This window comes from Micromonospora sp. NBC_00898 (assembly GCF_045207895.1).
Classification (GTDB): domain Bacteria; phylum Actinomycetota; class Actinomycetes; order Mycobacteriales; family Micromonosporaceae; genus Micromonospora.
The window spans coordinates 1,248,844-1,362,837 of sequence record NZ_CP108775.1 but is presented as its reverse complement, the minus strand read 5'-3'; the positions used below and the strand labels follow the sequence as shown (position 1 = coordinate 1,362,837).

105 protein-coding genes, 1 tRNA gene, 3 rRNA genes and 7 pseudogenes (1 of these 116 only partly in view) are annotated in these 113,994 nt (G+C 69.5%); 42 read left to right on the top strand and 74 right to left on the bottom strand.

Features of this window, described 5'->3' with window-relative positions:
• Positions 1–4: 4 nt before the first annotated feature.
• Complete coding sequence (nhaA, locus tag OG799_RS06500; RefSeq protein WP_406044054.1) at positions 5–1,897, bottom strand: Na+/H+ antiporter NhaA; 1,893 nt, start codon at positions 1,895–1,897, stop codon at positions 5–7.
• A gap of 80 nt (positions 1,898–1,977) precedes the next feature.
• Positions 1,978–2,184, bottom strand: coding sequence for an MFS transporter (locus OG799_RS06495; protein ID WP_406046221.1), 207 nt, complete (start codon positions 2,182–2,184; stop codon positions 1,978–1,980).
• Positions 2,185–2,252: 68 nt separating this feature from the next.
• Here OG799_RS06495 and OG799_RS06490 point away from each other — a divergent pair, with 68 nt between their 5' ends.
• Complete coding sequence (locus OG799_RS06490) at positions 2,253–2,738, top strand: radical SAM protein (protein ID WP_406044052.1); 486 nt, start codon at positions 2,253–2,255, stop codon at positions 2,736–2,738.
• A gap of 170 nt (positions 2,739–2,908) precedes the next feature.
• Here OG799_RS06490 and OG799_RS06485 read toward each other — a convergent pair whose 3' ends face one another.
• A complete protein-coding gene (locus OG799_RS06485) occupies positions 2,909–3,337 on the bottom strand; it encodes an OsmC family protein (protein WP_406044050.1) in 429 nt (142 codons plus the stop codon).
• A 402-nt stretch (positions 3,338–3,739) separates the two neighbouring features.
• Between OG799_RS06485 and OG799_RS06480 the strand changes: the two are divergent.
• The 9 genes and pseudogenes from OG799_RS06480 to OG799_RS06440 form a co-directional block, all read left to right on the top strand.
• Positions 3,740–3,967 (top strand): annotated as a pseudogene (locus OG799_RS06480) (Ada metal-binding domain-containing protein); the annotation flags it as partial.
• A gap of 191 nt (positions 3,968–4,158) precedes the next feature.
• Positions 4,159–5,076 (top strand): NADP-dependent oxidoreductase, encoded by a 918-nt coding sequence (locus tag OG799_RS06475; protein ID WP_406044048.1) that lies wholly within the window; start codon positions 4,159–4,161, stop codon positions 5,074–5,076.
• 158 nt (positions 5,077–5,234) lie between these two features.
• Positions 5,235–5,696 carry a GNAT family N-acetyltransferase gene (locus tag OG799_RS06470; protein ID WP_406044046.1) on the top strand — a complete coding sequence of 154 codons (462 nt, stop codon included), beginning with the start codon at positions 5,235–5,237 and terminating at the stop codon, positions 5,694–5,696.
• Positions 5,697–5,951: 255 nt separating this feature from the next.
• Positions 5,952–6,203, top strand: a complete 252-nt coding sequence (locus OG799_RS06465) for an N-acetyltransferase (protein ID WP_406046220.1) — start codon at positions 5,952–5,954, stop codon at positions 6,201–6,203.
• 17 nt (positions 6,204–6,220) lie between these two features.
• Complete coding sequence (locus OG799_RS06460) at positions 6,221–6,361, top strand: hypothetical protein (RefSeq protein WP_406044044.1); 141 nt, start codon at positions 6,221–6,223, stop codon at positions 6,359–6,361.
• Positions 6,362–6,437: 76 nt separating this feature from the next.
• Positions 6,438–7,382 carry an NADP-dependent oxidoreductase gene (locus tag OG799_RS06455; RefSeq protein WP_406044042.1) on the top strand — a complete coding sequence of 315 codons (945 nt, stop codon included), beginning with the start codon at positions 6,438–6,440 and terminating at the stop codon, positions 7,380–7,382.
• 168 nt (positions 7,383–7,550) lie between these two features.
• Positions 7,551–8,816: an MFS transporter gene (locus OG799_RS06450; protein ID WP_406044040.1), complete on the top strand. Its 1,266-nt coding sequence runs from the start codon at positions 7,551–7,553 to the stop codon at positions 8,814–8,816.
• A 326-nt stretch (positions 8,817–9,142) separates the two neighbouring features.
• Positions 9,143–10,427, top strand: a pseudogene (locus OG799_RS06445) (IS701 family transposase).
• Between the two features lie 55 nt (positions 10,428–10,482).
• A pseudogene (locus tag OG799_RS06440) lies at positions 10,483–10,713 on the top strand (murein transglycosylase); the annotation flags it as partial.
• Positions 10,714–10,884: 171 nt separating this feature from the next.
• Here the strand turns inward: OG799_RS06440 and OG799_RS06435 are convergent.
• Positions 10,885–11,046 carry a GNAT family N-acetyltransferase gene (locus OG799_RS06435; RefSeq protein WP_406044038.1) on the bottom strand — a complete coding sequence of 54 codons (162 nt, stop codon included), beginning with the start codon at positions 11,044–11,046 and terminating at the stop codon, positions 10,885–10,887.
• 222 nt (positions 11,047–11,268) lie between these two features.
• Between OG799_RS06435 and OG799_RS06430 the strand changes: the two genes are divergently transcribed.
• Complete coding sequence (locus tag OG799_RS06430; RefSeq protein ID WP_406044036.1) at positions 11,269–11,637, top strand: GNAT family N-acetyltransferase; 369 nt, start codon at positions 11,269–11,271, stop codon at positions 11,635–11,637.
• A 104-nt stretch (positions 11,638–11,741) separates the two neighbouring features.
• Here the strand turns inward: OG799_RS06430 and OG799_RS06425 are convergent, their stop codons facing one another.
• Entirely contained in the window at positions 11,742–12,071 is a 330-nt protein-coding gene (locus OG799_RS06425; protein WP_406043997.1) for a hypothetical protein, read from the bottom strand.
• A 119-nt stretch (positions 12,072–12,190) separates the two neighbouring features.
• Here OG799_RS06425 and OG799_RS06420 point away from each other — a divergent pair, with 119 nt between their 5' ends.
• The 4 genes and pseudogenes from OG799_RS06420 to OG799_RS06405 all read left to right on the top strand — a co-directional run bounded on the left by OG799_RS06420 (position 12,191) and on the right by OG799_RS06405 (position 14,871).
• A complete protein-coding gene (locus tag OG799_RS06420; RefSeq protein ID WP_406043999.1) occupies positions 12,191–13,246 on the top strand; it encodes an IS630 family transposase in 1,056 nt (351 codons plus the stop codon).
• Positions 13,247–13,532: 286 nt separating this feature from the next.
• Positions 13,533–13,844: a transposase gene (locus tag OG799_RS06415; protein ID WP_406044021.1), complete on the top strand. Its 312-nt coding sequence runs from the start codon at positions 13,533–13,535 to the stop codon at positions 13,842–13,844.
• Positions 13,841–14,428: pseudogene (locus tag OG799_RS06410) on the top strand (IS3 family transposase); the annotation flags it as partial. The gene OG799_RS06415 and the pseudogene OG799_RS06410, both read left to right, overlap by 4 nt.
• 65 nt (positions 14,429–14,493) lie before the next feature.
• Positions 14,494–14,871: an integrase core domain-containing protein gene (locus OG799_RS06405; protein WP_406044034.1), complete on the top strand. Its 378-nt coding sequence runs from the start codon at positions 14,494–14,496 to the stop codon at positions 14,869–14,871.
• Between the two features lie 120 nt (positions 14,872–14,991).
• Here the strand turns inward: OG799_RS06405 and OG799_RS06400 are convergent, their stop codons facing one another.
• The 3 genes from OG799_RS06400 to OG799_RS06390 all read right to left on the bottom strand — a co-directional run bounded on the left by OG799_RS06400 (position 14,992) and on the right by OG799_RS06390 (position 16,745).
• Positions 14,992–15,387, bottom strand: a complete 396-nt coding sequence (locus tag OG799_RS06400; RefSeq protein WP_109802463.1) for an MmcQ/YjbR family DNA-binding protein — start codon at positions 15,385–15,387, stop codon at positions 14,992–14,994.
• A 122-nt stretch (positions 15,388–15,509) separates the two neighbouring features.
• Positions 15,510–16,163, bottom strand: a complete 654-nt coding sequence (locus tag OG799_RS06395) for a nitroreductase family protein (RefSeq protein WP_406044031.1) — start codon at positions 16,161–16,163, stop codon at positions 15,510–15,512.
• A 48-nt stretch (positions 16,164–16,211) separates the two neighbouring features.
• Positions 16,212–16,745, bottom strand: a complete 534-nt coding sequence (locus OG799_RS06390; RefSeq protein ID WP_406044029.1) for a carboxymuconolactone decarboxylase family protein — start codon at positions 16,743–16,745, stop codon at positions 16,212–16,214.
• 104 nt (positions 16,746–16,849) lie between these two features.
• Here OG799_RS06390 and OG799_RS06385 point away from each other — a divergent pair, with 104 nt between their 5' ends.
• Together OG799_RS06385 and OG799_RS06380 are read left to right on the top strand one after the other, a co-directional pair.
• Entirely contained in the window at positions 16,850–17,494 is a 645-nt protein-coding gene (locus OG799_RS06385; protein WP_089015460.1) for a TetR/AcrR family transcriptional regulator, read from the top strand.
• A gap of 321 nt (positions 17,495–17,815) precedes the next feature.
• Positions 17,816–17,947, top strand: coding sequence for a hypothetical protein (locus OG799_RS06380; protein ID WP_406044027.1), 132 nt, complete (start codon positions 17,816–17,818; stop codon positions 17,945–17,947).
• Between the two features lie 60 nt (positions 17,948–18,007).
• Here OG799_RS06380 and OG799_RS06375 read toward each other — a convergent pair whose 3' ends face one another.
• On the bottom strand, positions 18,008–18,322 hold the full coding sequence (locus OG799_RS06375; RefSeq protein WP_406044025.1) for a hypothetical protein: 315 nt from the start codon (positions 18,320–18,322) through the stop codon (positions 18,008–18,010).
• Positions 18,323–18,425: 103 nt separating this feature from the next.
• Here OG799_RS06375 and OG799_RS06370 point away from each other — a divergent pair.
• A pseudogene (locus OG799_RS06370) lies at positions 18,426–19,460 on the top strand (IS630 family transposase); the annotation flags it as partial.
• Between the two features lie 40 nt (positions 19,461–19,500).
• Here the strand turns inward: OG799_RS06370 and OG799_RS06365 are convergent.
• The 6 genes from OG799_RS06365 to OG799_RS06340 form a co-directional block, all read right to left on the bottom strand.
• Entirely contained in the window at positions 19,501–20,154 is a 654-nt protein-coding gene (locus OG799_RS06365) for an IS3 family transposase (RefSeq protein WP_406044023.1), read from the bottom strand.
• Entirely contained in the window at positions 20,151–20,462 is a 312-nt protein-coding gene (locus tag OG799_RS06360) for a transposase (protein WP_406044021.1), read from the bottom strand. Before OG799_RS06360 ends, OG799_RS06365 begins: the two co-directional genes overlap by 4 nt.
• Before the next feature lie 112 nt (positions 20,463–20,574).
• Positions 20,575–20,940, bottom strand: coding sequence for a hypothetical protein (locus OG799_RS06355; RefSeq protein ID WP_406044019.1), 366 nt, complete (start codon positions 20,938–20,940; stop codon positions 20,575–20,577).
• Positions 20,937–21,608, bottom strand: coding sequence for an ABC transporter ATP-binding protein (locus OG799_RS06350; RefSeq protein ID WP_406044017.1), 672 nt, complete (start codon positions 21,606–21,608; stop codon positions 20,937–20,939). Before OG799_RS06350 ends, OG799_RS06355 begins: the two co-directional genes overlap by 4 nt.
• A 490-nt stretch (positions 21,609–22,098) precedes the next feature.
• Positions 22,099–23,217, bottom strand: coding sequence for a CU044_5270 family protein (locus OG799_RS06345; RefSeq protein ID WP_406044015.1), 1,119 nt, complete (start codon positions 23,215–23,217; stop codon positions 22,099–22,101).
• Positions 23,218–23,601: 384 nt separating this feature from the next.
• Positions 23,602–23,811, bottom strand: coding sequence for a hypothetical protein (locus OG799_RS06340; protein WP_406044013.1), 210 nt, complete (start codon positions 23,809–23,811; stop codon positions 23,602–23,604).
• 314 nt (positions 23,812–24,125) lie between these two features.
• On the opposite strand from OG799_RS06340, the gene OG799_RS06335 reads away from it, so the two are divergent.
• The 3 genes from OG799_RS06335 (at position 24,126) to OG799_RS06325 (ending at position 25,931) form a co-directional block, all read left to right on the top strand.
• Positions 24,126–24,536 carry a GNAT family N-acetyltransferase gene (locus OG799_RS06335; RefSeq protein ID WP_406044011.1) on the top strand — a complete coding sequence of 137 codons (411 nt, stop codon included), beginning with the start codon at positions 24,126–24,128 and terminating at the stop codon, positions 24,534–24,536.
• A gap of 112 nt (positions 24,537–24,648) precedes the next feature.
• Positions 24,649–25,053: a YybH family protein gene (locus OG799_RS06330; RefSeq protein ID WP_406044009.1), complete on the top strand. Its 405-nt coding sequence runs from the start codon at positions 24,649–24,651 to the stop codon at positions 25,051–25,053.
• Positions 25,054–25,274: 221 nt separating this feature from the next.
• Positions 25,275–25,931, top strand: a complete 657-nt coding sequence (locus OG799_RS06325; protein ID WP_406044007.1) for a TetR/AcrR family transcriptional regulator — start codon at positions 25,275–25,277, stop codon at positions 25,929–25,931.
• Between the two features lie 206 nt (positions 25,932–26,137).
• Here OG799_RS06325 and OG799_RS06320 read toward each other — a convergent pair whose 3' ends face one another.
• Positions 26,138–26,470 (bottom strand): transposase, encoded by a 333-nt coding sequence (locus tag OG799_RS06320; RefSeq protein WP_406044005.1) that lies wholly within the window; start codon positions 26,468–26,470, stop codon positions 26,138–26,140.
• Positions 26,471–26,922: 452 nt separating this feature from the next.
• Positions 26,923–28,194 (bottom strand): IS110 family transposase, encoded by a 1,272-nt coding sequence (locus tag OG799_RS06315; RefSeq protein ID WP_406044003.1) that lies wholly within the window; start codon positions 28,192–28,194, stop codon positions 26,923–26,925.
• A 236-nt stretch (positions 28,195–28,430) separates the two neighbouring features.
• Between OG799_RS06315 and OG799_RS06310 the strand changes: the two genes are divergently transcribed.
• Positions 28,431–28,739: a GNAT family N-acetyltransferase gene (locus tag OG799_RS06310; protein WP_406044001.1), complete on the top strand. Its 309-nt coding sequence runs from the start codon at positions 28,431–28,433 to the stop codon at positions 28,737–28,739.
• Positions 28,740–28,743: 4 nt separating this feature from the next.
• Here the strand turns inward: OG799_RS06310 and OG799_RS06305 are convergent, their stop codons facing one another.
• Positions 28,744–29,799 (bottom strand): IS630 family transposase, encoded by a 1,056-nt coding sequence (locus OG799_RS06305; protein WP_406043999.1) that lies wholly within the window; start codon positions 29,797–29,799, stop codon positions 28,744–28,746.
• Positions 29,800–29,918: 119 nt separating this feature from the next.
• Between OG799_RS06305 and OG799_RS06300 the strand changes: the two genes are divergently transcribed.
• Entirely contained in the window at positions 29,919–30,248 is a 330-nt protein-coding gene (locus OG799_RS06300) for a hypothetical protein (protein WP_406043997.1), read from the top strand.
• An 842-nt stretch (positions 30,249–31,090) separates the two neighbouring features.
• Entirely contained in the window at positions 31,091–31,726 is a 636-nt protein-coding gene (locus OG799_RS06295; RefSeq protein WP_406043995.1) for a methyltransferase domain-containing protein, read from the top strand.
• A 185-nt stretch (positions 31,727–31,911) separates the two neighbouring features.
• Here the strand turns inward: OG799_RS06295 and OG799_RS06290 are convergent, their stop codons facing one another.
• Together OG799_RS06290 and OG799_RS06285 are read right to left on the bottom strand one after the other, a co-directional pair.
• Entirely contained in the window at positions 31,912–32,577 is a 666-nt protein-coding gene (locus OG799_RS06290; protein ID WP_406043993.1) for a DUF402 domain-containing protein, read from the bottom strand.
• Positions 32,578–32,926: 349 nt separating this feature from the next.
• A complete protein-coding gene (locus OG799_RS06285; protein WP_406043991.1) occupies positions 32,927–33,589 on the bottom strand; it encodes a DUF402 domain-containing protein in 663 nt (220 codons plus the stop codon).
• Between the two features lie 258 nt (positions 33,590–33,847).
• On the opposite strand from OG799_RS06285, the gene OG799_RS06280 reads away from it, so the two are divergent.
• On the top strand, positions 33,848–34,912 hold the full coding sequence (locus OG799_RS06280) for an integrase core domain-containing protein (RefSeq protein ID WP_406043989.1): 1,065 nt from the start codon (positions 33,848–33,850) through the stop codon (positions 34,910–34,912).
• Between the two features lie 75 nt (positions 34,913–34,987).
• On the top strand, positions 34,988–35,494 hold the full coding sequence (locus tag OG799_RS06275; RefSeq protein ID WP_406043987.1) for an integrase core domain-containing protein: 507 nt from the start codon (positions 34,988–34,990) through the stop codon (positions 35,492–35,494).
• Positions 35,495–36,097: 603 nt separating this feature from the next.
• Here OG799_RS06275 and OG799_RS06270 read toward each other — a convergent pair.
• Entirely contained in the window at positions 36,098–37,303 is a 1,206-nt protein-coding gene (locus OG799_RS06270) for a TIGR02391 family protein (RefSeq protein WP_406043985.1), read from the bottom strand.
• A 1,083-nt stretch (positions 37,304–38,386) separates the two neighbouring features.
• Between OG799_RS06270 and OG799_RS06265 the strand changes: the two genes are divergently transcribed.
• The 4 genes from OG799_RS06265 to OG799_RS06250 all read left to right on the top strand — a co-directional run bounded on the left by OG799_RS06265 (position 38,387) and on the right by OG799_RS06250 (position 41,088).
• On the top strand, positions 38,387–39,091 hold the full coding sequence (locus OG799_RS06265) for a hypothetical protein (protein ID WP_406043983.1): 705 nt from the start codon (positions 38,387–38,389) through the stop codon (positions 39,089–39,091).
• Between the two features lie 640 nt (positions 39,092–39,731).
• A complete protein-coding gene (locus tag OG799_RS06260) occupies positions 39,732–40,115 on the top strand; it encodes a VOC family protein (protein ID WP_406043981.1) in 384 nt (127 codons plus the stop codon).
• A gap of 14 nt (positions 40,116–40,129) precedes the next feature.
• A complete protein-coding gene (locus OG799_RS06255; RefSeq protein ID WP_406043979.1) occupies positions 40,130–40,798 on the top strand; it encodes an HAD family hydrolase in 669 nt (222 codons plus the stop codon).
• A gap of 35 nt (positions 40,799–40,833) precedes the next feature.
• Complete coding sequence (locus OG799_RS06250) at positions 40,834–41,088, top strand: VOC family protein (RefSeq protein WP_387121109.1); 255 nt, start codon at positions 40,834–40,836, stop codon at positions 41,086–41,088.
• 153 nt (positions 41,089–41,241) lie between these two features.
• On the opposite strand, the gene OG799_RS06245 is transcribed toward OG799_RS06250, so the two are convergent.
• The 6 genes from OG799_RS06245 to OG799_RS06220 all read right to left on the bottom strand — a co-directional run bounded on the left by OG799_RS06245 (position 41,242) and on the right by OG799_RS06220 (position 48,648).
• Entirely contained in the window at positions 41,242–44,175 is a 2,934-nt protein-coding gene (locus OG799_RS06245) for a PIG-L family deacetylase (protein WP_406043976.1), read from the bottom strand.
• A 177-nt stretch (positions 44,176–44,352) separates the two neighbouring features.
• Positions 44,353–44,715 (bottom strand): carbohydrate ABC transporter permease, encoded by a 363-nt coding sequence (locus tag OG799_RS06240; protein ID WP_406043974.1) that lies wholly within the window; start codon positions 44,713–44,715, stop codon positions 44,353–44,355.
• Positions 44,716–44,836: 121 nt separating this feature from the next.
• On the bottom strand, positions 44,837–45,181 hold the full coding sequence (locus OG799_RS06235) for a hypothetical protein (RefSeq protein ID WP_406043972.1): 345 nt from the start codon (positions 45,179–45,181) through the stop codon (positions 44,837–44,839).
• Positions 45,178–46,098: a carbohydrate ABC transporter permease gene (locus tag OG799_RS06230; RefSeq protein ID WP_406043970.1), complete on the bottom strand. Its 921-nt coding sequence runs from the start codon at positions 46,096–46,098 to the stop codon at positions 45,178–45,180. The genes OG799_RS06235 and OG799_RS06230 overlap by 4 nt, the downstream gene beginning before the upstream one ends.
• Before the next feature lie 7 nt (positions 46,099–46,105).
• Entirely contained in the window at positions 46,106–47,350 is a 1,245-nt protein-coding gene (locus OG799_RS06225; RefSeq protein WP_406043968.1) for an extracellular solute-binding protein, read from the bottom strand.
• A gap of 113 nt (positions 47,351–47,463) precedes the next feature.
• Positions 47,464–48,648: a carbohydrate kinase family protein gene (locus OG799_RS06220; RefSeq protein ID WP_406043966.1), complete on the bottom strand. Its 1,185-nt coding sequence runs from the start codon at positions 48,646–48,648 to the stop codon at positions 47,464–47,466.
• Between the two features lie 115 nt (positions 48,649–48,763).
• On the opposite strand from OG799_RS06220, the gene OG799_RS06215 reads away from it, so the two are divergent.
• Together OG799_RS06215 and OG799_RS06210 are read left to right on the top strand one after the other, a co-directional pair.
• Entirely contained in the window at positions 48,764–49,552 is a 789-nt protein-coding gene (locus tag OG799_RS06215) for a DeoR/GlpR family DNA-binding transcription regulator (protein ID WP_406043964.1), read from the top strand.
• Positions 49,549–50,889: a 6-phospho-beta-glucosidase gene (locus OG799_RS06210; protein ID WP_406043962.1), complete on the top strand. Its 1,341-nt coding sequence runs from the start codon at positions 49,549–49,551 to the stop codon at positions 50,887–50,889. Before OG799_RS06215 ends, OG799_RS06210 begins: the two co-directional genes overlap by 4 nt.
• A 92-nt stretch (positions 50,890–50,981) precedes the next feature.
• On the opposite strand, the gene OG799_RS06205 is transcribed toward OG799_RS06210, so the two are convergent.
• From OG799_RS06205 to OG799_RS06140, 14 genes and pseudogenes are all read right to left on the bottom strand, one after another.
• A complete protein-coding gene (locus tag OG799_RS06205) occupies positions 50,982–52,463 on the bottom strand; it encodes a CoA-acylating methylmalonate-semialdehyde dehydrogenase (RefSeq protein ID WP_406046219.1) in 1,482 nt (493 codons plus the stop codon).
• A 187-nt stretch (positions 52,464–52,650) separates the two neighbouring features.
• Positions 52,651–52,875 (bottom strand): annotated as a pseudogene (locus tag OG799_RS06200) (hypothetical protein); the annotation flags it as partial.
• Positions 52,876–52,882: 7 nt separating this feature from the next.
• Positions 52,883–53,926 carry a Gfo/Idh/MocA family protein gene (locus OG799_RS06195; RefSeq protein ID WP_406043960.1) on the bottom strand — a complete coding sequence of 348 codons (1,044 nt, stop codon included), beginning with the start codon at positions 53,924–53,926 and terminating at the stop codon, positions 52,883–52,885.
• Positions 53,923–54,861 carry an ATP-binding cassette domain-containing protein gene (locus tag OG799_RS06190; RefSeq protein ID WP_406043958.1) on the bottom strand — a complete coding sequence of 313 codons (939 nt, stop codon included), beginning with the start codon at positions 54,859–54,861 and terminating at the stop codon, positions 53,923–53,925. Before OG799_RS06190 ends, OG799_RS06195 begins: the two co-directional genes overlap by 4 nt.
• Entirely contained in the window at positions 54,858–55,913 is a 1,056-nt protein-coding gene (locus OG799_RS06185; protein WP_406043956.1) for an ABC transporter permease, read from the bottom strand. Before OG799_RS06185 ends, OG799_RS06190 begins: the two co-directional genes overlap by 4 nt.
• Positions 55,914–55,919: 6 nt before the next feature.
• A complete protein-coding gene (locus OG799_RS06180) occupies positions 55,920–56,909 on the bottom strand; it encodes a substrate-binding domain-containing protein (protein ID WP_406043954.1) in 990 nt (329 codons plus the stop codon).
• Between the two features lie 139 nt (positions 56,910–57,048).
• Positions 57,049–57,945 (bottom strand): TIM barrel protein, encoded by an 897-nt coding sequence (locus OG799_RS06175; RefSeq protein ID WP_406043952.1) that lies wholly within the window; start codon positions 57,943–57,945, stop codon positions 57,049–57,051.
• Positions 57,942–58,487, bottom strand: coding sequence for a thiamine pyrophosphate-dependent enzyme (locus tag OG799_RS06170; RefSeq protein WP_406046218.1), 546 nt, complete (start codon positions 58,485–58,487; stop codon positions 57,942–57,944). Before OG799_RS06170 ends, OG799_RS06175 begins: the two co-directional genes overlap by 4 nt.
• A 15-nt stretch (positions 58,488–58,502) precedes the next feature.
• Positions 58,503–59,888 carry a thiamine pyrophosphate-binding protein gene (locus OG799_RS06165; protein ID WP_406043950.1) on the bottom strand — a complete coding sequence of 462 codons (1,386 nt, stop codon included), beginning with the start codon at positions 59,886–59,888 and terminating at the stop codon, positions 58,503–58,505.
• The gene (gene iolB, locus OG799_RS06160) at positions 59,885–60,802 is read right to left on the bottom strand and encodes a 5-deoxy-glucuronate isomerase (RefSeq protein ID WP_406043948.1); all 918 of its coding nucleotides are present in this window, start codon (positions 60,800–60,802) and stop codon (positions 59,885–59,887) included. The genes OG799_RS06165 and iolB overlap by 4 nt, the downstream gene beginning before the upstream one ends.
• The gene (locus OG799_RS06155) at positions 60,799–61,695 is read right to left on the bottom strand and encodes a class I fructose-bisphosphate aldolase (RefSeq protein WP_406043946.1); all 897 of its coding nucleotides are present in this window, start codon (positions 61,693–61,695) and stop codon (positions 60,799–60,801) included. The genes iolB and OG799_RS06155 overlap by 4 nt, the downstream gene beginning before the upstream one ends.
• A gap of 2 nt (positions 61,696–61,697) precedes the next feature.
• Entirely contained in the window at positions 61,698–62,672 is a 975-nt protein-coding gene (gene iolC, locus OG799_RS06150) for a 5-dehydro-2-deoxygluconokinase (RefSeq protein WP_406043944.1), read from the bottom strand.
• A 2-nt stretch (positions 62,673–62,674) separates the two neighbouring features.
• Positions 62,675–63,598 carry a TIM barrel protein gene (locus OG799_RS06145; protein ID WP_406043942.1) on the bottom strand — a complete coding sequence of 308 codons (924 nt, stop codon included), beginning with the start codon at positions 63,596–63,598 and terminating at the stop codon, positions 62,675–62,677.
• 4 nt (positions 63,599–63,602) lie between these two features.
• A complete protein-coding gene (locus tag OG799_RS06140; protein WP_089015012.1) occupies positions 63,603–64,607 on the bottom strand; it encodes a Gfo/Idh/MocA family oxidoreductase in 1,005 nt (334 codons plus the stop codon).
• On the opposite strand from OG799_RS06140, the gene OG799_RS06135 reads away from it, so the two are divergent.
• Positions 64,563–65,507 carry a GntR family transcriptional regulator gene (locus OG799_RS06135; RefSeq protein ID WP_406043940.1) on the top strand — a complete coding sequence of 315 codons (945 nt, stop codon included), beginning with the start codon at positions 64,563–64,565 and terminating at the stop codon, positions 65,505–65,507. The two genes, OG799_RS06140 and OG799_RS06135, sit on opposite strands and share 45 nt — an antisense overlap.
• A gap of 84 nt (positions 65,508–65,591) precedes the next feature.
• On the opposite strand, the pseudogene OG799_RS06130 reads toward OG799_RS06135, so the two are convergent.
• From OG799_RS06130 to ald, 10 genes and pseudogenes are all read right to left on the bottom strand, one after another.
• Positions 65,592–66,344: pseudogene (locus OG799_RS06130) on the bottom strand (tyrosine-type recombinase/integrase); the annotation flags it as partial.
• 108 nt (positions 66,345–66,452) lie between these two features.
• Positions 66,453–66,526 (bottom strand) — tRNA-Pro (locus tag OG799_RS06125).
• A gap of 183 nt (positions 66,527–66,709) precedes the next feature.
• Complete coding sequence (gene der / locus OG799_RS06120) at positions 66,710–68,113, bottom strand: ribosome biogenesis GTPase Der (protein ID WP_406043938.1); 1,404 nt, start codon at positions 68,111–68,113, stop codon at positions 66,710–66,712.
• Positions 68,110–68,790 (bottom strand): (d)CMP kinase, encoded by a 681-nt coding sequence (cmk, locus tag OG799_RS06115; protein WP_406043936.1) that lies wholly within the window; start codon positions 68,788–68,790, stop codon positions 68,110–68,112. The genes der and cmk overlap by 4 nt, the downstream gene beginning before the upstream one ends.
• Positions 68,791–68,981: 191 nt before the next feature.
• Positions 68,982–69,743 carry a pseudouridine synthase gene (locus tag OG799_RS06110; protein ID WP_406043934.1) on the bottom strand — a complete coding sequence of 254 codons (762 nt, stop codon included), beginning with the start codon at positions 69,741–69,743 and terminating at the stop codon, positions 68,982–68,984.
• On the bottom strand, positions 69,730–70,731 hold the full coding sequence (scpB, locus tag OG799_RS06105; RefSeq protein ID WP_406043932.1) for an SMC-Scp complex subunit ScpB: 1,002 nt from the start codon (positions 70,729–70,731) through the stop codon (positions 69,730–69,732). Before scpB ends, OG799_RS06110 begins: the two co-directional genes overlap by 14 nt.
• A 5-nt stretch (positions 70,732–70,736) precedes the next feature.
• Entirely contained in the window at positions 70,737–71,789 is a 1,053-nt protein-coding gene (locus tag OG799_RS06100) for a segregation and condensation protein A (protein ID WP_406043930.1), read from the bottom strand.
• Positions 71,790–71,842: 53 nt separating this feature from the next.
• Entirely contained in the window at positions 71,843–72,766 is a 924-nt protein-coding gene (locus OG799_RS06095; RefSeq protein WP_089015019.1) for a ParA family protein, read from the bottom strand.
• A gap of 194 nt (positions 72,767–72,960) precedes the next feature.
• On the bottom strand, positions 72,961–73,953 hold the full coding sequence (locus OG799_RS06090; RefSeq protein WP_406046217.1) for a site-specific tyrosine recombinase XerD: 993 nt from the start codon (positions 73,951–73,953) through the stop codon (positions 72,961–72,963).
• Entirely contained in the window at positions 73,950–75,065 is a 1,116-nt protein-coding gene (ald, locus tag OG799_RS06085) for an alanine dehydrogenase (RefSeq protein WP_406043927.1), read from the bottom strand. The genes OG799_RS06090 and ald overlap by 4 nt, the downstream gene beginning before the upstream one ends.
• 187 nt (positions 75,066–75,252) lie before the next feature.
• Here ald and OG799_RS06080 point away from each other — a divergent pair, with 187 nt between their 5' ends.
• A complete protein-coding gene (locus OG799_RS06080; protein WP_406043925.1) occupies positions 75,253–75,609 on the top strand; it encodes a TM2 domain-containing protein in 357 nt (118 codons plus the stop codon).
• 63 nt (positions 75,610–75,672) lie between these two features.
• Here OG799_RS06080 and OG799_RS06075 read toward each other — a convergent pair whose 3' ends face one another.
• From OG799_RS06075 to recN, 9 genes are all read right to left on the bottom strand, one after another.
• Complete coding sequence (locus OG799_RS06075) at positions 75,673–76,278, bottom strand: NUDIX domain-containing protein (protein ID WP_406043923.1); 606 nt, start codon at positions 76,276–76,278, stop codon at positions 75,673–75,675.
• A complete protein-coding gene (locus OG799_RS06070; RefSeq protein ID WP_406043921.1) occupies positions 76,275–78,035 on the bottom strand; it encodes a CTP synthase in 1,761 nt (586 codons plus the stop codon). The genes OG799_RS06075 and OG799_RS06070 overlap by 4 nt, the downstream gene beginning before the upstream one ends.
• 148 nt (positions 78,036–78,183) lie before the next feature.
• On the bottom strand, positions 78,184–80,673 hold the full coding sequence (locus OG799_RS06065; protein ID WP_406043919.1) for a hypothetical protein: 2,490 nt from the start codon (positions 80,671–80,673) through the stop codon (positions 78,184–78,186).
• Positions 80,673–81,815 carry a glycosyltransferase family 4 protein gene (locus OG799_RS06060; protein ID WP_406043917.1) on the bottom strand — a complete coding sequence of 381 codons (1,143 nt, stop codon included), beginning with the start codon at positions 81,813–81,815 and terminating at the stop codon, positions 80,673–80,675. The genes OG799_RS06065 and OG799_RS06060 overlap by 1 nt, the downstream gene beginning before the upstream one ends.
• Positions 81,812–83,503 carry a murein biosynthesis integral membrane protein MurJ gene (gene murJ, locus OG799_RS06055; protein ID WP_406043915.1) on the bottom strand — a complete coding sequence of 564 codons (1,692 nt, stop codon included), beginning with the start codon at positions 83,501–83,503 and terminating at the stop codon, positions 81,812–81,814. Before murJ ends, OG799_RS06060 begins: the two co-directional genes overlap by 4 nt.
• 1 nt (position 83,504) lies before the next feature.
• Positions 83,505–84,368, bottom strand: coding sequence for a hypothetical protein (locus OG799_RS06050; protein ID WP_406043913.1), 864 nt, complete (start codon positions 84,366–84,368; stop codon positions 83,505–83,507).
• Positions 84,369–84,429: 61 nt separating this feature from the next.
• Positions 84,430–85,371, bottom strand: a complete 942-nt coding sequence (locus tag OG799_RS06045; protein ID WP_406043911.1) for a copper transporter — start codon at positions 85,369–85,371, stop codon at positions 84,430–84,432.
• Between the two features lie 27 nt (positions 85,372–85,398).
• A complete protein-coding gene (steA, locus tag OG799_RS06040; RefSeq protein WP_406043909.1) occupies positions 85,399–86,577 on the bottom strand; it encodes a putative cytokinetic ring protein SteA in 1,179 nt (392 codons plus the stop codon).
• A 118-nt stretch (positions 86,578–86,695) separates the two neighbouring features.
• On the bottom strand, positions 86,696–88,453 hold the full coding sequence (gene recN, locus OG799_RS06035; protein WP_406043907.1) for a DNA repair protein RecN: 1,758 nt from the start codon (positions 88,451–88,453) through the stop codon (positions 86,696–86,698).
• Between the two features lie 87 nt (positions 88,454–88,540).
• Between recN and OG799_RS06030 the strand changes: the two genes are divergently transcribed.
• The gene (locus OG799_RS06030; RefSeq protein WP_406043905.1) at positions 88,541–89,524 is read left to right on the top strand and encodes a helix-turn-helix domain-containing protein; all 984 of its coding nucleotides are present in this window, start codon (positions 88,541–88,543) and stop codon (positions 89,522–89,524) included.
• Between the two features lie 45 nt (positions 89,525–89,569).
• Here OG799_RS06030 and OG799_RS06025 read toward each other — a convergent pair whose 3' ends face one another.
• The 5 genes from OG799_RS06025 to OG799_RS06005 form a co-directional block, all read right to left on the bottom strand.
• Positions 89,570–93,304 (bottom strand): S8 family peptidase, encoded by a 3,735-nt coding sequence (locus OG799_RS06025; protein ID WP_406043903.1) that lies wholly within the window; start codon positions 93,302–93,304, stop codon positions 89,570–89,572.
• 199 nt (positions 93,305–93,503) lie between these two features.
• On the bottom strand, positions 93,504–94,388 hold the full coding sequence (locus tag OG799_RS06020; protein WP_406043901.1) for an NAD kinase: 885 nt from the start codon (positions 94,386–94,388) through the stop codon (positions 93,504–93,506).
• Positions 94,385–95,236 carry a TlyA family RNA methyltransferase gene (locus OG799_RS06015; protein WP_406043899.1) on the bottom strand — a complete coding sequence of 284 codons (852 nt, stop codon included), beginning with the start codon at positions 95,234–95,236 and terminating at the stop codon, positions 94,385–94,387. The genes OG799_RS06020 and OG799_RS06015 overlap by 4 nt, the downstream gene beginning before the upstream one ends.
• Positions 95,237–95,257: 21 nt before the next feature.
• On the bottom strand, positions 95,258–95,509 hold the full coding sequence (locus tag OG799_RS06010) for a hypothetical protein (protein WP_406043897.1): 252 nt from the start codon (positions 95,507–95,509) through the stop codon (positions 95,258–95,260).
• A gap of 28 nt (positions 95,510–95,537) precedes the next feature.
• Positions 95,538–96,080, bottom strand: a complete 543-nt coding sequence (locus OG799_RS06005; protein WP_406043895.1) for a phasin family protein — start codon at positions 96,078–96,080, stop codon at positions 95,538–95,540.
• A gap of 113 nt (positions 96,081–96,193) precedes the next feature.
• Here OG799_RS06005 and OG799_RS06000 point away from each other — a divergent pair, with 113 nt between their 5' ends.
• The gene (locus tag OG799_RS06000) at positions 96,194–96,529 is read left to right on the top strand and encodes an SCP2 sterol-binding domain-containing protein (RefSeq protein ID WP_406043893.1); all 336 of its coding nucleotides are present in this window, start codon (positions 96,194–96,196) and stop codon (positions 96,527–96,529) included.
• A gap of 22 nt (positions 96,530–96,551) precedes the next feature.
• Here the strand turns inward: OG799_RS06000 and OG799_RS05995 are convergent, their stop codons facing one another.
• Together OG799_RS05995 and OG799_RS05990 are read right to left on the bottom strand one after the other, a co-directional pair.
• Entirely contained in the window at positions 96,552–97,571 is a 1,020-nt protein-coding gene (locus OG799_RS05995) for an HAD-IIA family hydrolase (protein ID WP_406043891.1), read from the bottom strand.
• On the bottom strand, positions 97,568–98,644 hold the full coding sequence (locus OG799_RS05990) for a hypothetical protein (RefSeq protein WP_406046216.1): 1,077 nt from the start codon (positions 98,642–98,644) through the stop codon (positions 97,568–97,570). The genes OG799_RS05995 and OG799_RS05990 overlap by 4 nt, the downstream gene beginning before the upstream one ends.
• Between OG799_RS05990 and OG799_RS05985 the strand changes: the two genes are divergently transcribed.
• Positions 98,600–100,357, top strand: a complete 1,758-nt coding sequence (locus tag OG799_RS05985; RefSeq protein ID WP_406046526.1) for a hypothetical protein — start codon at positions 98,600–98,602, stop codon at positions 100,355–100,357. The genes OG799_RS05990 and OG799_RS05985 overlap by 45 nt on opposite strands.
• A 92-nt stretch (positions 100,358–100,449) precedes the next feature.
• On the opposite strand, the gene rrf is transcribed toward OG799_RS05985, so the two are convergent.
• From rrf to tyrS, 4 genes are all read right to left on the bottom strand, one after another.
• A 5S ribosomal RNA gene (gene rrf / locus OG799_RS05980) occupies positions 100,450–100,566 on the bottom strand.
• Positions 100,567–100,651: 85 nt separating this feature from the next.
• Positions 100,652–103,759, bottom strand: a 23S ribosomal RNA gene (locus OG799_RS05975).
• A 374-nt stretch (positions 103,760–104,133) separates the two neighbouring features.
• Positions 104,134–105,650: ribosomal RNA gene (locus tag OG799_RS05970) — 16S ribosomal RNA — on the bottom strand.
• Together the 16S, 23S and 5S rRNA genes form the textbook arrangement of a ribosomal RNA operon.
• A gap of 646 nt (positions 105,651–106,296) precedes the next feature.
• Positions 106,297–107,580, bottom strand: a complete 1,284-nt coding sequence (gene tyrS / locus OG799_RS05965) for a tyrosine--tRNA ligase (RefSeq protein WP_406046215.1) — start codon at positions 107,578–107,580, stop codon at positions 106,297–106,299.
• A gap of 107 nt (positions 107,581–107,687) precedes the next feature.
• Here tyrS and OG799_RS05960 point away from each other — a divergent pair, with 107 nt between their 5' ends.
• The 4 genes from OG799_RS05960 to OG799_RS05945 all read left to right on the top strand — a co-directional run bounded on the left by OG799_RS05960 (position 107,688) and on the right by OG799_RS05945 (position 110,075).
• Positions 107,688–108,071, top strand: coding sequence for a PaaI family thioesterase (locus OG799_RS05960; protein ID WP_406046214.1), 384 nt, complete (start codon positions 107,688–107,690; stop codon positions 108,069–108,071).
• Between the two features lie 96 nt (positions 108,072–108,167).
• Positions 108,168–109,394: an NRAMP family divalent metal transporter gene (locus tag OG799_RS05955; RefSeq protein WP_406043889.1), complete on the top strand. Its 1,227-nt coding sequence runs from the start codon at positions 108,168–108,170 to the stop codon at positions 109,392–109,394.
• The gene (locus tag OG799_RS05950; RefSeq protein WP_406043887.1) at positions 109,391–109,771 is read left to right on the top strand and encodes a hypothetical protein; all 381 of its coding nucleotides are present in this window, start codon (positions 109,391–109,393) and stop codon (positions 109,769–109,771) included. The genes OG799_RS05955 and OG799_RS05950 overlap by 4 nt, the downstream gene beginning before the upstream one ends.
• Positions 109,758–110,075 (top strand): PRC-barrel domain containing protein, encoded by a 318-nt coding sequence (locus OG799_RS05945; RefSeq protein ID WP_406043885.1) that lies wholly within the window; start codon positions 109,758–109,760, stop codon positions 110,073–110,075. Before OG799_RS05950 ends, OG799_RS05945 begins: the two co-directional genes overlap by 14 nt.
• Positions 110,076–110,191: 116 nt before the next feature.
• Here the strand turns inward: OG799_RS05945 and OG799_RS05940 are convergent, their stop codons facing one another.
• From OG799_RS05940 to OG799_RS05930, 3 genes are all read right to left on the bottom strand, one after another.
• Positions 110,192–111,511: a hemolysin family protein gene (locus tag OG799_RS05940; protein ID WP_406043883.1), complete on the bottom strand. Its 1,320-nt coding sequence runs from the start codon at positions 111,509–111,511 to the stop codon at positions 110,192–110,194.
• A 120-nt stretch (positions 111,512–111,631) separates the two neighbouring features.
• Positions 111,632–112,258, bottom strand: coding sequence for a hypothetical protein (locus tag OG799_RS05935; protein WP_406043881.1), 627 nt, complete (start codon positions 112,256–112,258; stop codon positions 111,632–111,634).
• A 10-nt stretch (positions 112,259–112,268) separates the two neighbouring features.
• Complete coding sequence (locus tag OG799_RS05930) at positions 112,269–112,772, bottom strand: GNAT family N-acetyltransferase (RefSeq protein ID WP_406043879.1); 504 nt, start codon at positions 112,770–112,772, stop codon at positions 112,269–112,271.
• 145 nt (positions 112,773–112,917) lie between these two features.
• Here OG799_RS05930 and ppdK point away from each other — a divergent pair, with 145 nt between their 5' ends.
• On the top strand, positions 112,918–113,994 hold the beginning of the coding sequence (gene ppdK, locus OG799_RS05925) for a pyruvate, phosphate dikinase (protein WP_406043877.1). Its footprint extends 1,584 nt past the window's final position; only the first 1,077 of its 2,661 coding nucleotides appear in the window; its start codon is at positions 112,918–112,920; the stop codon falls past the right edge of the window.

The following is a 113,994-nucleotide window of genomic DNA, read 5'->3' as shown; positions in this document are numbered from 1 at the left end:
GCGCTTATTTAAGGGTCGCTGGTGCCTCGCGGCCGAGGCGGGCCCGGGCTCGGGCCATACGAATGGCGGCAGTCAAGGTCGTGATGTCGTAGGCGCCGTAGTGGCGGCGGCCGTTGATGAAGAACGTCGGGGTGCCGGACACTCCGCTGTTGTCGGCCGAGTCGATGTCGCTTTCGATGCGGCCGGTGTGGGCCTGGCTTATCAGATCGTCGTGGAAGCGTTTCTGATCCAGACCGAGGTCGCCGGCGTATTTGATTAGATCAGTGATGTTCAGCTTGTCCTGGTGGTCGAGCAGCAGGTCGTGCATCTGCCAGAACTTGCCCTGAGCGGCCGCTGCTTCGGCGGCCTCGGCTGCTAGCCGGGCTTGCGGGTGCACGTCTGACAGAGGCAGGTGACGCCACACGAAACGCAGGTCGGCGTCGCCCAGCAACTGCCGGACGACTGGCTCGGCCTTCCCGCAGTACGGGCACTGGAAGTCGCCGTACTGCACCAGCGTTACCGACGCACCGGCTGGGCCGCGGACGTGGTCCTGCTTCTCGTCGACCTCTGGGATGAGGTCGATCAGCTCCGTCACGTCGCCGAAGAGCGCCCGGGTGCGCTTGTCCTTGGGCAGCATGTTGGTGACGCGGAACGCGGTCCAGGTCAGCGCTGAGGATACGATCGCGGCGCTGAGCACCCCGACTTTGGCCTCGGCCAGTTGGTCGCCGGTGAAGGCCAGGCTGGCGATCAGCAGCGACACCGTGAAGCTGACACCGGCGATCGTGCCGCTGCCGAGCACGCCCGCCCAGCCCACGGCCGGACGGATGCGGCCGTGTGAGATCCAGGTGAGCCCGGCCGAGGTGCCGATCACGGCGAGCGGCTTGCCGACGACATACCCGAGCAGCACGCCCCAGGTGACAGGCGACGCGAACGCCTGGGCCAGGAACGGACCATCGATGCTGATGCCAGCGTTGGCGAGGCCGAACAGCGGCACGATTACGTAGCTGGACCAAGGGTGGTAGATGCGCTGAAGGCGGTCGTTGGGCGATAGCGTATTCGCGAGGCCGATCGAAGCCGTACGCGCGAGCTTGGGCGTCGGCTGCTCACGGAACGACCGGAACAGCCCGCTGACCTGCTCGAGCTCAGCTCGGCCGGGAGAGTAGGCGAACGCGGTCAACCCGATGGCCAGTCCGGCCACCACCGGGTCGACTCCGCTGACCAGCAGCGCGCCCCACATCACGATGGCGACCGGCACGTACGCCGAGCCACGTCGGACGCCGGCTGCGCGGATGGCCAGCATGACCGCGAACGCCGCAACGGCCACCACGATGGGCATCATCTTGATGTCCTCGCTGTAGACCAGGGCGATGACGATGAGTGCGATCAAATCGTCGACCACGAACACGGTGAGCAGGAAGATCCGGACCCGGTCGGGCACGCCCCGGCCGAGCAGTGCCAGCAGGCCCAACGCGAGGGCGGTGTCGGTCGACATAGCCACGCCCCAGCCATGCGCGCCCGGCCCGCCGTGGTTGATCACCAGGAAGATCAGCACCGGGATCAGCATGCCGATCACGCCGGCCACGCTGGGCAGCACGAAACGTCGCCGGTCGCGTAGGTCGCCGAGGTCGAACTCGCGCCGCGCCTCAAGGCCGACGACCAGGAAGAACAGCGTCATCAAGCCGCTGTTGATCCAGGTGTGCAGGTCGCGGGAGAGCTCGAGGTGCCCGAGGCGCAGGGACAGTTGGGTGCGCCAGACGGCTTCGTAGGAGCCGAGGTCGATGTTGGCCCAGAGCAGTGCGGCGACGATGGCGGCCACGAGCACGCCGGCGCTGCCGGACTCAGTTCGCAGAAAGGCTCGCAGCGGTGCCGCTAGATTCCGCTTCCAGATCGTTCGGCCGCTCATCTTGGTTTCGGTCACACGTCACCTTCCGACGCGCTGGCCGGGCCAGCATGGATAGCTAGATCACGTGCCGCAATGCGGGCACGCGACCCCTCGGTTCAGTACTGATCGCGCTGCCCCAGCTGTGGCCGGCTGCGGAGAGAGCGACGAGGCCCGCCGATGCCCTGCAGGATGCGGGCGACTATCAGTGAGCTCATGGTCGGGACGACCGCGCACATGATCGACGCGATGGTCAACCCGGCGATACCCACGAGGAAGATTCGCCTGCGGCCGTAGCGGTCGCCGAGCGCGCCGGCCAGCAGGATCAGCGCGGCCAGGCCGCGACCTGGATCAGCTCGCTGTCGCAGCTCAGCGCGTCAACGTCGAGCTCGGCATGTCCATCGCCTTCCTCGACGAGGCACTGCAACGCTCGCTCGAACCCGGCGCACCGTCCACCGTGGCCCGGCCGATCACACTGCGAGCCATGCGCGACGCCGGCCTCACCCCCACCGTGTTCGTCGCGCCGATCCTGCCCGAACTGACAGACAGCACCGAGCAGATCGACGAGTTGATCGGCACCCTGGCCGACGCAGGGGCAGGCAACATTCTCCCGACACCGCTGTACCTGATGCGCGGCGTCAAAGACCTGTTCTTCGCCTGGCTGCGCCGCCAGCATCCCGAACTGCTCTCCACGTACGCCGAACTCTACCCGCACGGCTCGCGCACGCCCCGTCATTACCGCGACCTCGTCCGGGCACAGGTGAACCAGGCATTACAGCGCCACGGGCTGCCGATCCCCGACGACACGACCTCCGACAAGTTCGCCCTGCTCGGCAGACGCTCCACCGTCACCGAGCCGACCGCACCGACTCTGTTCTGAGCTGCCGGCACGAGTCACCGGCCATCCGTCAGGACCAGGACCTGCGCCGCATGCAAGGCGCCGCATCGCGTTCAAGCTGTCGCGGTCGACGGAAACACTGTCGCCGCCTGGGGCGGAACGACAACCGCTTGCTGCTCGGCCGTGCTCGCCGAGCAGCAAGCGGCCTGATTTCAGCGCGGCCCGACGAACTCGGTCCTCACGCTCCATGCGAACTGAATCAGCAGGGTCACCGGGGACTTCTCGGCAATGTCATGCATCACCTTCAAGTCGTCTGGGTCAGGTTCTTCGCTCAGCGTGATCGTGCGCTGCAGGTAACGCTCTGCGCCTTCCTGCTCGGGTTCGTGGTAGTCGATCTCGACGGTGATGTCACCGGCGGTGTCGTACTTATAGTCGACATACTGCCGCAGCGTCTGAGCAGTGCACGACGCGAGCGCCATCAACAGGTACTCCGTCGGCGTCGGGCCTTCGCCGAGTGCGCCGTTGTGCGGTTCATCGGCGACGAACGTGAAGCCGCGGGTAGTCATGTCCGTGCGCCGGCGCTCAGTGGCCGGAAGGACAGCTCGGGCGGATGCGACGACACGATCCCGATCGGTTTCCATCAGCCGCGCCTTCCTGTAGATCCTGGTAGTGACGGTCCAGATACTCGGATCCAGCAGCAGCCGAGCCGCAGTCTGAGCGGGGGCTGTGACCGGGCGTATCACCCCATGACCGAGTACCTCCGCAGGCTAACCTTCGCGGACTGGATAGTCCAGTTTACCGCTCGTCGCCAGAACCCCTCGGCCCTCGCGAACCATCACCTCGGGGTGGTTTAAGCTGCACTGAGAGGCGGTTAGGACCAAGGCGCCCCCAGCTGAACTCGCTCAACGCCAAACCCGGAATTGGACTCATCAGTCCGTTAAGGCTAAGATATGCCGTCGTTCCCGCATCAGGGCGGCGATCGTCGTCGCCTCCGGCGACTCGGGCGGACTCAAATCCGGACAACATAAGAGGAACGACTCGATGGCAGCTTTCTCACCGCGGTGAAGACGACCGGCACCTACTGTCGGCCATCGTGTCGCGCCAAGACCCCTCGCACGGAAAACGTCGACTTTCGCCCGACAGCGGCCAGCGCCCAGCTCGCTGGATGCCGAGCCTGCAAGCGTTGCTCCCCCCGACGCAGCGCCCCTGGCCCGGCCGGCGCCTGGCCAGTCGACGCCTGGGTCGAGAGGCTGGCTTCGCCGTCGGTGTAGAAGTCGGCGATGGTGTGCCGCAGCTGGGCCAGGGACACGACCGACGAGTGGCCTCGAACAAAGTGCACCGGGGCCGCACTCCGCGTCACAGATCTTTCCGGTCAGCTGGGCAAGACACCGACGTCTGGCGTCACTAAATGGGGGAAGTGAAGTGGCGTTTCGGCGAACGACTGATACAGAGAGGCGTCCAAATGAAAGCGATTGTTGTGACGGACGAGGCCGCAGGAACGGCCGGGATGACGCTGGCGGAACGACCGGAGCCGGAGGCGACGGCAAACGACGTCCTCGTTGAGGTACATGCGTCGGGATTCACCCCGGGCGAGCTGACGTGGCCCGGGACCTGGACCGATCGACTCGGGCGGGACCGCACGCCGTCGATCCCCGGCCATGAGGTGGCTGGCGTGGTCAGCGCGCTCGGCTATGGCACGAGGGGTCTGTCGGTGGGACAGCGGGTGTTCGGCCTCGCGGACTGGAGTCGCGACGGCACCCTGGCCGAGTACGTGGCCATCGAGGCGCGAAACCTTGCGCCGCTGCCGGGCGATGTCGATTTCACGGTAGGGGCGAGCCTGCCGATCTCGGGCCTGACCGCGTGGCAGGGACTGTTCGTGCACGGCCGTTTCCAGGCGGGGCAGAGCGTCCTCGTACATGGTGCGGCCGGTGGAGTCGGCTCGATGGTGACCCAGCTCGCCAAAGAGGCCGGCGCCTACGTCATCGGCACTGGACGTGCCGCCGACCGCCAGACCGCGCTCGACTTCGGCGCGCAGGAGTTCGTCGACCTCGGCAAAGACGCCCTGGAAGACGTCGCCGGCGTCGATCTGGTTTTCGACGTGATCGGTGGCGACATCCAGAAGCGTTCTGCGGGTCTGGTCCGAGCCGGAGGAGTGCTGGTGACCATTGCCGGCCCGCCCGAAGCACAGCCGGCGGACGGCCTGACGGTTGATTTCGTTGTCGAGGCCGATCGCGCGCAACTGGGTGAGGTCGTCCAGCGGATCAGGGATGGTCGGCTGCGGACGAACATCGGCAAGGTCGCGACCCTCGACGACGCCGTCGCCGCCTTCAACCCGACCGAGCGGATCAAGGGAAAGACGATCATCCGCGTTCGCTCGTAAGGACTCGGCACACCCAAGCACGAGAACGACCCCCACAGGAGCGAGAAGTACGTCGATGGCTGGGCCTTCACCTCGCGTCGACGACATGCGGCTGGGCGAGTACTACTACCGCCACGACCCGGGAGTGATCTGATGACCATCAACGAAGGCACAGCCCCATGACCGACCCAACCGGGCCGACCCGCTACGCCTTCGAGTACCCCGACGAGGCCGGACACCCCGACGAGAAAGGCGCCCTCAGCCAGGACCAGGCCGTCCTCATCGACGAGGTAATCGACGATCCCCACGCCCCCGCGTTTGACTTCCAAGTCGTCAACGACGAGAAACTCGGCATCTACGACGGCATCGTCGGGGACCGAGAGGTGGCCGGGCTGACCTACGACGTCGCCGGAGACGACCGACTCGTGCTGCTGGCCACCTTGGTGTTCCCCGAGTTCCGCAAGCAGGGCATCGCCACCGAGCTGATCCGACGCGTCCTGGACGACGTGCGCGTGCAGGGCAAGACGGTCACCATCATGTGCCCGATCGTGCGCACCTTCATCGAGCACAACCCCGAGTACGCCGACCTCATCGACCCCGAGCACCCGGGAGTTACCCAGGGTCACACCCATTTGTCCTAACCGACCTATTAGCTCCCCCGACAGAACGTGTGACAATGACGATCAATCTCGAGGCCGAGGCGGCCACCCGGGAAGAGAACAACGCGGCGCTCATCGCTGCTCTGAGCGAGGCAAGTCTCAGCGGGTGGAATCCAGCTGGGAGCTCGATGTCATCAACGACGCGGAGCGCGGTCGCTGGATCGCCGCCCTCGGCGCCGAAGCGATCGCTGAGCTCCCGTACCGGTTCGTGGGCGGCCGTGTCGTGCTGCTAACGACCTGGGTCGACCCGCCTACCGACGCAATCGGGTGGTCACGGAGCTCGTCGCTCGCGTGCTGGACGAGATCCGCGAGAGCGGGAAGAAGATCACCGTCATCTGCCGGGTCGTGGGTGAGTTCATTGCCCTCAACCCGGAATACCTCGATCTCATCGACAAGGTTCATCCCGGTGCCGGCGCCTACCCTCAGCACGAACCCGCGGGGCCGCAGGACAACGAGCAGCTCACCGCGTTCGAGCACGACATGACGTAGCCGTCCGGCGTTCAGACATGGTTCGAGCCGTCCGGCGGGTCCGGGATCGTCGGCTGCGGACGGACATCGGCAACGTCGCGGCCCTCGACGATGTCGTCGCCGCCTTCAACCCGACCGAAAGGGCTAAGGGCAAGAAGATCATCCGGGTTCGTCCGTAAGGACGCGGAGACAACGGAGACCCCCGTTACGTCATAACGGGGGTAGACGAGGACTGTTACTGAGAGAGGTAGTCAGATGAAAGCGATCGTGGTGACGGACCGGGCCGCGGGAACGGCGGGGATGACGCTGGTGGAGCGGCCCGAGCCGGACGCGGCGAGGCTCGCCAGTCTTGAGGGCGCGAACTACGGCGATGTCGTCGTTGAAGTTCATGCGTCGGGATTCACCGGGAATGAGCTGGAGTGGCCCTCGACCTGGATCGATCGCCTCGGCCGTGACCGGACGCCGTCGATCCCCGGCCACGAGGTGGCCGGTGTGGTCACCGCCCTCAGCTATGGCACAACCGGCCTGTCGGTGGGACAGCGGGTGTTCGGCATCACGGACTGGACACGCGACGGCACCCTCGCGGAGTACACAGTCGTCGAGGCACGCAACCTCGCACCGCTGCCGGGCGACGTCGACTTCACGGTGGGCGCTGGCGTCGCGATGGCGGGCCTGACCGCGTGGCAGGGACTGTTCGATCACGGCCACCTCCTGGCGGGGCAGAGCGTCCTGGTGCACGGCGCGGCCGGCGCAGTCGGTTCGATGGCGACGCAGCTCGCCCGTCAGGCCGGCGCCTACGTCATCGGCACCGGACGTGCCAGCGGCCGGCAGACCGCAGTCGACTTCGGCGCGCACGAGTTCGTCGACCTCGACAACGACACCCTGGAAGACGTCGGCGGAGTCGATCTGGTCTTCGATGTCATCGGCGGCGACATCCAGAAGCGGTCCGCGGGTCTGGTTCGAGCCGGAGGAACGCTGGTGACCGTCACCGGGCCGCCGGAGGCGCGGCCCGCTGACGGCCTGGCGATCGACTTCGTTGTCGTGTCCGACCGCGCCCAGCTAGGTGAGATCGTCCGGCGGGTCCGGGACGGACGCGTGCGGACGAACATCCGCACCGTCGCGGCCCTCGACGACGCCGTCGCCGCCCTCAACCCGATCGAGCGGACCAAGGGGAAGACGATCATCCGCGTCCGTCCATAAGGACTCGGAGGCAGCAACCGGGCCCTCGTGGATCAGCGTCAGCTACGTGGTCAGGGTCGGACGACTCGTAGGGAACACCTCAGCGGACTAGTCAAGTGTCTGGTGCGCACCCACCCGAAGCCTCCAGAAACTCCGGGGCGGTTCAGAATAAGAGAAAGGCACGCATCGATGCAAAGCATCGCACCGGCGATCAACCAGGCTCGCCGGGGCAGAACGCTCCGGCTGGCATTCTTATCCGCGGTGGTCTCCCTGGTGGCCTCGTTTGCCGCGTCGGCCGCGCCAATCCCCCTGTTCAACATCTACCGGGCCGAGGACGGGTTCACCAACGCCGACATCTCGATGGCCGTTGTCACCACCTCCGTCGGCACTATCGCCGCACTGTTGGTGCTGGGGCGACTGTCCACTCACCTGGGCCGACGGCTCACCGCGATCGCCAGCCTCGGCCTGCTCCTGCTGGGCTGTCTGCTGCTGCTGAACGTGCATGACATCGGCACCCTGCTGGCCGGTCGGCTACTGATGGGCGTCGGTACCGGGTTGGCCAGCAGCAGCCTCACCTCCTACATCGTCGACGCCGCACCCACCAGGCCGGAGTGGTTGGCCTCCGTCGCCTCCAGCCAGGGACCCATGCTCGGCCTCACCCTCGGCGCCATCGCCTCCGGCGCCCTGGTCCAGTTCGGCCCCTGGCCACGCGACCTCATCTACCTGGTTTGCGCCGGTCTCCTCGTACTATCTGCCGCACTCATCGTCATCAGCCCGGAAACCGCAAAGCCGACGCCGGGCGCTTGGCGATCGCTGTTACCCCGGGTCCGCGTACCGGCCCGGGTCAGGCATTTGCTCCCTGTCGCGGCAGCGGTGTTCCTGGCCACCTGGCCGACCGGGGCTTTCTACCAGGCCCTCGTGCCCGCGCTGGTCGAAGATCAGCTCCACACCCACAGCCCGCTCATCCTCGGACTGTCGTTCGCCGCCTACATGGCCCCCAGCGTTCTCGGCGCTCCCCTCGGCGGCCGGTTCACATCCGCGGCGGCCCAACGCATCGGCATGATCATCTTCCTGACCGGATGGATCGGCATCATCACAGCGATCGCCATCGGCACGCTGGCGTTGTTCATCGCCGCAACCATCGTCGCCGGCGCCGGTCAAGGCATCGCCATCAGCGGCGCCACCCGCGGCCTGCTGCACGACAGCACCCTGGCCGACCGGGCACCGATCTTCAGCGCGATCTACCTCCTCTGCTACAGCGGCGCCGCCTTCCCCAGCCTCATCTCCGGGGAACTCTCGAACACCTTCCCGCTACCGCAGATCGCCCTCGGATACGGCGGGCTTGCCATCGTCGCCACCCTGTTCACTGTCCTCGCTGCACGCAACCCGTACACCGACACGACCAGGAACAGCCAACATGGTGAGTTAATCAAAGTGATCGATAGGAACACCTGATGACCAACTGGACAACCGGCGAGCTCGACTGGATCGGAAGCTCGCCAGTCTGGGAGCCATCGGGCTGACGCTTGCCGTACATCAACTTCCACAGGGCACCGTGGGCAACGCCTGAGCGTACGGCGATGGTCTTCAGACCCCCTGGCACCGCGAAATTCACCGACACCGACCACGGCTAGTACGGCAGCCGCCGCTTGAGATGCCGCTGGTGGAGCGGGGTGGACGCGAGGCGGCCACCGCGTGATCGTCTGCACGTTGTGGACATAACTTCAGATCTGGCGGTGGCCGCGTGCCACAGGGTAAACCCTGCCGGGTGGCAGCGGGTTTTGGTCGGGGTGCTCGCCTCGCTCGCGGGCCGGTTCGGGCGGGTCGAGCCGCGTCGGGCGGCGGCGGCGTTCGTGACCGGCCTGCTGGCCGAGATCGAGGTGAAGGCGTGTTGGCAGTTGGCGGAGCAGGCCGGACATGCCCGGCCTGATGCGATGCAGCGGCTGTTGTATCGGGCGGTGTGGGACGCCGACGCCGTCCGCGATGACCTGCGTCAGGTGATCGTCGATCGGTTCGGTGACCGGGACGCGGTTTGGTCGTTGACGAGACCGGCGATTTGAAGAAGGGCGTTCGGTCGGGGTGCAACGTCAGTACACCGGCACCGCAGGGCGGATCGAGAACGCGCAGGTCGGGGTGTTCCTCGGCTACGCCAGCGGGCACGGTCACACCCTGATCGACCGACGCGTGTATCTGCCGGTGTCGTGGACCGAGGACCGGGACCGCTGCCAGGGCGCCGGTGTCCCGGACGAGGTCCAGTTCGCCACGAAGTCCGAGTTGGCCGCCGACATGATCACCGCAGCCGTCGACGCCGGCGTGCCGGTGGCTTGGGCCGCCGCGGACGAGGCCTACGGCAACAGCAGTGTCTTCCGCGCCCACCTGCGCGAACACCGGTTGGGCTATGTACTGGCCGTGTCCCGCAGCCACCTGGTGCCCCTCGACGGCGGAAAGGTCAAGGTTCGTGCCGACCGGGTCGCCACCGAACTACCCGCCTCGGCGTGGCAGCGCCGCAGCGCCGGGGCCGGGTCGAAAGGTTCCCGCTTCTACGACTGGGCCTGGCTGGATCAGGTCACCACTGACGCCGACCCCGACGACGGCGGCCGGCACAGCCTCCTGATCAGGCGCAACACCTCCACCGCGGAGTTGGCCTTCTACCGGTGCTGGACCCCACGCCCGGCCACCCTCGCGCAGCTCGTGCGGGTGGCAGGGATCCGCTGGACCGTCGAAGAAGCCTTCCAAGCCGCCAAGAGTCAGGTCGGCCTGGACCAGCACCAGGTCCGCCGCTGGAACTCCTGGCACCGCTTCACCATCCTCGCCCTGGCCGCCCTCGCCGTCCTGGCGGTCTGCGCCGCCGACGCCGCCACCAGTGAAGCCGACAACGACCCGGGGCACACCGGGCTGATCAAGCTGACGGTCAACGAAGTCCGCCGCCTGATCAACACCTTCGTCATCCGGCCGATCAGCGACCTCGCCCACCGATTGCACTGGTCACAGTGGCGGCGCCGCCATCAAGCCCGAGCCCGACGATCCCACTACACCCGACGCCTCAACCTCGAACTCCAGCCATGATCCCGAACGGCGGCTGCCGTACTAGTACGACGGCGGCACCACCTGGGACCACGCGGTCGGCCCGATGCAGTTCATCCCGTCTACGTGGGCGCAGGCCGAACAGGACGGCAACAAGGACGGTGCCAAGGACATCAACCAGATCGACGACGCCGCGCTGGCGGCAGCGATGCATCTGTGTGATGTCGGCGGCGACCTCTCGCTCGCGCAGAACTGGATCACCGCCATCAGCGCCTACAACGACGCCGTCGACTACAACAACAAGGTCGCTGATGCCGCGAACCAGTAAGCGAGCCCGCACTGACGGGCACGACGCGGCCGGAGCGTCCGTGTGAGGGAGCGTCCCACCGGCGCGGGTGAGGCTGTCGCGGACACGGCGGCAGCATTGACCGCCAGCCGGGTCTACCTCTCGCGGGGCGGTTCAAACCTTGGTCTGGCTCTGGCTCAGGTCTTCCAAGGCTTAGCGCGCCAGGGCCGAAGCGATGCCCCGATGCCGTTGGTCTTCGTCCACGTAAGAGTGCGTGAGCGAGACCCGCCCGCCGGTAGTCTCGTAAGCCAGGTTACCGACGACCCGGCCATCGATCAGCGCCTCGTAGAGGCGGATGGTCTCGTCCTTGCGCACCTCAACGGTGCCGGTGATCGCTCCATGTTCTCTTCTCGCCTCGTTCGTCTTCGGTCGATGGCCTCGAGCAGTTCTCGCCAAGCGCGCGAACGGACCACCTAGTCCAAACGTACGGCACTCGGGCGGTGCATGGCGAGCAGCCAAATGCCATACTTGGACTTCAAGGTCCGACGTGGGCCTGTCTGATCGCGCGGCGTAACTACACGTTGGAAGGGTGAGCCGATGAGCAGTGAAGGACAAGCACTGGTAGCCGAGGAGCTGATCGACAGCCTCGATCATGGCCGCTTTGAGCTCTACCGCGACAGCGAGCTAGTCGGCTGGCTCTACTACACCCACCTGAAGCCCAACCGGTACGCCCTCCGGCACACCGAAGTCGAGTCGAGTCATCAACACCAGGGCGTGGCGGGCGCGATGGTGCGGCGAGTATTCGACGAGATCCGCGCCCGCGAGGGCACGATCACCGCAATCTGCCCCTTTGTGGTCGACTACCTCTCGCGAACGACCACCTATGTCGATCTGATCGACGCCCGACACCCCGGCTACTCCGATCGTGCTGCTGCCGAGTCGGCGCGGGCGACGGCCGGTGGCTGAGACTACCGGGCCGAGCGCCGGAGACCCCCCGGACAAGCCCTATCGCGGCCTCACGACGTTGTCGCGCGGTGCCCTAGTGCAGCTCCGCGTTAATCCTTGAGGGGTCAGGACCAGGCGGTGGGGTCGCCGAGGTAGAGGCCGCAGGCGCAGTCGATGGCCTCTTCGGGGGTGCCAACGGGTTGGCCGTTGGGTAGGAACGAGTCCTCGTAGCCGTCGCGGCTGGCCAGGTGGATGGCGAAGCCCCACCGGTCGGCGCTGCCGGTGTAGCGCAGCCGGCACAGGGGCCAGATGTCACCATCCTCGTCGGCGTCGATGTAGGCGTAATCGCCGCGGAAGCGCACCACGAGGCGGGTCAACTGGGGCCAGCGGGCCGCCCGGTGTGTCTCCACCCGGTCGGCGAGGGTGGCCTTGACGGCGTCGGTCGGTCGCACCATGCCGTTCATCGTGCCCGACCACGGTGTGTCGCACCGCGTGGCTCCCGTCGGCGTTGGTACAGATCCTCTTCGCGTGGCCGAGATCATCCCCCGGCCGGTCACGCGGAGAGGTCACTCCTATGCCGCCCCGCGCCCGGAGCGTGGTCATCGACGCTGAACACCGTCCCCGGCTGGAGGCCCTGGCGCGATCGCGGACCGCCCCGCTGCGCGACGTCCAACGGGCCCGCATCGTCCTGGCCGCCGCCGACGGCGCCTCCAACGCCGCGATCGCCCGGGACCTGTCGATCAGGGAGTCCACGGTCCGTACCTGGCGGGGGCGGTTCGCCGAACACGGAATGGCCGGGCTGGGCGACCGGCTACGCCCGGGACGACCCCCGATCTACGGCCCGGACACGCACCTGCGGATCGTGGCTGCCGTCACCAGCGAGCTGCCCGAGGCGGACACCGTATGGTCGCATCGGCTGCTGGCCGAGCACCTGCACGAAGACGGGATCAGCGCCTCCCAGATCGGGCGGATCCTGGCCGATCTGGACCTCAAGCCCCACCGGGTGCGCGGCTGGTTGACCCGCCGCCCGGATCCGGCCTTCTTTACCAAGGCCGCCGAGGTCTGCGACCTGTACCTACACCGACCCGACGGATCCGTGGTCATCTGCGTTGACGAGAAGACCGCGATCGCCGCCCGCAGCCGCAAGCACCCCGACCAGCCCTGCCGAGCGGGCCGAATCGCCCGCCGCGAGTTCGAGTACGTCCGCCACGGCACCGTCTCGATCATCGCAGCCCTGTATGTCCACAGCGGCCAGGTCCACACCGAACGCATTGGCCGCAACAACTCAGATACCTTCATCGACTTCCTGACCAGGCTCGACCAGCGCATCGACCCGACACTGACCATCCACCTCGTGCTGGACAACGGCTCCTCACACACCTCGAAGGCCACCCGCAAGTGGCTGCGGGACCACCCCCGGTTCCAGCCGCACTACACCCCCGCCCACGCCTCGTGGCTGGACCAGGCCGAGCTGTTCTTCTCGATCCTGACCCGCCGGCTGCTCCGCCGAGGCGAGTTCACCTCCCAACAAGACCTCGCCGACCGGATCGACAAGTTCGTCACCGTCTACAACCGGACCGCCAAGCCCTTCCGATGGACCTACGACGGCCGACCACTCAAAGCAGCCTGATCCCTCAAGGATTAACGCGGAGCTGCACTAGTTCCTCCGCAGCATTCTGGGAGATCAACCGCAGCGCGCGATAGCCGCGACTGAACGTGTATCACCCGCTACACGGATCAGACAGACGTTCCTCTTAACCGTCTCGGGCTGGCACTTCCGCCTTGGGTGATGTGCGCGATGTGTGCTCTCCATCGGTTGCCGTTCTGGGTCAACAGGCGCGAGTTCGAGCTGAGCCACCCCCGCTTTCATGGAGCTTCTTGATCATGGTCTGATGGTCGTGGGGAGGAAGTCGTCCGTGGCAGCACCGAAGAAGTACCCCGACGAGCTACGTCAGCGTGCTGTGCGCTTGTACCGCGAGTCGGACCCGAAGCCGGTCATCCGGCGTCTTGCCGGGCAGCTTGGTGTGCATCACGAGGCGTTGCGGAACTGGATCCGGCAGGCCGAGGCCGATACGGGTGAGCGTCACGACCGGCCCACCGGCGAGATGGCCGAGGAGAACCGCCGGCTGCGCAAGGAAGTCGCCGAGCTGCGGCGGGCGAACGAGATTCTGAAGGCGGCGAGCGCGTATTTCGCGGCGGAGCTCGACCCGACCCGGCGACGGTCATGACGTTCATTTATGAACACCGTGGCCAGTTCGCGGTCGCGCTCCTGCTACGGGTCCTGAACATCGGCGCCTCGAGCTACTACGCGTGGGTCAAGCAGGTCGAACAGCCCTGCGACCGGGACGTGGTCGACCTGGGGCTGATCTCCAACATCCACGAGATCTGGGAGGCGTCCGGGCACACCTACGGCGCGGACCGGGTGCACCGGCAGCTACGCCGCGACGGCATCCGCGTCGGCCGCAAGCGAGTCGAGCGGCTGATGGCCGACCAGGGCTGGCAGGGCGCGTTCCTGCGCCGCGGCTGGCGCGGCGGCTCCACGAAGCAGGACCCACGGCACTCGCCGGCACCGGATCTGGTCAACCGGCAGTTCACCGCCGACGGGCCGAACCGGCTCTGGGTCGCCGACGCCACCCGCATCCCCTGCGGCGAGGGCGTGTTCTGGCTCGCCGCCGTCCGCGACGCGTTCTCCCGCCGGATCGTCGGGTGGAAGACCTCCGACCGCTGCGACACCGACCTGATCCTCGCCGCCCTCGAATACGGCATCTGGTCCCGCGACGTCCGCGACGGCCAGCTGATCCACCACAGCGACAGGGGATCGAGTACACCGCCGCCGACTACGCCAAGGCCTGCCGCCGGCTGGGCGTCCTGCAGTCGATGGGCCGGGTCGGCTGCGCCCTGGACAACGCCGCCGCCGAAGCGTTCAACTCCACCATCAAGGTCGAATACATCCACCGGCAACGGTTCCGCACCCGATCCGAGGCCCGGCTCAAGATCGCCACCTGGATCGTCGACTTCTACAACGTCCGCAGACGTCACAGCGCCTGCGACGGCATGTCACCCGTCGACTACGAACGCTTCATCGCCGAAGCCCGCGGGCCACCTGATGTTGGGCGAAGTCCCAAGATCAGCATAGGTTTCTGGCTTGTCGAAGGTCAAGAACCGAAGATCGGAACACGGCGTGCGTTTGACCAGGGTATTTCATCGGCAGGTGGGGTTCGATCGCGCGGTCGTCGAGGACGTATGCCTCGATGAGGACGCCGACGGTGAGGTCCTCGTTGTTGCGGCCCGGCCACGTAAGGGCGCCATGCGCCGGTGCGGGCGCTGCTCGGATGAGGGGCAACAGCGCTCTGTGCGCGGTCGGCGTCAGCGTGATCAGTCGGCGGAGGGCGGGACGCGGAACGAAGCGGGATTGACGGGACGGCTCTGCTTCGGCAGGCCGGCGACGACGAGGAGGTACGACTCGGTCACGAGATTGTCGACAAGCGCGGGCTCGACGTCCGCACCCGCCCGCACCGTGATCCAGTGCTTCTTGTTCATGTGGTAGCCGGGCGAGATGCTCGCGTGAGCTGCGCGGAGCGCCTCCGCGTCGGATGGATCCGCTTTCAGGATCACGACGGGCTCGCCGGGCATGGACGTCTGCAGCATGAACACCTTGCCGCCGACTTTCCATACCTCCCAGTCGCCGGTGAACTGGTGTGTGTGCTCGGAGCCGGGAAGCTCGGCGGCGCGGGCCGCGGCTCGATCCTGCACTGCCTTATCAATCTGCATCTTGACCTCCTCGAAGTCGTTAGGGGGTCGATTGCCCGGCGTCCGTCGAGGAGGTGCGGACGCCGGGCAACCGAGTCGAAGTGAACGGGGCCGGCACCGCGGTCCGATGTCCGCCCCGTCCGTCACATGTGCGTGAAGATCTTCTCCGCGTCGAACCGCGAGACCGGCTGGCGGGAGACCCGAGCCTCGTCGGGGTAGCCGAGCACCAGAAGCAGCGTGGTCGTGTAGTCGGTGTCGGTCAGGTCGAAGGCCGCGTCCACGGTCGTGCGGTCGAAGCCCTCGAGCGGCGTCGCGTCCACCCCGAGGGATGCGGCGGCCATCATCGTGGCGCCGACGACGAGGTAGGTGTTCTTCTCAAGCCAGTGGAGCACGTCCCCGCCATAGTTCTCCGTCTGGATCTCCACGAAGTTGGAGGCGCCCGCCTCCCATCCCTTCTGGATCTCCGGGTCGGCGAAGCGCCCGTCGGCGCGCTCCTTCTCGAAGATCTCCTGCAGGTGCGTGTCGGGGATGTCCTTGCGCGTCGTGAAGATGATGGCGTGCGACGCGTTGCGCACCTTCTCCGCGTTGTCCGCGAAGCGGCCGACCAGTGCGTCCGCGAGCTTGTCCTTGCCATCCTGCGTCTCCAGCACGTGGAAACGGTTCGGCTGGATGTTGATCGTCGTCGGCGAGGTGCGCAGGTAACGCAGCAGCTGCTGGAACGTCTCCTCCGGGATCCTCTTGCTCGGGTCGAAGTAGCGGGTGAGGTGCTTCGTGATCAGCTTGTCGAGATTCAACATCGTGCTTTCTGTCGTCTGAACGGCGGGTGGAGAGGAAAGTCAGGCCGACTAGTGGTCGGCGCCGGGGACGTCGACGACGGCGTCGCTGACGTTGTTGAGGTAGTTCGTGAGCAGGGTGACGACCACGATCGTGACGATCGCCTGGATCTCCGGGTCGATATACCCGACCTCGCGGATCGCTGCGAGGTCCTCGTCGCTGACCTGGCCACGCGTCTCGATCACGTGCTGCGCGAACTTCGCGACGGCGGCGCGCTTCGGGTCGCTGGACGTGCCCATGCGGGCGAGCTCAATCTCCTCCGCCGACATACCGCCGAGGTTCGACGAGATGAAACCGTGGAGTGCCTGGCAGTAGTGGCAGCCGTTCGACTGAGAGACCGCGAGGGCGATCGTGTGGCGCGTCTTCGCGTCCAGGAGCTTCGCGATGCTGCCCTGCAGGCCCATCACGATCTCGAGCACGGTCGGGTTCGCGGCGAGCGTGGTGAACATGCTGGGCGCGAAGCCGAACTGCTTCGCGATGGCGTCGAGCGCGCCCTGCGTCTTCGCGTCCATGTCGGCGCGCGCGGGAGCGGTCAGGCGAGACATGGGGATGAACCTCCGGGTGACTGTACTGGACCATTTCGTCCACTCGCTTGAGTGAACACCATTGAAAATGGGTTGCCAAGCCCAGTTTGTGTTATGTTGATTACATGCAGGTGAACAACGGGGCGGATGCAGCCCAGAAGCTCACTCCCAAGGGCCAGGCCACGCGCGAGCGAATACTGGAGCACGCGGCGGCGTTGATCTACGGCAAAGGGGTCCACGCAACCAACAACGAGCTCGTCCGCCGCGCTGCAGGCGTGAGTGGATCGCAGCTGAGTCACTACTTCCCCACCAAGGAGAGCCTCGTCCTGGCGGTCATCGACTGGCATGCCGACAGCGTCCTCGGCTTCCATCGCAGCGAACGGTTTGCCAGCTTCGACACCGTCGAGGCGTTCCAGGACTGGACGGACTTCTACGTCCTCTCGGGGCGTCCGTTCGAGGACGGCTGCAGCCTCGGCTCGCTCGCGAGCGAGATCGTCAAGACCGATCTCGACGTGCACGACCGGCTCGCGGAGGTGTTCGCGCAGTGGCGCGAGATCTTCCGCGTCGGGCTCGATCGCATGCGGCAACTCGGCCGCATCGACGCGTCCGCCGACCCCGCGCGGCTCGCCGACATGTTCCTCGCGGCGTATCAAGGCGGCATGCTCCTCGCTCAGGTCGCCCGGGACATCGGCCCCCTGCAGGACGCGCTCTCTGCGGCGGTTGACCATCTGCGGACGTTCGTGACGTCTGACGACCAGCACATGGGCTGACGCGGCGCATCCGAGCCTCGGGTGTCGGAGCGCGGAAGAAGGTCTGGCGAGCTGGTAAGACGACCACGTCGGGCGACGCGAAAGGGCGTCCGCTCTGTTAGCAGAACCGGACGGCTCGCCGACATCCAGCCTCACCCATTCATGGGCTCGATGGCGTGATGGCTGATTGCCGGCCCTGACGTGAAGGAGGTGCCGTCCTACCTGGAATGATCTGGATTGCCTAGATCGAGAATCTTCCAGAAGGGCGGCACCTGCCAGGTGAAGCGTACGACATCGACCAGGTTGCGTATGAAGGCTGCGCGTGCCAAACGATTGCGGCGTATGCGACGCATCGAACAACACGCCAACGCCTGGGCCCGCGGACTGACGCTGACCACCGGGGCGTCCGGGCTGATCGGTGCGGTCGGCGCCCCGTTGCTGCGGCTGCTGGCCGAACAGTCCGGGCTGCGCTAAGTGGTCTGCGCCGTAAGTTCTTCGGGGGTTGGTGGTTCGGGGCTCGTGTGCTGTTCGTGATCAGGGGGCGATGGGTCCCACGTGGAGATCGCAGACCAGGTCGAAGACTTCTTCGGTGCTGGCACTGAGCCAGATCTGGTTCTCGTACTTGTCCTTGCTGGCCACGTAGATGGCCGTGCCCCACCGGTGGGCGGATCCGCCGTAGCGCAGCCGCATCAGCGGTAGCCGTTCACCATCGGTCAGCTCACCGTCGACGTAGGCGAATTGGCCGTGATAGCGCACGTGAACAGCGACCAGCTGAGGCCAGTTGTCCTTGGCGTGCGCGCGCAGCCGCTGAGCCAGCGAGGTCTTGGTGGACTCGGGAATGGTGGGCATGGGCCACATCTTGCCGTCCGGGCGTGTCCCACGCCCACCAGCGGCACAGATCACGGCATTCTCGGCGGGTCCCTGAACAAGATCACCGAACGAAGGCCTGCCCGTGCCCGCCCCCCGCGCACGCCAGATCACGCTGACCGCCACCGAACGGCGAAAGCTCAAACAGCTGGCCTACTCCCACACCGCCGCCTACCAGCAGGTGATCCGCGCCCAGATCGTGCGGGACGCGGCGCACGGCTACTCCAACGCGAAGATCTCCCACCGCCAAGGCGTGAACATCGACACCGTGCGCCGCTGGCGCGGCCGATACGCCGACGAGGGCATAGCAGGGCTGGCCGACCGGCGACGCTGCGGGCGGCCACCCCGGTTCACCCCCGTACAGGTGGCCGAGGTCAAAGCATTGGCCTGCCAACTCCCGGCCGAAACCGGGCTGCCGCTGTCGAGGTGGAACTGCCCGGACCTGGCCAGCGAGATCGTGGGCCGCGGCATCGCGCCGGCGATCTCGGCCTCCACCGTCCGCCGGATCCTGGCCCATGACGCCCTCAAGCCCTGGCAGTACCAGTCCTGGATCTTCATCCGCGACCCGAACTTCGCCGCCAAGGCCACCCGCGTGCTCGACCTGTACGCGCGGACCTACGACGGCATCCCCCTCGGCCCGCACGAGTACGTGATCTCCAGCGACGAGAAGACCAGCATCCAGGCCCGCTGCCGCTGCCACCCCACCCTGCCACCCGGCGCCGCCCGCACCATGCGGGTCAACCACGAATACGACCGCGGCGGCGCCCTGGCCTACCTGGCCGCCTACGACGTCCACCAAGCCCGCGTCTTCGGGCACTGCTCGGCCAAGACCGGGATCACACCGTTCATGACCCTGGTCGAACAGGTCATGAGCCAAGAGCCCTACGCCTCGGCGAAACGGGTGTTCTGGGTCGTGGACAACGGCTCCTCCCACCGAGGTCAAGCCGCGATCGACCGCCTCAAGAAACGGATTCCGAACGCCGTCATGGTCCACACCCCCGTGCACGCGTCCTGGCTGAACCAGATCGAGATCTACTTCTCGATCGTCCAGCGCAAGGTCGTCACACCCAACGACTTCACCAGCCTTGACCAGGTCGAAGACCGGCTCATCGCCTTCGAGCAGCGCTACAACGCGACCGCCCGGCCGTTCCGATGGAATTTCACCCCGTCCGACCTCGAGGACCTGATGGCCCGGATCGAGCGACACGAACAGAAAGAGCCAAACCTCCAACAGCCCACCAGCTGCGACCATGAGTTCCCCCGGGACCCCAGATGCCGTATTCGAGGGCGGCGAGGATCAGGTCGGTGTCGCAGCGGTCGGAGGTCTTCCACCCGACGATCCGGCGGGAGAACGCGTCGCGGACGGCGGCGAGCCAGAACACGCCCTCGCCGCAGGGGATGCGGGTGGCGTCGGCGACCCAGAGCCGGTTCGGCCCGTCGGCGGTGAACTGCCGGTTGACCAGATCCGGTGCCGGCGAGTGCCGTGGGTCCTGCTTCGTGGAGCCGCCGCGCCAGCCGCGGCGCAGGAACGCGCCCTGCCAGCCCTGGTCGGCCATCAGCCGCTCGACTCGCTTGCGGCCGACGCGGATGCCGTCGCGGCGTAGCTGCCGGTGCACCCGGTCCGCGCCGTAGGTGTGCCCGGACGCCTCCCAGATCTCGTGGATGTTGGAGATCAGCCCCAGGTCGACCACGTCCCGGTCGCAGGGCTGTTCGACCTGCTTGACCCACGCGTAGTAGCTCGAGGCGCCGATGTTCAGGACCCGTAGCAGGAGCGCGACCGCGAACTGGCCACGGTGTTCATAAATGAACGTCATGACCGTCGCCGGGTCGGGTCGAGCTCCGCCGCGAAATACGCGCTCGCCGCCTTCAGAATCTCGTTCGCCCGCCGCAGCTCGGCGACTTCCTTGCGCAGCCGGCGGTTCTCCTCGGCCATCTCGCCGGTGGGCCGGTCGTGACGCTCACCCGTATCGGCCTCGGCCTGCCGGATCCAGTTCCGCAACGCCTCGTGATGCACACCAAGCTGCCCGGCAAGACGCCGGATGACCGGCTTCGGGTCCGACTCGCGGTACAAGCGCACAGCACGCTGACGTAGCTCGTCGGGGTACTTCTTCGGTGCTGCCACGGACGACTTCCTCCCCACGACCATCAGACCATGATCAAGAAGCTCCATGAAAGCGGGGGTGGCTCACCACCAGCCTGCCGCACTGACCCTCGCCGCATAACCCCCGAAGGACTTACGGCGCGGACCACTTAGTCCGGAGCCAGCGCTGCCGGCCGACGCCCTGCGTCCACGCCAAGCGGTGGGTGCCGGCTTCGACCTCACCGGCGACCAGCGGGGCGCCCCAGAACAACCCGACAAGGGCGGGCGCCAGATTCAGATACGGCAGCGCGTCGAGAAGCGCAGGGTACCTCGCGCGCAGGCCCCCGATTAGGTCGCCGCAGCCCTCGTTCGGCTGGGCCAGGCATGCGGTCAACCCGCTGTCGCGCAGGTAGGAAACAAGCGAGCCGCGCATCGCCAGGTACGCCACCGACAGGATCGCGATCCCTGTGGCCGCGGCGAGCAGGTGATTGCGGTGCTGACGCCAGGACAGCCAGATCATGCCGCAGCCTCCGCCGGGCGGTCGCCGCCAAGGGCGCGGAGGATGAAGTCCTCCAAGCCCTGTCCTGTGGCGATGAGGTCCGTTATCGCGCTGGCGTGCACGACGGTGCCGCGTCTGACGACCACGAGGTGGTCGCACGCGCGGTCGAGCTCGGAGACGTCGTGCGACGAGTGCACGACCGTGATGCCACGCGCGGAGGTCTCGCCGCTCACGTCATCGAGAAACGCCCGCCGCGCCAGCGGATCCAACGCTGCGCCGGGCTCGTCGAGCAGCAGCAGCCGCGGCCGTTTCGCCAGGGCCAGCGTCAACGCCATCTGTGCCTGCTCTCCGCCAGACAGCGAACCGGCCCGTTTGCGCAGGTCAATGCCGAGGCTGTCCAGCCGTTGCGCGGCGTACCGCTGATCCCAACGCGGGTTCAGCGCCGCCCCCATCCGCAGCAGCTCGCTCACCCGGAACCGCCGGTACAACGGCTTGTCCCCGGCGACGAAACCGACGTCGCCGCGAGCCGTCGCCGCCCGTGGCGAGACACCAAACACCGTCACCCGCCCGGCGTCTGCCGGTACCACCCCTACCGCCAAGTGCAACAACGTCGTCTTGCCGGCGCCGTTGGGCCCTACCAGGGCGACGACACTGTTGGCCGGCACGCTCACGGTCGCGCCCGCCAGCACCCACCGCCTCCCGTACCGCTTCCCAACACCCCACGTGGCCAGCGCCGGTCCACTGTCATGCGGCCCACTTTCATGCAAATTCATGCTGACGACGCTAGGCACCCTGCACTTCGACCGCGTCCAGCCCGGATCTGAACCGCATCCACCCGGCGACGGACGTACCGCCGCGGGGCGTCCACCCCCGGTCTGACCCCGGCAAGGCCACCTCATCTCATCGGCTACGAGCGCGTGCTTGCCGAGCAGCGACGGGCGCACGGAGTGTGAGGTGGAGCGGCGCCCGGCGCGCCCGGTCGGCGGCCATGAGAGTGCGCGTCGATGGACACTTCGATTGCCGTCCCCCTGACCTGCTTCCCCGACTGCCTCGGCTCACTCGAACACGCCCGCCAACACCCCGCGCCTTCTACACCTGGTACAACACCGACCATCGGCACGCCGGGCGCGAGACGGCCGGCGGCGCTGGTGTGCCGCCGCCGGCCGCGTGTTCAGGAGGTCAGTTCTTGACGTCCACCGTCGGCGGGTTGTCGTTGGTGTTTTTCGATACCAGTACCAGCTGATACGTGGACAGCGCGCCCGGCGCGATCCACGACCACGGGCCACGCGGCTCCACCGCGCGCATCTCCTTGCCTAGGGCCTGCCCGGTGTCCGGGTCGATGATTAGACGCACCTCAAAACGGCCGTTCCCGGGGCTGTCTTGCGCGAATGCGACCGCCTGCCCGGGCCGACCGTGCATGTCGTGCACGACTCCCAGCCCGCGCACCCCCGGCAACGTGGCGAGCATGCGGTATGCGGCGGCGCGGACCTCGTTGCTGACCGGCAGGTCGATCACCACGCTGGCGGCGACGGTGAGCAGCCACTGGTCGCGGTCGGTGGGCATGTCGCTGCCTCCCCCGTCAAAGCGGCTGAGCAGCGCGTTGCGGAGGGCGGCCGGGTCGGTCGGCAGCGCGTCGAGTTGTGCCTGCGACACGTTTCGGTCGCCAAGGGCGAAGAGGTGCGCTGGGTCGACCGTGTTGCCGTGGACCTTGCCTGGGGCGATCTGCAGGTCGTACGGCTTCGGCTTGGTGATCTTGATGACGGCCGGGGATCCGTTGCGGCGCCAGGCGGCCTCGTCGTTGGGCGTGGCGGGCACTGCGCCGAGCGACTGCGAAATTACCCAACTGCTGTCAGCGCTGGAGCGGGCCAACCAGTACTGGCCACCGGTCTTGTCGAACATGGTGTACGTGCCGTCAGCGGTCTCGACCGGCACCGCGAAGCCGCTCTCCATTTGGATGGTCAGATAGCGCCCGCCGGTTTGCGGGGCTTTGTCGCTGCGTTCGGCTGCCACGAGCAACAACCGGCTAGAGTCCATCGGCGCCTGCGTGGCGGGCGACGCGACGTCGGGTGCGGTGTCGGGTGCATTGCGCGGAGCGGCGCCTGGTCCGGCCATGGCGACGGCGGTGACGGCCGCTGCGGCCACCACCGCCGCCCCGACCAAAGCCACACGTAGACGCCTGGGCCTGCGGAGCAGATCGAGCGCGGCGTGCCCTTCGGGGCACTGTTGCATTAAGCGATCGCGCGCTCTCGACGCCGCAAATCTTCCGTCACCAGGCTCAAGACGGGCGGCAAGGCCCATCGGTCGCTGAATACCGCGAGCAAAAAGACGGCTTTTGTGCCGATCCCATAGATCAGTTGAGCACCCAGGTTCGATCTTGCAGAAAGCCTTGCGCGCAGTGATCTTGAGGATCGCTTAATGCAACAGCACCGTGCAGCGGTCAGGGCGGCGATCATGTCACCGCATCGACTGGCTGGCCATCGACAACGTCCCCACCCGAAGGACCAGGGTCCATCGAACTCTCCTGACATCGGGCAACACACTGGCCGCCGCCATCTCGCAGTGGCTACGACATGTCGAACGGCCAACTCGGAACAATCTCTAGCCGCACCCGATGGACTCTATCGTCCATTATACTCCCGCGGCGGAGGCATCCGCCAGATTAAGTACGCACCGCCACGACCGTCAGGCGCGCTGCTGCTGCTGCTGCTGCTGCTGCAAACCACCGATGGCCAGCGAGGTTTGCCGACCGGCGCCACGCCAACCTACTCTGGACGCGATGGTCCAGTTGATATACCCCGGACTGCGGGCGACCACGTCCTCACCGCGGAGAATCTCATCACCGGGGCACTCGCTGACGATGACGTCATGGGCGGGTGCCACATCGGCATCCACCGGCCGAGTGGAAGCACGGGTGGCAGCGGGATCGCGGCCGCCCGGCCACATGGGGAGGGGCGCATGGCAGTGACCACACGCGGCTTCGGCGGCCGCAGACGCGACGACACCGACCTCCCGCCCGGCCAGTACCGCACGGACGACTTCCCGGCGATGTGAGCGCTAAGAATCCGGTCAATCGTGGCGAACCCGGATGATGCGAACGTCTCCGACGTCGGTTACGCAATAGTCCGAGGCGGGATACTCCTGCCACTTCATCCGACCTGACTGGTCACTCCCAGGCCGCTGACCAGACGCGAGATTAAGGAGACAACATGGCGGGTAACGCCGAGGACATGATCACGTTGACCAGTGCCGAGCAAGATTTGGGTGGCTCGAACCTGTCGGGAGCCACCGCGCCCGACGTGGAAGACCTCGTCATCACCGACAACAGGGAGCTCGGCATCTACGAGGCCGCAATTGGGGGCCGGACAGTCGCTGGGCTCGTCTACAGTAAGGTCGGGAGCCGCGTCGTACTGATGGCGACATCCGTGTTCCCCGAGTTCCGGGGGAAGGGAGTAGCCGCCAGGCTCATCGGCGGCGTCCTCGACGAGCTGCGCATGCAAGGAAAGACCGCCACCGTCACGTGTCCGTTCGGGGCAGCATTCGTCAATGCTCATCCGGAATATGCCGACGTTCTAGACCCGGCATTCCCTCGGTCGCACACAGCCGGGCATGGGCATTGAACACGCGTCGTCGCGTCTGAACGCGCGCCGACCGCTGAGAAGGTTCAGGCCCACTGGACGAGGCCGTCCAGTTGTGGCCGGACCGTTCAACCAACACGAACAGGGAGCCGAAATGTCTGAGTCCTATCCACTCGCCACTGAACCCGAAGGCGTCGTCGCGTCGCTGGTTGAGCGATTTAACTCCGGCAAGGTCAGCGCAATGATGGCCCAGTTCGAGCCGGGGGTCGTGTTCGTCGCGAGAGACGGGCGACCCGTCACTGATCCCACTGAGATCGCTGCCGAACTCGAGCGCGATATCAGTCTCGGTCTGCCGCTGGAGGCCAAGGCGCGCCATGTGTTCGTTGCCGGCGATATCGCCCAGATCGTGGTAGACTGGTCAATTGATGGCACAGGTCCCGACGGCGAGCACGTACACCTCGAAGGCTCGGCAAGCGATGTCGTGCGCCGCGGCGCGGATGGACGCTGGCGGTACCTGATCGACAATGCTCTTGGGACGATGGTGCGACAGCCCGCCTGAACTCGGACTTGCCCTGGGTCCGTCGAGTCCTGCGACAGCGAGGACCAAATAGCCCAGGAACAGACTCGCCCTATCGATGATCTCGCGGACATAGCACCCGTTCAGCCAAGCTGGCGGCGCATGCGTTCGTCCTTCACCATCACGCGAATGCGACATAACGCCGGATGGACTCCAAGGTCCCATCCTCCATGGATTATCTGGCGCGCCGATACACTCGACCGATGGGCGACGAGCAGGTGGCTGCGCCGACGAAGCAGCGGAGAATCAGTCAACGGGGCATCGCGACGCGGGAGCGGATCCTCGAGGCGGCGAACCGGCTGATGTTCGTGCGCGGAGTTAACGCGACGACCCTTGACGACGTCCGCGAGGCAAGCCAGACGAGCAAGTCTCAGCTTTACCACCACTTCGCCGACAAGCAGGAGCTCGTGCGCGCGTTGGTCAAGTATCGAGGCGCGCTTGTGCTTCAGCGCGAGCGCGGGGGGCTCGAACGACTGAGATCGTTCTCAGGGCTGGTCCGGTGGCGTAACGCGCTGGTCCAGGCCAACTCGCTGAACAACGGCAAATACGGGTGCGGCCTCGGGTCGATGGCTGTCGAGCTGTCCGATCAAGATGAGCAGGCTCGATCGATGCTGTCGGAGACGTTCGCGGCATGGGGAAAGCTGATCAGTGATGGTCTGCACCGGATGCGGGACAGCGGTGCACTGCGCCAGGACGCCGACCCGGAGAAGTTGGCCACGGGGTTGATGGCAGCTTTGCAAGGCGGCTACTTGCTGGCGAACGCCGCGCACAACGTCGCACCCATGGAAGTTGCTCTGGACATGGCGCTGGAACACATCAAATCGTTCCTCTTGGAGCCGTCCGGCGAGCCGACCCGTTAATTGAGCCCTTTTCATCGTGATCAGGCTGGTCACGGTGAGCCGTCCCTTAGCGACCTGCACGTTGCCCCGGGATGGCAGGGAGTGGCCTGCGTTGACCTGGCTTGACCGGACCCGCCAGGCCGGACGACGACCACACGGACGCGCCGCCGCCCATGATCCTTTGACCTCGGTTTGCTTGAGTTCCCCCCGCTTTGATGGAGCGGTGGTTACCTGCTGCCGGCTGGCGCAGGGGTGGTGATAGGTGGCTCGGCTGGATGGTTCTGGCGGGTGTGCCAGGCGGTTTCGTGCTCGTCGGGGCTGAGGTAGCCCAGCTCGCGTTGGATGCGGCGGGTGTTGTACCAGCCGTCGATGTAGGCGAAGATCGCGTTCTCGGCCTCGTCGCGGGTGGGCCAGGAGGTTCGGTAGACGAGTTCGATCTTCAACGTCGACCAGAAGTTCTCCATCAGCGCGTTGTCGTACGAGTCGCCGACGGAGCCCATCGAGGGCAGGATCCCGTTGTCCTGTAAGCGTTCCGCGAACCGGAGCGATGTGTAGTACACCGCCGCCGACTACACCAAGGCGTGCCGGCGGTTGGGCATCCTGCAGTCGATGGGTCGCGTCGGCTGCGCCCTGGACAACGCCGCCGCCGAGGCGTTCAACTCCACCCTCAAGGTCGAGTACATCCACCGGCAGCGGTTCCGCACCCGCGCCGAGGCCTGACTCAAGATCGCCACCTGGATCGTCGACTTCTACAACACCCGCAGACGTCACAGCGCCTGCGACGGCATGTCCCCCGTCGACTACGAACACTTCATCGCCGAAGCCCGCCGGGCTCAGGCAGCTTAAACAACCCTCCACGCTTCCAGGGGATTGACAGTTGGTCCCAGCAGCGTGTAATCGGGTTAGTGAGACGACGGGCGGGGCTGCCCATGATGAGCGTCGAGGTAACCCGTGGTTCCTCAATGCCGCGTGGGGCTCGCCCCGACCCAGCTCGACGGGCCGCCTGCTGATGTCAGGCGGCGATAGGCATCACCGCGCGACGTTCGGCGCCGTGGGTGGCGATGACTGGGTCCCAAGCTCGGCCGGTGGTGATAACGGCGTGCAGTTGCCGCAGGATCGCAGCGGCGATCACGGCCTGGGCTTGGGTGACCGTGAGCTTGTTCTGCTCTCGGGTGGTCAGATGGGTGAACCGGGCGGCGTAGACCGGGTTGGCCCGTTGCGCGCCCCACACGGCTCGCCACGCTGCCAGCCGCAGTCCGGGGCGTCCTTGTCCGGTCAGTTTCGTGCGGCCTTTGAAAGTGCCGGACAGTTTCTCCCGCGGTGCCAGGCCGGCGTGCTTGACCAACGCCCGGGCACTCGCGAACCGGTTCGGATCACCGGTCTCGGCCAGGATCGCCGCAGCGCCGATCGCGGACAGGCCGGTGATCGACGTGACCAACTCGGTCAACCTGAGTTCGTCCAGGACCGCCGTCATCCGCGTCTCGGTGTCCAGCAGCCGACGGTGGGTCTCGAGCCAGTCGCCCAGCAGCAGCGCAACCCGCTCCAAGGCACCCGCACGGTGGGCGATCACTCCCGCGCGATCGGTCAATGCCGCGAACAGCAGCCGCACGATCCGCAGGCACGGTTTCTGCTTACCCCGTCGGACGATCTCCCGGCGCACCGCAGACTCAAACCGCGCCAATCCCAGCCGGCGGGTCCGGGTCAGGTCCCCTGCATCGCGGGCCACCACGATTCTCATCGCCGCGGTCCACGTCGAGGAACGAAACGGCTGCCGCGCGGTCTGCAGCGCCGCCGGCCAGACACACTCCAGCAGCGCCCGCATCTGCTGGACCTGACTACCCGCTTCCACCAGCAGCTGCTCACGACGCGCGCCCAGATGCCGTAGCCGGCCCCACGTCTCATCAACCGGTTCGGGAACGTAGCAGCGCAGCTGAGCCGTCAGCCGAGCAATGATCACGGCGTCTTTCTCATCGGTCTTGTCGAACGTCAGGTCTTCGCTGCGTCGCGCCCAGGACGTCAGCATCGGCTGGACACACACGAACGGCATCCCTCGTTCCTCGGCCAGCTGACCCAGCACTCGCCAGCGGTGACCGGTCGGCTCGCACGTCACCGTGACCCCGGCGAATCCTTTCGCTGCGGCCTGCTTGCTCGCCCAGTCCAACGCCGCGCCCAGATCCCAGGCATGACACCGGAAAGTCTTACGTGCCAACACTTTCGAGTCGTGGTCGGTGACCACGACCATCTGCTTCTTGTCCGCCAGGTCGATGCCGACGATCGCGTTCACGGACGGGACCAGGGCCCGCAACCGAGCAAGCCGCGCGTTGCGGTTGCGATCACCACGGGACACACCGCTACCGTTACCCACGAACGTCCTCCTCCTGCGATGGGACACCAAGCCCGACAAGCGCATCAGGGGGACGTTCCTACGTCCTGCATCGACACGCAGAACGTCTTTCTATGCCGATGAGAGTGCACCCCGCCGGATCCGTCGAGTTGCGAGTGAATGACAGGATTCCCGCCATGGATGTACACCTTCGACCGCTTCGGCGACAGGACGCATCAGGGCTGGTTGTTCTGCTGGGCCAACTCGGGTATCCGACCACCGATGCGGCCGTGCACGAACGGCTGGACTACTGGCTGGAAGACCCCTCAAGCTGGCTCATCGGCGCCGACGACGATGGCGAGCTGATCGGCGTCGCGGCACTGGGTGTCCTGCCAATGCTTGAGGTGACCGGAAAGCTCGGGCGTCTGGCCGCATTGGTCGTCGACGAGCGCTACCGCGGCCGAGGAGTAGGCCAGTCGCTAGTGCAGCTCCGCGTTAATCCTTGAGGGATCAGGCTGCTTTGAGTGGTCGGCCGTCGTAGGTCCATCGGAAGGGCTTGGCGGTCCGGTTGTAGACGGTGACGAACTTGTCGATCCGGTCGGCGAGGTCTTGTTGGGAGGTGAACTCGCCTCGGCGGAGCAGCCGGCGGGTCAGGATCGAGAAGAACAGCTCGGCCTGGTCCAGCCACGAGGCGTGGGCGGGGGTGTAGTGCGGCTGGAACCGGGGGTGGTCCCGCAGCCACTTGCGGGTGGCCTTCGAGGTGTGTGAGGAGCCGTTGTCCAGCACGAGGTGGATGGTCAGTGTCGGGTCGATGCGCTGGTCGAGCCTGGTCAGGAAGTCGATGAAGGTATCTGAGTTGTTGCGGCCAATGCGTTCGGTGTGGACCTGGCCGCTGTGGACATACAGGGCTGCGATGATCGAGACGGTGCCGTGGCGGACGTACTCGAACTCGCGGCGGGCGATTCGGCCCGCTCGGCAGGGCTGGTCGGGGTGCTTGCGGCTGCGGGCGGCGATCGCGGTCTTCTCGTCAACGCAGATGACCACGGATCCGTCGGGTCGGTGTAGGTACAGGTCGCAGACCTCGGCGGCCTTGGTAAAGAAGGCCGGATCCGGGCGGCGGGTCAACCAGCCGCGCACCCGGTGGGGCTTGAGGTCCAGATCGGCCAGGATCCGCCCGATCTGGGAGGCGCTGATCCCGTCTTCGTGCAGGTGCTCGGCCAGCAGCCGATGCGACCATACGGTGTCCGCCTCGGGCAGCTCGCTGGTGACGGCAGCCACGATCCGCAGGTGCGTGTCCGGGCCGTAGATCGGGGGTCGTCCCGGGCGTAGCCGGTCGCCCAGCCCGGCCATTCCGTGTTCGGCGAACCGCCCCCGCCAGGTACGGACCGTGGACTCCCTGATCGACAGGTCCCGGGCGATCGCGGCGTTGGAGGCGCCGTCGGCGGCGGCCAGGACGATGCGGGCCCGTTGGACGTCGCGCAGCGGGGCGGTCCGCGATCGCGCCAGGGCCTCCAGCCGGGGACGGTGTTCAGCGTCGATGACCACGCTCCGGGCGCGGGGCGGCATAGGAGTGACCTCTCCGCGTGACCGGCCGGGGGATGATCTCGGCCACGCGAAGAGGATCTGTACCAACGCCGACGGGAGCCACGCGGTGCGACACACCGTGGTCGGGCACGATGAACGGCATGGTGCGACCGACCGACGCCGTCAAGGCCACCCTCGCCGACCGGGTGGAGACACACCGGGCGGCCCGCTGGCCCCAGTTGACCCGACTCGTGGTGCGCTTCCGCGGCGATTACGCCTACATCGACGCCGACGAGGATGGTGACATCTGGCCCCTGTGCCGGCTGCGCTACACCGGCAGCGCCGACCGGTGGGGCTTCGCCATCCACCTGGCCAGCCGCGACGGCTACGAGGACTCGTTCCTACCCAACGGCCAACCCGTTGGCACCCCCGAAGAGGCCATCGACTGCGCCTGCGGCCTCTACCTCGGCGACCCCACCGCCTGGTCCTGACCCCTCAAGGATTAACGCGGAGCTGCACTAGGAGGGTTCCGGCCTGGTGCCGGGAGACGGCGAGGACAAGATCCGTTCAGGTTGGAAAATGACGGTAGGTCGTGGCCACCCCAACCCCCTTCCTAAGTGGATTTCAGCCCAGTAGACGGAAGATCCAGTCGGTCCGAGGCCGACGGAGATCTAGAAGACACTCAGCATTCACACTCTCAATCGCCAAGCTCAACTGCGGCCCCCGTCACCTCAGGAAGACCAGCAGCTGTGGTAGCCAACCAACCTGCCGCGCACCGAGGGCTCATATATCCGCCCGACGCAGCGACAGCTGGCAACATCTGCAGCGCTTGACGTGGAATCAAGAGACCAAAATGCCGCTTCATCCAGGACGCAGATGAAGCGGCAGGTCAGAGCGATCAACAGCGATCAGGCCGATGTCCAACTGCCATGCGGTTACCGCCAACAAAGATCATCCGTTACCCGATGTTACCGCCGTTACCTGAGAAGATCTTCATCTCCCCAGGTCAACACGTCGGGACGGCCGGATTCGAACCGACGACCCCTTGACCCCCAGAGATCGGCAGTAGGGTCCCGTTCGGCTCGCACCGCTGGTCGACGGTCTGATGGTGGTCACCGGGGTTCGGCTTGGTGTCATCGGTTGCTGTACATCGCTGCTGTACCCGCGCCCGCCCGCCCGTCGGCGGCGCTCCAGTCGCTCAACCGCGTTACTGGTGGAGCTGAGGGGATTTGAGCCCCTATTGCGTGTTTCATAGGACTTGTCGAGGCGAGCCCTGCGAAAGACGCGCCGGGGCGGTCGCGGCGGGGCACGCGACCGGTCCGGCCCGTTGATAATGATCGACATGACCGTGCGATACGACGAGGTGCTCGGCCCGCTGCGTGAGGCGTACGACGCGGAGGCGGCCTTGCGTGACGGGCTCAACAAGGAGCCGTGGAAGCTGGCGGAACGGCAGGCGTTCCGTGACCGACTGTCGCCGGGCGCGCGGCTGCTGGAGATCGGAGCCGGCACCGGGCAGGACAGCGCCTACTTCCAGCAGGAGGACTTCGCCGTCGTCGCGGCTGACCTCTCGCCGGTGATGGTCGAGCACTGCCGGGCCAAGGGCATCGAGGCCCACGTCATGGACTTCCTGCAACTGAACTTCCCGGCCAGCTCGTTCGACGCGGTGTTCGCGATGAACTGCCTGCTGCACGTGCCCAACCACGACCTGCCCGCAGTCCTGGCGGCGATCCGGGCGGTCCTGCGCCCCGGCGGGCTCGTCTTCCTCGGCGTGTACGGCGGTAACGAGAGTGCCGAAGGCCCCATCGACGATGACGAGCACGTGCCGCCTCGCTTCTTCTCGTGGCGCACCGACGAGCAGTTACTCGGCTTCGCCACCACATGGTTCGACGTCGTGGACTTCCACCCCGTCGACACCGGCCGCGGCCACCGGTTCCAGTCGCTGACGCTGCGCCGCCCGGACCCCGAATAGCGGAGCACGGACCATGAGGCTGTGTTCGTAGGCGGGTCAGAGCCATTCGTTGATCGCGGTGATGTGCAGGACCGGTCGGCGCTCCGACCTCCGCCGGACCCGTCACCGCCTCTCGACGTTTCACAGCTCCTGCGGCACTCAGTTGTACTGGCGTTGTACTAGTTGATCTTTGAGAATCGCAGCTTTCAGGGCTGGAAGTACTCGGGAGCCCAGCAGGTCGCGTTCGCCGGCAACTCCCACCAGTGCGGCATCAACGTCGGCCGCCACGCCGGATCCGGCTGGAAGTCCATCCACCGGCCGTCGAAGGGCGCGTCCCCGGCGCGGGCCAGGGCAAGCAGTCGTTCGCCCTCGGCCCGAACGGCGGCGGCCTCGACTTCATCCCAGAACGCCGGCTCGCCGGTGTACTCCGCGAACGCGTCCTCGTCCTTCCACGACCACCTACCATCCGGATAGACGAGAAGGTCGAGCTCCTGGTCGTAGACGTCGACCCCGCCAGCCCACCGGGTGACCGGACGCTCCAGGTTGACATACCAGCCGTCGAAATCGCCGTCCTGCCGCCAGCTCCACCAGACCGAATGCGCCGCACCTGGCGGCATCAGCATCAGAGTCCGGAAAGGCTCCCAAGTACTCAGGCTGAGCATCGTCGTCATCCGCAGCGACGTGAGCAGCGACAGCTTCCGCGTCGGCTGGCCAGCGCCGTCAACCCGGCGCATGGCCTGTGAGCCCGCCTCGATCCACAGCGCCAGCCCGCGCTCGTCGTCGCTGACCACCCGCCCGCACAGCACCGAGCCGACCCGACCGTCCGGATACAGGTGCCGGCGGACGATCGTCTGCCCCCGCTCAAAGATCATTCGAGCACGATACCCAATCAAGGCCCGGTAATCATTGCCCCAAACTCGCCGACTCGAACGCCAGCCATCACACCTCAGACCACCTAAACCCCGGGCCAGCAAGCACGGCAAGGTTCAACTGCTTGACCTCGCGTGCCGGCGCTTCCACTGCCCAACGGCGTTACTGGTGGAGCTGAGGGGATTTGAACCCCTTACACCCACGGTAGCGAGGGAACATCATCAATCAGACCGATTGACGCTGCCACCAGGGCGGAGCCTGCCGACGCTTGCCAACGTCTGTCGTCGCTGGTTGCTCTCAGTTGTAGTGGATCTGTACCGGATGATCTTCGACGCCCGCCTCGCCCGGAGCCTATGAGGCTCCGCCGGACAGGTTCATTGCCTTCGAGGGCGGCGACACCGGCGCTTGGTTCCATCCATCGGGTAGTTCCGGCATGCTCCAAGCGGGGTCCGGCCGGAAGTCACAGTGAGTGCCGTCGAACGGGTACGCGCCTGCGGCCGCCAGTGCTGCGACTCGCTGGGCCGTAGCCCGAATCGTCGCCGCTTCGGCGGCATCCCAGTACCAGGGATGACCGGTTCGGGCAACGAACTCCGCCTCGTCTTTCCAGGACACATGGCGTTGCGGATCAATCTCCAGATCGAGCGCATGGTCCGTGGTATCGATACCTATGGCATGCCGCTCGAACGGTGCTTCAAGATTGACGTACCAGCCGGCGAAGCGCTCATCCGCGAACATCCACCACACCGAATAGTTCGCGGCCGCAGGGTGCAACATCAGTGCGCTGTAATGTTGAAAGCTGGTATGGATGTGCGAAGCTCCGACCAACTCGTCGATCGGTGCGTCCTTGAGGCTCCGACCGGCGGAATCGCGGTAGAGCACCAGCGGGGCGCCGCAAGGTTCCCACAGCAGCAGCCCGTCGTCGTCGTCGGCGACAACCATGGCGGCCTGAACCCACGTGACGACATCGCGCTTGTGATAGCGGCGAACGATGGCCTGACCCGGACGGAAAGACATCCGCCAACCCTAAGCTAGTCATCCCGTCTGCCGCCGACCCACACCTTGGTGGAGCGGACCAGGGCCAGGGCGACAAGGTGGAGCGCCCAACTGGAAGAGTCTCAATGGCAGCGGTCAAGCCCTTGGCGTGCGCCCCCGTGCTCCGGACTAGGCCACGGCGAGGTAGTGGCAGCTGTTGGGTTCGTAAATTCGGTTCGGTGGTTGTGACGTGCGGCTTTGTGCGAGGTCGGCCGAACCAGGGCGGCGACGATTCAAGGTATGGCAGCCTCGCTGGTGTACCTGCTCCTGCGTCAGATCCTGCAGATGCTGACCCAGCTAGCCCGGGACGGCGGCGCCAAGGATGTCGAACTGCTGGTCTTACGGCATCAGGTGGCGGTGCTGCGCCGACAGGTGCATCGACCCGATCTGCAGCCCGCGGATCGGGTGGTGTTGGCGGCGTTGTCGCGGCTGCTGCCCCGGCAACGCTGGGCGGGGTTCTTCGTCACCCCGGCGACCCTGCTGCGCTGGCATCGACAGCTGATCGCACGACATTGGACCTACCCACACGCGCGACCCGGCCGGCCACCCGTCGACCGCGAGATCCGGAAACTGGTCCTGCGCCTGGCCGGGGAGAACCCGACCTGGGGCCATCGACGGGTGCAGGGCGAGTTGGCTCGTCTGGGCTACCAGGTAGCGGCCAGCACGGTATGGAAGATCCTGCACCACGCCGGCGTCGACCCGGCGCCCCGCCGGACTGGACCGACTTGGCGACGGTTCCTCACCGCCCAGGCGCACACGATCCTGGCGTGCGACTTCTTCACGGTCGACACCGTGCTGTTGAAGCGGATCTACGTCCTGTTCTTCATCGAGCTGGCCAGCCGCCAGGTGCACATCGTCGGAGTCACCGCGCACCCGACCGGTGCCTGGGTGGCGCAGCAGGCCAGGAATCTGCTCATGAGCCTCGATCAGCGGGCCGACGGGCTCCGGTTCCTGCTCCGCGATCGCGACACGAAGTTCACTACGGCCTTCGACACGGTCTTCACCGCCGCCGGTATCGACGTGCTCCGCACGCCGCCACAGGCCCCGAGAGCGAACGCCTTCGCGGAGCGCTGGGTCGGCACGGTACGGCGCGAGTGCACCGATCAAATTCTCATCGTCGGCGAACGGCACCTGTCGAGCGTCCTGACCGAGTACACGGAGCATTACAACGGCCACCGGCCACACCGATCACTCGGACAGCGACCACCGAACCCACCGCCGCAGGTCGTTGACCTCAACGCCGCCCGCGTCCAACGACGCCCGATACTGGGCGGACTGATCAACGAATACTCGCAGGCAGCGTAGGCGAATCTGGTTTGCGAGCCCCACAGCGTCATCGCCTGCGACTTCGTACACATCGACCTGGTCGACCTGCGCCGGGTGTACGCGCTGGTGTTCCTCGAACACGGCACACGCCGACTGCACGTCGCCGGGGTGACCGCTCATCCGACGGCATCCTGGACGGTCCAGCAGGCAAGAAACCTCGCCGCCGAGTTGGGCGTACGGGTCACCTCGCTGCGCTTCCTGATCCGCGACCGGGACGCGAAGTACACCAAGCCATTCGACACGGTCTTCACGGCCGACGGCATCGAGGTCGTGAGGACCGCGCCACGGGCCCCTCGAATGAACGTCCACTGCGAACGGGTCATCGGAACCTTGCGACGCGAAGCACTCGACCACCTGCTGATCTGGAACGAGACCCACGCCCGCCACATCCTCGACGCCTACGCCCGCCACTACAACCGCCATCGCCCGCACCAGGCTCGACGACAGCTCCCTCCCCTCACTCAGGAGCACCCGGCGCCCATGACCGACCCGACCGCTCAACGACTCCTACGAACCCGAGTGCTCGGCGGCGTCATCAACGAATACAGATACGCAGCCTGACCAGCAGCGACGAGTTTCCGAACGGCACAGGTCTGCGGGTAGTTCCCGGCCCGCAGCGACCGGTCCCAGTCCCGCAGGAACCCGGACCAGGTCCGGGACAGTCCGACGGTGAGCTTCTGAAGATCGAGAAGTGGCATGACAACCTGCCCGAGTCAAGGAGTCCAACAGCGGCGTGCTAGACCAGGCATCCATGCCAAGCAATGAAAAGAGGGCTCCCGCAAGTCGCTGACCTGCGGAAACCCTCTCGCTGTCGGGACGGCCGGATTCGAACCGACGACCCCTTGACCCCCAGTGATCGGCAACTCGGTTCCGTGTGGTTCGCGCCGCTGGTCGACGGCGTGATGGTGGCTAGCCTGGTTGTGCTTGGTGTCGTCGGTTGCTGTACATCGCTGCTGTACCCGCGCCCGCCGACCGGTGGCGCTCTGGTCGCTCAACGGCGTTACCGGCGGAGCCGAGGAGATTTGAACCCCTTACACCCACGGTAGCGAGCGAACATCGTCAATCGGATGGATCGGCGCTCCGATCAGGACGGAGCCTGCCGACGCTTGCCTACGCTTGTCGCCGCTGGTACGGACCGATCACTCAGTTGCACGACACGATAAACTATTCGAGCCTTTTCTTAACAATCCAGTCTTTCGCCTTCTGCGAGAGTATGTCTGGATGTTGCTGCTGAACAAACTCCAAGAACGACAACATGCCAGCCGACTGATCGTTACCGTACGAGTCCTGCGTGGGCAGATCCAATAGCTGGTCCAGGTCAGTCTCTGCGAGTTCGTCGACCACCAGCTCAAGCCGCATCAGCACGATGTTGCTGTGGTCGTAGCTTCGCGTGAAGTCAGCCTCGTCTAGCCACTTGTTCTTGAGCACCTTGCGAACCGCCGACGACGCCATGTTGTCTGGGAGCTGCAGGCCACGTAGCCACCTCCCGCCGTCGAACTCACGATAGAAGGCGGTGTGGGATCGGTAGCTGTGGCGCTTGGCGAGAACTAGGTCTTCAATCTCCTTGATCGTCTCTTCGCTGACGTACCGCGTGATCAGGTCGTAGGCTAGACTCGCAAGTGAGATGTAGTGAATGGCGAGGTTTGGGTCGAGGGGCGTCGCCGGGGTGTGGGCCTTCTCGTTGCGCAGGAACTGAATGGCCATGTTGAGAAACTTGACGCCTTCAAAGAAGTCCTTCTCGGCATCGTTCGCCGGCTGATGACCGAACAGCTTCTCGATGTTCGCCGCTGCAAACGCATCGGTAGCCCTCTCCTTGCCTGTGATCTCTCGGAGCTTCCCGCGCACCAGCTTGTATGACTCCTCGACTGCATGGAAGTGGTCCCCGGTCGCGAGGTAGCGCCCGATGTGGTTGTAGATGTCCTCGTGGATCTCAATCTGGATCTTATTGTTTGTGACCGTGGCTTCGGTGGTGAAGCTGGCTGGCGTCTTATCAATTGCCGTAGCGGTTGCCGTCTGCGCCGCGTCGCCAAGCTCCTCAGCGATCTTTCGAATCTTCGCAACCTGGTCGTCAGTGATGTCCTCGCCACAGAAGGCCGAAGAGTCCGGAGCGGCCTTCTTGGCCTCGATGTAATCAGCGAGCGCGGCGAGCGAAGATGAAACCTCGGCGTCTGACCCGCCCTTCCACAGCGCACGCATCCGATTGGCTTTGGAGTCACCGAAGCCTGGATACTTCTGCTCGTCATAGATGTCGACGTTCAAGTCGCCAAAAAAGTTGGCGAATGAGGCATTCGAGAAGTCCAGGACGTAGCCGCCACCCATGCCGAGCACGGCCTCTAGAAAGGTCTCGTTCCGCAATGACAGTTTGCTCATGCCTGGTTGCTCCACTCCTCAGCAGCCAACGGCGCCCCGTTGATGGCGTCCACAGTCATCCAAGGACCCACCGCCGAACTCCACCGGACGGCTCAAGGCGTGCGACTCCAAGCCTATGACAACGGTCCGCAGGACGACAGTCGTGCCGATCGGCGTCGCGGACTGAGAGAAGCGGTGACCCGACCGCTCGTCGTCCGGTTAACGACCCGCCGCCCCTCCCCACCTGTGCCTCCTAGCCATCCCGTCGGCCTTCGTCCGCACACTGTGGAGTGGGTGGGGCCTGCCCGGTCAAGGTGGAGCACCCAGCGGCTGAACGACCTTGACCGGGCAGGCCCTGCCCGCTCGGCTCTGCCCGGACGAAGGTTGTCGGGATGGCGCCAACCATCCCGGAGTGCCCGAGGACCCCGCCGGAGGCACTGCCTTGTCCTGATCAACACCGAACCCCGGATCTGCCATCAACCATGGCGGCCCGGGGCTTCGTCGTATGTCGCGCCGCCGGCGGGCTAACACCGACGCGCTGGCGGCCGAAGGCCAGAGGCGCGGCGGCGGGCCATCGGCCCGGCCCAGGTTCGGCGGCGCGAGCGGCCCGCGGCGCGGGCCGCGCTTGATCCCGTACAGAAAGTTCTCACACACATGCCAACCCCGCCATGTCGGGCTCCACTTGATGCGTGACACATCGAATTCACTTGAAGGCTGACAGTCTCCCGTCCGGTCTGAGGCTCTGCTTTCACACTGGGTGACCGGCGTCGGGCCTACTGCTTGAGCAGGTGACCTTCGTCGGTCAGGACGCCCCGGTCATTTGCGAAGCAGCGCCGTGTGTGGCCATAAGGCATCTGGAGGATCGGCAGCCGCAGTAATCGAATCTGAACTGCCACCGGATCCGGTCTCGTAGTGTCACCACGACCACAGGGAGTAGGGTGCCGTCTCGTTCCTGGCCCAGGCCGGATTTCTTGCAGCTCCTATCCGGATCCTGGCCGGTATCGCCGCTTACTGGGCGTAGAGGTCCACGCTGGCGTCGGAGGTGATGATCCATGGTGCGGTCCCGGCTTTTGCCGCCGACGACGGCATGGCACGATGCTAGGCGTGAATATTGCTGGTTACGGATACGAGCAAGATCCGCTGATCGATGGTGCCGCCTTCCTGAGTGATCCGCTGTTCTGGCCTACCTATCTGTCGTCCATGCTGATGCCACAAGATGACTCTTTTGTCACCGAGGCGTTCGGGGTGGAGGTGGAGGATTGTTACGAATACTCTGATCGCCGGCTGCGCGATCCCGACGCCTGGCCGGTGTTCCAGCTCGGACTGCGCGACGGGCACGAGGTCAATGTCGTATACTTCAATTTGCCCAGGGAGTACTTCTGCGACTTTCTTCTGTGCCGTCCCGGCGGGAAGCACGCGTTGAGGCTCGCGACCGTCGGAGGGCACGAAATGCGTCCGGGGCTGAGCTGGCCCGAGCTTGGCACTACAGCGGACTTCTCCGGTGCACCCTACGGTGTAGTAGAGCCGAACGCTCGGCTGCTGCTACTGCTCCCCGCGTTCGGCGACCGGGATCTACCGCCTGAGGCGACGGCGAGGGTGGCCGCCGCACTGACAAGTTGTGGCGCAGGGACGAGGGTCGACCACCTCGCCGCTTACTTGCTGGAAAACCTGCCCCGGCCAACCTGGCGACACGTGAACGGCGTACGAGTCAGCGATGGCCGGTACAGCATGCGCAACCCCGACGGTCCCGCTGGGCTCGCCCCTGCGGACTTGCTGGAAATCTCGACAGCACTCGCGGAAATTAGTTGAGCGGTCCGACGCCGAGACGCATCGGGGCTGTCCGATAATGTGACGGCGATCCAAGCACCACTTCGCCGCGATCACGCCCGTCCCAACGGTGGTTTTTGTATGGGCCGGGCCACTCTGGTGTAGGCATGACGCCGTCGTCGCTCGATACTCCTGCGTTGTCGCCCAGGTCGTCGCCGCCGCCGTATCCCTTGCCGCGGATGCTGCCCCTGCTCCGGCGACGCTGGTCGCGTCCGCCCTGACACACGGCACGGCGAGCAGTCTGCAGCGTTCGCTCAGACTGTTCGTCCCTTGACCGACAGCAACACGCGTCCGCGCCTCGGCAGGCGGACAACCGCAAACAGCAGCGCGGCCGTCGGTGTCACCGACCGTGCCCGGCACGGTCAAGGGCCGGTGTAACGCATCAAGTGGAGCCAGCGTGTAACGCGTCATCCGTAGTACGACAATGCCAACCCCGCCAATGTCGGGTCTCAGGACCTGCGTGACAGATCAGTCTCGGGACGTGGGGGACACGTCCGGCTAGATGACATCTTCATGAGGTCGGGGCGCGGCATGGAGTGAGGGCTGCGCACCGGTGAATGCGCGTAGCCGGGCCGAACTCGCCCGGCCCTCGGTCTGACCTTCGGCCGTCTAGGGTGTGGCGATGTCCGAGCAGTGGTCCTTGACCGTCGACTGCGCGCACCCGCGCGAACTGGCCGAATTCTGGTGCCTCGCGCTGGGGTACGTCCCGGCAGCCCCACCAGATGGGTTCGCCAGCTGGGAGGCATGGCACACCCATTTCAAGGTTCCCGAGGACGAGTGGGACGACGGCGCCTTCATCGAGGACCCCGACGGCATCCGGCCCGGTATTTCGTTCCTGAAGGTGCCGGAGGGGAAGCGTGACGAACCAAGAATCGGTTTCCACCTAGGGACTGCCGGTATCCAGCGGCCCCGGTCGGGTGACCAAGGCCGGCCCGGAGGGCAACTCGACCTGTTCTGCGTCGAGCGCAGTCAGGAGCATCATGGCCCATGTCAATCGTCCCGCTGATCTAGGGTGACCTGGTGCCTTCGAAACCCGTGACAACCGTCCTGTTCGATTTCGCTTGGACCCTGTTCGCCAGAGACCCCAACCGCTGGGTCGGCAGCGCGGCGGCCTTGATCGGCCGGGAGGTGGCCGCCGGTGAGGCGGAGCGAATCGCCTCGGATTTCGCTGAGTTGCTGCGGACGACGGCTACGGACCCTGCTCACATCGCCCGGGACTTGGACCCACAGGTGTGGGACCGGGCGATTCTGGCTGTCCTGCAGCAAATCCGTGGGGTGGACTTGCCGTTTGCGCGAGCCCTGCACGAAACGCGCGCCGAAGCGCTGGCGCCGTACGCGGACACGGCGTCCACTCTCGCCGCGCTGAGTGCCCGCGGTATTCGCCTTGGCGTGGTCAGCAACGTGGGCTGGGACATTCGCATCTGCTTTGCGAGGCACGGGCTTGACCGCTACATCGATTCATTCGTTCTTTCCTACGAGGTCGGCTTCGTCAAACCCGATGTACGGATCTGGCGCACCGCAGTCGAAGCCCTGGCGGCACAGCCAGATCGAACGTTGATGGTTGGCGACCATCCCGGATGCGACGGCGGTTCCGTGGCCGTCGGCATACCGGCCCTGGTGCTGCCGATGGTGAGTTCGCCAGCCCAGCTTCGCGGGTTCGATCAGGTGCTGGCGTTGGCCGGAATCTGAAGCCGGTTCGGTTCCTGGTTTGTCGAGGTTGCCCAGTGCGCTTCGGGAAAGATCTCCGATTCTTCCAGCATGAAGTCGAGCCGAAGGCAGTCAAGAACCGGATGCACTTCGATATCCACGTCGGCGGCGGCCGGCACGAGCCGTTGGAGGTGCGCTGGCCGCGGGTCCAGGCGATCGTCGACAAACTGGTGGCAGCAGGCGGAACCGTACTCCGGGTCGACGCACCGGACGGTGCCCCGGACCATGTGACGATGGCCGACCCAGAGGGCAACGAGTTCGACGTCCTTTAGGCCCGTTCGGCCGGGCAGCTGGCCAAGCCGTAGCCGTCGACAGCGTCACGCAGGTCCTGACCCCGGCCGAGCTCCTGACCCGGACGACGGGGCGATCCTGTGCTCACAGGGCCGCCCCGTCGCGTATCGGTCAGCTTGTCCGGCCTGCGGGGGTCACCGGCCCAGCGGTACGTCAAAGGCCTGGACCTCGTCCCGTGGCGTCTCGAAAGAGACGAGCGCCCGCTCGGGGGAGGGCGCCCCGGGGTCCAGCGGGATGCTGACCCGCTGGAGTCCGGCGTGGACGTCGACGGTGACCTGCTTGACCACGTGACCGCTCATGTCCGGCGACCACGGCGGGATGCCACCGTCGGACACGGCGCAGGGGGTCAGGCCATAGTCCGGCGGGGGGTCGGCCGCGAGCGAACAGCTGGTCTGGTACACCGGGATCGCTCCGACGTCCCCGGTCCAGAGGAACACCCGGGCTGTCCCCGGCCCGCTCGCGGTGATGTCGAAGGTCGCTGAGGTCGAGGTCAGTGCAGGGCTGCTGATCCTGATCCGGTGATCGGCGGGGGCCGGCACCCGCCCGGAGATCGGGACGCCGTTGCGGGCTGACTGCCAGATGGTCTGCGGTGAGGTGGCGCCGTTGAGGTTGGGGTTGGAGACGTTCGGCGGGGGCGCCGTCACCGGTCGTCCGGCGGGTGGGGTGTACCCCGGCACGATCGCCTGCCCCCAGCGGTACGGGTCGGACTGGACGCTGCCGAACGCCGACCAGCCGAGCCGGGTGCTCATGTCGATGTGGCGAAGCGTGGTCGTGCCGGCCGCGGCGGTGTTGTCGTTGTCGTACGGGGTGATGTTGAGGCCCAGGTGAGCCGGGTCGACTGCGGCGGGAAGGTCCGCCATGGGAATCTTCACCTCCAGGTCGTACCCACCGCCGGTGTAGGCGTGGTCGACGGTGGTGCTGTTCGAGGCGACCCAACGGGCGGTGGAGGCCACCTGGACGCCGGGCGCGTTGGGGGCGTCGCTGACCGTGTTGGCCAGGGGGCCGGTCGAATAGCCCTGATGGTTGTCGGCATCGCGCTCCCAGCAGGGGGCGTTGGCGCCGTTGCCGTTGGTGTTCTGCGGGTCGTTGGTGAACGGGAACACGCCAAGCTTGAACGTGTTGGCGGTGTCCTTCAGGTCCTGGGAGGCGGTCCCTCGCGGGTCGAGGAGGATCTCGACGGAGTCCGCCTGCCAGTGACCGACGCACTCAGCGGGCGTCGCCGCGTACGACTGGTAGTCGTCGCGGACGTGGATGAAGAAGTACAGCGCGTCGTCCGAGCGGCTCACCGTGGCATAGCTGCTGTCGGGGTCCGAGGTGCCGGAGACACCGCAGTCGGCAGTTCCGGTGCAGCCTGAGGCGCCCTGCCAGATCCGGCCGATGTCCAGCCGCGGCCCCGGGTACTCCTCGCCGGAGGCGACGCCGTCCACGACAGGTCCCGTCGCGACCGACGGGATGGCGGTGGTGGGAACGATGCTCAGGGCGAGGGTCTCGCTTCCTGCTCCGGCCGGCGAGCTGTACGTGGTCGTGATGGGGACGGACACCTGCTGGTTCGCCGGCAGCGACGTGTCGGTGTCGGTGAGCGTGAACGTCACGGTCGTCTCCGCGCCGGGACCGAGGGGACCGTAATCCTTTGACGCCGCGTCGGCGGTCAGGTTGGCGGGCAGCGTCAGGGAGACCTGCCCGCGCTGCGGCGTGGCGGACCAGTTGTGCACGACCACCGGCACCTGTTGGGTGCCGCCGACGCCGATACGTTGGATCGCGGCGGACCGGCCAAGGCGTGCGGCCTGCGGGGCCGTCTCGCTGAGCCACCGGTCGTACTCCGCCCAGTTGCCCCACCGCTGGAACCGGCCCTCGACCGGGGTGACGATGCGCACGACCCTGTCCGTGTACCCCGTCCTGGTGCCGCTGGAAAACAGCGCGGAGATCCTGTGATTCTGGTTGACCCCGGCGTCGGCCGCGGGTGTGACGGTGAAGGTCACGGTGGTCTCAGCCTTGTCCGAGATGGTCCCGACGGTCTTGGGACCGTCGACCGTCCAGCCGCTCGGCACGGTCAGCGCCACCTGGCCGCCGGGCATCTTCCCCTGCGGCGACTTCAGGTGCAGGGTCGCCTGGAACGGCGTCGAGGCCACATTGTAGAAGCGCGAGAAGGTCAGATACTCCAGTGTGCCCAGCGGCAGACCACCAGGGTCGGGCCTGGTCGCGCCGCTGAGGAGGGCGTCGTCGCTGCCGGCCGGGGGGTTGGGCGACCCGTCAGGACGCAGGTTCGGCTGGAACGGCACGAACGACTCGGTCATGCCGAAGCGTGGGCACGCGGGGTTCGAGCTGCCTTGGTACATCACCCTGCTCTGGGTCGGGTAGGCCAGTCGTCCTTCGTCGGCGACCTGTTGCCAGATCTTCGGGGTGCCCGCGGGCTTGCCCTGGAGGTTGCCCGCCGGCCACAGGTACGGCGAGTCGAAGCCGGTCCACACGCCGGCGACGGTGTCGAGGTTGGTGCCGGGGGTCGGGACGAAGCCGGTGGTGCAGTTGGCGGCGGTCGTCGTTCCGCCGGTCCCCGCCGTGCTGCCGCCGGAGAAGACCTTCTTGACCTGCCAGGTGCTCAACGCGTTCGGCCCGGTGAGCTGCTCGGGGAACATGTGCGGGTCCGCCGCCGCGAGGACGCCTTCCCAGATGAAGCGCCCCGCCTGCTGGTGGTTGCCGTGACCGGCGCCGAGGGTCGGGGTGAAGCCTATGTACACGTCGGGCTGGGTCATCCGGATGATCCGGGTGATCCGGCGCAGCGTCTCCTCGTGGCCCCAGAAGCTCTGAGTGAGCGGGGCGCTCTGGTTGTAGAAGAAGTCCACCCGGTCGAGGTTGAAGATGTCGACCGTGCCGGAGCGGTAGTGCGCCACCCGGTCCTCGTTCTCACGTCGCAACCCGAGGTCGGGGCCGAGCTCCTGGCCGATGGCGTTTCCGCCGCCCTCGCCGCGCGTGACCATGATGATCCCGCACTTGATGCCGTAGCGCTGGTGCCATACCCCACACGGCCCGATGATGCTCGTGTCGTCGTCGGGGTGAGCCCACTCACCCATCACGTTGATCTTGACCGAACTGTCCGCGTGGTATGCCTGAGGTGGAGTCTCGGCGGCATGCGCGGACTGGCCTGCCGCGACCACGCTGAGCGCAGTGAGAAGAGGGGCCGTCACGAGCGCAGAGACTCTGCGCGACATCTTCATGAGCTGCCTCCTTGTGGTTGGGTGCGGGCCTCGTTACTCCCTGACTGCGCCCTCGAGCATGCCCGCGATGAATTTGCGCTGCAGGAAGAGGTAGAGCAGGGCGACCGGCGTCGCGACGATCACGGCGCCGGCTGCCAGCAGCGTGAACCCCTGGGTGTACTGGCCCTGGAAGAACGCCAGCCCGAGCGGTGCGGTGCGCAGCGACTCGGCGGTCACCATGACCAGGGGGACGAGGAACTCGTTCCAGGTCCACATGAACGTCAGGACGATCAGGGTGATGACGGCGGGCCAGGCGATTGGGACGAGCACCCGCCACAGGATGGTGCGAGTCGAGGCTCCGTCCATGCGCGCAGCCTCGACCAGTGCCCGACTGCTGGTACGGAAGTACGCCCGCATCCAGACGTGCCGAACGCGACCGACTGGGCTACCTGGGGCAGGGCCACTGCCCAGAACGTGTCGGTGAGACCCAGCGTCCTCAGGTCGAAGTACAACGGCACGACGATGGCCTCGCTGGGCATCATGATGCCGAGAAGGAAGGCGTAGAACAGCATCGTCGAGCCGCGGAAACGCATCGTTCCCAACGCGTATCCACTGAGATGGACAGGATCACGCTGACCGTGACGACGAACACCGACACCAGCAGACTCATCCGCAGGTACGTGCCGAAGTGCCCGACGTGCCAGGCCGCTGCGAAGTTGCCGACGTGCAATCCGGCGATGCTGGCGGCACTGCCGGACCCGCTGCCGGGGGCGTCGTCCGGGCCCAACGCAGCGGCCAGGACGGTCCCGATCGGGGCGAGCGCGAAGGCGGCGAACAGGACCAGGATGACGTAGTTCGCGGAGCGCTCCGCACGGGAGATCATGACGTGGAGTCCCTGTCGCCGACGCGGGTGATCGCGAACGAGATCACGAAGATGATGATGGTCAGGCAGACCCCGATGGCGGCTGCCGAGCCAACCTTCCCCAGCTCGAAGGCACGGTGATACACCTCGTACGACGGCACCGACGTCGACGCGCCCGGGCCGCCACGGGTTGTCACGTACACCAGGTCGAACGTCCGCAGTGCGGCAATCACCGTGAGGGTCAGCGCCACAGCGATCTCGCCACGAACCGACGGTAGGGTGACGGCGAAGAACTCCCGGACCGGACCGCCTCCGTCGAGGCGCACCGCATCGTACAGCTCTGGGGAGATGCGGCTCATGCCGGCGAGCAGCAGCACGGTCACCAGACCGGTTTCGAACCATGTGCCGATGAAGCCGACGGCCGGAAGGGCCGCACCGTAGTCGCCCAGCCAGGCACGGGTGAGCGAGCCGAGACCGACCGCGTGCAGCAGCGAGTTCAGCGGTCCATCAGGAGCGTAGATGCGCCGCCAGGCCACGGCGACGACCACCATCGCGATGACCTGCGGCAGGAACACCACGGTGCGGAAGAACGACAGTCCACGGACCTTTGCGCGGTTGAGGATCGAGGCTAGGACGAGGCCGACGCACAACGGCACGAGCGCGTAGAACACCATGAGCACCAATGCGTGCCCGAAGGCGTCCCGTAGATCGTCGTTCCTGAGCACGTCGGCGTAGTTGTCGAGGCCAACCCACCGGCCGAGGGTCAGCCCGTCCCAGTCGTAGAACGAGATCTGGACCGATCGCGCCAGCGGGTACAGCAGGAACGCCGCGTACACGAGGAAGGCAGGCAGGACGTACAGGTATCCGGTCCCGCGGGGCCGGCGGGGCGGTCCGACGAGGCTGCGCTCGCGGACCGCCCCCGTTGTCGTCGCGGTCATCCGGCCGTCAGCCGTTGGATGCGGAGAAGTCGCCGTAGTCCTTCTGCAACGAGTCCAGGAACTGCTCCGGCGTCTTCTTCTTGGCCAGCAGATCCTGCAGCGAGGCGGTGACGCTGTCATACATCGTCGGCGTCGCGTAGTCCAGGTACGGCACGAGCCCGTCCGCCTTGACGATGTCTCCGAAGGCGGTGAAGACATCCTTCTGCAGTCCGCCGCCAACGGCCTGGCTCGATGTGTCGGCAACTGGCAGATTGCCGGTGTTGGTGAGCACTTTCATGGCCTGCTCGCTGGTGATGAAGTTGATGTAGGCGGCGGCCGCGTCGGGGTGCTTGCTCTTGGCGGTGATGGCGAACGGCAGCCCGGTGCCACCGGTGGCCACCGGCTTGTCACCGGCGTTTGCCGCCGGCGGCAGCATGAACGCCACGTCGGAACCCATGGCCTTGGCGAGGTCGGCCTGCAGCCACGTGCCTCCGATGAGGAAGACGCCCTTGCCCTTGCTGAACGCCTGCCAGGCGGGGTCGTAGCCCGTTCCGTTGAAGCCTGGCTCGAAGTAGCCCTTGTCGACCCAGTCGACCAGTTCCTGGGCCGCTTTGAGATTGTCGGGAGTCTTCCACGACGCGCCCTTGCGGCCGAAGGCCAGCGTCTTGATGTCGTCGGGCGAGGTGGAGCGGCCCTGGATCGTGCCGAACACGTGGATTGCCGGCCACTTGTCGAGGTTGCCGAGCATCATCGGAACCTCGCCCCTGGCCTTGGCGGTAGCCATCGCGCTCTCGAGGTCGGACCAGCTCTTGGGTGGCTGGAGGCCGAACTCGGCGAGCTTCTTTGCGTTGTAGAAGATGCCGACCACCTCGCCCACCTGGGGTAGCCCGTAGAGGTTGCCCTCCCCGAAGGTCCTGCCGTCCGGGCTGTACGACGAGTACTGGCGCACCGACTCGGGGTATCTGCGGTCCCAGCCGTAGGCGGCGGCGTACGCGTTGAGCGGAAGCAACTGCCCGGCCTTGACGAACTCGCCCATGTCAGAGCGCCCGTTGTTGGCCTCTACGACGTCAGGGGCCTCGTTGCCGCTGAGCGCCAGCCGGAGGGTGGTCTTCAGGTCATCGAAGGAACGGGACACGCGCTGGATCTTGATGTTGGGGTACTTGGCCTGGAAGTCCTTGTTGAGTTGCTCCATCTGCGCGGCCTGTCCACCGCGGACCTCCTGGTCCCAGACGATCAGGGTGACGTTGCCCAACTTGGCCGCGTCGGTGGTCACCGCGGCGTTGGGCTTCGCCGACGGCGAAGGGCTCGAGGACCCGGGGGCGCATGCGGTGACCGCGAGGACACCGATCGCACTGACCGCGATCAGGGTCCTTGACCTGAACGACTTCATCTCCTGCTCCTTGATGAGGGTGGATGGACGCCCTGCACAGCATCTGGGCGTGGCCGGGGCATGAGCTGGCGCCCCTCCACGTCCGCGTGCCGCGCGATGGTGGCTGCGGCGCGGTGGACCCCACCGAGCGGCACCGTAGGCACAATCTGCTCAAGGAACTCGTAGCGCCGGCGCAACGACGCCATGTACGAGCCGCCGCCGAGGCTGTCGCGCAGCGCATGCCACCAGTCGGCGATGTCGCCCCAGCCCGGCGCGGCAAGGGAGCCACCGAACTGCTGCACCGCCAGGCCCGAACACATGATGGCGAAGGCCAACCGGTTGCGCAGTGACCACCCGGCGAGCGTGCCGACGACCAGTCCGGCAGCGAAGACGTCGCCCGCTCCGGTCGGGTCGAGCGCCGGCACCCGCAACGCAGGCATCTGCGCCTCCTCGCCCGTCGTCCCGTCGATCGCCAGCGCACCCTGCGCGCCATTGGTCACCACCGCCAGGGGAACCACGTCCGCCAAGGCGTACAGCGCGTCGTTGGGGGTCTCGGTCCGGGTGTAGGCCATCGCTTCGGGGGCGTTGGGGAGGAACGCGTCGCATCCGGCAAGCTGGTCCAGGAGCCTGGGCGACCACTCGCCGGTGGGGTCCCAGCCGACGTCACCGAACACGAGCGCGCCCTGAGTGCGGGCGGCCTCGACCCACGTGGGCTCGTCCGTCCCGCAGGCCACGTCGTGGCCGAGGTCGACCATGACCGCACGCGCTCGCGGCGGCACCCTGATCATCTCGTTGCCCGATATGGGCGCCGGGTGGCCATGAGTGACCATGCTGCGGTCGCGATCGACGGCCATGGAGACGGTGACCGGGGAGTGCCAGGCATCAAAACGACGCGAACGACTGAGATCGACGCCTTCCTGCTCAGCGAGGGTGCGCCAGCAGAAGTCGGCGTAGTCGTCGTCGCCGAAGGCCGCTGCCAGGGAGGTACGCAGACCCAGCCGACTTGACGCGACGGCGAGGTTGGCGATCCCGCCCGGGCAGGAGCCCATGCCGCCCGCCCACACCTCAGTCCCAGCCGACGGCATGGTCTTCAGGCCGGTGAAGATGATGTCGAGGAAGACCGTGCCGCTCAGGAGTACGTCAAAATCCGGGCCATCCGCGGTCCGCTGAGCGGCGAGCGGGTCGTAAACGACATCCGTCACGGCGGGCGCCCTTCGGGAAAGTATTCACCAACGCGCCACATCCTGCCAGTCGTCTGGGCCAATCACAAGCAATAACGAGCAATCTCGCGCAGACTATGCGCGAGATTGTTCCTCGGTGACTGGTAATGTTCTCGCCGTGCGTCATCAACGCCAGCTTGAAATTGTGCGGCGGCTACGGGTCAACGGCGCCATCTCGGTCGAGGAGCTCGCCGCGTCGCTGGGCGTCAGCGCGGCGACCGTTCGCCGCGACCTGCAACGGCTGCAGTCCGAGGGCAAGCTCACCCGGGTCCACGGGGGCGCGCACCTTCCGTCCTTCGTTACCGAGGACGCCGACGTCGACCGGCCGTTCGCCCTGGTCGCCACCGTCGACGCGGCGGACAAGCGGGCGGTTGCCCGGGCAGCGGCCGCCATGGTGCGGGACGGGGATATGGTCCTGCTCGACATTGGAACGACAACACAGCTCCTGGCCCAGGAGCTGCGGGGCCGGCGGGTCACGATCGTCACCGCCAGCCTCGCGGTTCTGGACGTCCTGCGTGATGACGACGCGGTCGAGCTCGTCCTCCTCGGAGGTCTGGTGCGCCGCGCATATCACTCCCTGGTCGGTGTCATCACCGAGGACACGCTCCGGCAGCTCCACGCCGACATCGCCTTCATGGGGGCCAGTGGGGTCCGGTCCGACGGCTCGGTCCTCGACACGACCCTGGTGGAGGTTCCTGTGAAGCGCGGTCTGATCGCCGCCTCCAGCCGCACCGTCCTCCTGACGGACCGGCACAAGTTTCCGGGCACGGGAACCCTTCGGGTGTGCGGGGTCGGCGACCTGGACGCCATCGTCACCAATGCGGTCGCCGACACCGACATGTTCGAGCTGTGTACCCGGTCCGGGGTGGAGGTGGTGGTCGCATGAAGCTGGCGATTCTCGGAGGCGGCGGGTTCCGGGTGCCGCTGGTCTACAGTGCCCTGTTGCGCGACACGAGTGACCGGCGCATCGAGTCCGTGTGGCTGCATGACGTCGCGCAGGACAGGCTCTCGGCGATCGGGCTCGTGCTGAGCCAGATGGCAGCAGGCCACCCGGGCGCTCCCCGAGTCACGACCACCACGGACCTGGACGAGGCGCTGAACGGCGCAGATTTCGTGTTCTCCGCCATCCGCGTCGGCGGCCTCGCCGGGCGCACCTCGGACGAGCGGGTAGCGCTCGACCTGGGGCTGCTCGGGCAGGAGACGACCGGCCCGGGCGGCGTGGCCTACGGACTGCGCACCGTACCGGTCGCGGTGCACGTCGCCGAACGTGTGGCAGCGGTGAGCCCGGGAGCATGGGTCATCAACTTCACCAACCCGGCCGGCATGATCACCGAGGCCATGCAGCAGGTGCTGGGCGACCGGGTCGTGGGCATCTGCGACTCCCCCATCGGGCTGGGCCGCAGGGCTGCTCGCGCTCTGGGACACGACCCGCAGCGGACGTCGCCAGACTACCTCGGCCTGAACCACCTTGGCTGGCTCCGCGGTCTGAGCCACGAGGGTGCCGACGTTCTGCCCCAACTGATCGCCGACGACGCCCTGCTGGGGACCATCGAGGAAGGGCGGCTCTTCGGCGCCGAGTGGATCCAGTCCCTCGGCGCGATCCCGAATGAGTACCTGTACTACTACTACTTCACCCGCGACGCGGTGAGATCGATCAAGGGCAGCGCGGCCACGCGCGGGGAGTTCCTGCTCGACCAGCAGCGCCGCTTCTACGACGCCGTCGTCGGCAGCCCGCAGTCCGCGTACCAGGAATGGCAGCGCGTGCGCCGGGAGCGCGACGCGACGTACATGAGGGAGAGCCGGCACTCCGACGACGAGCGGCGCGATGCGGCCGACGTCGAGGGTGGTGGCTACGAGGGGGTGGCGCTGGCCATCATGGCAGCCATCGCCCGCAACGAGCGCAGCGCCATGATCCTCAACGTTCGCAACGGTTGCACCGCGCCCGGGCTGCCTCCGGAAGCGGTCGTCGAAGTGCCGTGCATGGTGGACGCCGACGGCCCCCACCCGTTGGCGACGCGCCCGCTCGTGGGTCACCAGCTCGGGCTCGCGCAGCAGGTCAAGGCGGTCGAGCAGCTCACGATCCAGGCGGCGCGGACGCGGTCGGCGCGCCTGGCTCTCGAGGCGTTCGCATTGCATCCCCTCGTGGACTCGGTGTCCACCGCTCACGTGCTCCTCGACGGCTACCGGCAGCGCATCCCCGACGTGGATGCGCTCTTCCGCTGACTCCTTGCTGAACGCACGCCGCTGCCCCGTCTTCGTTTCCAGCCCTCGACAAGGCCGGAAACGAAGACGGGACGACGGCGTGCGTTCAGCCTTCAGTCGTTCCGCGGAAAGCCCAGGTTGAGCCCACCGTGGCTCGGGTCGAGCCAGCGCGAGGTCACGACCTTGCCGCGGGTGTAGAAGTGGACGCCATCCATGCCGTGGGCGTGGGTGTCGCCGAAGAGGCTGTCCTTCCACCCACCGAACGAGTAGTAGGACACCGGCACCGGGATCGGCACGTTGATGCCGACCATGCCGACCTCCACCTGGTTCTGGAAGCGCCGCGCCGCGCCGCCGTCGTTGGTGAAGATGGCGGTGCCGTTGCCGTACGGGTTGGCGTTGATAAGGTTCAGCCCCTCCTCGTAGGACTTCACGCGAACGACGGACAGCACCGGGCCGAAGATCTCGTCCTGGTAGATGGACATCTGCGGCGCGACGTTGTCGAAGAGGGTCGGGCCGAGCCAGAACCCCTGGTCGCCGCCGTCGAACTCGTCCTTGCGCCCGTCGACGACCAGGGTCGCGCCCGCGCCGACTCCCGCTTCCACATAGCCGGCCACCTTGTCGCGGTGCGCGACCGTGACGAGTGGCCCCATGTCGCATCCGCGGGTGCCGTCGCCGGTGCGCAGCTTGCGCATCCGGTCCGTGATCTTCTCTACGAGCTCATCGGCGATGCTGTCCACCGCGACGAGCGCCGAGATCGCCATGCAGCGCTCGCCGGCGGAACCGAAGCCCGCGTTGATCGCGGCGTCCGCGGCCAGGTCGAGGTCCGCGTCGGGCAGGACCAGCATGTGGTTCTTGGCGCCGCCGAGGGCCTGGACCCGCTTGCCGTGCGCCGTCGCGGTCTCGTAGACGTACCGGGCGATCGGGGTGGAGCCGACGAACGATACGGCCTTGACGTCAGGGTGGGTCAGCAGCGCGTCGACGGCTTCCTTGTCGCCGTGCACCACGTTCATCACGCCGCCGGGAAGGCCGGCCTCGGTCCAGAGGCGGGCCACGGCCACGGCCGCCGACGGGTCCTTCTCGCTGGGTTTGAGGACCACCGCGTTGCCGCAGGCGATGGCGATGGGGATGAACCACAGCGGTACCATGGCGGGGAAGTTGAACGGGGAGATCACGGCGACGACGCCGAGCGGCTGCCGGAGCGAGTACACGTCCACGTTGGTGGAGGCGTTCTCGGTGAACCCACCCTTCAGCAGCTGCGGGATCCCGCAGGCGAACTCGGCGACCTCCAAGCCCCGCGTCACCTCCCCGAGCGCGTCGTCGAGCACCTTGCCGTGCTCGGCGGTGATCAGCGCGGCGATCTCATGCTTTCGGGCGTTGAGGAGCTCGCGGAAGGCGAAGAGTACCTGTGTGCGCTGGGCCAGCGACGTGTTGGCCCAGGCATCCCACGCGGTTCGGGCCGTGCCGACGACCTCGCCGACGAGGTCCGCGGATGCCAGGTCGAGGCGGCCCGTGATGTCTCCAGACGCCGGGTTGAAGACCTCGCTGGTGCGCTCTGAGGTGCCGTCCCAGAGGCGACCCCCGATGAGATGGGTGATGCGGGCTGGTTCGGTGCTCACGGTGCTCACGGTCCTTCCGTGTGCGGGCTGGGCTGCACGTGCCGGATGGTCTAGAGAGATTCGAAGGTGGACGGTGTGGCCCACCGGGGAGATGGTCGCGGACGGCGTCGCGCATGAAGGTGCTGGACTCCCGGGCCCGCTTCTCCCAGGCGAAGACGCAGGTGTTGACGATGCCGTCGAAGCCGATCGACTCCAGGCCCGAGAAGAACTCGTCGAAGTCGACCTCGCCCTGCCCGATGTCGAGGTGCTGGTGGACGGTCAGCTGGGAGCCGGGGCGGGTTGACGATGTAGCGCAGGAGGTGAAGTCCTCCCGCGGCGACAGCTCGATCCACTCGTGGCCGAGCTCCGCGACCAGAGCCGGCTGCTCCAACAGGGGGACCCGCCCGAACATGTACGCGTCAAGGGCGAGCTTCGCGTCGCCGCCCCCGGAGGACCTCGGCCTGGTCGGCCAGGTCGACCGGGATTGGCCTGCCGGTGGCGAGGGACTGCAGGCCGGCCGTGCACACCGCCGTGGCGGCGTAGCCGTCCCAGGTGGTGGGCCCGACGACCTCGCCTCGGCGTGACGCGTCGACCCAGGCCTGGACCTCCAGGTCGTAGGCGCGGGCGAAGCGGTCGCGGAAGTCGTCGGGGATGTGGCCGCCGTAGTGGTTGTCGCTGCGGACGAAGACGTCCTGCCCCAGGCCGACGGTCACGTTGCCGAGTTCGGCCACCGCCTCGCAGCGGACCTCGTAGCCGACCTGGCAGTTGACGAAGACCTCGGTCGTGGCCATGCCGCCGCCGGCCATTTGGAAGATGGCCACCTGGGGGTCGAGTAGCCCGTCGGCGGCCCTGCCGGTCGGCTTCGGCGCGAGGACGGTGATCGTGGCGATTTCGTCGTCGAAGAGCCAGCGGCACACGTCGACCTCGTGCACCAGCGAGTCGCTGACGATCATCTCCGAGCGGAACGTCTCCGGGACCGTCTTGTTGCGGTGTGTGTTGTGCACGAGCAGGATGCGCCCGAGGTCACCGGAGTCGAGCAGTCGCTTCATCCGGGCGTACTCGGGATCGAAACGCCGCATGAAGCCGACCTGGATCAGCGGCCGACCGGCCTTGTTCCGCTCGGCCTCGACCACGCGAAGCGAGGACTCGCTGTCCATCGTCAACGGCTTCTCGCACAGGGTGTACTTGCCGTGCTCGACGGAGGCGAGAACCTGCTCCTCGTGCACGAAGCCGGGCGAGGCGATGAGCACGGCGTCGACGCCCTTGTCGGTGATGAGTTCGAGCGGGTCACCGACGGTGCGTACGCCGGCGAAGCGCGCGGCCAGTTCGGCGGCCCGGGCGGCGTCCGGGTCGGAGACTGCGACCAGTTCCGCTCCGGCGATGCGGTGGACGAGCCGGTCGGCGTGGTCGGCGCCCATCATGCCGACGCCGATGATTCCGACCCGCAGGGGCGATGCACTCATGCCCTCGGCTCTTCCTCTTCTTCGCGTTCTTCGCGCTCCACGGCCTTGAGTTCCTCGCGGCTGAGAGCGGGGGCTTCGACGTGACCGTGCTCGACCTCCCCGGGCTCGATGACCTTGCCCGGGTCGATCCCGCGTAGCTCGTGGCTGAGCTCCGCGAGCTCCTGGCCGCCCGCCATCTCCGTGGTGAGCTGTTCGAGGGTCAGGTCGTCGCGCTGCGCGTCCAGCACGACCCGACCGAGCTTGAGGATGATGAAGTGGTTGCCGACGAGGTAGGCGTGGTGCGGATTGTGGGTGATGAAGATGACGCCCAGGCCGGCGTCGCGAGCCTTGACGATGTACCGCAGGGCGACACCGGACTGCTTGACACCGAGCGCGGCCGTCGGCTCGTCGAGGATGATCACCCTCGCCCCGAAGTAGATGGCCCTGGCGATCGCGATGCACTGGCGCTGGCCGCCCGAGAGGCCCGCGACCGGCCGGTCGAGATCGGGGACGACGACCCCCATCTTGCCCAGTTCATCCTCACAGATGCGCTTCATCCGGGCGATGCCCAAGGTGCGCAACGGCCCCTTGCGGAGTTCGTTGCCGAGGAAGAAGTTCCGCCACACCGACATGAGCGGCGCGAGCGCGAGGTCCTGGTAGACGGTCGCGATCCCGCTCGCCTGGGCGGCCCGCGGCGAGCCGAACCGGCGCGCCACGCCGTCGAGCTTCATCGTGCCGTCGGTGTGGTCGTGCAGGCCGGACATGATCTTGATCAGCGTCGACTTACCGGCGCCGTTGTCGCCGAGCACGCACGTGACCTCGCCTTGGCGGACGTTGAGGCTGACACCGCGCAGGGCGTGAACGTTGCCGTAGCTCTTGCCCACGTTCTCGAGTTCGAGGATGGGGGTGTTCGAGTGACCGGCGACGTCGTGCCGCTCGGTGGTCGCGGTGCTCATCGCAGATCCGCCCTCCTCTTGACGTACATGTTCACCAGCGTCGCCAGCAGCAGCATCACGCCGAGGAACGTCCTGAACCAGTCGGGGTTCCAGCCGGCGTAGTTGATGCCGAGCTGGGTCATGCCGAAGATCAGGGCGCCGAGCGACGCGCCGACCACCGAGCCGTAGCCGCCGGTGAGCAGGCAGCCGCCGATGACGGCGGCGATGATGAAGATGAACTCCTTGCCGACGCCCTCGCCGGACTGCACGGTGTTGAACTGGAACAGCAGGTGCATGCCGGACAGCCAGGCGCAGAACCCCACGGCCATGAAGAGGCCGATCTTGGTCGCCCGGACGGGTACGCCGACGGCGCGCGCCGCGGCGGCGTCACCGCCCACCGCGAACACCCAGTTGCCCACCTGAGTACGCAGCAGGACGTAGGCGGCGATGACGGTCAGCACGACCCAGTACAGGACCGTGATCTTCAGGTTTACCGGCCCGAGGGTCACCTCGGACCCGAAGATCTTCTGCGCGCTGGCAAAGCCGTCCATGTCGCTGATGTCGGCGCTGGCGACGTTGCCGGTGAGCAGCCGCGTGACGCCGAGGTTGACGCCCTGCAGGATGAAGAACGTGCCGAGCGTGACCAGGAAGCTCGGCAGTCCGGTCTTGAGCAGCAGCCACCCGTTGAACGCGCCGATCGCGACGGAGACGACCAGCGCCAGCAGGATGCCGACCCAGACGTTGAGCCCGAAGTTCCAGGCGAGCAGGGACGCGGAGAGCCCGGAGGTGGTCACCGCGACGCCGGCGGAGAGGTCAAACTCCCCGCCGATCATGAGCAGCGCCACGGGGACGGCCATGATGCCGATGGTCGAGGCCCCGTAGAGGATCGTTCCGACGTTGGCGACATTGCGGAAGGGCTCCGCGACCGCCATGAACAGCAGGAAGATCACGATCGCGGCGATGAGCGACCCGACCTCAGGGCGGCTCAACAGCCGTGCCGCCAGGGGGCGGGTGGCGACCCGGTCGTCCCGGGTCGCCAACCCCCTGCTCGGCTCCGTGGCCGTAGCAGTCATGTCAACTCACCTCGTGCCGTTGCTTGCGAACTTCTCGACAGCAGCGACGTTGGTGTTGTCGATGAACGCGGGACCGGTCAGGGTCGCCTGGCCACCGCCGATGGTGTTGCCGTTGGTCTTGTAGAGCCACAGGCTGTCTACCGCGAGGTAGCCCTGCAGGTAGGGCTGCTGGTCGACCGCCCACTCGACCTGGCCGCCCTTGATCGCGGCCACGAGGTCCTTGTTGGTGTCGAAGGTGACGACCTTGGCCGAGCTGTTGGCGTCCTTGACCGACTTGACGGCGGTCAGCGCGAACGGCGCGCCGAGGGTCAGCACGCGGTCGATGCTCTTGTCCTGCTGGAGCTTCGAGGTGATCGCCGCCTGGACGCTCGGCATGTCGGTGCCGGTGACGTAGATCTTCTCGGTGTTCGGGAACCCGTCCTTCGCCCCGTCACACCGGGCCTCGAGGCCGACGTGGCCCTGCTCCTGGATGACGCAGAGCGCCTTCTTGGCGCCGTCCTTCGTGAGCCGCTGGCCGGCCGCCTGACCGGCGATCCTCTCGTCCTGGCCGAAGTAGCCCAGCACGCCCATGCTCTTCCACGCGTCGATGCCGCCGTTGAGGGCGACGACCGGGACCCCGGCCTGAGCGGCCTTCTGCACGTTGGCCTTCATGGCATCCGGCTTGGCCAGGGTCACCGCGATGCCGTCGACCTTCTTGTCGATCGCGGACTGCACGAGGTTGGCCTGGTTCGCGCCGTCCGGGTCGGACTGGTACTGCAGGTCGACGTTGTCCTTCTTCGCCGCGTCCTCGGCACCCTTGCGGACCAGGTCCCAGAAGGTATCGCCCGGGGCCGCGTGGGTGATGAAGGCGACGGTCATCCTGGGGGTGGTGGCGGTGCCGGCCTTGCCGGCGTCACCCTCGGTGGTCTGCTTGCCTCCGCTGGAGCTGCACGCCGCCAGGGCGAGAGCGGTCACGGCGCCGGCCGCGAGCAGGGATATGCGGGATCTACGCATCATGTCGTTTCTGCCTTTCTTCATCCGCCACGTCGTCGGGACGGATGTCGGGGGACGGGTCAGGCGGTGGTACCGCCCGTTGGGGGGTCATCGGTGGCTTCCAGAGCGGTAGTGTCATCAGCTGCTCCCGGGCGGGAGCCGGTCAGCGCAGCGGGCCGCAGGACTGCAGGTACGTCAGGGTCCGCCTCGCGATGGGCAGGGGTCTGTCGGCGGGGCACGGGTACATGTCCTGCTCGACGATGGCGAAGATGTCCGCGTCGAGGTTCGCCAGGGCGTCGAGGATGGGGGGCATGTCGGGGATGCCCGTCGGTGGCTCGCACATGGCGCCCATCCGCACAGCCTCGCCGAAGCCGATGCCCTGCTCCTGGACGGCGGCGACAACAGCGGGGTCGACCTGCTTGAGGTGCACGTACCCGATCCGCTCGGGATGGTCGCCGATGAGCTTGAGATTGTCCCCGCCGCAGTAGGAGATGTGCCCCGTGTCCAGGCACAGGCTCACCAGGTCGGGGTCCGTCTCGTGGAGGAACCGCTCCACGTTCTCGTGCGTGTCCACGTGGGTGTCCGCGTGGGGGTGGAACTGGATCTGCAGGCCGAACTCCTCGCGGATGCGCCGCGCGAGCCGGTTCATCTGCGCGGCGTACGCCACCCACTGCTCCTCGGTCAGTAGCGCGTCCTCGAGAACCTTCCCCGTCTGCGGGTCGCGCCAGAACTCCGGGATGACCACAAGGTGCCGGGCGCCCATGGCCGCGGTCAGCGTGGCCGCCGCGGAGACGTCCTTCCACGTGGTGTCCCACGAGTCGGCGCGATGCAGGTGCTCGAAGATGGTGCCGGCCGTCACGGTCAGCCCCCGCTTGTCGAGCTCGTCACGCAGGCGGGACGGGTCGGTAGGCAGGTAGCCGTACGGCCCCAGCTCGATGCGGGTGTAGCCGGCCGCGGCGACCTCGTCCAGAAAACGCTCCCAGGGAGTCTGTCGGGGGTCGTCGGGGAACCACACGCCCCAGCTGTCGGGGGCGCTGCCGATCATGGCTGGGCCGCTCATAGGTTCGTCCTCTCGGTCGGCGCCAGCAGTGCGCGCTGCGTGGCCTTGTGCCCGGCGTACGTGGCGTGGGCGCGCTGGGTGGTGTCGAGGTCGCTGACCTGGCTGACCGGGACATCCCACCACGACCCGCTGTCGGGGGCGTGGACGGTGGGCTCGGTCTCCACATGGATGACGACGGGGCCGCCGTCCGCCGGGGCGGCCTTGGCATCCTTGATCGCCTGCTCGAGTTCCCCGCGACTGCGCACCTCCATGACCGTCGCGCCGAGGCTGCGGGCATTGGCGGCGAGGTCGACCGGCAGCTTCCCGCCGTCCAGCCGGCCCGTGGCGTCGCTGCGGAAGCGGTACCTGGTGCCGAACCGCTGTGAGCCGAGGGACTCCGACAGTGAGCCGATGGAGTGGAAACCGTGGTTCTGGACCAGGACGACGATCACCTTGACCCGTTCCTGCACCGCCGTGACCAGCTCCGTCGGCATCATCAGATAGGAGCCGTCGCCCACCATGACGAAGACGTCCCGGTCGGGGTCGGCGAGCCGCACCCCGATACCGCCGGGGATCTCCTAGCCCATGCAGGAGTAGCCGTACTCGACGTGGTAGGCCTTGCGGTCCCGGACCCGCCACAGCTTGTGCAGATCGCCGGGCATGGAGCCGGCGGCGCAGACGACGACGTCCCTCGGGTCGGACAGCTCGTTGACGCAGCCGAGCACCGTGCCCTGGGTGAGGACGCCGGCGGCGAGCGCGTCGGTGACCTCGGCGGGCGGGTGGTAGGCGGCCTCCACCCGCGCGTCCCAGTCGCGGAACAGCCTCACCTGCCGGTCCCGGTACGCCGGGTCCACGGCATACCCGTGGAGGGCCGCGGTGAGGGCGGTGAGGGCCTCGCGGGCGTCCGCCACGACCGGCAGGCCCGCGTGCTTGCCGGCGTCGAACCGGGCGATGTTGATGTTGACAAAGCGGATGCCCGGATCCTGGAAGGCGGTGCGCGAAGCGGTGGTGAAGTCGCTGTAGCGGGTGCCGATGCCGATGACGACGTCGGCTTCCCGGGCCAGCGCATTGGCGGCCGTCGTGCCCGTCGAGCCGATCGCGCCCATTGCCTGCGGATGACCGTGCGGCAGCGCGCCCTTGCCGGCCTGAGTCTCCCCGACCGGGATGCCGGTGGCCTCGCAGAACACGCGCAGCGCCTGCTCCGCGCCGGAGTAGTGCACCCCGCCACCGGCGACGATGAGCGGCCGCTGCGCCGAGCGGATCAGCGTGGCCGCGTCCGCGACGTCGACGGCCTCCGGAACCGGCCGGGCGATCCGCCAGTTCCGCGGCGCGAAAAGGTCGACCGGCCACTCGAACGCCTCCGCCTGCACGTCCTGCGGTAGCGCGATGGTCGCCGCCCCCGTCTCAACCGGGTCGGTGAGGACCCGCATGGCGCCGAGCAGGGCCGAGGGCAGCTGCTCCGGCCGGTTGACCCGGTCGAAGAAGCGCGACAGCGGGCGGAAGGCGTCGTTGACGGTGACGTCCGCGGCGTTCGGCGCCTCGAGCTCCTGCAGCACCGGCCCGGACACCCGGGTGGCGAACGTGCCGGAGGGCAGCAGCAGCACCGGCAGACGGTTCACGGTGGCCAGGGCGGCTCCCGTGAGCATGTTCGTCGAGCCGGGGCCGACGGACGCGGTGCACGCCCACGTCTGGAGGCGGTCCTTCTGGCGTGCGTAGGCCACCGCGGTGTGAACCATGGCCTGCTCGTTGCGGGCCAGCACGTAGGGCAGGCGCTCCTCCTTCTCGGTCAGCTCGTTCTGGAGCAGGGCCTGGCCGACGCCCGCGACGTTGCCGTGACCGAAGATGCCGAAGCACCCGGCGAACAGCTTCTGGCGCTGGCCGTCGCGCTCGCTCCACTGGCTGGCCAGGAAGCGCACGACGGCCTGCCCCACGGTCAGGCGTACGTTGTCGGCGCCGGCGGTCATCGGGGTCCTCCGATCGGCAGTCTCGGATCGATATCCTGCTGGGCCCACGAGTCCCGCACCCAGGTGTGGGCGGGGTCGTCGCAGATGAGCCAGGCCCTGGTCGCGCCGGGGCCGGCCATGACGTTCAGGTAGTAGAGGTCGTAGCCGGGCGGGGCCATCGCGGGGCCGTGCCAGCCGTGCGGTACCAGGACGACATCGCCCGAGCGGACCTCGGCGAAGACGTCCAGCGGCCGCTCTCGGGTGCCGTACACGCGCTGGTAGCCGAGGGGGTCGGCCCCGTCCGCCGGGGACTCCGCCCGGACCTCGAAGTAGTAGACCTCCTCCAACTCGGTCTCCACCCCGTCGCGCTCCTCGTCGTGCTTGTGCGGCGGATAGGAGCTCCAGTTGCCGGCCGGCGTGATGACCTCGCACGCGATGATCGAGTCGGCATCCAGGACCTGCGGGACGCCGAAGTTGCGCACCTCGCGCGAGGCCATGCCGGCGCCACGCAGCTCGACGGGGACATCGGCGGCAGCCACGTGACGGAACGGCAGCGGCATGCTCTGCTTCGTCGCCTTCGCGCCGCAGAGCGCCACCTTGGCCGGGCCAACGCCGGCGTTGCGCACCGTGAGGCTGGCGCCGCGCGGGACGTACGCCACGTCGGTCGCACCGGCGAAGACGCTCGTCCGTCCGGCGAGCCTGGCCTCGTGGCGCACTCCCACGTGGTCGACCGCCGTGACGTCGAAGCTGCCCTGAAGGGGCACGACGATGACCTCGCTGTCGCCGAGGTCGAGGCTCACCTGAACGGCCGGTGCCAGCGTGGCCACCCGTAGGCTGGTGTGCTTCCACCCACAGAGGTCGTCGGTGATGGACACCTGGAAGTCGCCGTCGCCGGAGCTGCCGAAGGGATACACCCAGCGTCCGTTGTCGCTCATCGCCGGCCCCGGTGCACGAGTCCCGAAGCGATGTCGACGGCGGTGGCCACGTCACCGTCCGGCGGGAAGAGCAGCGCCCGCCCGACCACCAGGCCGCGCACGGCGGGCAGGTCGAGCGCCCTGCCCCACGCGGCGTACGTGTCATCCGGGTGTTGTGTCGGGTCGCCGCCGAGCAGAAGCGTCGGCAGGGTGGTGGCGTCCATGACGCGCTCCAGGTCGTCGACCACGGGCAGTTTGAGCCAGGTGTGCTGGCTGGTGGCCCCCAGACCCGCAGCGATGTGGATCGACGTGATGGTCGAGTCGGGGTCGAGCAGGTTACGCACCCGGCCGTTATCGCGAACCGAGAAGAACGGCTCCACCATCGCCATGACGCCGTGGGCGGCGAGCTCCGTGATCGCGTGGGCGCTCGCCTGCAGCGTCGCTGCCGTACCCGGATCGCCGAGGCAAATGCGGGTCAGCATCTTGCCGCCCTCCAGACCCCGGGCCGCGATCTCGTCGGCCGTGTACGCCGTGAACCGGTCGTCGAGCTCGAAAACCGCGCCCTGCAGACCCCCGCGGTTCATCGACCCGACGGCGACCTTGTCCTCCAACGCGCCCATCAGGAGCAGGTCGTCGAGGATGTCGGGCGTGCCGAGAACGCCGTCGACGCCGGGGCGGGACAGCGCTGTGGCCAGACGCTCCAGCAGCTCGCTGCGCGAGGCCATGGCCTGACGGTCGTCACGCACGCCCAGCGCGCCGCGGGCCGGGTGGTCCGCGGCCACGATGAGCAGCCTGCCGTCCACACCGACCAGCTGCCGGCGCCGGCGGGCGGCCCAGCCATCGGTAATCCGCCGCGGCTCACGGACCCGGATCTCAGTCAGATCGGCGATGGTCGAACGGGTCGTCGTCGTCACCGTCACCCCTCCTGTCGCTTGGCGGCGAGGACGGCCTCGACCTCGGCCGTGGTCGGCATGGCACTGGAGCACTCGAGCCTGGAAGCGACGATGGCCCCGGCCACGTTGGCGAACCGCAGGATGCGGCGCAGGTCCCACCCGTTGAGCAGGCCGTGGACCAGCGCACCGCCGAAGGCGTCGCCCGCCCCGAGGCCGTTGACGACCGTCACGGGGAACGGCCGCACTTCGACGCGCTCGTCGGCGGTCACGGCCAGCACCCCCTTGGGGCCCTGCTTGACGATGGCGAGCTCCACCCCGCGCTCGAGCAGGGCGTCCGCCGCGCGCTGAGGTTCGGTCTCGCCGACGGCGACCTCGCACTCCTCACGGTTGCCGACCGCGACGGTGACGTGCTCCAGGGCCTTGGCGACCTGTTCGCCCGCCTCGGCTTGGTGCGGCCAGAACATCGGCCGGTAGTCGAGGTCGAGGACGGTGTGCGACCGCCGGCCGCGGGCCTGCCACGCGGCGAAGTGCGCTGAGCGCGACGGCTCCTGGGACAGGCCGGTGACGGTGGCCCAGAAGACCCGGGCCGCGCGGATCGCGTCGAGCGGGAGTTCCTCCGCCTGAATCATCAGGTCAGGAGCCATCGGATACCGGTAGAAGTACAGCGGGAAGTCGTCCGGGGGGAAGATCTCACAGAAGGTGACCGGCGTCGGGGGGCCGTCGACCTCGGCGACGAACACGTCGTCGACGCCGAGTTCACGCAGCGACCGGTGGATGTAGCGACCGAACGGATCGTGGCCGGTACGCGTGATGAGCGCCGCCCGCCGTCCGTGCCGCGCCGCGGCCACGGCTACGTTGGTCGCACTCCCGCCCAGAAACTTCTCGAAGCGCTTGACGTCCTCGAGGCCTACACCGTGGTCGAGCGGGTAGATGTCCACCCCGCACCGACCCATCGCCACCAGGTCGTACCCCGCCGTGTCGCCTGCCGCCGCCACCATCGTCAGGCCCCTGCCGCGCTCGGTCCCGCCACGGCCGGTTCGCCGGCAACGGCGAGCAGGTGCTCGATGCTCGCCCGTACGTCGGCCAGGATGCAGTCCTGCTCGAGGACGTACCATCCCGCGTACGCGCTGTCCTCAAGGGCCGTCACGATCGCCTTGACATCGACGTCACCCTGACCGAGGGGGACGTACATGCCACCGGCCACGGCTTCGGTGTAGGTCACCTCGCCGGACTGCACGCGCCGGGCCCAGCCGACCCGGACGTCCTTGAGATGGATGTGCGCGATCCGCCTCGGGTTCTGCTGCGCCACCGCGACCGGGTCGCCGCCGCCGATGAGCAGGTGCCCGGTGTCGAGGCACAGGCCGATGCGGCTGCCGGCGAGCACCCGGGCGGTCTCCTCGCCGCTCTCGACCATCGTGCCGACGTGCGGGTGCAGGGTGGTGATGAGTCCGCGGGCGGATGCGGCCTCGGTGATGCGGTCAAGGTTGCCCAGGAGGGTCGACCAGCCGGGATCGTCGAGGACCGGACGCTCGTCGTAGCCCTCCTGACCCGTCGCAGCGGCGATGACCACCGTGGATGCGCCGGCCGCGACCAGACCGGCCATCGCGCGTTCGACCTCCGGTAGCGGGTCGTGGCCCGGGTCGTGCAGGACGACGGGGACGAACTGCCCCACCGCCTTCAGGCCGTACCCGGCCAGCGTCGCGGCCTTGGCCGCGGGGTCGTCAGGAAGGAAGCCCTCCGGCCCGAACTCGGTGGCGGCCAGACCGAGTTCGCGCATCTGCCGCAGCACGACGCCCGGCTCCAGCTGGTAGCCCCACCCGGGGACCTCGCAGACGCCCCACGAGATGGGCGCCCCGGCGATGCGGTCGGACACCGGGCTGCGGCCGGCTGTTGGCGGGGTGGGTTCGGCGCTGACAGCGGTCATGGCCTCAGACTCCCTTGATCTCGGAGAGTACGACGGGCCGGCGCTCCGTCCGGGACAGCTCGCAGGCCTCGGCGACGCGGAAGGCCTCGAGTGCGTCGCGGACGGTGCAGGGCGAGGGCCGCTCGCCGCGGGCGACGTCCGCGAAGGCGGTGAGCTCGGCCTGGTACGCCGGAAGGAAGCGCTCCATGAAGGACCACTTCCGGGGGCCGCGGGGAAAGTCGACCCCCTCCTCGGCGGACCCCATCGCCAGCGAGTGGTCCAGCCCGACCGCGATCGTGCCCTTCTCGCCGAACACCTCCATGCGCACGTCGTGGCCGCCGCCGTTGTACCGGGTCGAGGAGACGACGACGATGGTGCCGTCGTCCAGGGTCAGCAGTGCAGCGCCGGTGTCCACGTCCCCGGCCTCGGAGAAGAAGGCTGCCCCCTTGTTCGCACCCGTCGCGTAGACCGAAACCACCTCCTGCCCCGTGACGAACCGGAGGATGTCGAAGTCGTGCACGTTGCAGTCGCGGAAGATCCCGCCCGAGGTCGGGATGTAGGACGCGTGCGGCGGGGACTGGTCGTGGGTGTTGGCCCGGATGGTGTGGATGAAACCCAGCTCGCCGGACTCCACCGCGCGCCGCGCGCGCTGGTAGCCGGCGTCGAAGCGTCGCTGGAAGCCGACGTGCACCGGCACCCCGGTGGCCGCGACGAGGCCGGTCAGCGCGATGGTCTCTTCGAGGGTGGCCGCGACGGGCTTCTCGCAAAAGGTCGGCACCCCGGCGGCGATCCCCTGCCACAGCAGCGGGGCATGCCCGGGGGTGGCCGTCGCGATCACGAAACCGTCGACGCCCGAGGCGAGCAGGGCCTCAGAATCCGCGGCGACCTCCATACCGAACTCCTCGGCGAGAGCCCGGGCAGCCTCCACGTTGGTGTCGGTCACGACGAGCTCGTCGACAAAGTCGAGGCCTACCAGGGTCCGGGCATGGAAGGCGCCGATCCTTCCCACACCCGCGAGACCGATGCGCATATGAATCATCCAATCCACGGCGTCGGTGGCTGCGGTTCCCGCGGCTGGTTCCGGCCGCTGACCGTGGGGTGTAGCGTGCCCGTAACATCAATGTCTCGTCAAGAGTTTGTTCTGACATCTTCACGTAACGTCAATCTGGCTTTTGGGAGTAGGGTGCCGGCCATGGCCATCCGCGTGGGCGTGACGATCGACCGGTCCTCCCCCGTGCCCCTGTACCACCAGCTCGCGGAGCAGCTCTGCGCCGCGATCCGGAGTGGCCAGCTGCAGCCAGGCGATCCATTCGAGAACGAGATCGCCCTTGCCGAGCGACTCAACCTGTCACGGCCGACGGTGCGACGGGCCATCCAGGAACTGGTCAGCCAGGGCCTGCTGCTGCGCCGGCGCGGACTCGGCACCACGGTCGCCAACCGCAAGGTGCACCGGCGCGCCGAACTCACCAGCCTCTACGACGACCTCAAGCGCGACGCGGGCCGACCCACGACCACCGTTCTGCAGCATGAACTTGTGCGGGACCAGCGCGTGGCGGTGGCGCTCGATCTGCCCGCCGACGCCGAACTGGTCTCGATCGTCCGCGTGCGGTTCTCCGACAACCGCCCGCTGGCCATCCTGCGCAACTGGCTGCCACCGTCGTGCGCCGACATCACCCGGGAGCAGCTCGAGGCGCAGGGCCTGTACGCCCTGCTACGCGATCGTGGCGTGCGGCCGGTCGTCGCGCACCAGACGATCGGGGCACGCACGCCGACCGCGGCCGAACGGCGGCACCTGGGGCTGAAGCCGTCCGAGCCCGTGCTCACCATGACGCGCAGCGCGTTCGACTCGGCAGGCAACCCGGTGGAGTACGGCGACCACTGCTACCGAGCTCAGGACTACAGCATCGAGGTCATGATCGACAAGCGGTGACGCGGGACGACGCCCATGGCCGGGGGCGAAGGTGTGGCACCACCGGTGTGGGTGCAGGTCTGGCACGCCGGCTGCCTGACCGAGCCGCTTGAGGCGGATCTTGATGCCGTTCGGGGTCAAGGGGGCCACGCCGCGCTCGGCCAGCCACAGCTGAGGCAATGCGGCGCCCTTGTGCTTGCCCCGGGCCCTCAGATAGCGGCTCAGCGCCCGCGCGGTCTTGGGCCCGAACCGGACCCGTCGGTCCTTCGCGCCCTTGCCGCGGAAGTGCACCGACTCGGTGTTCAGGTCGACATCGGCCACGAGGAGGTTGCCAACCTCGGACAGCCGGGCACCGGTGTTGCAGTACAACCGAATCAGCGCCTCGTCCCGCAGGTTGGCGAAGCCCTTGCCCTTGCACGCGTCGAGGAGCTTGCCGGTGTCCTCGTCGCGCAGAACCGGGATCAGCTTCCGGGGTATCTTCGGCTGCCGAACCCGTTCCATCGGCGAGCGGTCGATGGCCTGCTCGTCGACGAGCAGCCACTTGAAGAACTGCTGCAGCCCCTTGTGCTTGTTCAGCGCGGTCGACGCCGACCTGGTGTCGATCATCCAGGCCTGGAACGCCTCCACGTGCGCCCGGGTCACCGCACACGGGTCGTCAGCCGCGCCATCGGCGTCCGGATCCGGGGACGACTCCCCCAGATACCGACCCAACTGAGCGGCAGCGAGGAGGTAGTTGTAGCGGGTGGTCTGCGGGTAGTTCCCCGCCCGCAGCGACCGGTCCCAGTCCCGAAGGAACCCGGCCCAGGTCCGGGACAGTCCGGCGGTGAGCTTCTGAAGATCCCAGCAGTGGCATGACAACCTGCCCGAGTCAAGGAGTCCAACAGCGGCGTGCTAGACCAGGCATCCATGCCAAGCAATGAAAAGAGGGCTCCCGCAAGTCGCTGACCTGCCGAAACCCTCTCGCTGTCGGGACGGCCGGATTCGAACCGACGACCCCTTGACCCCCAGTCAAGTGCGCTACCAAGCTGCGCCACGTCCCGATGCCCCCGCGCGGTTTCCCCGCGACAGCCGGTACAGCTTAGCGCAGGATCTTCGAGACCCGTACACGCCCCCTCCCGCGTCGCCGAACTCACCAGTCGCACCCGCTACAGCGTCCTAGGAGGGTGGGGATAAGGAGACGCCGGGCGGCTTGAGGGCCGCCCGGCGTACCGGAGAAACAGGGTCTAGCCGTGTGCCTTGCCGCGGCCGCCCGGGCCGAGCTTCTTGCGCGGGCGTACGGAGATCTCCACCGGACTGCCCTCGAAGCCGAACTCCTCGCGGAGCTTGCGCTCGACGAAACGCTGGTAGCCGGCGTCCAGTGGCGCGGTGGTGAAGAGCACGAACCGCGGCGGTGCGACCCCCGCCTGGGTGGCGAAGAGGATCTTCGGGGCCCGGCCGCCACGCACCGGGTGCGGGGTGGCCTGGACCAGCGCGGTCAGCCACTGGTTGAGCTGCGCGGTCGGCACCCGGGTCTCCCAGCTGGCCAGGGCCTTGCGCAGCGCCGGGGCGAGCTTGTCCACGGCCCGGCCGGTCATGGCGGAGAGGTTCAGCCGGATCGCCCAGGGGATGCGGCGCAGCTCCCGCTCGATCTCCTTGTCCAGGTAGTACCGGCGGTCGGCGTCGACCAGGTCCCACTTGTTGAAGGCGATGACCAGGGCCCGGCCGGCCTCGGTGACCATGGCGAGGATCCGCTGGTCCTGCTCGCTGATCGGCTCGCTGGCGTCGAGCAGCACCACCGCTACCTCGGCCGCCTCGATCGCCCCGGCGGTCCGCAGGCTGGCGTAGTACTCGGTGCCGCTGGCCTTGCCGACCCGCTTGCGCAGCCCGGCGGTGTCCACCAGCTGCCAGGTCTCGCCGCCGATCTCCGCCAGGCTGTCGACCGGGTCGACGGTGGTGCCGGCGACCGAGTCGACGACCGCGCGCAGCTCGCCGGAGAAGCGGTTGAGCAGGCTGGACTTGCCGACGTTGGGCCGGCCGACCAGCGCCACCCGGCGGGGACCGCGCGGTCGGTACTCGACGATCTTCGGCGCCTCGGGCAGGGCCTCCAGGATGGCGTCGAGCAGGTCGCCCGAGCCCCGGCCGTGCAGCGCGGAGACCGGGAACGGCTCACCGAGGCCGAGCGACCAGAGCGCGGTCGCCTCCATCTCGATGGCGGTGTTGTCGGTCTTGTTCGCCACCAGGATCACCGGCTTGGCGCTGCGCCGCAGCATCTTCACCGCGGCCTCGTCCACATCGGTCGAACCGACCATCGCGTCGACGACGAAGAGCACCACGTCGGCGGTGGCGACGGCCGTTTCGGCCTGCGCGGCGATCGCGGCGGCCCGGTCCTTGGCGTCGGGCTCCCAGCCGCCGGTGTCCACCACGGTGAACGCGCGACCGTTCCACTGCGCGTCGTAGGGCACGCGGTCCCGGGTCACGCCCGGGACGTCCTCGACGACCGCCTGCCGGCGGCCGATCAACCGGTTGACCAGCGTCGACTTGCCCACGTTGGGGCGGCCGACGACGGCCACCACGGGCTGCGGGCCGGACGGTTCCTCGGTGTCGAGGTCCGGCTCGCGCAGCTCCACCCATCCGTCGTTGTCAGTCATGCCGCCCCCCGCTCGGTGAGCAGCTCGTGGAGCCGGGCGACGACCTCGTCGATGCCCAGCTCGGTGGTGTCCAGCTCGACCGCGTCGGGGGCCTGCTGCAACGGGTTGACCTTGCGCGTCGAGTCGAGCCGGTCCCGGCGGGCCAGATCGGCGGCGGTGGCCACCACGTCGGCGGCGTCCTCGGCGCTGCGCCGCTGGGCGCGGGCCGCCTCGGAGGCGGTCAGGTAGACCTTCAGGTCGGCGTCGGGCGCCACCACCGCGCCGATGTCGCGGCCCTCGACCACGATCCGGCCGGCGTTGGCGATGATCTCCCGCTGCCGGGCGACCAGCATCTCCCGGACCGCCGGCACCGCGGCCACCGCGGAGACCGCACCGGTCACCTCCGGGCCGCGGATCTCCTTGTCGACGTTCACGCCGTCGGCGGTCACGCCGTACCCCTGAGGGTCGGTGCCGATGCGCAGGTCCACCTCCCCGGCGACCTTGGTCACCGACTCGGCGTCGGTCAGGTCGACCCCGGAGCGCAGCACCGCCCAGGTCAGCGCCCGGTACATGGCGCCGGTGTCGAGGTAGCGGGCGCCCAGGCCGACGGCGAGTCGCCGCGAGACGGTGGACTTACCCGAACCGGATGGCCCGTCCACCGCGACCACGCACCGCCCGGTCCGTTCGTTCTCCCCCACCGTGTTCCTCCTCAGCCCGTACCTCGCGGGTCGCCGGTTCCTCCGGCGCCGTTGAGCGGATGTTCATCGTCAATGATGCCCGCGGTCCCCTCCGGGCACGCGCGCGACGTCGCCGGGCGCGACCCGCGACACGCGCGGTCCGCCTCGGCCGCGAGGAAGCCTACCCGCAGCGGTACCCGGAACGACTCCGGTCAGTCGCTGACGGCCTTGAACAGCGCGGCGACCTCCGCGTTGGTCAGCCGCCGGGTCCGCCCGGCGCGCAGGTCGCCCAGCCGGATCGGCCCGATCGAGGTACGCACCAGCCGGGCCACCGGGTGCCCCACCTCGGCCAGCAGGCGCCGGACGATGTGCTTGCGCCCCTCGTGCAGGCTCAGCTCCACGTGGGCGGTTTTGCCCAGGGTGTCCACTACCTTGAAGGACTCGACCTGCACCGGGCCGTCCTCCAGCTCCACCCCGGCCATCAGCCGCTTGCCCAGGTTGCGCGGGATCGGCCCGGCCACCTCGCACAGGTACGTCTTGGACACCCCGTACGACGGGTGCATCAGCCGGTGGGCGAGGGTGCCGTCGTTGGTGAGCAGCAGCAGGCCCTCGCTGTCCGCGTCGAGCCGCCCGACGTGGTAGACGCGCTGCTCCACGCGGTTGCCGAGGAAGTCGGCGAGCGCGGTGCGGCCCTTCTCGTCCGCCATGGTGGAGACCACCCCGCGGGGCTTGTTCATGGCCAGGTAGACCAGCCGGGTGTCGACCACGAGGCGCTCGCCGTCGACGTGGATCACGACGGTGGTCGGGTCGACCTTGTCGCCGAGCTTCGCGACCCGCCCGTCGACGGTCACCCGGCGCCGGAAGATCAGGTCCTCGCAGGCGCGGCGGGAGCCGACGCCGGCGGCGGCCATCACCTTCTGCAGGCGCTCGCCCTCGGGCGCGTCGGTACGGACGGTGCGATCATCGCGTGGCATCAGCAAGCTCTTCTACGTCGTCGGGGAGGAACGGGGCGAGCGGCGGCAGGTCGTGCACCGAGTTCAGCCCGAGCTTCTCCAGGAACATCGTGGTCGTCCGGTAGAGGAACGCCCCGCTGTCGGGTTCGGTGCCGCACTCCTCGACCAGGCCGCGGGAGACCAGCGTACGGATCACCCCGTCGCAGTTCACACCGCGGATGGCGGAGATCCGCGAGCGGGTGACCGGCTGCTTGTAGGCGATCACGGCCAGTGTCTCCAGCGCGGCCTGGGTCAGTCGTACGGACTGCCCGTCCAGCACGAACCGCTCGACGTAGGTCGCGTATTCCGGGCGGGTGTAGAGACGCCAGCCACCCGCCGCCCGCCGCAGCTCGAAGCCGTGCCCGGCGGCGGTGTAGCCGGCGGCGATCTCGTCGAGCATCGGGCCGACCCGCTCGGCCGGCTGTTCGAGGACCTCGGCGAGGGTCAGCTCGCTGACCGGCTCGTCCACCACCAGCAGGATGGCCTCCAGCGCGCCGCGCAGCTCCGCGTCGTCCAGCTCGGGCGCCGGCTCCGGCGCGGCCGGCGCCCGCCGCCGCCCCGCCGGCTGCTTCCCGGGTACGCCGGCAGCCCGGCCCGCCGCCGCCAGCTCGGCGGCGCCGGTGACCGTGGCCGGCCCCGCCGGCGGCGCGACGCTGCCCGGATCCTCGACCGCGGCCGACCCAGGTGCGGCGGTGGCCTCAGGCTCAGCGGCCGACTCGAGCGCGGTGGCCGATTCGGGCGCGGTCGCCGCCGTGGGATCGGCGGCCGGCTCAGGCTCGAGGGCCGCCGCCGGCTCGGCGGCGACCTCGGGCTCCGTGGCCAGCTCGGGCTCGGTGGTCGGCGCGGCCTCCGCGGCCGACTCGGCAGTGGGGTCGGGCTCGGCAGCGGAGGGGGTGGGGCGGCGTTCCCACGGGGGAACCCAGGCGGCGGCCTGGTCGGCCAGGGAGTCCCGGCGCTCTTCCTCGCTCATCGCGCTCACTCCTCCGTCGTCTCCGTGTCGTCCGACTCCGCCGTCGGGGCGGCCGGCTCCGCCGCTGTGTCGTCCGGCTCCGCCGTCGGCGCGGCCGACTCCGCCGCCGTGTCGCCGGACTCCGCCGTCGGGGCGGCCGGGGCCGCCTCCGGGGAGCCCGCGTACTCGTCGATGTGCAGCTCGGTGTCGCCCTCGGCGGGACCGGTCCAGCGGACCATCAGCTCCTCCAGCGCCTGCTCCTGGACGAAGGCGACCAGGCCCTCCCGGTAGAGCTCCAGCAGGGCGAGGAAGCGGGCCACCACCTCCAGGGTGATGTCGCAGTCGGCGCAGAGCAACGAGAAGGTGGCCGTGCCGGCCCGGCGCAGCCGCTCGGTGAGGATCGCGGCGTGCTCCCGGACGCTGACCCGGACCATGTGCACGTGGGCGATGGACACCTCGGGCACGGGCTTCGGGGTCATCGCCTTCAACGCCAGCTTGAGCAGCCGCTCCGGGCCGATGCCGAGCGCCAGATCGGGCAGCGCTTCGGCGTACCGGGGCTCCAGGGTGACCGCCCGGGGATAGCGCCGGCCGCCGACCGCCTCCAGCTCGGCGATGTGCGCGGCGGCCTCCTTGTACGCCTTGTACTGCAGCAGCCGGGCGAAGAGCAGGTCCCGCGCCTCCAGCAGGGCGAGGTCCTCCTCGTCCTCCACCTCGGCGGCGGGCAGCAGCCGGGCCGCCTTGAGGTCGAGCAGGGTGGCCGCGATGAGCAGGAACTCGCTCGTCTCGTCCAGGTCCCACTGGTCGCCCATCGCCCGGATGTACGCGATGAACTCGTCGGTGACCTTGTGCAGGGCCACCTCGGTGACGTCGAGCTTGTGCTTGCTGATCAGCTGGAGCAGCAGGTCGAACGGGCCGGTGAAGTTCGCCAGCCGGACGGTGAAGCCGCTGGTCTCCTCGGCGGCGGAACCGGCCGGGTCGACGGGCAGCACGCCGTCGACCTCCGCGGCCAGCTCGGCGGCGACCGCCGGGCCGGCGGCGCCGGGCGGCGCGGCGGGTGGGTCGAGGGGCGGTGCGGTCACCCGACGACCGTAGTGGACGGGCCGGACGGGCCGGTGACCTGGTGCACCCCGGGCTACCGGTCGGCCTGGGCGGCGATCACCTCACGGGCGAGCTGGCGGTAGTTGCGCGCGCCGGAGGACGCCGGGTCGAGCGTGGTGATCGGGGCGCCGGCGACGGTCGACTCGGGGAACTTGACGGTCTTGGTGATCACCGTCTGGTAGACCTTGTCGCCGAAGGCCTCCACCACCCGCTGGAGCACCTGGCGGCAGTGCGTGGTGCGGCTGTCGTACATGGTGGCGAGGATGCCCTCGAGCTCCAGGTCGAAGTTGAGCCGCTCGCGGACCTTGTCGATGGTGTCCAGCAGCAGCGCCACCCCGCGCAGGCTGAAGAACTCGCATTCGAGGGGGATGAGCACCCCGTGCGCGACGGTCAGCGCGTTGATCGCCAGCAGGCCCAGCGAGGGCTGGCAGTCGATCAGGATGAAGTCGTACTCCTTGCGGACGGTTCGCAGCACGCGAGCCAGCGCCATCTCGCGGGCGACCTCGTTGACCAGCTGGATCTCGGCGGCGGAGAGGTCGATGTTGGCGGGCAGCAGGTGCAGCCCGGCCACGTCGGTCTTGATCAGGACGTCCTCGGCGGTGACGTCGTCCTGCATGAGCAGGTTGTAGACCGACAGGTCGAGGTTGTGCGGGTTGACCCCCAGCCCGACCGAGAGGGCGCCCTGCGGGTCGAAGTCGACCAGCAGCACCTTGCGGCCGTACTCGGCGAGCGCGGCGCCCAGGTTGATGGTCGTGGTGGTCTTGCCGACGCCGCCCTTCTGGTTGGCCATCGCGATGATCCGCGCCGGGCCGTGCCGGTCGGTCGGCATGGGCTCCGGGATGGGCTTGCGCATCGTGTACGCGGCCGGGTCCGCCGGACCCAGGTCCGCGCCGAGCGACGCCTGCTGCTCGCGGAGCTCCGACGTCCAGGCGTCGGCACGATCACCGTTGCCAGCCATGTCCTCGTTGCCCCCTCCCGACGACCACCCGGCGTCGGAGCCGTCCGACGTCCTTCGCGGCGCCGCTGCGCACCCCGGTTCGTCGCCCCAGGAGGTCCGCGCCGATGCCGACTGTACGCCACCCGCCAGCAGCACGTTCGGTAGCCGGTCGGCGTGTCGGGACGTACCGGCCGGTGAGGACGGTCGGGGCCGGCTCACCCGCGGGCGCGGGGGTGCGCGGTGGCGTACACCTCGCGCAGCCGCTCCACGGTGACCAACGTGTACACCTGGGTGGTGGTCACCGAGGCGTGGCCGAGCAGTTCCTGCACCACCCGCACGTCGGCGCCGCCGTCGAGCAGGTGGGTGGCGTACGAGTGGCGCAGGGTGTGCGGGGAGATCGCGCCGGGGCCGTGCACCGGCAGGCCGGCCTGTTCGGCGGCGCGGCGCAGGATGGTCCAGGCGCCCTGCCGGGTCAGCGCGCCGCCCCGGGCGTTCACGAAGACCGCCGGGGTGCCCCGACCGGCCGCGACGATGCCCGGGCGGCCCCGGACCAGCCAGGCGCGCAGCGCCTCCACCGCGTACCCGCCGATCGGGACGAGGCGGGTGCGGCCGCCCTTGCCGCGCAGCACGACCGCGCCGGCGTCGGTGTCCAGGTCGTCCACGGCGAGGCCGACGGCCTCGGAGATGCGCGCGCCGGTGCCGTACAGGAATTCCAGCAGCGCCCGGTCGCGCAGCGCGAGCGGCGCACCCTCGCCGGCGGCGGTCACCGCGCCGGCGGTCTCCAGCAGCCGGACCACGTCGTCGACCGGCAGCGCCCGGGGCAGCCGGCGCGGCGGGGTGGGCGGGCGGACGTCGCGGCTCGGGTCGGCGCCGGCCAATCCCTCGCGCAGCGCGAAGCGGTGCAGGCCGCGCACCGCGCTGGCCGCGCGGGCCGCCGACGACACCGCCAGCGGCGGATGGTCGTCGTCGCCGGCGCGCAGCCGGGCCAGGTGCGACTCGACGATGCCGGGGCCGACCGCGGCGAGGTCGGTGACGCCGGCGTCGGCCAGGGTGGCCAGGTAGCGGTCGAGGTCCCGGCGGTACGACGCCAGGGTGTTCGCCGACAGTCCACGCTCGACGGTGAGGTGGTCGAGGTAGCCGCGGACGGCACGGCGCAGGGCCGGCGCGGGCTGCTCGCCAGCGCCGGCCCCGTCCGGTGTTCCGGTCAGCCCAGTACCTCGGCCAGCGGCAGGGTCTGCATGCCGTGCGCCTCGGCGACCGGGCCGTAGACGACCTGACCCTCGTGGGTGTTCAGGCCCAGAGCGAGGGCCGGGTCGCGGCGCAGCGCCTCGCGCCAGCCGCGGTTGGCCAGCTCCAGGGCGTACGGGAGGGTGACGTTGGTCAGCGCATGGGTGCTGGTGTTCGGTACCGCGCCGGGCATGTTCGCCACGCAGTAGAAGATCGACTCGTGCACCTTGTAGACCGGGTCGGCGTGCGTGGTGGGACGCGAGTCCTCGAAGCAGCCGCCCTGGTCGATGGCGATGTCGACGAGCACGCTGCCCGGCTTCATCCGGGACACCAGCTCGTTGGAGATCAGCTTCGGGGCCTTCGCGCCCGGCACCAGCACCGCGCCGATGACCAGGTCCGCGTCGAGCACGGCCCGCTCGATCTCGTACGCGTTGGAGGCGACGGTCTGCAGGTGTCCCCGGTAGATCGCGTCGGCCTGGCGCAGCCGGGCGACGTTCTTGTCCAGCAGCAGCACCTCGGACTGCAGGCCCAGGGCGATCGCGGCGGCGTTCATGCCGGAGACGCCGGCGCCGATGACCACGGTCTTCGCCGCGTACACGCCGGAGACGCCGCCCGGCAGCACGCCGCGGCCGCCGCCGGTGCGCATCATGTAGAACGCGCCGACCTGCGGGGCGAGCCGGCCGGCCACCTCGGACATCGGGGCGAGCAGCGGCAGCGACCGGTCGGGCAGCTCGACGGTCTCGTACGCGATGCCGGTGACCTTGCGGTCGATCAGCGCGTCGGTGCACTCCTTCGAGGCGGCCAGGTGCAGGTAGGTGAAGAGCACCTGCCCCTCGCGCATCCGGTGGTACTCCTCGGCGATCGGCTCCTTGACCTTGAGCACCAACTCGGCGGCGTCCCACACCTCGTCGGCGGTGCCCAGGATCTTCGCACCGGCCGCCGCGAACTCGTCGTCGGTGATGCTGGAGCCGACGCCCGCGCCGGACTCGACGAAGACCTCGTGACCGTGGCGGGTGAACTCGTTGACGCCCGCGGGCGTGATCGCCACGCGGTACTCGTGGTTCTTGACCTCGCGTGGGATTCCGACCTTCACGATGCAGACACCTCTCTTCGGGGCTGCCGACCCCCGACTGCTCGGTGCCACGCCGGCCCCATTGCCGGCGCGGTCCACCGGTCCCGCCGGCGGCAGTCTAGGCGCGCGGGCACTCCCCGGGGGCCAGCACAGTGACATCCGGTGACCGGTCGTCCTGACGAAGTGTCAGGCGTCGACCGGGCCGGCGGTGGAGACCACCTCAGCCGTCAGGACAGTGTTCGCGCTCATCGTCCCACCGGCGGCGCGGCGCTGCGGACAGGATCGCAGTGGATCACTAAGGTGTCGCCTCATGACCACTCCTCCTTACTCGCAGTACCCGCAGGGCGTCTCCGACAAGAGCAAGGTCGTCGCGGGCGTTCTCGGCATCGTGCTCGGCTTCTTCGGCGCCGGGCGGTTCTACATGGGCGACACCAAGACGGGCGTGCTCCAGCTCGTGGTGAGCGTGGTGACCTGCGGCTTCGGCAGCATCTGGGGCCTCATCGACGGCATCCTGATCCTGGTCAACGGCGGCGTCGACGGGCAGGGCCGCCCGCTGCGGGACTGACATCCGGCAACGACAGGGGCCGCGCGGTCTGACCGCGCGGCCCCTTCCTCGTCGTACGCCGGCTCAGCGGGGCAGCGGCGCCCCGGCCCGGCGCAGCTCGGTGAAGCCGGTCTCGCGGGCGCGGGCGGCGGCGAGCAGCCCGGCCACGCAGGAGGCGTTGGTGATCTCCCCCGCCAGGACCATCCGGACCGCCTCGTCGAGGTCGACCCGGACGACTTGGAGGTCGGCCTCCTCGTCGCGGCGGTCGTGCCGCTGCTCCACCGGCACGTCGGCCAGGTCGCGGGCCAGGAAGACCCGGACCAGCTCGTTCGAGAAGCCCGGCGAGCTGTGCAGGTCGACCAGGACGTCGATGGTGCCGGCGGTGAGGTCGGCCTCCTCTGCCAGCTCCCGGGCCGCGGCGGCGGCCAGGTCCTCGCCGCTGACGTCCATCAGCCCGGCCGGCAGCTCCCACAGGTGCCGGCCGACCGGGTGCCGGTACTGGCGGATCAGCACCACCTGACCGGCGTCGTCCAGCGCCACCACGGCCACCGCGCCGACGTGCCGGACGTAGTCGCGGGCCGCGGTGCCACCGCCCGGCATGGTGACGTCGTCGCTGACCACCGAGAAGATCCGGCCGGACCAGATCTCCCGGTGGTCGGTCACCTCGTAGCGGTGCTCGACGGCGCTCACGACGCCGACGCCGCCTTCGCCGCGCCGGCGGTGCCGTTGCGGCTGGCCTTCTTCGCCGACGGGGCCCCCGCGGGCGCCGCGTCGAGGTCGACGGGGAGCTGGTCGGCCTCGGAGTACGCGATGGCGGCCTTGACGAAGCCGGCGAAGAGCGGGTGCGGCCGGGTCGGCCGGCTCTTCAGCTCCGGGTGCGCCTGGGTGGCCACGAAGAACGGGTGCAGGCTCCGGTCCAGCTCGATGAACTCGACCAGCCGGCCGTCCGGCGAGGTGCCGGAGATCTGCAGGCCGGCCTTGGTGAGCTGGTCGCGGTAGGCGTTGTTCACCTCGTACCGGTGCCGGTGCCGCTCGCTGACCTCGGTGCTGCCGTACGCCTCGGCGACCAGCGACCCCTCGGCCAGCTTCGCCGGGTACGCCCCGAGCCGCATGGTGCCGCCCAGGTCGCCCTTGCCGGCGACGATGTCCTCCTGGTCGGCCATGGTGGCGATGACCGGGTGCTTCGCCTCCTCGTCGAACTCCAGCGAGTTCGCCCCGTCCAGGCCGGCCAGGTGGCGGGCCACCTCGATGGTCATGCACTGCAGGCCGAGGCAGAGGCCGAGCAGCGGGATGCCGTTCTCCCGGGCGTACCGGGCGGTGCCGATCTTGCCCTCGATGCCGCGGACGCCGAAGCCGCCGGGGATGACGATGCCGTCCACGCCGGCCAGGGCGGCCGCCGCGCCGGCCGGGGTGACGCAGTCGTCGCTGGGCACCCAGCGCAGCTGCACCCGGGCCCGGTGGCCGAACCCGGCCGCCCGGATCGCCTCGCTGACCGACAGGTACGCGTCGGGCAGATCGACGTACTTGCCGACCAGCGCGACGGTGACCGTGTGGTGCGGCTGGTGCACCCGGTCCAGCAGGTCGTCCCAGCTGGTCCAGTCCACGTCCCGGAAGGAGAGCCCGAGCCGGCGCACCACGTACGCGTCGAGGCCCTCCCGGTGCAGCACCTTCGGGATGTCGTAGATGCTCGGCGCGTCCGGGGCGGCGGTGACCGCCTCCCGGTCCACGTCGCAGTAGAGCGAGAGCTTCTCCTTGACCTTCTCCGGGATCTCCCGGTCGCAGCGCAGCACCAGGGCGTCCGGCTGGATGCCGATGCTGCGCAGCTGCGCCACCGAGTGCTGGGTCGGCTTGGTCTTCAGCTCGCCTGACGGCGCCAGGTACGGCACCAGCGAGACGTGCAGGTAGAAGCAGTTGTCCCGGCCCAGGTCGTGGCGGACCTGGCGGATCGCCTCGAGGAACGGCAGCGACTCGATGTCGCCGACCGTCCCGCCGACCTCGGTGATCACCACGTCCGGCACCTGGCCGTCGGCGTCCGGCTCGGCCATGCCGAGGATCCGCGACTTGATCTCGTTGGTGATGTGCGGGATGACCTGGACGGTGTCGCCCAGGTACTCGCCGCGCCGCTCCTTGGCGATCACCGCCGAGTAGATCTGCCCGGTGGTGACGTTCGCCTTGCCGGACAGCGCCCGGTCGAGGAACCGCTCGTAGTGCCCGACGTCGAGGTCGGTCTCGGCGCCGTCCTCGGTGACGAAGACCTCACCGTGCTGGAACGGGTTCATCGTCCCCGGGTCGACGTTGAGGTACGGGTCGAGCTTCTGCATCACCACGCGCAGCCCGCGCGCGGTCAGCAGGTTGCCGAGGCTGGAGGCGGTGAGGCCCTTACCCAGCGAGGAGGCGACGCCCCCGGTGACGAAAATGTGCCTGGTCGTCCGTGCTGAAGGGGCCAACGCCTGCTCCCGTGTCGTCCGTAGCGGTCGTGCGAACCGCCGTACCGATCAGCCAACTGATCGCGATCCACGGGATTCCACGGTAACACCTTTCCCGCCCAGGGCAGGGGTCGCACCCCGCCGTCGGTGCACGGCGGGCCCCGTCCGGTCAGCCGGTGGCGACCTCGGTCGATGCCGGGCCGGGCTGGGTGGGCACGGTCGTCGGCCGCCCGCCGGGCCGCGACGGCGCCGGAGTGCCGCCGGATGACGGCGCGTCGGCGGCCGTCCCGTCCGGCCCGGTGCCGTCGGACGTCGGCCCGGCGCCGTCAGCGGGGTCGGCGCCGTCAGCGGGGTCGGCGGCACGGCCCGGTGCGCCGCGTCCGGCGGGATGATCGGAACCGGAGGGGTCGGGCAGATCCGCCCTCGTCGTCGGTGGGCCGGCGACGCCGGGCTCCCCGGCCCGCCCGTCCCCCGACGCGCGACCTCCCCCGGGACGGTCGCCACCGTCGGTGGGGCCACCCGCCGCACCGCCGGACCCCTCGTCGCCGGGTCGACCCGCGCCGGGCTGGGTGCGGTCGGTGGAGTGGTCCAGCACCCGCAGCGCGGCCAGCGCGGCCATCGGCACCACCAGCGCCCCCGCCGCCCCGGCCACGTCCAACGCCGAGCCACCGAGCACCCCGCCGAGGCCGGCGGCCACGGCGGTGCCCGCCATCGCCGCCCGGATCGCCGGATAGATGCCGAACAGCCGCATCAGGCCACCCCAGGGCTGCAGCAGCGCCAGCCAGACCAGCGCCGCGCCGGCCACCGCCAGGACGGTCAGCGGGCTGTTGACCAGGGTCTCCAGGTTGGCGGTGCTGGAGCGGTGCACGGTCAACCCGCCGGTGCCGTCGCCGACCGCGGCCAGGAACCGGCCCAGGCTGCCCCGCTCCGTCGCCGGGCGGCGCACATCCACCACCGCGAACCCGATGGTGACCGCCAGCCCCGCCATGGTGGCCCACGCGAGCCGGCTCACGGTCAGCCAGCCGCCGGTGCTGATCGCCGCCGCGACGCTGACCCCGGCGGTCAACGCGATCGCCCCGATCGAGTCCGCCCCCAGGTAGGGGCTGCCGACGACGACCACGGCGGCGCCGCCGACGGCCACCATCACCATCGGCCGCCAGCCGCGCCGGACCCGCTGGGCCAGCCAGCCCGCGCTGAGCAGCGAACCGGCGATGAAGACGCCCAGGCCGACCGTGCCGAGCCCGGCGTACCGGCCGCCCTCCAGCGCGGAGTAGCCGACCACGCCGTTGAGCTGCAACCGCGACCCGGTGAGCACGTCCACCCCGACCACCAGGGTGGCCAGGCCGGCGACCGCGCCGAGCGGGCCGAGAGTGCGGTCGTGCCCGGGGGTGAACCGCACGGCTGCCGTTCCGCCCACGATCAGCAGGACGGCCACCACGGCGAACCACCAGCCGGCGTGCTGGCCCCGCCACCACGGGGCCGCGTCGGCCAGCAGCGCGGCCGGCACCGCCAGCGCGGCGGCGATCAGCAGCAACTCCACCGCGGCGACCACCCGCCGGGAGACGGGCTCCGGTCCGTGCGGTCCGGCGTGCCGGCGGGCCCGACGCAGCAGCGGCAGCACCGCGACCGCGAGCGCCACCTGGGCGAGGGCCAGCAGGGTGAAGAACCACCCGGCCACCCGACGCTGGGCGCCCGCCTCGCGATCGGCGTCCGCCGGCTGGTCGATGGCGGCCCGCAGATCCGCCGGCCGGCCGCCGACCGAGGCGGCGGGACGGCCGAGGAAGAGCCGCTCCGGCATGGGCCGGCCGAGCGCCGCCAGGGCGGTCGGCGCCAGGTCCACGAGCTGGAGGTAGCCCTCCCGGGCGGTGCTCGGCGAGGTCAGCCAGCCCTTCTCCCAGCCCGGGCCGTCGGCCACGGCGACGTGCAGCCGGGACGGCGGGTCGGTGTCGGAGACACCGGCGACGACCACCAGCGAGCGGGCCGGGCGGGCGGCGAGCACCCGGGCCAGCTGGGCGTCCGCCTGCCGGGCCTGCGCCGCGCGGGACGCCCGGTCCTCGCCGTCGACGCTGCCCAGGTCGACGATGCTCAGCACGCAGGAGCCCAGCAGCTTGGCCGGGTCGGCGGGGAGGACCGGCGCGTAGCGGTCGACCCGGCCGAACGGGCGGGCGGCGGCCACCGCCGCCCCCGGCCCGACCGCCACCGAGCAGCGGACCGACTCCGACAGCGCACCCGGCGTCGCACCCCAGGACACCCGGTCCTGGTTGTACCGGACGACGCCCTCCTGGTCCGGCAGGTTGGCGCCGATGCCGTCCGGCTGCTCCACGGTCACCCCGGTCGGCGGGCAGCCACCTGCCTGACGGCTGCCGTTCCAGGCGGCGAAGTTGCCTGCGCCGAGGGTGAGCCAGCCGTCGACCGGGCAGGTGGGCCGGTGCGCGGAGCGCACCGACAGGGAGCCGATCGACCCCTGCTCGGCCATCCGCCACAGCGTCGGCGTGGTCTGCGGGTCCACGTCGTCCCAGCGCAGCCCGGCCACCCCGGCCAGCACCACGAAGTCGGCGCCCCGCCCGGGCGGGCCCGGGTCGGGCCGGGCGGCCAGCGCGGTGATCCCGAGTGCCACCACGACCAGGGTCAGCAGGACCGGGGTCAGCCTGCGCAGCATCAGCGGCGTCCCGTCGACGGGTCGGCCCCGGCCGGCGCCAGCTCGGCGTACAGGTCCGCCAGGCCGGCGACCGTGTCCGCCTCCGTCGGCCAGGTGGCCGCCCGGGCGGCGCCCCGGCGGGCCAGCTCCGCCCGGCGGTCACCGTCGTCCAGCAGCTCCCGCACCGCGGCGTCGACCGCGTCGACGTCGTCCGGCGGGACCAGCACCGCGGCGTCGCCGACCAGCTCCGGCAGGCCACCCACCGCGGTCGCCACCAGCGGTACGCCGGCCCGCAGCGCCTCTTGGGCGAAGAGCTGGCGGGCCTCCCAGTCGCTTGTCACCACCGCCAGGTCGGCGCCGGCCAGCAGGTCGGCCACGTCGGTGCGGTGCCCGAGCAGGGTCACCGGCGCCCGGGCGGCGGAGATCCGGGCGGCGAGCTGCAGGTACGCGGGGCCGCTGCCGGCGATGATCACGGCCGGCGCCGGGGTCCGGGTACGCCACCGGGCGGCGGCGTCGACCAGCACGTCGTACCGCTTCTGGGGGTGCAGCCGGCCCACCGACAAGATCAGCGGACGGTCGGGCGCAACGCCGAACTCGGCGCGGACGGCGGCGCGGCGCCGGCGCGGCGCGGGCAGCGTGGGCGCGGCGACCGGAGCCAGCCGGGCGTCGGTCGCGCCCAGCGCGGCGGCCCGCTCCACCAGGTCGGCGGAGGCGCCCAGCGCCACCCGGGCGGAACGGGCGACGATCCGCTCGGCCAGCCGGGAGAGTCGGCCGCGCAGGCCGCCGGCGAGCACCGCGTTGTGCCAGGTGACCACGACCGGGGCGGCCGGGCGGGCGAGGACGGCCACCAGGCCGGCTCGCAGCCCGTGCGCGTGCACCACCTGGACGGGGGTGTCGGCCAGCGCCCGGCGCAGCGCCGCGATTGCCCGTCCGTCCGCGGGCGTTGGACGGGCCGGGATCTCCACCGGCGTGAAGCGGGCCCCGACGCCGGTGAAGTCGAACTGGTCCTGGGTGACGGCCGGGCCGCAGACCAGCACGGTGGCGCCCGCGGCGGTCAGCCCGCGGGCGATCGAGCGGACGTGCTGTCCCACGCCGCCCGTGCTGGAGGCGAGCACCAGGGCCACCGAGCCGGGCCACCGCTGCGCCGACGTGGCGTCGGTCATGGGGACACCGTCTCCTTCCCGTCACCCCGTTCCGGGGGGATCTGGCCCTCCTGCGCACCGGCCGTGGCGGGCGGGCGTCCTCGGCCCAGCCGGCGCAGCACGGCGGTGAGCAGCGGCCGCACGTCCCGTTCGTCCGTCAGCCAGGCGACGGCGAGGAACAGAGCGCCGACCACGACCCCGGACAGCATGCCCTGAACGAGCGCCTCCGATGTCGTCGGGGTCCCGTCGCCCAGCCCGGCGAGCCAGCGGGAGGTGGCGAACCCGCCGAGCCCGGCGACCCCGCCGGCGAGCAGACCGGCGGCCCCGGCCCGGCCCACCCCGGCCAGCGCGTCGCGACCGGCCGAGCGGAGCACCGCGGCGATCAGCAGGCCACCGAGGACCAGCATGCCGCCCGAGGTGGCCAGGGTGACCGCCAGGACCCGGTCGGCAAGGGGCAGCAGGCGTCCGAGGAGCACCGCCAGGGCCGGCACGGTCAGCCAGCCCACCGCCGTGGCGACGGTCGCCGCCCGGGTCTCGCCGCGGGCGTAGAGGGCCCGGGTGAGCACGGCGAACAGGCCGTAGCCGAGCAGGCCGGGGGCGAACCCGGCGATGGCCGCCGCCGCCGTACCGGCCACCGGACGATCGAAGAAGAAGTGCCCCACCGGCACCGCAGTACCGACCAGCGCGGCGGCGCCCAGCAGGCTGAACAGCACCACCCCGCGGACCGCCGGGGCGAGGGTCGCCCGGTAGGTCCGCTCGTCACCGGCCGCGCGCGCGGCCGCGAGGGTGGGGTACGCGGCCACGGCCAGCGGCACGGCCAGCACCGCCCAGGGTAGGAAGTAGATGGTCTGCGCCAGGTTGTAGACGCCGGGGTCGGATGCCCGGCCGTAGCCGACCTGGTTGAGGCTCACGATCAGGGCGATCTGCTGGGCGGTGACGGTCACCACGCCGGCGACCGCGAGCGGGCCGACCCGGGCGCGGGCGTCGGCGGGGAAGCGGAAGCCCGCCCGCGGCCGCAGGCCGAGCCGGCGCAGCGGGATCAGCAGCGACAGGGAGAGCACCACCACGCCGAGCGTGGTGCCACCGGAGAGCAGCAGCTCGCCGCCGCGGCTGACGCCGCCGACGGTCGCCAGCCGCCCCTCGGCCGCGGTGAAGCCCAGGTAGACCGCGATGACGGCGACGCTGGAGAGCAGCGGGGCGATGACCGGCCAGGCGAACCGCCGGTGCGCCTGGAGCACCCCGGTGAGCACGATGCCGACGCCGTAGAGCGGCAGCTGCGGCGCAAAGACGCGCAGCATCCGGGCACCGGCCTGCTGCTGGGCGAGGCTGAGCCCGTCGCCGAGCAGGCCGACCAGCGGATCGGCGAACAACGCCACCAGCACCGCCAGCGGGATCAGCAGGCTGAGGGTCCAGGTCAGCAGGGCGCCGGTGGTCGCGGTGACCGCCCGACGGTCACCGGCGTCGGCGGCCGCGGCCAGCAGCGGTACGACGAGACTGGCCAGCGCCCCGCCGGCCACGATCTCGAAGATGAAGTTCGGTACGGCGTTGGCGACGACGTACGCGCCGCCGAGGTCGGTCGGGGCGAGGGTCCAGGTGAACACGGCGGTACGACCGAAGCCGACGAGCCGGCTGACCACGGTGAGTACGGCGATGAGGGCGGCCGCTCCGGCCACCCGGCCGGCGCCGGCGAGGGGTGCCGGGTTCTTCACGTCAGTCGTCGAGCCGGCCCAGCGCGTCGAGCTCCCGCAGCCCGGGGGTCCGCTGGATCACCTGGGTGAAGCTGACCTTTTCGCTGGCGGCGGTGAGGGCGGCGAGCACGGCGAGGATGCCGGCCCGGCCGAGCGGTCCGGTCCGGGCGGCCATGCTGACGCCGAGCAGCGCGCCGAGAGCGTTGGCGCCACTGTCGCCGAGCATCACCCGCTCGTCCAGGTCGTCGCGGATCAGCCCGGCGGCTGCGCCGACCGCGCCGACGGCGATGCCGCCGTGCGCTCCGCCGGCCAGCGGCGCGCCGAGCAGCATGCCGGTCTTCAGCGCTCGGCCGGGGCGCAGGTCGAGCAGGTTGAGCAGGTTGGCGGTGCCGGCGACCACACCGGCGCCGAGCAGCACGTCGACGCCGCGGCCGAAGGCGCCGTGTCGCTGGCGGCGGGGGTGGGCACCGACGCGGGGGTCGGCGGCGAGCAGCGCGGCCGCGCCGAGGCCGACGGCACCCACCCCGACGATCTTGACCAGGCCGGCGGTGACCCGCCCCTCCCGCAGGGCGGCGAGGTGCCCGGCGAAGCCCTTGGCGGCCTTCTGCTCGGGGCGCGCGCCGACCACGTCGTCGTAGAGCCCGACGGTGCCGGCGCCGAGCCCGGCGACCAGCGCGGCTGCTCCGGCGGGTCCGCTGCCGGCGCCGAGCGCGCCGGCGGTGGCGGCGCCGACCGCGAGCGCGGGGCCGGCCGCGAGGGTCACCGTCCGGCCGCGGAAGTTGGTCCGTTCCAGCGCCGGCCCCACCGGGGCGGTACGCACCTCCCGCAGCACGTAGCGGGCGGCGACCGCGCCCGCTCCGGCGGCCAGCAGTCGACCCAGTCTCACGCGACCCCTCCGATCCGGATATAAAGCGCGACACGGTGCAGACCGGACAACAGTCGGTCGCTCACTGGGGCAGTTTAGGCAGCAGCGCCGCGGCGTTGTCGCCGACACCGTACTGGCCGGCCTTCTTCTCGGTGACCTGCTGCACCAGGGCGAGCGCGGTGACCAGCTGGCCCTGGACGGTGTTGGCGTTGTCGACGGTGGAGATGGTCTGGGAGAGCACCGGGTCGCCGCGCACGACGGAGACCACGTTGCCGCCGGCCGAGCCGTTGCCGCCGACCACGATCGCGCCGTTCCGGTCGAACTGCTCGGCGACCTTCACCACCGACTCGTCCTTCTTCGCCGAGTCCTTGTCCACGTACGGCTGGCCGCTGACCAGGACCACCGCCTCGGCCGACCCGGTGACCTTGTTCTCCGTGCTGAGGTACCCGGCGTTGGAGTACGCCGACAGCACGGCCCGGCGGTCCGCGTCGGAGACCGGCGGGCTGCCCGCGGGGCGATCGAGCAGGACGCTGGCCAGCAGGGCGCTGGAGGTTTCCACGCCGTGCCCGTTGCCCGGCAGGCCCGACGGGGGGGCGCTGTTCGGGCGGGCGGCGGTGACGGCCAGCTCCAGCAGGTTGTTGTTGCTGTCCGGGTTGATGAACTTGTCCTGCAGGTCGACCCGGCCGGTCACGTTCGCGCCGGCGAGTTCGAGCATCTTCAGCACGCCGTCGGTGTGCTCCCGGCCGCTGGGCAGGTCGAGCACCAGTACCCGACGGCCGGTCAGCTTGCCGGGGAGGACGACCTGCGCCATCTCGGCGGCGAAGTCCTCCTCCATGTCCAGTTCCTTCTGGAGGCTGTTGACCGACTGGCGCATCTGCGAGTTGTCCTTGCGCAGCGCGTTGACGTTCTCCTTGAGCGAGTCGGCGACCGGCCCGTTGAGGGCGGCGGTGCCGACCACCAGGCCGATCGCCAACGCCAGGAAGACCGCGGTGAGGGACACCACGTGGTAGCGGAAGTTGATCACGCTTGCAGCCTCTTGATCGTCGGGGAGCTAGAAGAGCTGGCCGAGCTGGAACACAAAATTGTCCCACCATTCGGAGACCACGCCCAAATACGCCTTCCCGACGGTGGAGACCGCCACCGCGGAGGCCATCGCGGCGACCGCCGAGAGCACCAGCAGCAGCAGCGACGAGCCGGAGATGCTCTGCCGGTAGAGCCGGCTCACCCCCTTGGCGTCGACCAGCTTGCCGCCGACCTTCAGCCGGGTCAGGAAGGTCGAGGCCATGCCGCCCCGGCCCTTGTCGAGGAACTCGACCAGCGTGGCGTGGGTGCCGACCGCGACCAGCAGCGAGGCGCCCTTCTCGTCGGCCAGCAGCATCGCCAGGTCCTCGCTGGTGGCGGCGGCCGGGAAGGTGATCGCCGGCACCCCGAGGCCGTCGACCCGGGGCAGACCGGGCGCCCGGCCGTCCGGGTAGGCGTGCACGATCACCTCGGCGCCGCAGCGCAGCACGTCGTCGGTGACCGAGTCCATGTCGCCGATGATCATGTCGGGGGTGTAGCCCGCCTCGACCAGGGCGTCCGCGCCGCCGTCCACGCCGATGAGCACCGGCTTGAACTCCCGGATGTACGGGCGCAGCACGTCCAGGTCGGCCTTGTAGTCGTAGCCGCGGACCACGATCAGGCAGTGCCGGCCCTGGATCTGGGTCTGGATGTCCGGCACCCCGACCCCGTCGAGCAGCAGGTCACGTTCCTGTTTGAGGTAGTCCATGGTGTTGGCGGCGAACGCCTCCAACTGGACCGACAGCCCTTCCCGGGCGTCCGCCATCGCCTTGGCCACCGTCTCGGCGTCCTGCAGGGCGCCGTGCGCGACCGGCTCCTCGCCGACGAAGACCGTGTTGCCCTCGATCCGCACGGTATCGCCCTCGCGGATCTGCTCGAAGACGCTCTCGCCCAGGTCGTCCAGGAGCGGGATGCCGGCGGCGACCAGCACCTCCGGGCCCAGGTTCGGGTAGCGCCCGGAGACCGAGGGCTTCGCGTTGAGCACCGCGGCGACGCCGACGGCCACCAGCGAATCCGCCGCCACCCGGTCCAGGTCGACGTGGTCGATGACCGCGATGTCACCGGGCCGGAGCCGGCCCACCAGGCGTTTCGTACGGCGGTCAAGGCGCGCGGTGCCGAGGACTGAGCCCGGTTCCGGGTTCCGGGACCGGCGCAACGTGGGTAGACGCATCGTGACCATCCTGGCATGTGAGGCAGGTTTTGCTGTCGCGACATGCCTGAGCAGGGCCGCCTACCCAGGGAAGCACACCGGAGCGCACGCCGGTGTGCTTGCGCTCACAAACCCGGCGTCACGGTCGCCTTTCCTTGGCCGCCACGGCCAGGAGTTCCTCGGCATGCGCGATACCCAGATCGGAATCCGGCAAACCCGCGAGCATCCGGGCCAACTCCCGGGCCCGCTCCGTGTCCTCCACCACCCGGACCCCGCTGGTCGTCACCGCTCCCCCGGTGTCCTTCGCCACCACCAGGTGCCGGTCGGCGAAGGCGGCCACCTGCGGCAGGTGGGTGACGACGAGCACCTGGTGGCTGCGGGCCAGCCGGGCCAGCCGGCGACCGATCTCCACCGCCGCCTGCCCGCCGACGCCCGCGTCCACCTCGTCGAAGACCAGGGTGGGCGGGCCGCCGGAACCGGCGAAGACCACCTCGATGGCGAGCATCACCCGGGACAGCTCACCGCCGGAGGCGCCCCGCTGCAACGGCAGCGACGGCGCGCCCGGGTGGGCCAGCAGGCGCAGCTCCACCTCGTCCGCGCCGTCCGGGCCGACGCCGGCCTCGACGCCGTTGACCGGCAGGCTCGGCTCGGCCCGACCCGCCGGGCGGGGCAGCACCGCCACCTCGATCCGGGCGTGCGGCATGGCCAGCCCGGCCAGCTCGACGGTGACCTGCTCGGCGAAGCGGACCGCCGCCTCCTGCCGGGAGGTGGAGACCCGCCCGGCCAGCTCGGCCACCTCCCCGGCCAGCCGGGACGCCTCCCGGTCCAGCTCGTCCAGCAGGTCGTCGGAGGTGTCCAGGTCGGACAGTCGGGTGCGGGCCCGCTCGGCCCAGGCGATCACGCCGTCGACGTCGTCGGCGTACTTGCGGGTCAGTGCGCGCAGCGCCGCCCGCCGCTCGTAGATGACCTGCAGCCGGGCCGGGTCCGCGTCCAGCGCGGCCAGATAGGCCGACAGCTCGGCGGAGACGTCGGCGACCAGGGTGGCCGCCTCCTCCAGGCGGGCCGCCAGCTCGCCCAGGGCCGGGTCGGTGCCGGCCTGCGCCTCCAGGGTGCGGCGTGCGGTGCCCAGCAGCACGGTCGCGTCGGGGGTCTCCTCGGCCGCCTCCACCCCGCCGGCGACGCACTGGTGGGCCAGCTGCGCCGCGGTGCGCAGCCCCTCGGCGTGTTCGAGCCGCTGCGCCTCCGCCTTCAGCTCGTCGTCCTCGCCGGGCTGCGGGTCGACCCGGGTGATCTCGTCCAGGCCGAGCCGGAGCAGGTCCGCCTCCTGGTTGCGCTCGCGGGCGTTGCGCCGCCGGTCGGCCAGGTCGTCGACCACCGCCCGCCACCCGGTGTACGCCTCGCGCAGCGCGTCGAGCAGCTTCTCGTGCGCCGGGCCGGCGAACCGGTCCAGCGCCGCCCGCTGCTCGGCCGGGCGCAGCAGCCGCAGCTGGTCGGACTGGCCGTGCACGGCCACCACCTGCTCGCCGACCTCGCCGAGCATCGACACCGGCATGCTCCGGCCGCCCAGGTGCGCCCGGGACCGGCCCTCCACGGTGACCGTGCGGCTGAGCAGCAGGGAGCCGTCCTCGTCAGGCTCGCCGCCGGCGTCGGTGATCCGGGCGTGCACGGTGTCGGCCACCCGGCCGTCGAGGCGCAGCCGCCCCTCCACCACGGCCCGGCCCGGTTGCGCCCGCACCCGCCCGGCGTCGGCCCGGCCGCCGAACAGCAGGCCGAGGCCAGTCACCACCATGGTTTTGCCCGCACCGGTCTCGCCGGTGATGACGTTCATCCCGCCGGTCAACGGCAGCGTGGTGTCCTCGATGACGCCCAGTCCGGTGATGCGCAGCTCTTCCAGCACAGCACCCGACAGTAGACGCGGGGCCTGACAGTTGACCAGCCCGCGACGCCGCATCGGGGGAACGCGGGCGGCGTACAGTCTTGCCGCGTGTTGCACGTGATCGGGCTCACCCCGGGCGAGGAGGAGCTCTACCGCTCCCTTGTCCAGCTCACCACGGCCCGGGTCGAGGAGCTCGTCGAGCGGCTGCGCCGGCCGCGCGCGGAGGTCGTCGCGCAGCTCGACGCCCTGCGCGGCAAGGGGCTGGTGCTGCCGGCCGGGCCGGAGCCGGACGCGCCGCTGCGGCCGCTGGCGCCGGACGTCCCGCTCGGCGAGGCGCTGCTGCGCCGGCAGGAAACGCTGGAGGCGGCCCGGGCGGCGGTCACCCAGCTGACCGAGGAGTACCGCGCCGGGATGCGGCGGCACGACGCCGACCACCTGGTGGAGGTGATCACCGGGGGGCGGGTGCTCCGCGAGCGCCTGCGGGACGTGCAGAACGGCGCCCGGGACGAGGTGCTCTGGTTCTGCCGGGCCAACCCGCTGGCCATGCTCGGCGAGGACAACGTCGAGGAGTTCGACGCGCTGGCGCGCGGGGTGCGCTACCGGGCCATCTACGAACGCGAGATGCTGCTCGAACCGGGCGGGCTCGAGGACATCGAGCGGGGCGTACGCGCCGGCGAGCAGGCCCGGGTGCTGGACCGGCTGCCGGTCCGGCTGGCCATCGTGGACGCCCGGACGGCGATCTGCCCGTTGGTGCCGGACCGGGACGGCGGCGAGCCGAGCGCCGCGGTGATCGGCCGCAGCCAGCTGCTCGACGCGCTGCTCGCCCTCTTCGAGAGCCACTGGCTGATGGCGACGCCGGTGCGCTCGTCCGCCCCGCCCGCCGACCGGGCGGGTGAGGGCTACCGGCCAGAGGCCGACGAGGCCCGGCTGCTCTCGCTCTTCGTGGCCGGCGTGCCGGACAAATCCATCGCTTCCCAGCTCGGGGTGAGCCGCCGTACCGTGCAGCGTCGGCTGGCCGACCTGATGGCGGTCGCCGGCGTGGACACCCGGCCCGGGCTGGCCTTCCAGGCCGCCCGGCGGGGCTGGATCTGAGGGGACGGGGCGGGACGGCGTCACGGCCGTCCCGCCCCGCCCGCGTCAGCGCAGCCCGTACGCGTCGACCACGGTCTGGTCGACGGTGTCGCCGGCGCGGTCGCCGGCGTGCACCCGCAGCGACACCGTGCCGTGCCCGGCCGGCACCATGGCAGTGAAGCTGGTGCCCGAGCCGTTCACCGGCACCGCCCGCCAGTTCTGCCCGCCGTCGAACGACACCTCGACCCGGACACTGGTGCCGGTCGGCGCCGGCACGCCGGCCGGCTGGCGCAGCGTCAGCCCCAGCTGGTGCGGGTGGCCGCCGGGCACCTCGCCCCGCAGGTCCGCCGGGACCTGGTAGTCCACCTGCAGCAGCGACAGCGGCTGGGCGGCGTCACCGGCCGGCCGGGCCGAGGTGAACTGCCACGCGGTCTCGGTACGGGTGGCCCAGCGCCACTCCTCGGAGGACCGCTCAGTGGTGAGGTCCAGCCGGTAGCGGGCCGCCCCCGGGGTGGTCGGCACGATTGCCCAGCCGCCGGAGAGGTCGGCGATCTGCTGCCCGTCCCGGCTCAGCCGGGCCTGCACCGTGTCCCGCTCCTCGCTGGCCCGGGCCGGGCTGTAGTGGCCGTCCGCGTCGACGAACTCGGCAACCCGCAGGTTCAGGGTGTCGCCGGTGCGCGTGGGCACCGGCGCCCCGCCGCCCGCCGGCACGGCCGGCCGGACCACCGGGGCGTGCCAGGTCTCGGTGGCCCGGTCGTCGGCCGCGTACCGCCGGGGCTGCTCGGTAAGCCCACCGAGCAGCGGCCCCCAGGACCAGGTGAGCTGGTGCAGCACCCGCTGCTGCCACCAGGAGTCCCCGGCGCTGACGAACTCCTGCCGCGTGGTGCCCGTACGCACCATCCGCTGGTCGTCGTTCCAGGAGTACTCCTGCCAGGGGCGCCAGCCGAACCGCTGCTCGCTGGCCCAGTCGGACCCGCCGGTGTCGGCGTAGCGGGCGGTCACCTCGGCGGTGTTGTCCGCGGTGACCCGGTGCACGATCCGCTCCGGGACCCGCCCCTTCGACACCTGCCACACGTCGTACAGGTAGGGGCTGTCCACGGTCAGCGTCACGTCCAGGGTCGCGCGGCCGCTCTTCGCCGCCGCGATCATCGGCTGTCCGTCGTCGTACGCGACCACCAGCGACGGGATCGGCAACCGATCCCCGTCCGGGCGCCAGACCGTCCACGCGCTCCGGTCCGCCGGGCGGACGATGAGCACCATCGCGGCGCCAGCCGCCGTGGCGTCGGCGATCTGGTCCTCCTCGGCGCGGTCGTAGCTGCCGGCGACCAGCGCGGCCGCACCTCGGACCCCGGCCCGGGCCAGCTCGGCGGCGGTGCCGTCGCCCGCCCAGACCAGCGGCAGCTTCCGCCGGCCAGCCGGAGCCGGCGACTGGCCCAGCAGGTTGATGTCCAGCGGACCGGAGACGTTGCTGACCTGGGCGTCCACCATGGGCGCGACCAGCTGCCAGCGGGAGGCGAACTCGAACTCGCCCCGGCTCACCGGCCGCGTCGGGGTGACGTTGACCTGCTGGGTCGTGCTGAAGTTCATGACGCCGTGGTCGACCTGCCGCCCGTTGCCGAAGACCCGGTGCTCATAGAAGCTGATCACCGCCCGCTGCTCGGTCGGCTTCGGCGTCTCGATCCGCACCGGAGTGCCCTTGCGCGGGTCGAGCACCACGGTGAGGTCGCGGTCCACCATGAGCTCGGGGTCGGTGACCAGGGTGATCTGCTCGTCCAACGGGGCGCCGTGCTCGATCAGCCCCTCGAGCAGGTACGGACCCTCCTCGACCTGCACCTGCGCCTCGCCGGGGATCCAACCGATGTGGTCCGACTCGGGGTGCTCGCCGAAGAGGGTGACCACCGACGCCAGGCCGGGCTGCCCGGCCATGTCCAGGGCGCGCAGGGTGACGGTGTGGATCGGTCCGCTGAGGGTGAGCCCGACGGCCGTACGTACCGCGACACCGTCCGCGCCGGTGGCCACCAGCCACCCTCCGTGCACTCCCCGGTCCAGCTTCGCCGGGTCGGCGTGCAGCGGGACGTTCACGCTGCCGCCGGCCGGCACGGTCACCTCCGTGCCGTCGAGCGACACCCCGTCGGTCTCCGCCGCGCCGCTGTCCAGGTTGCGCAGCTCAAGCGCCAAACGCAGGGTCTGCGCCGCGCCGGTGCCGTTGGTGTACGTCACGCTCCGCTCCGCCACCGCACCGCCGGTGTTCACCCGGCCGAAGTCGGCGGTGGCCGAGCCGTACACCCGCTGGCCCAGCGCGCGGGCCACGTCCACCCGGCCGCCGCCCTGCTCGAAGACGGTCAGCGCCGGGTTGCCCTTCGCGGTGCTGACCAGCGCGTCCTTGAGCTTTCCGGCGGTCCAGTCCGGGTGTTCCTGGGCGAGGATCGCGGCCGCGCCGGCGACGTGCGGGGTGGCCATCGACGTCCCGGACGCCCGGGTGTACAACTCGTCCACCGGCGTACCCATGATGGTGCCGGCGGCGCGGGCGGCGACGATGCCGACACCCGGCGCGGTGATCTCCGGCTTCAGGCCGTTGTCACCCAGGCGCGGACCCCGGCTGGAGAAGTCGGCCAGGTTGTCGTCGCGGTCCACCGCCCCGACGGTGAGGGCCGCGGCGGCCGCGCCCGGCGTCCCGACGGTGCCCGCCGCGCCCTCGTTACCGGCGGCGATCACGAAGAGCGCGCCGGTCTCGGCGGTGAGGTCGTTGACCGCCTGGCTCATCGGGTCGGTGCCGTCGGTGGCCGGGCCGCCGAGGCTCATGCTGACCACCTTCGCGCCGGAGTGGGCGGCCCACTCCATGCCCGCGATGATGTCCGAGCCGTAACCGCTGCCGTGGTCGTCGAGCACCTTGCCGATCAGCAGCTGTGCGCCGGGGGCGACGCCCTTGCGCAGCCCGTTGGAGGCGGCGCCGCTGCCGGCGATGGTGGAGGCCACGTGGGTGCCATGGCCGTGGCCGTCCCGGGCGCTGCCGCTGCCGCTGCCGGTGAAGTCCTGCGCCTCGGCGATCCGTCCGGCCAGGTCGGGGTGGCCGCCGTCGACGCCGGTGTCGAGCACCGCCACCCGGACGCCGTTGCCGTCCCGGCCGGCCGCCCAGGCCGCCGGGGCGCCGATCTGCGGCACGCTGTGCTCCAGATCCGCGTGGACCCGCCCGTCCAGCCAGACGCGGGCGATGCCGGCGCCGAGCCGGGGCGCGCCGGCGGTGGTCCGGGCCTCCGGCGTGCCCCGCAGCGTGGTCCACAGGCCGCCGAGGTCGCCCTTGCCGACCCGCAGCGCCGCGCCGTTGATGCTCTCCAGCGGCCGGGCGGCGGTGGCGCCGGCGAGCGGCCGGACCCGGCCGGCGGCGGGCTGCTGGTAGCGGACGATCAGCGGCAGCGCGCCCTGCGCGGCGTCGCCGTAGCCCTCGGCGGCCAGCTCCTCCACGTCGAACAGGTTGGGGTCGAGCACCCCGGCGGAGACGTACGGCACGACGTCGCTGGGCAGCACCCGCATCCGGCCGTCGGCCTCCACGGTGTGGAAGGTGATCCGCTCCCGGCCGGGGCCGGGGCGGACCGTGGCGGCGACCCGGCCGGGCGCGGCCTGGACCAGGTCGACCTGGTCGCCGGTGATCAGGGTGATGCGGGCGGGCGCGCCGCCCGAGGCGGGGGCGGCCGGGATCGGGCCGGTGGGCCGGGTGGGCGGGGCGGCGGACGCCGGTGCGGCGAGTCCGACGACCAGCGCGCCGACCGCGCCAGCGGTCAGCCAGCGTGGGGGCCAGTGCATGCGATGCGCTCCTCTTCTCCGAGGGTCGGTCCCAGGAGATCGACCGCTCGAAGTCTGCGACGGAGATCATCGGATGGTCACTAGCTGCGGCCCGCCGCATCAGCGACATGTCGCCAGGTGGACAACGGCCGACCGGGGCCGGGCCGCCGGATATCCGGCGGGTTGCCGCCGGGCGGCGACCGGCGACGGGTCACCCGCGTCAGCGGCGGCTGCCGCGCCAGCCCTGCACCGGCAGGTCGAACTTGGCGACCAGCCGGTCGGTGAAGGGTCGCGCCCGGAGCCGGACGATCCGCACCGGCAGCGTGCCCCGGCGCACCGTCACCTTGGCGCCGGGGGGCAGGTCGTAGACCCGCCGCCCGTCGCAGGAGAGCACCGCCAGGGTGGTGAACGGGTCGACGGTGATCACGAAGGTCGAGGTCGGCGCGGTGACCAGCGGCCGGCTGAACAGCGCGTGCGCGCTGATCGGCACCAGCAGCAGCGCCTCCACCTCCGGCCAGACCACCGGCCCGCCGCCGGAGAACGCGTACGCGGTGGAGCCGGTGGGGGTCGCGCAGACCACCCCGTCGCACCCGTACCGGGACAGCGGGCGGCCGTCGACGTCGACGAGCAGCTCCAGCATCTGGGCGCGCTCGCCCTTCTCGACGCTGATCTCGTTGAGCGCCCACGACTCGATGGTCGGGCCGCCCTCGAACTCGGCCGTCACGTCGAGGGTGAGCCGCTCGTCGACGGTGTAGTTGCGGCCGACCACGTCCCGTACCGCGGAGTCCACGTCGTCGATCTCGGCCTCGGCGAGGAAGCCGACCTTGCCGAGGTTGATGCCGAGCAGTGGGGCCTTCGCCGGCCGGGCCAGCTCGGCGGCGCGCAGGAAGGTGCCGTCGCCGCCGAGCGCGAAGACGATCTCCGCGCCTTCGGCGGCCTGCGGGCCGGTGACCGGGACGACGCCGGGCAGGTCCAGGTCGTCGGCCTCCTCGGCCACCACCCGTACCTCGAAACCGGCGGCGATCAGGTCCGCCGCCACCGCGCGGGCGTGCTCGGTGCTGCGGCGGCGGCCGGTGTGCGTCACCAGCAGAGCGGTCCGGCTCACCGGGCGACCTCCTCGATCGTGGGATCCGCGGGTGGTGGGACGCCCGCGGGGCCGGCGGCCACGACGGCACGGACCCGCTCCGGGTCCGCGGCGGGCGCACCTCGGCGTAACCATACGAAGAACTCGACGTTGCCGCTCGGCCCGGGCAGCGGACTGGCGGCCACGTCGGCCAGGCCCAGGCCGAGCTGCGCCGCCGCCGCGGCCACATCGAGCACCGCCTCGGCCCGCAGCTCCGGGTCGCGCACCACCCCGCCCGCGCCGACCCGCTCCTTGCCGACCTCGAACTGCGGCTTGACCATCAGCGCCAGGTCGCCGTCGGCCCGGGTGCAGCCCGCGAGGGCGGGCAGCACCAGCCGCAGCGAGATGAACGACAGGTCGGCCACGGTGAGGTCGACCTGGCCGCCGATGGCCTCCGGGGTCAGGGTACGGACGTTGGTGCGCTCGAACACCCGGACCCGCTCGTCAGTGCGCAGCGGCCAGGCCAGTTGGCCGTAGCCGACGTCGACGGCCACCACCTCCGCCGCGCCGGCGCGCAGCAGCACGTCGGTGAAGCCGCCGGTCGAGGCGCCGGCGTCCAGGCACCGCCGCCCGGCCACGGTCAGCCCGCCGGGGGCGAACGCGGCGAGCGCGCCGGCCAGCTTGTGGCCGCCCCGCGAGACGTACTCGGCGGTCGGGTCCTCGCCGGTGACCAGCAGCGGGTCGGCGGGGTCGACCATCGCCGCGGCCTTGCGGGCGGGCACCCCGCGCAGCTGGACCCGGCCGGCCTCCACCAGCGCGGCGGCCTGCTCGCGGGAGCGGGCCAGGCCGCGGCGGACGAGTTCGGCATCCAGCCGGTTACGACGTGCCATGGGTGGTTCTTCTCCGGTGGGTCAGGCCTGGTCGATGCTGGCCAGGGTCTCGCGCAGCGTCTCGTACGCCGCCTCGTACTGGGCGATCTGGTCCGCCGGGGAGAGCGTGGCGGCGTTGGTCATGGCCTGCACGGCGGCGTCCACCGCCGGGTGCCGGGCGTCCTCGACGTCCTCCCAGGACGCCGCCGGGCCGGGACGGACCCCGGGCGGCGGACCCGGTCGCCCGCCGGCCGGCGGGGCTGGACGCGGACCGGGGCGGTACGGGCCGGTCACGAGGCGGCCCCGCAACCTGTGCGGGCGCTCACGCGGCGCCGCCCGGCGTCTGCTTGCGGCCGGGCGCCTTCTTCGCCGGCCGGACCGGCATGGCGGGCGACTCCTCGGCAGGCGTGCGCGCCACGGTGGCCGGCGGCTTCTTCGCGATCGCCTTCTTGGCGATCGCCTTCTTCGCCACGGTCTTCTTCGCCACGGCGGTCGTGGGGGTGGGGGCGGGGCGGCCCGGCACCGTGGAGACGGGCGCGGCGGCGGAGGCGTCCGCCGGGACCGTCTTCGCCTCGCGCAACTGCCGTTCCAGCTCGTGCACCCGGCGGGTCAGCTCCGCGACCTCGTCGGCGGTGGCCAACCCGACCGCGCCGAGCGCCCGGTCCACCTCGAAGCGGACCAGCTTGGTCAGCGCCTCCCGGTTCGCCAGGCCGGTGGAGACGAGTTCCTCGGCGAGGGCCTGCAACTGGCCGGCGGTGACGCCGCCCTGGCCGACCACGCGCCGAACGGCGTCCTGGGCCTTCTTCCGGGGCGCCTCCGTCAGGCCCATGGCCAGCTCGAGGTAGGCGCGCCACGCGTCCTGCATGCCTGAGTCCTTCCGCGGGGCGGGGGTGTGCAGGTGTCACGCTACCGGGCCCCTCCGACCACCCGTTGCGGTACGGTGCCGGGGAACGGCGTGGCATCCGATGAGGAGACGATGTGGCCAGCGTGGACGAGTGCCGGCAGGCGTTGCGGGAGCTGGCCGAGCGGCTGGACCGCCACGCGCACGTGCAGGGCCGGATCGACCTGGACCGGACGCTTGCCTGCCGGATCACCGACCTGGACACCGCGTTCCACGGCCGCCTCGAAGGCGGCCGGCTGGTCGACCTCGCCGACGGCGACGACCCGAAGGCCAAGATCGCGCTGAGCGCCAACAGCGACGACCTGATCGCCCTGGTGCACGGTCAGCTCGACATCACCAGGGCGGTGACCGCCCGTCGGGTGTCCGTCAAGGCCAACCCGTTCGACCTGATGAAGCTCCGCAAGCTGCTCTGAGCCGCGTCGGGCCGGGTCCGCGTCAGGCCGGCAGGCCCAGCGCCGCCAGCACCGCGCCCGCCTCCGGCGACGCCGCCCGCACCGTCGGGCCCGTCGCGGTCGCCCAGGCGACCGCGCAGAGCGTGGCCAGGGCGTCCAGCGGGCGCCCCGCGCCGCCGAGGGCCAGGCCGCCGTCGGTCACCGTCACCGACCAACCCCCGCCGTCGGGCACGCCGGGCAGCCGGACCACCGCCGCCGGGTCGAAGAGCCCGGCCAGATCCATGGCGACGTACGTCGGCCGGCGCGCCTCGGGGGCGGCCAGCAGTTCGGATACGTCGCTGACGCCGGTGAGCACCAGCAGGCTGTCCAGCCCGGCACGCCGGGCACCCTCGATGTCGGTGTCCAGCCGGTCACCGACGACCAGGGTCCGCCCGGTGCCCGCCCGGCGGGCGGCGGTGGCGAACAGCGCCGGCTCCGGCTTGCCGACCACCACGTCCGGCTCCCGCTCCAGGGCGGTACGCAACACGGCCACCAGCGACCCGTTGCCGGGCAGCGGGCCCCGCTCGCTGGGCAGCGTGCGGTCGGTGTTGGTGGCGTACCACGGCGCTCCGGCGCGCACCGCCAGCGACGCCTCGGCCAGGTCCACCCAGCCGACCTGCGGGCCGTACCCCTGGGCCACGGCGGCCGGCTCCTCCTCGGCCAGGGACACCGGGCGCAGGCCGACGGCGCGGATCTCGGCGCGCAGCGCCTCCGCGCCCACCACCAGCACCGGCGCTCCGGCGGGGAGCCGGTCGCGCAGCAGCTCGGCGGTGGCGGCGGCCGAGGTGAGCACCTCCTCCGGCCGGGCCGGGACGCCCATGCCGCTGAGCAGGCCGGCCACCTCGCTGGAGCGGCGGGAGGCGTTGTTGGTGGCGTACGCCACCGCCTTGCCGTCGGCGTGCAGCCGGCCGACCGCCTCGACCGCACCGGGGATCGGCTGGTCGATCAGGTAGATCACCCCGTCGAGGTCGAAGACGACCAGGGCGTACCCGTCGACCAGCCGTTCCCCGGCGTCCGCGGTCATCGCTGGTCGGACTCCGACCCGCGGGCCGGCTCGTCGCCGGTCGCCCCGGTCCGCCCGGCCGTGCCGTCCGCCAGGTCGGTCCCGCCCTCGACCACGCTGGTCTCGCCCTCGGCCGGGTCGGTCTCGCCGGACCGGACCTGGTCGGCGACCCCGCGCTCCTCGGCGTCGGTCAACTCGTCCTCGGCCAGGTCGTCGCCGTCGCCGTACCGGGCGTCGCCGCCACGGTCCCGGTCGTCGTCCTCGTCGTCGAGGTCGTCCTCGTCGTCGTAGCGGGCGTCGCCGTCGAGGTCGTCGTCCTCGTCGTCGGCGTCCGTGTCGTCGTCCTCGTCGTCGGCGTCCCCGTCGTCGTCCGGCTCGGTGTCACCGCCGGTCAGGTCGGCGTCGGGGCGGGCCGGCACGGCGCCCGGGGCGCCCGGTCCGGCGGCGAGCTCCTCGGCCGGAGACTCCTCGTCCTCGTCGTCGCCCTCGATCACCACGCCGTCGAGCTCGAGCAGCCGTTCCGCCGCGTCGGTCTCCCCGTCGGAGTCCAGGTCGGCGGCCCGGGAGAACCACTCCCGCGCCTCCTCGCGCCGGCCCACCGAGAGCAGCGCGTCGGCGTACGCGTAGCGCAGCCGCGCGGCCCAGGGCTCGGACGAGTCGGCGGTCAGCTCGGGAACCTGGAGCATCGCCACCGCCGCGTCCTTCTGGCCGAGGTCACCCCGCGCCCCGGCGGCGACGATCAGCAGCTCGATCGCGACCGACTGGTCGAGCTTCTCCCGGTCGGCACCCCGGAACAGGTCGATCGCCCGCTCCGGACGCCCGAGGGCCCGCTCGCAGTCGGCCAGCACCGCCAGGTGGCTCTGCAGACCGGTCATCCGGTGGTAGGTGCGCAGCTCGGCGATCGCCGTCTGCCACTCCCCCGCGTGGTACGCGGCCAGCCCGACCGCCTCCCGCACCGCGGAGATCCGCGAGGCGAGCCGACGGGCGGCGAGGGCGTGCGCCAGCGCTTCCGCCGGGTCCTCGTCGATCAGCTGACCGGTGGCGACCAGGTGCCGGGCGACGGTCTCCGCCACCGGCTTGTTCAGCGAGAGCAGCTCGGCCCGGACGGTCGAGTCGAGGTCGGTCGCGACGATCTCGTCCGGCAGCGCCGGCCCGGTGACCCGCTCGCCGCCCTCGGCCCGACGGTCGTCCCGCCGGTCCTGCGGGCCGGCGCCGTAGCCGCCCTGGCGAGCACGGTCGTCCCGCGCCGGCCGGTCGCCGTAGCTACGCCGGTCGCCGTCCCGCTCGGTACGCGGGCCGCCACGGAACCCACCCTCGCGGTCGTCCCGGCGGAAGCCGCCCTCGCGACGCTCGCCGCCACGGAACCCGCCCTCGCGGTCGTCCCGGCGGAAGCCGCCCTCGCGACGCTCGCCGCCACGGAAGCCACCCTCGCGGCTGTCGTCCCGCCGGAAACCGCCCTCACGGCGATCCCCGCCCCGGAAGCCACCCTCGCGACGGTCGCCGCCCCGGAAGCCACCCTCACGCGGCGCGCCACCCTCACGGCGGAAGCCACCTTCACGACGGTCACCGCCACGGAAACCACCCTCACGCGGCGCGCCACCCTCACGACGGTCACCGCCACGGAAACCACCCTCGCGGCTGTCTCCACCGCGGAAACCGCCCTCGCGGCGGTCGCCCCCACGGAAACCGCCTTCGCGGGGCGCGCCACCCTCACGACGGTCACCACCACGGAAACCGCCTTCGCGGGGCGCGCCACCCTCACGACGGTCACCACCACGGAAGCCACCTTCACGGCGCTCGCCGCCACGGAAACCACCCTCACGCGGCGCGCCGCCCTCACGACGGTCACCACCACGGAAGCCACCCTCACGGCGCTCGCCGCCACGGAAACCACCCTCACGCGGCGCGCCGCCCTCACGACGGTCACCGCCACGGAAGCCACCTTCGCGGGGCGCGCCGCCCTCGCGGCGGTCGCCACCACGGAAGCCACCCTCGCGGCGGTCACCGCCACGGAAGCCACCTTCACGCGGCGCGCCACCCTCGCGGCGGTCACCGCCACGGAAGCCACCTTCACGCGGCGCGCCACCCTCGCGGCGGTCACCGCCACGGAAGCCACCTTCACGCGGCGCGCCACCCTCGCGGCGGTCACCACCACGGAAGCCACCCTCGCGGCGGTCGCCACCGCCGAAGCCACCCTCACGGGGACCCGACCGGAAGCCACCCTCACGGCGCTCGCCGCCGGCGAAGCCGCCCTCGCGGCGGTCACCACCGCGGAAACCACCCTCACGACGGTCACCACCCCGGAAACCACCCTCGCGCGGCGCCTCGCCGTCCCGGCGGAAGCCGCCCTCACGGGGACCCGACCGGAAGCCACCCTCACGGTTGTCTCCACCGCGGAAGCCACCCTCGCGGCGGTCGCCACCACGGAAACCGCCCTCGCGACGGTCGCCACCGCCGAAGCCACCCTCACGGGGACCCGACCGGAAACCACCCTCGCGGCGCTCGCCGCCACGGAAGCCACCCTCGCGGGGCGCGTCACCGTCGCGGCGGAAGCCGCCCTCACGGGGGCCGGACCGGAAGCCACCCTCGCGGCGGTCACCGCCGCGGAAGCCACCCTCACGGTTGTCGTCCCGCCGGAAACCGCCCTCGCGGCGGTCACCGCCGGCGCCGCTGCGCGGTCCGCCCGAGCGGTCGTCGCGGTTGCCCCGGTACGGGGGACGGTCGTCGCGGCGGGCGTCACCGCGCCCCTGCTCGCGGTCGGCGCGGTCCTCGTAACGACGGGGGCGATCGCCGCCCTGCGGTCCTGAACTCACAGGTACATCCTTCCTCATTGCGTCGCCAACGACGCTAACGCAGTCGAGGGCCGACCCTCATGGGGCGGCCCTCGACTGGAATGTTTGTCCGGCGGCGTCCTACTCTCCCACACCCTCCCGAGTGCAGTACCATCGGCGCTGGAGGGCTTAGCTTCCGGGTTCGGAATGTTACCGGGCGTTTCCCCTCCGCCATGACCGCCGTAACTCTATCGACATGTCAAACAACACCACCACACGTGGTCTGTTGTTCGTTTGTCGGGAGTTGCACAGTGGACGCGTAGCAGCTTGGTAGTCAAGTCCTCGGCCTATTAGTACCGGTCAACTGAACCCGTTACCGGGCTTACATTTCCGGCCTATCAACCCAGTCGTCTAGCTGGGGGCCTTACCCCACAAAGTGGGTGGGATACCTCATCTTGAAGCGAGCTTCCCGCTTAGATGCTTTCAGCGGTTATCCCTTCCGAACGTAGCTAACCAGCCGTGCCCCTGGCGGGACAACTGGCACACCAGAGGTTCGTCCGTCCCGGTCCTCTCGTACTAGGGACAGCCCTTCTCAAGTATCCTACGCGCACGGCGGATAGGGACCGAACTGTCTCACGACGTTCTAAACCCAGCTCGCGTACCGCTTTAATGGGCGAACAGCCCAACCCTTGGGACCTGCTACAGCCCCAGGATGCGACGAGCCGACATCGAGGTGCCAAACCATCCCGTCGATATGGACTCTTGGGGAAGATCAGCCTGTTATCCCCGGGGTACCTTTTATCCGTTGAGCGACACCGCTTCCACATGCCAGTGCCGGATCACTAGTCCCGACTTTCGTCCCTGCTCGACCTGTCAGTCTCACAGTCAAGCTCCCTTGTGCACTTGCACTCAACACCTGATTGCCAACCAGGCTGAGGGAACCTTTGGGCGCCTCCGTTACCCTTTAGGAGGCAACCGCCCCAGTTAAACTACCCACCAGACACTGTCCCTGAACCGGATAACGGTCCGAAGTTAGATACCCAAATCAACCAGAGTGGTATTTCAAGATTGCCTCCACCCATACTGGCGTATGGACTTCACCGGCTCCCACCTATCCTACACAAGCTAATTCGAATACCAATGTCAAGCTATAGTAAAGGTCCCGGGGTCTTTCCGTCCTGCCGCGCGTAACGAGCATCTTTACTCGTAATGCAATTTCGCCGGGCCTGTGGTTGAGACAGTGGGGAAGTCGTTACGCCATTCGTGCAGGTCGGAACTTACCCGACAAGGAATTTCGCTACCTTAGGATGGTTATAGTTACCACCGCCGTTTACTGGCGCTTAAGTTCTCCGCTTCGCCCCGAAGAGCTAACAGGTCCCCTTAACGTTCCAGCACCGGGCAGGCGTCAGTCCATATACATCGAATTACTTCTTCGCATGGACCTGTGTTTTTAGTAAACAGTCGCTTCCCCCTGCTCTCTGCGGCCATACAACGCTCCACCCGCGCGGGGCTTCACGTCTCCGGCCCCCCTTCTCCCTAAGTTACGGGGGCAATTTGCCGAGTTCCTTAACCACAGTTCGCCCGATCGCCTCGGTATTCTCTACCTGACCACCTGTGTCGGTTTGGGGTACGGGCCGCTAAGAACTCGCTAGAGGCTTTTCTCGGCAGCATAGGATCACTGACTTCACCTGAATCGGCTCGGCATCACGTCTCAGCCTATATGCACCGCGGATTTGCCTACGGCACGGCCTACACGCTTACCCCGGCACAACCACCGGCCGGGCTCAGCTACCTTCCTGCGTCACCCCATCGCTTGACTACTACCCGCCAGGTTCCCACGCTCACCGCGTTTGGTCCGAAGACCGCCCACAGATCGGGTGGTTAGCACAACGAGGTTCGTCAGGGTCGCTCTTTCGCGGGTACGGGAATATCAACCCGTTGTCCATCGACTACGCCTCTCGGCCTCGCCTTAGGTCCCGACTCACCCAGGGCGGATTAGCCTGGCCCTGGAACCCTTGGTCATCCGGCGGAAGGGTTTCTCACCCTTCTTTCGCTACTCATGCCTGCATTCTCACTCGTGCCGCGTCCACAACTGGGTCACCCCGTTGCTTCACCCCCGGCACGACGCTCCCCTACCCATCCACACACCTGCACAAGGAATCAAGTCCAAGCGAGGTTGAAATGTGAATGCCACAGCTTCGGCGGTGTGCTTGAGCCCCGCTACATTGTCGGCGCGGAACCACTTGACCAGTGAGCTATTACGCACTCTTTAAAGGGTGGCTGCTTCTAAGCCAACCTCCTGGTTGTCTATGCGACTCCACATCCTTTTCCACTTAGCACACGCTTAGGGGCCTTAGCTGGTGATCTGGGCTGTTTCCCTCTCGACTACGAAGCTTATCCCCCGCAGTCTCACTGCCGCGCTCTCACTTACCGGCATTCGGAGTTTGGCTGATTTCGGTAAGCTTGTGGGCCCCCTAGACCATCCAGTGCTCTACCTCCGGCAAGAAACACGCGACGCTGCACCTAAATGCATTTCGGGGAGAACCAGCTATCACGGAGTTTGATTGGCCTTTCACCCCTAACCACAGGTCATCCCCCAACTTTTCAACGTTGGTGGGTTCGGCCCTCCACGCGGTCTTACCCGCGCTTCAGCCTGCCCATGGCTAGATCACTCCGCTTCGGGTCTAGGACACGCGACTGAATCGCCCTATTCAGACTCGCTTTCGCTACGGCTCCCCCACACGGGTTAACCTCGCCACGTGCCACTAACTCGCAGGCTCATTCTTCAAAAGGCACGCCGTCACCCCGCAAGGCTCCGACGGATTGTAGGCGAACGGTTTCAGGTACTATTTCACTCCCCTCCCGGGGTACTTTTCACCATTCCCTCACGGTACTCGTCCGCTATCGGTCACCAGGAAGTATTTAGGCTTACCAGGTGGTCCTGGCAGATTCACGGCAGATTTCAGGGGTCCGCCGCTACTCGGGAACACCCACAGAAGGTCAGCAACTTTCACGTACCGGACTATCACCGTCTACGGTTGGCTTTTCCACACCATTCGGCTAGCCACTGACTTTGTAACTCCTCGAACAAGTGTCAGCTCGTTCAGCGGGGTCCCACAACCCCGACCACGCAACCCCTGACAGGTATCACACGCAGCCGGTTTAGCCTCAATCCGCTTTCGCTCGCCACTACTCACGGAATCACTATTTGTTTTCTCTTCCTACGGGTACTGAGATGTTTCACTTCCCCGCGTTCCCTCCATACACCCTATGTGTTCAGGTGCAGGTGACACCACATGACTGGTGCCGGGTTTCCCCATTCGGACACCCTGGGATCACAGCTTGGTTGACAGCTCCCCCAGGCCTATCGCGGCCTCCCACGTCCTTCATCGGCTCCTGGTGCCAAGGCATCCACCGTTCGCCCTTGACAACTTGACCACAAAGATGCTCGCGTCCACTGTGCAATTCTCAACAAACGACCAACCCACAACCCGATCCGCCCCACACCAAACCCGACGACCCGCCGGCGGTATGCGAGGCCAGGCCATGCCTGGCAGACTCCCGAAACCTCAACGGCCTCGGACCAGTCTCTGAAAGACAACCAAGGTTGTTCCTTCAGGACCCAACAGGGTGCTCTACATCCTCCCCCAGCCGCACCAGGACTTCATTCCACACCACCGAAGTGGCCGTACTAGAAGGACCCCGGCCGTTGCCGAAGGAAAACTCGCCAGTGTCTCCGCCATTGAGCACCCCGACCCGACATTCGCGGGCCGCGGGCTCCTTGCACCCTTTCAGGTGAAGGTGCTCCTTAGAAAGGAGGTGATCCAGCCGCACCTTCCGGTACGGCTACCTTGTTACGACTTCGTCCCAATCGCCAGCCCCACCTTCGACGGCTCCCTCCCACAAGGGGTTGGGCCACCGGCTTCGGGTGTTGCCGACTTTCGTGACGTGACGGGCGGTGTGTACAAGGCCCGGGAACGTATTCACCGCAGCGTTGCTGATCTGCGATTACTAGCGACTCCGACTTCACGGGGTCGAGTTGCAGACCCCGATCCGAACTGAGACCGGCTTTTTGGGATTCGCTCCACCTCACGGTATCGCAGCCCATTGTACCGGCCATTGTAGCATGCGTGAAGCCCTGGACATAAGGGGCATGATGACTTGACGTCATCCCCACCTTCCTCCGAGTTGACCCCGGCAGTCTTCGATGAGTCCCCGCCATAACGCGCTGGCAACATCGAACGAGGGTTGCGCTCGTTGCGGGACTTAACCCAACATCTCACGACACGAGCTGACGACAGCCATGCACCACCTGTGACCGCCCCCGAAGGACCCGACATCTCTGCCGGTTTTGCGGCCATGTCAAACCCAGGTAAGGTTCTTCGCGTTGCATCGAATTAATCCGCATGCTCCGCCGCTTGTGCGGGCCCCCGTCAATTCCTTTGAGTTTTAGCCTTGCGGCCGTACTCCCCAGGCGGGGCGCTTAATGCGTTAGCTGCGGCACAGGGAACCGGAGAGGCCCCCCACACCTAGCGCCCAACGTTTACAGCGTGGACTACCAGGGTATCTAATCCTGTTCGCTCCCCACGCTTTCGCTCCTCAGCGTCAGTATCGGCCCAGAGACCCGCCTTCGCCACCGGTGTTCCTCCTGATATCTGCGCATTTCACCGCTACACCAGGAATTCCAGTCTCCCCTACCGAACTCTAGCCTGCCCGTATCGACTGCAGGCCCGCAGTTGAGCTGCGGGTTTTCACAGTCGACGCGACAAGCCGCCTACGAGCTCTTTACGCCCAATAAATCCGGACAACGCTCGCACCCTACGTCTTACCGCGGCTGCTGGCACGTAGTTGGCCGGTGCTTCTTCTGCAGGTACCGTCACTTACGCTTCGTCCCTGCTGAAAGAGGTTTACAACCCGAAGGCCGTCATCCCTCACGCGGCGTCGCTGCATCAGGCTTCCGCCCATTGTGCAATATTCCCCACTGCTGCCTCCCGTAGGAGTCTGGGCCGTGTCTCAGTCCCAGTGTGGCCGGTCGCCCTCTCAGGCCGGCTACCCGTCGTCGCCTTGGTAGGCCATCACCCCACCAACAAGCTGATAGGCCGCGAGCCCATCCCAGGCCGAAAAACTTTCCACCACCAGTCATGCGACCAGCAGTCCTATTCGGTATTAGCCCCGGTTTCCCGGGGTTATCCCAAAGCCTAGGGCAGGTTGCTCACGTGTTACTCACCCGTTCGCCGCTCGAGTACCCCGAAGGGCCTTTCCGCTCGACTTGCATGTGTTAAGCACGCCGCCAGCGTTCGTCCTGAGCCAGGATCAAACTCTCCAACAAAAACTTGTTGAAAACATGTCCTGACAACAAAAGTGTTGCCAAAGGAATCCAAACCAACAACCCTCCCGAAGGAGAACTGCCAGTCCGGGGTATAAATCAATTTGGCACTGGCTTATCAAGCACCCTGTTGAGTTCTCAAAGAACAACCACACACCATCCGAAAGCCCTACCCAGTAGGACCCCATCCGGGGCATTTCGTTCGTCCCACACCCGCCGCTCTCGCGCCGGGCACTTTTACTACGTTACCCGGTGGCTTTTGCCGTGTCAAACCGGTGTTTCGCGGTTTGTCGTGCGCCAACCCTTTTGCTGGGCACCACTATTCGACCGGCTCGCGCCGGGCGCTTCGTGGATTTCGGCAGGACGGCCGTTGCGGTCTCCCGCACGCTCGCCCGTTTCCCTGCCGGCCGATGAACCTTACCCGGTCGGCTCCGCCTCGCCAAATCCGCCTCGCGGCGAATCCGGGGCACCGCCCGGTCCAGACTCCGATGGCGTAATCCATCCGACCCTGGGGTCATTCCCGCGCTCCGGCCTTCCAGGTCTTTCGCCTGTTTCGTCCGTTCCGCGCTGGCAGAGAGAAAGTTACGCGCCCAGCGGATTGATCGTCAAATCCGCTGGGCGCGTCCCGCGTCACACTCTCGACGGACGGCTATTTGCGCAGCTCAACGCCGGCGAACGAGCGCTTGCCGCGGCGCAGCACCAGGTACCGACCGTGCAGCAGGTCCGCCGGGCCGACGGTGGCGTCCACCTCGGAGATCCGGGTGTTGTTGACGTAGGCGCCACCCTCGGCGATCACCCGCCGGGCCTCCTTCATGCTCGGCACCAGCCCGGACTCCTTGAGCAGGCCCGCCACGTCCGGCAGCTCCGTGAGGTGCACCAGGCCGGCCTCGGTGAGCGCGGCCCGCAGCGTCGCCGGGGACAGCTCGTCGAGGGACCCCCGACCGAAGAGCGCCTGGCTGGCGGTGACCGCCTGGGCCATCTCCCGCTCCCCGTGCACCAGCGTGGTGAGCTCCTCGGCCAGGGCCCGCTGGGCGAGCCGCGCCTGCGGGCGCTCCGCGGTCGCCTTCTCCAACTCCTCCAGCTCCTCCCGCGAGCGGAAGCTGAAGTAGCGCAGGTAGCGGGTCACGTCGCGGTCGTCGGCGTTGACCCAGAACTGGTAGAAGGCGTACGGGCTGGTCATCTCCGGGTCCAGCCAGACCGCGCCGCCCTCGGTCTTGCCGAACTTGGTGCCGTCGGCCTTGGTGACCAGCGGCGTCACGAACGCCTGGACGGGGCCGGCGCCGCGGCGCCGGACGTAGTCGACGCCGGCGGTGATGTTGCCCCACTGGTCGGAGCCGCCGTACTGGAGCTGGCAGCCGTGCCGGCGGTGCAGCTCGAAGAAGTCGTTGGCCTGGAGCAGCTGGTAGCTGAACTCGGTGAAGCTGATGCCGGTGTCCAGCCGGGCCTTGACCACCTCGCGGGCCAGCATCTTGTTCACCGGGAAGTGCTTGCCCACGTCGCGCAGGAACTCGACCACCGACATCTCGCCGGTCCAGTCCAGGTTGTTGACCAGCTGGGCGGCGTGCTCCCCGGTGTACGAGACGAACGGCGCGAGCTGGTCGTGGATCCGCCGTACCCAGCCCTCGACCACCTCGGGCGGGTTGAGGGTGCGCTCGGCGCTCTCCTTCGGGTCGCCGATCTGGCCGGTGGCGCCGCCGACCAGCAGCAGCGGCCGGTGCCCGGCGAGCTGGAGCCGGCGCGCCGTGGTGACCTGCATGAGATGGCCGACGTGCAGGCTGGGGGCGGTCGGGTCGAAGCCCACATAGAAGGTGGCACTCCCGCCGTCGAGCAGCTCGCGCAGCTCGTCGAGGCCGGTCGAGTCCTGGATCAGGCCCCGCCACCGCAGGTCTTCGGTCAGGGAGTCCCGCCCGTGCGGGAGGTTGCTGTCGGTCACGGTCACCGATTCTCCCCCATCAAGCCCCCCGGGCCGTACCGGGTTTGCCGCTCGGCGGGGCGACTAGGCTGTCGGCTCGGTACGAGCGAGGAGGGGCTGCCGTGGAGATGCCGGACCTGACCGGGGGCTTCGTCGCCCTGCTGGGCCTGAAGTTCGACGAGGTCAGCGGCGAGAAGGTGGTCATTCGCTGGGAGGTGCGCCCGGAGCTGCACCAGCCGTTCGGGATCCAGCACGGCGGGGTCTACTGCTCGGTGGTCGAGACCGCGGCCAGCGTCGGCGGCTCGATCTGGCTGGGCGACCGGGGTCAGGTGGTCGGGGTGTCCAACCAGACCGACTTCCTGCGGGCGGTGCGCGAGGGTGAGTTGACCGCGGTGGGTACGCCGGTGCACCGGGGCCGCAGCCAGCAGCTCTGGCAGGTGGAGATCACCGACGGCGACGGGCGGCTGGTCGCGCGTGGCCAGGTGCGCCTGCAGAACCTCACCGCCGCCTGACCGCCCCACCCCGAGCAGACCTGCCCGATTCGACCTGAAAAGGGCGGCTGACACGGATATCGTCGCGTCGATGAGACCGCCCGCTGTCCCGCCGCTGTGAGGAAACTCCTCGCCGCCACCCTCGGGGTGCTCTCCGCCATCGGCGGCTTCGTCGACATCGGCGACCTGGTGGCGGCGAGCCAGGCCGGCGCCCGGTTCGGTATGGCCCACGCCTGGGTGCTGCTCGTCGGCGTGCTCGGCATCTGCGCGTACGCCGAGATGGCCGGACGGATCGCGGCGGTGAGCGGCCGGGCGGTGTTCGACCTGGTCCGGGAGCGGCTCGGGCCGCGGGTGGCGCTGCTCAACCTGGTCGCGTCCTACGTCGTCACGGTGGTCACGCTGGCCGCGGAGCTGGGCGGGGTGGCGCTGGCGGTGCAGCTGGCCACCGGGGTCAGCTACCTGCTGTGGGTGCCGGTGGCCGCGTTCGCCGTCTGGCTGGTGCTGTGGCGGATGCGCTTCACGCTGATGGAACGGGTCTTCGGGCTCGCCGGGATGGCCCTGCTGGTCTTCGCGGTGGCGTTGTTCGCCCTGCCCACCGACTGGGAGCGGCTCGGCAGCCAGGCCGTGCACCTGAGCACCGCGGGGCAGGGGTGGAGCGCCTACTGGTTCATCGCGGTGGCGCTCTTCGCCTCCACGGTCAGCCCGTACGAGGTCTTCTTCTTCTCCTCGGGCGGGGTGGAGGAGCGGTGGAGCGCCGCCGACCTGGCCGATGCCCGCTCGAACGTGCTGGTCGGCTTCCCGGTCGGCGGGTTCCTCGCGCTGTCGCTGATCGCCACCGCGGCGGTGGTCTACCACCCGACCGGGACCTCGCTGGACACCCTCGACCAGGTCGCGCGGCCGGTGGTGCTGGCCTTCGGCGGGATCGGGCTGGCGGTCGCCGTGCTGGCGTTCTTCGCGGTCACCTTCGGCGCCGCGCTGGAGACCGGCCTGTCGGCGGCGTACGCGGCGTCGCAGTACTTCGGCTGGCAGTGGGGCAAGCGGGTCAGCCCGCGCGAGGCCGCCCGGTTCCACAGCGTGCTGCTGGTCAGCGTGCTGCTGGGGGTGCTCCTGCTGCTGACCACCATCGACCCGGTCCGGCTCACCGAGTACATGCTGGTCCTCAGCGCGGTGGTGCTGCCGCTGACGTACCTGCCGATCCTGGTCGTGGCGAACGACCGCAACTACCTGGGCGACCGGGTGAACGGCCGCTGGAACAACCTGATCGGCGCACTGTTCCTGCTGCTCATCGTCGCCGCATCGGTGGCGGCGATCCCGTTGGCGATCATCACGAGGATGGGACGATGAGGGTCCAGCTCGCCAAGCAGCTGCTCGACCGGCAGATCGTCGACCGGGACGGCCGGCTGGTCGGCCGGGTCGACGACATCGCCTTCGCGGTGGACGACGAGGGGTTCCCGTACGTGGACAGCCTGCTCACCGGGCAGGGGGCGCTCGGGCAACGGATGGGCGGCCGGATCGGCCGGATCCTGGTCGGGATCGCCGACCGGTTCGTCGACGACCCACCCGTGCGGCCGATCCGGATCCCGCTCACCATGATCGAGCGGGTGGACAGCACCGTGCGGCTGCGCGCCGCGGCGGCCGACCTGCCGCCGGCGCCGGTCGAGGACTGGCTGCGCCGGCACCTCATCGACCGCATCCCGGGAGCGAACCGTGCGAGCGGGTGAGCTGCTCGGGCGGACCGCGTACGACCTGCACGGGCGGCGGCTCGGCCAGGTGGTGGACGTGGTGGTCCGGGGCGGCTTCCCGCCCGACCGGCTGCGGCTGACCGACGTGATCGTGGCCGCCCACTGGTGGACCCGGCTCACCAGCCGGCTCATCAGCCCGGAGCTGCACCCGTCGGGGCCGTGGCTGCTGCGGGTCGTTGCCCGGGTGGTCGGGCGGAGCACCCGGCAGCTCGCCGCCGACCAGGTGCGGCTCGTCCCGCCGGTGCCCGGCTTCCCGTTCGGCCCGCCCGGCGGCACGGACTGAGCGCCGGCCGGCCCGGGTTGGCCGCCGGCCAAGAGTGCCGGCCGACCCTCGGCCCGGACGGCGCGGCCCGTCCGTGGGCCCGGGTGATGCGGTCCGGCCGGGCGCCGGTGCGACCGTCAGTTGCGGGCCTCGTCCAGCAGCGCGGCATCGGCCGCCGCGTCCGCGCCGGCGTCCCGGCGGATCCGGACCTCGGTGATGGCCCGGTGGTCGATGTCGGCCACGACGAGGTCCCAGCCGTCGACGGTGACGCTCTCTCCCGCCACGGTCGGAATGTGCCCGAGGCAGGTCAGCACCAGCCCGGCGATGGTGGTGTAGTCGCCGGCCGGCCGGCCGGGCAGCGCCACGCCGAGGTCGGCGAGGTCGTGCACCGGGAAGGTGCCGGGCAGCACCAGCGTGCCGTCGTCCTCGGTGCGGACCGAGCTGAGGTCGCGGTCGGTCTCGTCGTAGATCTCGCCGACGATCTCCTCGAGAATGTCCTCCAGCGTGACGATCCCGTCCACCGCGCCGCGCTCGTCCACCACCAGCGCGATGTGCTGCCGTTCGGCCTTGAACTGGCGCAGCGCGTCGACCACCGGCAGCGAGTCGGGCAGCAGCATCGACGGGCGGGCGATCTCGTCGACCGGCCGGTCGCCCGGCACGCCGACCAGATCGCGCAGGTGGATCACGCCGACCGCGTCGTCCAGGCCGCCGTGCCGGACCACCGGGGCCCGGGAGTGGCCGGTCGCGGCCAGCACCAGCCGGGCGGCCTCCGCGGTGGTCCCGCTGTCGAGCGTGAAGACCTGCAACCGGGGTACGAGCACCGCGCGCAGCTGCCGGTCGGCGATCTCCACCGCGCCGGCGATGATGGTCCGCTGCTCCTTGGTGAAGCCGTGGTTGCCGGCGACGATGTCCCGCAGCTCGTCCGGGCCGATCTCCTCGGGCTGGTGCTCGGGGTTCAGCCCGAACAGGCGTACCACCAGGTCGCTGGTGGCGCCGAGGGCCCAGACGGCCGGCCGGGTGAAGGTGGCCAGCAGGTCCAGCGGCCGGGCCACCAGCAGGGCCCACCGCTCGGCGGACTGCATGGCGATCCGCTTCGGGGCCAGCTCGCCGAAGACCAGGGTGACGAAGGTCAGGGCCAGGGTGACCGCCACGATGGCGACCGTCTCGGCGGCCTCGCCGAAGACCCCGAGCAGCGGGACGAGCGGCTTGGCCAGGGAGACCGCCGCGGCGGCCGAGGCGAGGAAGCCGGCCAGGGTGATGCCGATCTGGATGGTGGCCAGGAACCGGTTCGGGTCCTTGGCGAGCCGGGCGAGGGTCCGGCCGGCGCGGCTGGTCCGGTCCAGCCGCTGGAGTTGGCTGTCCCGCAGCGAGACCAGCGCCATCTCACTGCCGGCGAAGGCCGCGTTGACGATGACCAGGACTCCGACCAGGGCCAGTTGGCTCCAGTAGCTCTGCACGCCCGGTTCTCTCCCTCACCGCGCCCAGCGCCGGCCGCCCGGCGCCGCCGCCCGGGGACCCGGTCGGCGTAGGCCCCACTGTGCCCAGCGGCGGGGTCGCTGAATCCTCCGGGACGGCCGTCAGGCGGGCGCCGGCAGGTCCAGGACGTAGGTGTCGCCCTCGGGGCGGAAGCCGAGCCGGTGGTAGTAGGGGGCGACCATGCCGGGCGGGCTGACCACCCGGCGGAAGCCGCGGTCGGTGAAGAGGCTGCTGCGCCGGTAGACGAACTCGCCCGGGGTGAAGTCGCGGAACCGCTGGGTGACGTAGTCCAGGTCGATCTGGGCGACCCCGCCGGGCTCGGCGTGCGACACCACCACGCCGACCACCTCGTCGGCGCGGACCACCAGGAACGCCGAGCGCCGCCCGTCGGCCGGGTCCCAGTGGAAATCGGGGTTGAACCGGGCGATGTCGGCGGCGTGCACGCGCAGGGTGTGGGCCAGGAACGCGTCGCCGGTGCCCACCTCGACCACCTGGTACGTCTGCTCGTCGTGCCGGGTGGCCAGCATCGTCCGCAGGTGCCAGACGTTGATCACGGTCAGCACCACGTTGAGACCGACCATCGGCCAGACGTGGATCGCCGCGTTGTAGCCGATCAGGATGAGGCACCCGACCAGGTTGAGTGCGCGCAGCCGCAGGATGCGCGTCTGCAGCAGCGACCAGACCAGCAATGCGGAGCCGGCCCAGCCGACGAGTTCCAGCCAGTTCACCTCGGGAAGACTAGTGGCCGCCCAGCTCAGCGCCGTCGGCGGGCAACTCCAGTACCCATTCCTCGACCTCCGCGCCGCGGCCGTTGGCGTACCCGGAGTCCTCGCCGACCACGACGAAGCCGCACTTGCGCAGCACGGCGAGGGAGGCGCGGTTGTCCTTCGCGGCGCGGGCGTGCACCGGCCGCTGCGGCAACTCGCGCAGCAGCGCGGCCAGCGCGGCGGTGGCGTGGCCCCGGCCCCACCCGCGCGGGTCGATCCAGTAGCTGACCTCGGTGCGGTCATCCACCGGGAAGGCCGCCACGTGCCCGACCACCTCCCCGCCGGCCACCGCCGTCCGGTTGACGATGCGCGGGTCGGCGCGGATGCGCGCCCAGTGCGCGTCGAACGCCGCCCGGTCGGCCGGGTCGACCGGGCCGAAGGCGGCCATCCAGTTGGCCTGCGGATCCTGCTGGTGGGCGAAGAACTCGGGCAGGTCCTCGTCGCGCACCGGGCGCAGCCGCAGCTCACTGGTCACCGCCGAAGGATACGCGGGCCCACCGACACACTCGGGACCTCCGACCCGGTCATCCTCGGCCTCCGGCCCTGCCGGCCCGGCCCGGCGCATTGCTACCAACGAATGGGACGACGTTTCCCGCGGTAGCGGAATGGAGGCCGGGACCATGCCCAAGTACGTCTACGACTTCATCGAGGGTGACCGGAGCAGGGCCGACCTGCTGGGCGGCAAGGGCGCGAACCTGGCCGAGATGACCCGGCTCGGGTTGCCCGTGCCGCCCGGCTTCACCATCAGCACCGACGCCTGCCGGGCGTACCTGGCCGCCGGGTCGCCGCCCGCCGGGCTGTTCGCCGAGGTCAACGCGCACCTGCGGGAGATCGAGGCCCGCCTGGACCGGTGGCTCGGCGACCCCCGCGACCCGCTGCTGCTGGCCGTCCGCTCCGGCGGGCGGTACTCGATGCCCGGGATGATGGAGACGATCCTGGACATCGGGCTCAACGACGCCACCGTCGGCGGGCTCGCGGCGCGCAGCGGCGACGAACGCTTCGCCTGGGACTCGTACCGCCGGCTGATCCAGATGTTCGGGCGCACCGTGTACGGGGTGCCGAGCGACGAGTTCGAGCGGGAGCTGGCGGCGCTGCGGGCCACCGCCGGGGCGGCCGGGCCGAGCGCCGGGCAGCTGCGCGACCTGGTGGAGACGTACAAGAAGATCTTCGCCCGGCAGGTCGGGCACGACTTCCCGCAGGCCCCGCACGAGCAGCTCTACCTGGCCATCCGCTCGGTCTTCGAGTCGTGGAACGCGGAGCGGGCCCGGCTCTACCGGCGGCAGGAGCACATCCCGGACGACCTGGGCACCGCGGTCAACGTGATGGCGATGGTCTTCGGCAACCTCGGGCCGGACTCCGGCACCGGGGTGGCGTTCACCCGCGACCCGGCCACCGGCGCGCCCGGGGTGTACGGCGACTACCTGGCCGACGCCCAGGGCGAGGACGTGGTGGCCGGCATCCGCAACACCGTCGGCCTGCCCGAGCTGGAACGGCTCGACCCGGTCAGCTTCCGGCGGCTGCTGGAGATCATGGCCACCCTGGAACGGCACTACCGGGACCTGTGCGACATCGAGTTCACCATCGAACGCGGCCGGCTGTGGATGCTGCAGACCCGGGTCGGCAAGCGCACCGCGGCGGCCGCCTTCGTGATCGCCGCGCAACTCGTCGACGAGGGGCTGATCACCCTGGACGAGGCG

Excerpts from the sequence above, each read along its gene's own strand:
- OG799_RS06490 (WP_406044052.1), top strand. The coding sequence starts at position 2,253 with ATGTCCATCGCCTTCCTCGACGAGGCACTGCAACGCTCGCTCGAACCC.
- OG799_RS06485 (WP_406044050.1), bottom strand. The coding sequence starts at position 3,337 with ATGGAAACCGATCGGGATCGTGTCGTCGCATCCGCCCGAGCTGTCCTT.
- OG799_RS06475 (WP_406044048.1), top strand. The coding sequence starts at position 4,159 with ATGAAAGCGATTGTTGTGACGGACGAGGCCGCAGGAACGGCCGGGATG.
- OG799_RS06470 (WP_406044046.1), top strand. The coding sequence starts at position 5,235 with ATGACCGACCCAACCGGGCCGACCCGCTACGCCTTCGAGTACCCCGAC.
- OG799_RS06460 (WP_406044044.1), top strand. The coding sequence starts at position 6,221 with ATGGTTCGAGCCGTCCGGCGGGTCCGGGATCGTCGGCTGCGGACGGAC.
- OG799_RS06455 (WP_406044042.1), top strand. The coding sequence starts at position 6,438 with ATGAAAGCGATCGTGGTGACGGACCGGGCCGCGGGAACGGCGGGGATG.
- OG799_RS06450 (WP_406044040.1), top strand. The coding sequence starts at position 7,551 with ATGCAAAGCATCGCACCGGCGATCAACCAGGCTCGCCGGGGCAGAACG.
- OG799_RS06430 (WP_406044036.1), top strand. The coding sequence starts at position 11,269 with ATGAGCAGTGAAGGACAAGCACTGGTAGCCGAGGAGCTGATCGACAGC.
- OG799_RS06425 (WP_406043997.1), bottom strand. The coding sequence starts at position 12,071 with ATGGTGCGACCGACCGACGCCGTCAAGGCCACCCTCGCCGACCGGGTG.
- OG799_RS06420 (WP_406043999.1), top strand. The coding sequence starts at position 12,191 with ATGCCGCCCCGCGCCCGGAGCGTGGTCATCGACGCTGAACACCGTCCC.
- OG799_RS06405 (WP_406044034.1), top strand. The coding sequence starts at position 14,494 with ATGGGCCGGGTCGGCTGCGCCCTGGACAACGCCGCCGCCGAAGCGTTC.
- OG799_RS06400 (WP_109802463.1), bottom strand. The coding sequence starts at position 15,387 with ATGCAGATTGATAAGGCAGTGCAGGATCGAGCCGCGGCCCGCGCCGCC.
- OG799_RS06395 (WP_406044031.1), bottom strand. The coding sequence starts at position 16,163 with ATGTTGAATCTCGACAAGCTGATCACGAAGCACCTCACCCGCTACTTC.
- OG799_RS06390 (WP_406044029.1), bottom strand. The coding sequence starts at position 16,745 with ATGTCTCGCCTGACCGCTCCCGCGCGCGCCGACATGGACGCGAAGACG.
- OG799_RS06385 (WP_089015460.1), top strand. The coding sequence starts at position 16,850 with ATGCAGGTGAACAACGGGGCGGATGCAGCCCAGAAGCTCACTCCCAAG.
- OG799_RS06380 (WP_406044027.1), top strand. The coding sequence starts at position 17,816 with ATGCGACGCATCGAACAACACGCCAACGCCTGGGCCCGCGGACTGACG.
- OG799_RS06375 (WP_406044025.1), bottom strand. The coding sequence starts at position 18,322 with ATGCCCACCATTCCCGAGTCCACCAAGACCTCGCTGGCTCAGCGGCTG.
- OG799_RS06365 (WP_406044023.1), bottom strand. The coding sequence starts at position 20,154 with ATGACGTTCATTTATGAACACCGTGGCCAGTTCGCGGTCGCGCTCCTG.
- OG799_RS06355 (WP_406044019.1), bottom strand. The coding sequence starts at position 20,940 with ATGATCTGGCTGTCCTGGCGTCAGCACCGCAATCACCTGCTCGCCGCG.
- OG799_RS06345 (WP_406044015.1), bottom strand. The coding sequence starts at position 23,217 with ATGGGCCTTGCCGCCCGTCTTGAGCCTGGTGACGGAAGATTTGCGGCG.
- OG799_RS06335 (WP_406044011.1), top strand. The coding sequence starts at position 24,126 with ATGGCGGGTAACGCCGAGGACATGATCACGTTGACCAGTGCCGAGCAA.
- OG799_RS06330 (WP_406044009.1), top strand. The coding sequence starts at position 24,649 with ATGTCTGAGTCCTATCCACTCGCCACTGAACCCGAAGGCGTCGTCGCG.
- OG799_RS06325 (WP_406044007.1), top strand. The coding sequence starts at position 25,275 with ATGGGCGACGAGCAGGTGGCTGCGCCGACGAAGCAGCGGAGAATCAGT.
- OG799_RS06310 (WP_406044001.1), top strand. The coding sequence starts at position 28,431 with ATGGATGTACACCTTCGACCGCTTCGGCGACAGGACGCATCAGGGCTG.
- OG799_RS06305 (WP_406043999.1), bottom strand. The coding sequence starts at position 29,799 with ATGCCGCCCCGCGCCCGGAGCGTGGTCATCGACGCTGAACACCGTCCC.
- OG799_RS06300 (WP_406043997.1), top strand. The coding sequence starts at position 29,919 with ATGGTGCGACCGACCGACGCCGTCAAGGCCACCCTCGCCGACCGGGTG.
- OG799_RS06295 (WP_406043995.1), top strand. The coding sequence starts at position 31,091 with ATGATCGACATGACCGTGCGATACGACGAGGTGCTCGGCCCGCTGCGT.
- OG799_RS06290 (WP_406043993.1), bottom strand. The coding sequence starts at position 32,577 with ATGATCTTTGAGCGGGGGCAGACGATCGTCCGCCGGCACCTGTATCCG.
- OG799_RS06285 (WP_406043991.1), bottom strand. The coding sequence starts at position 33,589 with ATGTCTTTCCGTCCGGGTCAGGCCATCGTTCGCCGCTATCACAAGCGC.
- OG799_RS06280 (WP_406043989.1), top strand. The coding sequence starts at position 33,848 with ATGGCAGCCTCGCTGGTGTACCTGCTCCTGCGTCAGATCCTGCAGATG.
- OG799_RS06270 (WP_406043985.1), bottom strand. The coding sequence starts at position 37,303 with ATGAGCAAACTGTCATTGCGGAACGAGACCTTTCTAGAGGCCGTGCTC.
- OG799_RS06260 (WP_406043981.1), top strand. The coding sequence starts at position 39,732 with ATGTCCGAGCAGTGGTCCTTGACCGTCGACTGCGCGCACCCGCGCGAA.
- OG799_RS06245 (WP_406043976.1), bottom strand. The coding sequence starts at position 44,175 with ATGGGTGAGTGGGCTCACCCCGACGACGACACGAGCATCATCGGGCCG.
- OG799_RS06240 (WP_406043974.1), bottom strand. The coding sequence starts at position 44,715 with ATGCGGGCGTACTTCCGTACCAGCAGTCGGGCACTGGTCGAGGCTGCG.
- OG799_RS06235 (WP_406043972.1), bottom strand. The coding sequence starts at position 45,181 with ATGATCTCCCGTGCGGAGCGCTCCGCGAACTACGTCATCCTGGTCCTG.
- OG799_RS06230 (WP_406043970.1), bottom strand. The coding sequence starts at position 46,098 with ATGACCGCGACGACAACGGGGGCGGTCCGCGAGCGCAGCCTCGTCGGA.
- OG799_RS06210 (WP_406043962.1), top strand. The coding sequence starts at position 49,549 with ATGAAGCTGGCGATTCTCGGAGGCGGCGGGTTCCGGGTGCCGCTGGTC.
- OG799_RS06195 (WP_406043960.1), bottom strand. The coding sequence starts at position 53,926 with ATGAGTGCATCGCCCCTGCGGGTCGGAATCATCGGCGTCGGCATGATG.
- OG799_RS06190 (WP_406043958.1), bottom strand. The coding sequence starts at position 54,861 with ATGAGCACCGCGACCACCGAGCGGCACGACGTCGCCGGTCACTCGAAC.
- OG799_RS06185 (WP_406043956.1), bottom strand. The coding sequence starts at position 55,913 with ATGACTGCTACGGCCACGGAGCCGAGCAGGGGGTTGGCGACCCGGGAC.
- OG799_RS06180 (WP_406043954.1), bottom strand. The coding sequence starts at position 56,909 with ATGATGCGTAGATCCCGCATATCCCTGCTCGCGGCCGGCGCCGTGACC.
- OG799_RS06175 (WP_406043952.1), bottom strand. The coding sequence starts at position 57,945 with ATGAGCGGCCCAGCCATGATCGGCAGCGCCCCCGACAGCTGGGGCGTG.
- OG799_RS06165 (WP_406043950.1), bottom strand. The coding sequence starts at position 59,888 with ATGACCGCCGGCGCCGACAACGTACGCCTGACCGTGGGGCAGGCCGTC.
- iolB (WP_406043948.1), bottom strand. The coding sequence starts at position 60,802 with ATGAGCGACAACGGACGCTGGGTGTATCCCTTCGGCAGCTCCGGCGAC.
- iolC (WP_406043944.1), bottom strand. The coding sequence starts at position 62,672 with ATGGTGGCGGCGGCAGGCGACACGGCGGGGTACGACCTGGTGGCGATG.
- OG799_RS06145 (WP_406043942.1), bottom strand. The coding sequence starts at position 63,598 with ATGACCGCTGTCAGCGCCGAACCCACCCCGCCAACAGCCGGCCGCAGC.
- OG799_RS06135 (WP_406043940.1), top strand. The coding sequence starts at position 64,563 with ATGGAAGGCGCCGATCCTTCCCACACCCGCGAGACCGATGCGCATATG.
- OG799_RS06140 (WP_089015012.1), bottom strand. The coding sequence starts at position 64,607 with ATGCGCATCGGTCTCGCGGGTGTGGGAAGGATCGGCGCCTTCCATGCC.
- der (WP_406043938.1), bottom strand. The coding sequence starts at position 68,113 with ATGACTGACAACGACGGATGGGTGGAGCTGCGCGAGCCGGACCTCGAC.
- OG799_RS06110 (WP_406043934.1), bottom strand. The coding sequence starts at position 69,743 with ATGCCACGCGATGATCGCACCGTCCGTACCGACGCGCCCGAGGGCGAG.
- scpB (WP_406043932.1), bottom strand. The coding sequence starts at position 70,731 with ATGAGCGAGGAAGAGCGCCGGGACTCCCTGGCCGACCAGGCCGCCGCC.
- OG799_RS06095 (WP_089015019.1), bottom strand. The coding sequence starts at position 72,766 with ATGGCTGGCAACGGTGATCGTGCCGACGCCTGGACGTCGGAGCTCCGC.
- OG799_RS06065 (WP_406043919.1), bottom strand. The coding sequence starts at position 80,673 with ATGCTGCGCAGGCTGACCCCGGTCCTGCTGACCCTGGTCGTGGTGGCA.
- OG799_RS06060 (WP_406043917.1), bottom strand. The coding sequence starts at position 81,815 with ATGACCGACGCCACGTCGGCGCAGCGGTGGCCCGGCTCGGTGGCCCTG.
- steA (WP_406043909.1), bottom strand. The coding sequence starts at position 86,577 with ATGCGTCTACCCACGTTGCGCCGGTCCCGGAACCCGGAACCGGGCTCA.
- OG799_RS06025 (WP_406043903.1), bottom strand. The coding sequence starts at position 93,304 with ATGCACTGGCCCCCACGCTGGCTGACCGCTGGCGCGGTCGGCGCGCTG.
- OG799_RS06015 (WP_406043899.1), bottom strand. The coding sequence starts at position 95,236 with ATGGCACGTCGTAACCGGCTGGATGCCGAACTCGTCCGCCGCGGCCTG.
- OG799_RS06005 (WP_406043895.1), bottom strand. The coding sequence starts at position 96,080 with ATGCAGGACGCGTGGCGCGCCTACCTCGAGCTGGCCATGGGCCTGACG.
- OG799_RS05995 (WP_406043891.1), bottom strand. The coding sequence starts at position 97,571 with ATGACCGCGGACGCCGGGGAACGGCTGGTCGACGGGTACGCCCTGGTC.
- OG799_RS05960 (WP_406046214.1), top strand. The coding sequence starts at position 107,688 with ATGCCGGACCTGACCGGGGGCTTCGTCGCCCTGCTGGGCCTGAAGTTC.
- OG799_RS05950 (WP_406043887.1), top strand. The coding sequence starts at position 109,391 with ATGAGGGTCCAGCTCGCCAAGCAGCTGCTCGACCGGCAGATCGTCGAC.